This is a genomic window from Roseibium sp. (genome assembly GCF_965229775.1).
In the GTDB taxonomy this organism is placed as follows: domain Bacteria; phylum Pseudomonadota; class Alphaproteobacteria; order Rhizobiales; family Stappiaceae; genus Roseibium.
On record NZ_OZ245929.1, the window covers coordinates 2037186 to 2152528 of the forward strand.

The 115343-nt window shown below is 60.0% G+C and carries 107 protein-coding genes (2 of these 107 cut by a window edge); 63 read left to right on the plus strand and 44 right to left on the minus strand.

Annotated features, from left to right (window positions below; all coding sequences use genetic code 11):
* A protein-coding gene (locus tag ACO07N_RS09285; RefSeq protein WP_421980742.1) for a hypothetical protein crosses the window boundary here: on the plus strand, positions 1-248 show its end. It extends 478 nt beyond the left edge of the window; the window shows 248 of its 726 coding nt (coding positions 479-726); the start codon falls outside the window, past its left edge; it ends in the stop codon at positions 246-248.
* A gap of 51 nt (positions 249-299) precedes the next feature.
* Here the strand turns inward: ACO07N_RS09285 and ACO07N_RS09290 are convergent, their stop codons facing one another.
* The 5 genes from ACO07N_RS09290 to ACO07N_RS09310 form a co-directional block, all read right to left on the minus strand.
* Positions 300-1022, minus strand: coding sequence for an alpha/beta fold hydrolase (locus tag ACO07N_RS09290; RefSeq protein ID WP_421980743.1), 723 nt, complete (start codon positions 1020-1022; stop codon positions 300-302).
* Positions 1019-2560 (minus strand): ABC transporter permease, encoded by a 1542-nt coding sequence (locus tag ACO07N_RS09295; RefSeq protein ID WP_421980744.1) that lies wholly within the window; start codon positions 2558-2560, stop codon positions 1019-1021. The genes ACO07N_RS09290 and ACO07N_RS09295 overlap by 4 nt, the downstream gene beginning before the upstream one ends.
* Complete coding sequence (locus tag ACO07N_RS09300) at positions 2557-3612, minus strand: quaternary amine ABC transporter ATP-binding protein (RefSeq protein ID WP_421980745.1); 1056 nt, start codon at positions 3610-3612, stop codon at positions 2557-2559. Before ACO07N_RS09300 ends, ACO07N_RS09295 begins: the two co-directional genes overlap by 4 nt.
* A gap of 94 nt (positions 3613-3706) precedes the next feature.
* Positions 3707-4672, minus strand: coding sequence for a glycine betaine ABC transporter substrate-binding protein (locus ACO07N_RS09305; RefSeq protein ID WP_421980746.1), 966 nt, complete (start codon positions 4670-4672; stop codon positions 3707-3709).
* A gap of 60 nt (positions 4673-4732) precedes the next feature.
* Entirely contained in the window at positions 4733-5776 is a 1044-nt protein-coding gene (locus ACO07N_RS09310; RefSeq protein WP_421980747.1) for a D-cysteine desulfhydrase, read from the minus strand.
* Between the two features lie 112 nt (positions 5777-5888).
* On the opposite strand from ACO07N_RS09310, the gene ACO07N_RS09315 reads away from it, so the two are divergent.
* The gene (locus ACO07N_RS09315; protein ID WP_421980748.1) at positions 5889-6839 is read left to right on the plus strand and encodes a LysR family transcriptional regulator; all 951 of its coding nucleotides are present in this window, start codon (positions 5889-5891) and stop codon (positions 6837-6839) included.
* A 12-nt stretch (positions 6840-6851) separates the two neighbouring features.
* Here the strand turns inward: ACO07N_RS09315 and ACO07N_RS09320 are convergent, their stop codons facing one another.
* The gene (locus ACO07N_RS09320) at positions 6852-7310 is read right to left on the minus strand and encodes a MarR family winged helix-turn-helix transcriptional regulator (RefSeq protein WP_421980749.1); all 459 of its coding nucleotides are present in this window, start codon (positions 7308-7310) and stop codon (positions 6852-6854) included.
* Between the two features lie 335 nt (positions 7311-7645).
* Between ACO07N_RS09320 and ACO07N_RS09325 the strand changes: the two genes are divergently transcribed.
* The 3 genes from ACO07N_RS09325 to ACO07N_RS09335 are packed head-to-tail and all read left to right on the plus strand — an operon-like array spanning position 7646 to position 10405.
* Positions 7646-8578 carry a PDR/VanB family oxidoreductase gene (locus ACO07N_RS09325; protein ID WP_421980750.1) on the plus strand — a complete coding sequence of 311 codons (933 nt, stop codon included), beginning with the start codon at positions 7646-7648 and terminating at the stop codon, positions 8576-8578.
* Between the two features lie 43 nt (positions 8579-8621).
* Entirely contained in the window at positions 8622-9932 is a 1311-nt protein-coding gene (locus ACO07N_RS09330; RefSeq protein WP_421980751.1) for an aromatic ring-hydroxylating dioxygenase subunit alpha, read from the plus strand.
* Entirely contained in the window at positions 9932-10405 is a 474-nt protein-coding gene (locus ACO07N_RS09335; RefSeq protein WP_421980752.1) for an aromatic-ring-hydroxylating dioxygenase subunit beta, read from the plus strand. Before ACO07N_RS09330 ends, ACO07N_RS09335 begins: the two co-directional genes overlap by 1 nt.
* 12 nt (positions 10406-10417) lie before the next feature.
* Here the strand turns inward: ACO07N_RS09335 and ACO07N_RS09340 are convergent, their stop codons facing one another.
* Complete coding sequence (locus tag ACO07N_RS09340; protein WP_421980753.1) at positions 10418-10837, minus strand: acyl-CoA thioesterase; 420 nt, start codon at positions 10835-10837, stop codon at positions 10418-10420.
* A 110-nt stretch (positions 10838-10947) separates the two neighbouring features.
* Positions 10948-11720 (minus strand): IS5 family transposase gene (locus tag ACO07N_RS09345; protein ID WP_421980360.1). Its coding sequence is split into 2 segments (ribosomal slippage): positions 10948-11384 and positions 11384-11720, totalling 774 coding nucleotides; the frame shifts between segments, so codons are not numbered across the junction.
* A gap of 818 nt (positions 11721-12538) precedes the next feature.
* On the opposite strand from ACO07N_RS09345, the gene ACO07N_RS09350 reads away from it, so the two are divergent.
* From ACO07N_RS09350 to ACO07N_RS09360, 3 genes are read left to right on the plus strand one after another with little or no spacing between them, the layout of a single operon-like run.
* Entirely contained in the window at positions 12539-13555 is a 1017-nt protein-coding gene (locus ACO07N_RS09350) for a TRAP transporter substrate-binding protein (RefSeq protein WP_421980754.1), read from the plus strand.
* A gap of 54 nt (positions 13556-13609) precedes the next feature.
* Positions 13610-14107, plus strand: coding sequence for a TRAP transporter small permease (locus ACO07N_RS09355; RefSeq protein WP_421980755.1), 498 nt, complete (start codon positions 13610-13612; stop codon positions 14105-14107).
* On the plus strand, positions 14100-15413 hold the full coding sequence (locus ACO07N_RS09360; RefSeq protein WP_421980756.1) for a TRAP transporter large permease: 1314 nt from the start codon (positions 14100-14102) through the stop codon (positions 15411-15413). The genes ACO07N_RS09355 and ACO07N_RS09360 overlap by 8 nt, the downstream gene beginning before the upstream one ends.
* Before the next feature lie 62 nt (positions 15414-15475).
* Here the strand turns inward: ACO07N_RS09360 and ACO07N_RS09365 are convergent, their stop codons facing one another.
* The 3 genes from ACO07N_RS09365 to ACO07N_RS09375 form a co-directional block, all read right to left on the minus strand.
* Complete coding sequence (locus ACO07N_RS09365) at positions 15476-16846, minus strand: aspartate aminotransferase family protein (protein ID WP_421980757.1); 1371 nt, start codon at positions 16844-16846, stop codon at positions 15476-15478.
* 20 nt (positions 16847-16866) lie between these two features.
* Positions 16867-18348: an NAD-dependent succinate-semialdehyde dehydrogenase gene (locus tag ACO07N_RS09370; protein WP_421980758.1), complete on the minus strand. Its 1482-nt coding sequence runs from the start codon at positions 18346-18348 to the stop codon at positions 16867-16869.
* Positions 18349-18439: 91 nt separating this feature from the next.
* Positions 18440-18961: an Lrp/AsnC family transcriptional regulator gene (locus ACO07N_RS09375; protein WP_421980759.1), complete on the minus strand. Its 522-nt coding sequence runs from the start codon at positions 18959-18961 to the stop codon at positions 18440-18442.
* A gap of 63 nt (positions 18962-19024) precedes the next feature.
* On the opposite strand from ACO07N_RS09375, the gene ACO07N_RS09380 reads away from it, so the two are divergent.
* From ACO07N_RS09380 to ACO07N_RS09445, 14 genes are all read left to right on the plus strand, one after another.
* The gene (locus tag ACO07N_RS09380; RefSeq protein ID WP_421980760.1) at positions 19025-20413 is read left to right on the plus strand and encodes a PLP-dependent aminotransferase family protein; all 1389 of its coding nucleotides are present in this window, start codon (positions 19025-19027) and stop codon (positions 20411-20413) included.
* 285 nt (positions 20414-20698) lie between these two features.
* Complete coding sequence (dctP, locus tag ACO07N_RS09385; protein ID WP_421980761.1) at positions 20699-21655, plus strand: TRAP transporter substrate-binding protein DctP; 957 nt, start codon at positions 20699-20701, stop codon at positions 21653-21655.
* A gap of 84 nt (positions 21656-21739) precedes the next feature.
* The gene (locus tag ACO07N_RS09390) at positions 21740-22318 is read left to right on the plus strand and encodes a TRAP transporter small permease (protein ID WP_421980762.1); all 579 of its coding nucleotides are present in this window, start codon (positions 21740-21742) and stop codon (positions 22316-22318) included.
* Positions 22319-22329: 11 nt separating this feature from the next.
* The gene (locus tag ACO07N_RS09395; protein ID WP_421980763.1) at positions 22330-23613 is read left to right on the plus strand and encodes a TRAP transporter large permease; all 1284 of its coding nucleotides are present in this window, start codon (positions 22330-22332) and stop codon (positions 23611-23613) included.
* 9 nt (positions 23614-23622) lie between these two features.
* Positions 23623-24060: a universal stress protein gene (locus ACO07N_RS09400; RefSeq protein ID WP_421980764.1), complete on the plus strand. Its 438-nt coding sequence runs from the start codon at positions 23623-23625 to the stop codon at positions 24058-24060.
* Positions 24061-24209: 149 nt separating this feature from the next.
* Positions 24210-24899, plus strand: a complete 690-nt coding sequence (locus ACO07N_RS09405) for an ectoine utilization protein EutA (RefSeq protein WP_421980765.1) — start codon at positions 24210-24212, stop codon at positions 24897-24899.
* 8 nt (positions 24900-24907) lie between these two features.
* Positions 24908-25915 (plus strand): hydroxyectoine utilization dehydratase EutB, encoded by a 1008-nt coding sequence (eutB, locus tag ACO07N_RS09410; protein ID WP_421980766.1) that lies wholly within the window; start codon positions 24908-24910, stop codon positions 25913-25915.
* Positions 25916-25918: 3 nt separating this feature from the next.
* A complete protein-coding gene (locus ACO07N_RS09415; RefSeq protein WP_421980767.1) occupies positions 25919-26911 on the plus strand; it encodes a cyclodeaminase in 993 nt (330 codons plus the stop codon).
* Between the two features lie 19 nt (positions 26912-26930).
* Complete coding sequence (gene doeA, locus ACO07N_RS09420; protein ID WP_421980768.1) at positions 26931-28118, plus strand: ectoine hydrolase DoeA; 1188 nt, start codon at positions 26931-26933, stop codon at positions 28116-28118.
* A gap of 2 nt (positions 28119-28120) precedes the next feature.
* Complete coding sequence (gene doeB / locus ACO07N_RS09425) at positions 28121-29110, plus strand: N(2)-acetyl-L-2,4-diaminobutanoate deacetylase DoeB (protein ID WP_421980769.1); 990 nt, start codon at positions 28121-28123, stop codon at positions 29108-29110.
* Complete coding sequence (locus ACO07N_RS09430) at positions 29107-29382, plus strand: hypothetical protein (protein ID WP_421980770.1); 276 nt, start codon at positions 29107-29109, stop codon at positions 29380-29382. Before doeB ends, ACO07N_RS09430 begins: the two co-directional genes overlap by 4 nt.
* A 47-nt stretch (positions 29383-29429) precedes the next feature.
* A complete protein-coding gene (locus tag ACO07N_RS09435; protein ID WP_421984405.1) occupies positions 29430-30101 on the plus strand; it encodes an ABC transporter ATP-binding protein in 672 nt (223 codons plus the stop codon).
* A complete protein-coding gene (locus tag ACO07N_RS09440) occupies positions 30098-30889 on the plus strand; it encodes an ABC transporter permease (protein WP_421980771.1) in 792 nt (263 codons plus the stop codon). Before ACO07N_RS09435 ends, ACO07N_RS09440 begins: the two co-directional genes overlap by 4 nt.
* 177 nt (positions 30890-31066) lie before the next feature.
* A complete protein-coding gene (locus tag ACO07N_RS09445) occupies positions 31067-31585 on the plus strand; it encodes a DUF4269 domain-containing protein (RefSeq protein WP_421980772.1) in 519 nt (172 codons plus the stop codon).
* Here ACO07N_RS09445 and ACO07N_RS09450 read toward each other — a convergent pair.
* Positions 31582-32448 carry an alpha/beta hydrolase family esterase gene (locus ACO07N_RS09450; protein ID WP_421980773.1) on the minus strand — a complete coding sequence of 289 codons (867 nt, stop codon included), beginning with the start codon at positions 32446-32448 and terminating at the stop codon, positions 31582-31584. The genes ACO07N_RS09445 and ACO07N_RS09450 overlap by 4 nt on opposite strands.
* A 324-nt stretch (positions 32449-32772) precedes the next feature.
* On the opposite strand from ACO07N_RS09450, the gene ACO07N_RS09455 reads away from it, so the two are divergent.
* The gene (locus tag ACO07N_RS09455) at positions 32773-32958 is read left to right on the plus strand and encodes a hypothetical protein (protein WP_421980774.1); all 186 of its coding nucleotides are present in this window, start codon (positions 32773-32775) and stop codon (positions 32956-32958) included.
* Positions 32959-32975: 17 nt separating this feature from the next.
* Positions 32976-33701 (plus strand): response regulator, encoded by a 726-nt coding sequence (locus ACO07N_RS09460; protein WP_421980775.1) that lies wholly within the window; start codon positions 32976-32978, stop codon positions 33699-33701.
* A gap of 36 nt (positions 33702-33737) precedes the next feature.
* On the opposite strand, the gene ACO07N_RS09465 is transcribed toward ACO07N_RS09460, so the two are convergent.
* Complete coding sequence (locus tag ACO07N_RS09465; RefSeq protein WP_421980776.1) at positions 33738-35090, minus strand: hybrid sensor histidine kinase/response regulator; 1353 nt, start codon at positions 35088-35090, stop codon at positions 33738-33740.
* Positions 35087-36283, minus strand: coding sequence for an FIST N-terminal domain-containing protein (locus ACO07N_RS09470; RefSeq protein ID WP_421980777.1), 1197 nt, complete (start codon positions 36281-36283; stop codon positions 35087-35089). The genes ACO07N_RS09465 and ACO07N_RS09470 overlap by 4 nt, the downstream gene beginning before the upstream one ends.
* 185 nt (positions 36284-36468) lie before the next feature.
* On the opposite strand from ACO07N_RS09470, the gene ACO07N_RS09475 reads away from it, so the two are divergent.
* The 6 genes from ACO07N_RS09475 to ACO07N_RS09500 all read left to right on the plus strand — a co-directional run bounded on the left by ACO07N_RS09475 (position 36469) and on the right by ACO07N_RS09500 (position 42177).
* A complete protein-coding gene (locus tag ACO07N_RS09475) occupies positions 36469-37134 on the plus strand; it encodes an SRPBCC family protein (protein ID WP_421980778.1) in 666 nt (221 codons plus the stop codon).
* 98 nt (positions 37135-37232) lie between these two features.
* Complete coding sequence (locus tag ACO07N_RS09480) at positions 37233-37724, plus strand: (2Fe-2S)-binding protein (protein ID WP_421980779.1); 492 nt, start codon at positions 37233-37235, stop codon at positions 37722-37724.
* Positions 37725-37859: 135 nt separating this feature from the next.
* Positions 37860-40220, plus strand: a complete 2361-nt coding sequence (locus ACO07N_RS09485) for a xanthine dehydrogenase family protein molybdopterin-binding subunit (RefSeq protein ID WP_421980780.1) — start codon at positions 37860-37862, stop codon at positions 40218-40220.
* 75 nt (positions 40221-40295) lie between these two features.
* Positions 40296-41096, plus strand: a complete 801-nt coding sequence (locus tag ACO07N_RS09490) for an FAD binding domain-containing protein (protein ID WP_421980781.1) — start codon at positions 40296-40298, stop codon at positions 41094-41096.
* Between the two features lie 251 nt (positions 41097-41347).
* Entirely contained in the window at positions 41348-41917 is a 570-nt protein-coding gene (locus ACO07N_RS09495; protein ID WP_421980782.1) for a cytochrome b, read from the plus strand.
* A gap of 17 nt (positions 41918-41934) precedes the next feature.
* Positions 41935-42177 (plus strand): hypothetical protein, encoded by a 243-nt coding sequence (locus ACO07N_RS09500; RefSeq protein ID WP_421980783.1) that lies wholly within the window; start codon positions 41935-41937, stop codon positions 42175-42177.
* Positions 42178-42279: 102 nt separating this feature from the next.
* On the opposite strand, the gene ACO07N_RS09505 is transcribed toward ACO07N_RS09500, so the two are convergent.
* Positions 42280-44142, minus strand: coding sequence for a CHASE2 domain-containing protein (locus tag ACO07N_RS09505; RefSeq protein ID WP_421980784.1), 1863 nt, complete (start codon positions 44140-44142; stop codon positions 42280-42282).
* Positions 44139-44651: a FecR domain-containing protein gene (locus tag ACO07N_RS09510; protein WP_421980785.1), complete on the minus strand. Its 513-nt coding sequence runs from the start codon at positions 44649-44651 to the stop codon at positions 44139-44141. The genes ACO07N_RS09505 and ACO07N_RS09510 overlap by 4 nt, the downstream gene beginning before the upstream one ends.
* Before the next feature lie 127 nt (positions 44652-44778).
* Here ACO07N_RS09510 and ACO07N_RS09515 point away from each other — a divergent pair, with 127 nt between their 5' ends.
* Both ACO07N_RS09515 and ACO07N_RS09520 read left to right on the plus strand, forming a co-directional pair.
* The gene (locus tag ACO07N_RS09515) at positions 44779-45480 is read left to right on the plus strand and encodes a Crp/Fnr family transcriptional regulator (RefSeq protein ID WP_421980786.1); all 702 of its coding nucleotides are present in this window, start codon (positions 44779-44781) and stop codon (positions 45478-45480) included.
* Positions 45481-45633: 153 nt separating this feature from the next.
* A complete protein-coding gene (locus ACO07N_RS09520) occupies positions 45634-46377 on the plus strand; it encodes an aspartate/glutamate racemase family protein (RefSeq protein ID WP_421980787.1) in 744 nt (247 codons plus the stop codon).
* A gap of 43 nt (positions 46378-46420) precedes the next feature.
* Here ACO07N_RS09520 and ACO07N_RS09525 read toward each other — a convergent pair whose 3' ends face one another.
* Positions 46421-47119, minus strand: a complete 699-nt coding sequence (locus ACO07N_RS09525) for a GntR family transcriptional regulator (protein WP_421980788.1) — start codon at positions 47117-47119, stop codon at positions 46421-46423.
* 169 nt (positions 47120-47288) lie between these two features.
* On the opposite strand from ACO07N_RS09525, the gene ACO07N_RS09530 reads away from it, so the two are divergent.
* The 7 genes from ACO07N_RS09530 (at position 47289) to ACO07N_RS09560 (ending at position 54857) form a co-directional block, all read left to right on the plus strand.
* Entirely contained in the window at positions 47289-48968 is a 1680-nt protein-coding gene (locus ACO07N_RS09530; RefSeq protein WP_421980789.1) for a thiamine pyrophosphate-binding protein, read from the plus strand.
* 3 nt (positions 48969-48971) lie between these two features.
* Positions 48972-50225 (plus strand): NAD(P)/FAD-dependent oxidoreductase, encoded by a 1254-nt coding sequence (locus ACO07N_RS09535; protein WP_421980790.1) that lies wholly within the window; start codon positions 48972-48974, stop codon positions 50223-50225.
* Positions 50226-50296: 71 nt separating this feature from the next.
* A complete protein-coding gene (locus ACO07N_RS09540; RefSeq protein WP_421980791.1) occupies positions 50297-51277 on the plus strand; it encodes a TRAP transporter substrate-binding protein in 981 nt (326 codons plus the stop codon).
* A 68-nt stretch (positions 51278-51345) separates the two neighbouring features.
* On the plus strand, positions 51346-51873 hold the full coding sequence (locus ACO07N_RS09545) for a TRAP transporter small permease (RefSeq protein ID WP_421980792.1): 528 nt from the start codon (positions 51346-51348) through the stop codon (positions 51871-51873).
* Between the two features lie 3 nt (positions 51874-51876).
* The gene (locus tag ACO07N_RS09550) at positions 51877-53187 is read left to right on the plus strand and encodes a TRAP transporter large permease (protein ID WP_421980793.1); all 1311 of its coding nucleotides are present in this window, start codon (positions 51877-51879) and stop codon (positions 53185-53187) included.
* A 67-nt stretch (positions 53188-53254) separates the two neighbouring features.
* Entirely contained in the window at positions 53255-53689 is a 435-nt protein-coding gene (locus tag ACO07N_RS09555) for a universal stress protein (protein WP_421980794.1), read from the plus strand.
* 43 nt (positions 53690-53732) lie between these two features.
* A complete protein-coding gene (locus ACO07N_RS09560) occupies positions 53733-54857 on the plus strand; it encodes an enolase C-terminal domain-like protein (RefSeq protein WP_421980795.1) in 1125 nt (374 codons plus the stop codon).
* 321 nt (positions 54858-55178) lie between these two features.
* Here the strand turns inward: ACO07N_RS09560 and ACO07N_RS09565 are convergent, their stop codons facing one another.
* Positions 55179-55925 carry a response regulator gene (locus tag ACO07N_RS09565; RefSeq protein ID WP_421980796.1) on the minus strand — a complete coding sequence of 249 codons (747 nt, stop codon included), beginning with the start codon at positions 55923-55925 and terminating at the stop codon, positions 55179-55181.
* Positions 55906-57204: a GAF domain-containing sensor histidine kinase gene (locus ACO07N_RS09570; RefSeq protein WP_421980797.1), complete on the minus strand. Its 1299-nt coding sequence runs from the start codon at positions 57202-57204 to the stop codon at positions 55906-55908. Before ACO07N_RS09570 ends, ACO07N_RS09565 begins: the two co-directional genes overlap by 20 nt.
* 237 nt (positions 57205-57441) lie before the next feature.
* On the opposite strand from ACO07N_RS09570, the gene ACO07N_RS09575 reads away from it, so the two are divergent.
* The 5 genes from ACO07N_RS09575 to ACO07N_RS09595 are packed head-to-tail and all read left to right on the plus strand — an operon-like array spanning position 57442 to position 62797.
* On the plus strand, positions 57442-58326 hold the full coding sequence (locus ACO07N_RS09575; RefSeq protein WP_421984406.1) for an SMP-30/gluconolactonase/LRE family protein: 885 nt from the start codon (positions 57442-57444) through the stop codon (positions 58324-58326).
* Between the two features lie 37 nt (positions 58327-58363).
* The gene (locus ACO07N_RS09580; protein ID WP_421980798.1) at positions 58364-59386 is read left to right on the plus strand and encodes an ABC transporter substrate-binding protein; all 1023 of its coding nucleotides are present in this window, start codon (positions 58364-58366) and stop codon (positions 59384-59386) included.
* 38 nt (positions 59387-59424) lie between these two features.
* Complete coding sequence (locus tag ACO07N_RS09585; RefSeq protein WP_421980799.1) at positions 59425-60906, plus strand: sugar ABC transporter ATP-binding protein; 1482 nt, start codon at positions 59425-59427, stop codon at positions 60904-60906.
* A gap of 5 nt (positions 60907-60911) precedes the next feature.
* Complete coding sequence (locus ACO07N_RS09590; RefSeq protein ID WP_421984407.1) at positions 60912-61850, plus strand: ABC transporter permease; 939 nt, start codon at positions 60912-60914, stop codon at positions 61848-61850.
* Positions 61847-62797, plus strand: a complete 951-nt coding sequence (locus ACO07N_RS09595) for an ABC transporter permease (RefSeq protein WP_421980800.1) — start codon at positions 61847-61849, stop codon at positions 62795-62797. Before ACO07N_RS09590 ends, ACO07N_RS09595 begins: the two co-directional genes overlap by 4 nt.
* Positions 62798-62870: 73 nt before the next feature.
* Here ACO07N_RS09595 and ACO07N_RS09600 read toward each other — a convergent pair whose 3' ends face one another.
* The 9 genes from ACO07N_RS09600 to ACO07N_RS09640 form a co-directional block, all read right to left on the minus strand.
* Positions 62871-63926, minus strand: a complete 1056-nt coding sequence (locus tag ACO07N_RS09600) for a sugar phosphate isomerase/epimerase family protein (protein WP_421980801.1) — start codon at positions 63924-63926, stop codon at positions 62871-62873.
* Positions 63927-63971: 45 nt separating this feature from the next.
* A complete protein-coding gene (locus ACO07N_RS09605) occupies positions 63972-65564 on the minus strand; it encodes a glycoside hydrolase family 43 protein (protein ID WP_421980802.1) in 1593 nt (530 codons plus the stop codon).
* Positions 65561-66607: an L-glyceraldehyde 3-phosphate reductase gene (mgrA, locus tag ACO07N_RS09610; RefSeq protein WP_421980803.1), complete on the minus strand. Its 1047-nt coding sequence runs from the start codon at positions 66605-66607 to the stop codon at positions 65561-65563. The genes ACO07N_RS09605 and mgrA overlap by 4 nt, the downstream gene beginning before the upstream one ends.
* 11 nt (positions 66608-66618) lie before the next feature.
* Entirely contained in the window at positions 66619-67740 is a 1122-nt protein-coding gene (locus tag ACO07N_RS09615) for a Gfo/Idh/MocA family protein (protein WP_421980804.1), read from the minus strand.
* Between the two features lie 9 nt (positions 67741-67749).
* Positions 67750-68496, minus strand: a complete 747-nt coding sequence (locus tag ACO07N_RS09620) for a sugar phosphate isomerase/epimerase family protein (protein ID WP_421980805.1) — start codon at positions 68494-68496, stop codon at positions 67750-67752.
* Positions 68497-68542: 46 nt separating this feature from the next.
* A complete protein-coding gene (locus tag ACO07N_RS09625) occupies positions 68543-69637 on the minus strand; it encodes an ABC transporter ATP-binding protein (RefSeq protein ID WP_421980806.1) in 1095 nt (364 codons plus the stop codon).
* 11 nt (positions 69638-69648) lie between these two features.
* Entirely contained in the window at positions 69649-70530 is an 882-nt protein-coding gene (locus ACO07N_RS09630) for a carbohydrate ABC transporter permease (RefSeq protein ID WP_306142785.1), read from the minus strand.
* A 49-nt stretch (positions 70531-70579) separates the two neighbouring features.
* Positions 70580-71473, minus strand: a complete 894-nt coding sequence (locus ACO07N_RS09635) for a carbohydrate ABC transporter permease (RefSeq protein ID WP_421980807.1) — start codon at positions 71471-71473, stop codon at positions 70580-70582.
* A 135-nt stretch (positions 71474-71608) separates the two neighbouring features.
* Complete coding sequence (locus tag ACO07N_RS09640; protein ID WP_421980808.1) at positions 71609-72841, minus strand: ABC transporter substrate-binding protein; 1233 nt, start codon at positions 72839-72841, stop codon at positions 71609-71611.
* A 135-nt stretch (positions 72842-72976) separates the two neighbouring features.
* Between ACO07N_RS09640 and ACO07N_RS09645 the strand changes: the two genes are divergently transcribed.
* The 3 genes from ACO07N_RS09645 (at position 72977) to ACO07N_RS09655 (ending at position 78168) form a co-directional block, all read left to right on the plus strand.
* Positions 72977-74083: a LacI family DNA-binding transcriptional regulator gene (locus ACO07N_RS09645; RefSeq protein ID WP_421980809.1), complete on the plus strand. Its 1107-nt coding sequence runs from the start codon at positions 72977-72979 to the stop codon at positions 74081-74083.
* A 375-nt stretch (positions 74084-74458) separates the two neighbouring features.
* Complete coding sequence (locus ACO07N_RS09650) at positions 74459-75262, plus strand: PstS family phosphate ABC transporter substrate-binding protein (protein WP_421980810.1); 804 nt, start codon at positions 74459-74461, stop codon at positions 75260-75262.
* Between the two features lie 14 nt (positions 75263-75276).
* Positions 75277-78168 (plus strand): EAL domain-containing protein, encoded by a 2892-nt coding sequence (locus ACO07N_RS09655; RefSeq protein ID WP_421980811.1) that lies wholly within the window; start codon positions 75277-75279, stop codon positions 78166-78168.
* A gap of 559 nt (positions 78169-78727) precedes the next feature.
* On the opposite strand, the gene yegS is transcribed toward ACO07N_RS09655, so the two are convergent.
* The 6 genes from yegS to ACO07N_RS09685 all read right to left on the minus strand — a co-directional run bounded on the left by yegS (position 78728) and on the right by ACO07N_RS09685 (position 83151).
* Positions 78728-79705 (minus strand): lipid kinase YegS, encoded by a 978-nt coding sequence (gene yegS / locus ACO07N_RS09660; protein WP_421980812.1) that lies wholly within the window; start codon positions 79703-79705, stop codon positions 78728-78730.
* Positions 79706-79733: 28 nt separating this feature from the next.
* Positions 79734-80960: an HlyD family secretion protein gene (locus ACO07N_RS09665; protein WP_421980813.1), complete on the minus strand. Its 1227-nt coding sequence runs from the start codon at positions 80958-80960 to the stop codon at positions 79734-79736.
* Positions 80953-81291, minus strand: a complete 339-nt coding sequence (locus tag ACO07N_RS09670; protein ID WP_348441904.1) for a hypothetical protein — start codon at positions 81289-81291, stop codon at positions 80953-80955. Before ACO07N_RS09670 ends, ACO07N_RS09665 begins: the two co-directional genes overlap by 8 nt.
* A 106-nt stretch (positions 81292-81397) precedes the next feature.
* Entirely contained in the window at positions 81398-81865 is a 468-nt protein-coding gene (locus tag ACO07N_RS09675) for an MgtC/SapB family protein (RefSeq protein ID WP_421980814.1), read from the minus strand.
* 24 nt (positions 81866-81889) lie between these two features.
* On the minus strand, positions 81890-82834 hold the full coding sequence (locus tag ACO07N_RS09680) for an HlyD family secretion protein (RefSeq protein WP_421980815.1): 945 nt from the start codon (positions 82832-82834) through the stop codon (positions 81890-81892).
* Positions 82831-83151 carry a DUF3302 domain-containing protein gene (locus tag ACO07N_RS09685; protein ID WP_421980816.1) on the minus strand — a complete coding sequence of 107 codons (321 nt, stop codon included), beginning with the start codon at positions 83149-83151 and terminating at the stop codon, positions 82831-82833. Before ACO07N_RS09685 ends, ACO07N_RS09680 begins: the two co-directional genes overlap by 4 nt.
* A 437-nt stretch (positions 83152-83588) precedes the next feature.
* On the opposite strand from ACO07N_RS09685, the gene ACO07N_RS09690 reads away from it, so the two are divergent.
* From ACO07N_RS09690 to ACO07N_RS09705, 4 genes are all read left to right on the plus strand, one after another.
* The gene (locus ACO07N_RS09690) at positions 83589-84638 is read left to right on the plus strand and encodes a DUF1214 domain-containing protein (RefSeq protein WP_421980817.1); all 1050 of its coding nucleotides are present in this window, start codon (positions 83589-83591) and stop codon (positions 84636-84638) included.
* A gap of 99 nt (positions 84639-84737) precedes the next feature.
* Complete coding sequence (locus ACO07N_RS09695; RefSeq protein ID WP_421980818.1) at positions 84738-86249, plus strand: DUF1254 domain-containing protein; 1512 nt, start codon at positions 84738-84740, stop codon at positions 86247-86249.
* Positions 86250-86368: 119 nt separating this feature from the next.
* Positions 86369-88066: an alkaline phosphatase family protein gene (locus tag ACO07N_RS09700; RefSeq protein WP_421980819.1), complete on the plus strand. Its 1698-nt coding sequence runs from the start codon at positions 86369-86371 to the stop codon at positions 88064-88066.
* A gap of 120 nt (positions 88067-88186) precedes the next feature.
* Positions 88187-89155, plus strand: a complete 969-nt coding sequence (locus tag ACO07N_RS09705; protein ID WP_421980820.1) for a helix-turn-helix transcriptional regulator — start codon at positions 88187-88189, stop codon at positions 89153-89155.
* A gap of 321 nt (positions 89156-89476) precedes the next feature.
* Here the strand turns inward: ACO07N_RS09705 and ACO07N_RS09710 are convergent, their stop codons facing one another.
* Positions 89477-90493, minus strand: coding sequence for a 2Fe-2S iron-sulfur cluster-binding protein (locus ACO07N_RS09710; protein ID WP_421980821.1), 1017 nt, complete (start codon positions 90491-90493; stop codon positions 89477-89479).
* A gap of 30 nt (positions 90494-90523) precedes the next feature.
* Positions 90524-92311, minus strand: a complete 1788-nt coding sequence (locus ACO07N_RS09715; protein ID WP_421980822.1) for an ethylbenzene dehydrogenase-related protein — start codon at positions 92309-92311, stop codon at positions 90524-90526.
* 681 nt (positions 92312-92992) lie between these two features.
* Here ACO07N_RS09715 and ACO07N_RS09720 point away from each other — a divergent pair.
* The 10 genes from ACO07N_RS09720 to ACO07N_RS09765 all read left to right on the plus strand — a co-directional run bounded on the left by ACO07N_RS09720 (position 92993) and on the right by ACO07N_RS09765 (position 103733).
* The gene (locus tag ACO07N_RS09720; RefSeq protein WP_421980823.1) at positions 92993-94363 is read left to right on the plus strand and encodes a V-type ATP synthase subunit B; all 1371 of its coding nucleotides are present in this window, start codon (positions 92993-92995) and stop codon (positions 94361-94363) included.
* Positions 94363-94986: a V-type ATP synthase subunit D gene (locus ACO07N_RS09725; protein WP_421980824.1), complete on the plus strand. Its 624-nt coding sequence runs from the start codon at positions 94363-94365 to the stop codon at positions 94984-94986. Before ACO07N_RS09720 ends, ACO07N_RS09725 begins: the two co-directional genes overlap by 1 nt.
* Positions 94983-96776: a V-type ATP synthase subunit I gene (locus ACO07N_RS09730; protein ID WP_421980825.1), complete on the plus strand. Its 1794-nt coding sequence runs from the start codon at positions 94983-94985 to the stop codon at positions 96774-96776. Before ACO07N_RS09725 ends, ACO07N_RS09730 begins: the two co-directional genes overlap by 4 nt.
* Positions 96773-97222: an ATP synthase subunit C gene (locus ACO07N_RS09735; protein ID WP_306142732.1), complete on the plus strand. Its 450-nt coding sequence runs from the start codon at positions 96773-96775 to the stop codon at positions 97220-97222. The genes ACO07N_RS09730 and ACO07N_RS09735 overlap by 4 nt, the downstream gene beginning before the upstream one ends.
* 9 nt (positions 97223-97231) lie before the next feature.
* Entirely contained in the window at positions 97232-97933 is a 702-nt protein-coding gene (locus ACO07N_RS09740) for a hypothetical protein (RefSeq protein ID WP_421980826.1), read from the plus strand.
* A 2-nt stretch (positions 97934-97935) separates the two neighbouring features.
* A complete protein-coding gene (locus tag ACO07N_RS09745) occupies positions 97936-98682 on the plus strand; it encodes a hypothetical protein (protein ID WP_421980827.1) in 747 nt (248 codons plus the stop codon).
* On the plus strand, positions 98679-100526 hold the full coding sequence (locus tag ACO07N_RS09750) for a V-type ATP synthase subunit A (protein ID WP_421980828.1): 1848 nt from the start codon (positions 98679-98681) through the stop codon (positions 100524-100526). The genes ACO07N_RS09745 and ACO07N_RS09750 overlap by 4 nt, the downstream gene beginning before the upstream one ends.
* A 318-nt stretch (positions 100527-100844) precedes the next feature.
* On the plus strand, positions 100845-101834 hold the full coding sequence (locus ACO07N_RS09755) for an ABC transporter substrate-binding protein (protein ID WP_421980829.1): 990 nt from the start codon (positions 100845-100847) through the stop codon (positions 101832-101834).
* Between the two features lie 121 nt (positions 101835-101955).
* A complete protein-coding gene (locus ACO07N_RS09760) occupies positions 101956-103254 on the plus strand; it encodes an SDR family oxidoreductase (protein WP_421980830.1) in 1299 nt (432 codons plus the stop codon).
* Positions 103254-103733: a DUF2269 family protein gene (locus ACO07N_RS09765; RefSeq protein ID WP_421980831.1), complete on the plus strand. Its 480-nt coding sequence runs from the start codon at positions 103254-103256 to the stop codon at positions 103731-103733. Before ACO07N_RS09760 ends, ACO07N_RS09765 begins: the two co-directional genes overlap by 1 nt.
* Positions 103734-103833: 100 nt before the next feature.
* Here ACO07N_RS09765 and ACO07N_RS09770 read toward each other — a convergent pair whose 3' ends face one another.
* The 8 genes from ACO07N_RS09770 to ACO07N_RS09805 all read right to left on the minus strand — a co-directional run bounded on the left by ACO07N_RS09770 (position 103834) and on the right by ACO07N_RS09805 (position 113732).
* Positions 103834-105345 carry a BCCT family transporter gene (locus ACO07N_RS09770; protein WP_421980832.1) on the minus strand — a complete coding sequence of 504 codons (1512 nt, stop codon included), beginning with the start codon at positions 105343-105345 and terminating at the stop codon, positions 103834-103836.
* Between the two features lie 125 nt (positions 105346-105470).
* Positions 105471-106784 (minus strand): NAD-dependent dihydropyrimidine dehydrogenase subunit PreA, encoded by a 1314-nt coding sequence (preA, locus tag ACO07N_RS09775; protein ID WP_421980833.1) that lies wholly within the window; start codon positions 106782-106784, stop codon positions 105471-105473.
* Between the two features lie 37 nt (positions 106785-106821).
* Positions 106822-108171, minus strand: a complete 1350-nt coding sequence (locus ACO07N_RS09780) for an NAD(P)-dependent oxidoreductase (protein ID WP_421980834.1) — start codon at positions 108169-108171, stop codon at positions 106822-106824.
* Between the two features lie 249 nt (positions 108172-108420).
* Positions 108421-108693, minus strand: coding sequence for a hypothetical protein (locus ACO07N_RS09785; protein WP_421980835.1), 273 nt, complete (start codon positions 108691-108693; stop codon positions 108421-108423).
* A gap of 177 nt (positions 108694-108870) precedes the next feature.
* Positions 108871-109347 (minus strand): cupin domain-containing protein, encoded by a 477-nt coding sequence (locus ACO07N_RS09790; RefSeq protein WP_421980836.1) that lies wholly within the window; start codon positions 109345-109347, stop codon positions 108871-108873.
* Positions 109348-109381: 34 nt separating this feature from the next.
* Positions 109382-111046, minus strand: coding sequence for a CRTAC1 family protein (locus ACO07N_RS09795; protein WP_421980837.1), 1665 nt, complete (start codon positions 111044-111046; stop codon positions 109382-109384).
* Entirely contained in the window at positions 111043-112470 is a 1428-nt protein-coding gene (locus ACO07N_RS09800) for a di-heme oxidoredictase family protein (protein ID WP_421980838.1), read from the minus strand. Before ACO07N_RS09800 ends, ACO07N_RS09795 begins: the two co-directional genes overlap by 4 nt.
* Positions 112467-113732, minus strand: coding sequence for an ROK family protein (locus ACO07N_RS09805; protein ID WP_421980839.1), 1266 nt, complete (start codon positions 113730-113732; stop codon positions 112467-112469). The genes ACO07N_RS09800 and ACO07N_RS09805 overlap by 4 nt, the downstream gene beginning before the upstream one ends.
* A gap of 268 nt (positions 113733-114000) precedes the next feature.
* Here ACO07N_RS09805 and xylF point away from each other — a divergent pair, with 268 nt between their 5' ends.
* The gene (xylF, locus tag ACO07N_RS09810; protein WP_421980840.1) at positions 114001-115032 is read left to right on the plus strand and encodes a D-xylose ABC transporter substrate-binding protein; all 1032 of its coding nucleotides are present in this window, start codon (positions 114001-114003) and stop codon (positions 115030-115032) included.
* Positions 115033-115156: 124 nt separating this feature from the next.
* Positions 115157-115343, plus strand: partial view of a sugar ABC transporter permease gene (locus ACO07N_RS09815; RefSeq protein ID WP_421980841.1) — the 5' portion only. It continues 1109 nt past the right edge of the window; 187 of the gene's 1296 nt are visible here — the first part of the coding sequence; the start codon lies at positions 115157-115159; the stop codon falls past the right edge of the window.

Consider the following 115343-nt stretch of genomic DNA (forward strand, 5'->3'; position numbering starts at 1 on the left):
ATGTCGCCGCTGTTCCCTGGAGCTACAACCGTGTCGAGACCTGGGAAAGCGACTGGACCCACGGGGTCGAAACCGATGTCATGCTGAATTTCGATCTTGCCCGCAACTGGAATGTCGGCATCGGCGGGCGCTACTGGTGGCTGCAGTCGAATTTCGATCGCCGCTGGGTCTCCGACGGGTCAAAGGCCGTTCTGGAGCAGAACTACCAGCGCTACGGCCTGTTGCTGGAAAGCAGCTACAGGTTCTGAGCCGCTTCTCGTGTCAGGCCGCGTCGCTCTGCCGTGGCAAGGCGCCGGTTCTTACATTTCGCGAAGAAACTTGGTGACGATGCGATTGAAAAGCTCCGGTTCTTCAAGATGGACAGCATGCGCGCAGCCCGGCACGACCGCGAGCCTGCAATCGGGTATCGTCTTCCAGAGAACCTCCGCCTGTGGCCACGCGTAGGTGCGGTCGCCATCGCCCCAGATCACCAGGGTCGGTGCGCTGATCGCGGCAAGGGCGTCTTCGCCGGACCAGTCACGCATGGCCTCCAGTCCGGCCATGATCGCGGCCAGGCTGCTTCTCTCGGCAATGGCCGCGCAGTCGGGATAGGTCTCGGCATCTTCGCCCTTCATGAACCAGGTCGCGGAAATACGGCGGGCGGTCGCCGAAGGTCCATCCTCCTGCGCGCGCCGCATGGAGGTCTCGATTGTCTCGAACCGGCCGGGCAGGACCCCGACAGGACCGGTACCGTAGAGAATCAGCCGCTCGATGGATTGCGGTTGCCGCCGCATCATCTCCTGGACGATCATGCCGCCCATCGAATGTCCGAGCAGGTGAAAGCGGTCGATCCCGAGGCTTGCGAGATATTGCAGCACCCAGTCCGCGAATCCCCCGATGGAATTGATCGGCGGAAGGTCGGCATTGTCGCCGAAGCCGGGCAGATCGATTTCGACCACTTGCCCGTCGTTTGCCAGTGGCGCCTGCAGGCGCCACTGGTCGCTGCCCCCCATGAACCCGTGAACGAGCACGAGTGGGATCATTTACGCGCACCCTGCACGATCCGGTCGAGGATCATGGCGCAGAACAGGATCGAGAAACCTGCGAGAATGCCCTGTCCGACATTGGCGTATTGCAGGGCTTCGAGAACGTCTTCGCCCAGGCCCTTGGCCCCGATCAGAGAGGCGACCACAACCATCGCCAGAGACAGCATGATCGTCTGGTTGATCCCGGCACGGATCGACGGGCTGGCGAGCGGCAGATCGACGCGCGTGAGGAGGTACCATTTGTTGGCGCCGAAGGCGATCGCCGCCTCGCGTACGCTTTCCGGGACACCGCGCAGGCCCAGCACCGTCAGGCGGACGACCGGCGTGCCGCCGAAGATCATGGTCGTGACGACCGCGGCCGGTTTGCCGGTGCCGAAAAAGGCGATGACCGGGATCATGAACACAAAGGCCGGCATGGTCTGCATGAAATCCATGATCGGCTGGATGAAGGCGTAGAACCGGGGCCGCCGCGCTGCGAACATTCCGAGCGGAATGCCGATGACAATCGACAGGCAGGCAGCGGTGCCGAGCAGCGCCAGCGTCGTCATCGCTTTGTCCCAGAACCCGAGCAGGCCCATATAGGCCAGGAACGCACCAGACCAGATGGCGGTCCGGATGCCTGCCGTCAGCCAGGTCAGGAGAATGATCAGGCTGGCGACCACGATCCACGGCGTGCTGACGAAGACCAGTTCAAGCGCATCCAGCAGCAACCGGATGCAATAGGTGATCGCATCGAACAGCGCTTCCCCGTTGGCGACGCAGAAAGCGAAGAAAGCTTCCACGCCCTCGATGCTGACGATCCGGAAATCCGGATTGGTCGGGAACGCATCGAGCAGCGAGAACCGTCCCGGGAAGCTGTAGTGCAGAACGGATGCAAGCACGATAATCGCCATGAACACGGCGCTGAACGCGATCTGCGAGACCGGCATGCCCGAGCGGATGGAATTGTCGGAGAGCCACTCGGAGAACCGCTTCTCAAGGGCCCAGTTGGCGGAGACGGCCTGCACAAGCTTGGCGATCACCAGCAGCGCCACGCCGGCCAGCGCGATCCAGATGCCTTGCTCGGCAAGCGCGTCTGCTTCGGCCCGGATCCCGCCGATACTTGCTTCCAGCGATTCCACAGTTCTCCGGTAGACGTCGGCCTTGTCGGAGCCGCTTTCGATGGCGGCGGCAAGCTGTTCGCGGCGCAGTTCGAGCGTTCCCTCGATTGACGCGATCCGCTCCCTGGCTTCTGCCGCAAGATCACCGAAGAGGCCACGGGCGATCTGAACGATGGCCAGCGTTTCGATGATCAGGAACGGCAGGGCCCAGGACCACAGGCCACGGGCGCCGAACCAGACCGGCCCGAACAGCCCGGCCATCATGTTGAACGTTGCGGTAAAGCGGGAGCTCGCGCCGATCTTGTCGAAATTCTCGATGTAGTATTCCGGGTTCGTGCGCACGAACTCGGCGATGTTCTTGCGGCGTTCCTCGGTGTAGATCCGGGCGGCTTCCGCTTCGTTGTCGGTCAGGGGCGTGTTGATCTGGTCCATCATGATACCTCGGTCCCCTCAATTACGGTTCTCAGGATGTTTTCCCGCGTGATCACGCCGACATCGGCGCCATTGTCCTCGACGATGATCGCATCGCCCGTGTCGATCGCCATGTTGATGAGCGTGCTGAGCGTTTCGCTTTCGCCGACGCGCGGCGCGCCCTCCGGAACGGGGCCGTTCGCGCCGGTATAGTCCGCCAGCGGCTGCATCACAGCATGAGCCCGGACAACCTTCAGGCGCGAGATCCCGGCGACGAAGTCGGCGACATAGTCATCGGCGGGATGCATCACGATGTCCTCGGCGGTGCCGATCTGAACGACCCGCCCATCCCGCATGATCGCGATGCGGTCGCCGATGCGTACTGCCTCGTCAAGGTCATGCGTGATGAAGACGGTCGTCTTCTTCAGGATCTGGCTGAGCCGGATGAACTCGTCCTGCAGCTGGCGCCGGATCAGCGGGTCGAGGGCGCTGAACGGTTCGTCCATGAGCAGGACGTCGGGATTGGCGGCAAGTGCGCGCGCCAGTCCGACGCGCTGCTGCATGCCGCCGGACAGTTCATGCGCGTATTTCGACCCCCAGGCGCCCAGTTCGACGATTTCGAGGAAGGCCGCCGCCTGGCGCATGCGCTCGTTCTTGGAGACTTCCCGGATTTCGAGCGGCATCGCCACATTGTCCAGAACGGACCGGTGCGGCATCAGCGCGAAATTCTGGAATACCATGCCGATCTTGCGGTTGCGGAAGGTTTGCAGGTCCTTTGTGCCGAGCGCCATGACATCCGTTCCCTCGATCAGGATCTTGCCGGAGGTCGGCTCCAGGAGGCGGTTGAAATGACGGACCAGCGTGGACTTGCCGCTGCCGGAGAGGCCCATGATGCAGAAGATTTCGCCGCGATTGACGTGCAGGCTGACATCGGCGACGCCGACCACGGCATTGTACTGGGCAAGAACCTCGGCCTTGGTCAGGCCCTCCTGAAGGATCGCATCAAGTGCGGCCTTCGGGTCGGCGCCGAAGATTTTCCAGACATTGGAGATCTCGATGACGGTCTCATCACTCATGGATCACGGCGCTCCGCAGCATTAAAGGATTTGATTGGTCACGGCTGCGCGGTGCCGGTTGAACCGGCACCGCCTTGTTTGCAAGGTCTGAGGATCAGAGCCCAAGCCAGGCATCGACGCGATCCGGGTTCGCTTCGACCCACTCACGCGCAACGTCTGCCGGATCCTTGCCGTTCCCGCTGATCTCGAAGGCGAAACCGCTGACGTCATCTGCGGTCAGCGAGAACTTGGAAAAGAACTCGGCGATGGCCGGGGAGCGATCCGCAAGGGAATTGGACCAGGCGATCTGGACCTTCTTCAGCGCGTCCTTCGTTTCGACATTGGACTTTTCGAACCAGTCGGCATCGTCGGACGGCTGGACCATGACGTATTTTGCCGGGTCGTATGTCGGCTCGCTCAGCATCTCGACGTCGAACATGTACCAGATCGCGTGCGGCTTGTAGCAGTAGAAGGCATAGCCCTCGCCCTTGGCGATACTGTCCTTGACGCGCGCGGTCTTGACGCTTTCCTCGGCACGGATCGGTTCGATGAAGTCCATCAGACCGTAGTCACGCACCTTGACCTCGTTGACATTGGCCGACGCCCATCCCGGCGCACCGATCCACATTTCACCCTTGCCGTTGCCGTCGCTGTCCATCTTCTCGGCAACGTCAGGACGGCCGAGATCGGCGATGTCCGTGATGTTGTTGGCTTCGCCGAAATCCTTGGAGACGCAGAAGCCCTGGTTGCCTTCGTAGGGGTTGGACGAGAGGGTCACCGTGCCGGCTTCGTCGACATACTTCTTGGTGAAGCTTTCCTGGTTCGGCAGCCAGACGTCGGGATGGACGTCAATGTCGCCCTTGCCCTGGTCCATGGCCTGGAAAATCGTTGCGTTGTTGCCGGGAACCATTTCCGCCTTGCCGCCGATGCGCATTTCGACAACTGCAGCCAGCAGGTGCGCGATTGCCTGTGCGCCGGTCCAGGACGGAACGCCGATCTTCACTTCCTCGGCCGCAAAGGCGGGCACGGCAAAGACGCTCATCGCAGTTGCGACGGTCAGACACTTAAGACTTGATTTCATGATTCACTCCTCTGGTGGATGGTGCCGGTGACCTGTTTTTTTGGGTTTTGATGGTTTCGCTTACGCCAGGTCCTCGGAAATCTGATCTTCATAGGCAAACAGGGACGTTGAGCCCCCGGTATGCAAAAACAGGACATTGTCCTCCGGTTTGAAAAAACCGCTGCGGACAAGACCGATCAGGCCGGCCATGCCCTTTGCCGAATAGACAGGATCAAGAAGAATGCCTTCCTGACGCGCCGTCAACCGGATTGCTTCAAGAGTGGAAGGAGCCGGGATACCGTAGCCTTCACCGACATAACCGTCATCGACCAGGATCTTGTCCGGTGCAATGTCAGGTCCTCCCAGATGCGCCAGCGTTTTCTGCGTCGTGGCAAGAACGGCGCCGGTCTGCCGTTCCTTCGGCTGGCGCACGCTGATCCCCATCACGGGCAGATCATACCCCAGAATGTGGAAACCCGCGACGAGTCCGGCCTGGGTGCCGGAGCTGCCCGTTCCCATGACCAGCCACTGGAAATGGAGGCCGCTCTGGACCGACTGGTCGACGATCTCCTGCGCGCAGTTCGCATAGCCGAGAGCGCCTGTGGCGTTGGAACCGCCGCCGGGGATGAAATAGGGCTTGTGTCCGGCGTTCCGGAGACCCTCCGTGACCGCCATCGCCTCGGCGTTCATGTCGAGGCCGTTTGGCCGGAACTCGAACGTCGTGCCGAAAAGCTTGTCGAGGAAGACATTGCCCGTTTTTTCGTAGCTTTCGTCCCGGTCCGGGACCCGTCTTTCAAGCAGAACGTGGCATTTCATGCCCAGCTTGCAGGCCGCTGCTGCGGACTGGCGCACGTGGTTGGACTGGACCGCTCCCTGGGTCACGATCATGTCGGCGCCCTCGCGCAGCGCTTCGCCCATCAGGAACTCAAGCTTGCGGGTCTTGTTGCCGCCCGTTGCAAGTCCCGTGCAGTCATCGCGTTTGATGTGGAGCTTCGGTCCGCCCAGAAGCGCGCCAAGGCGCGGCATTTCTTCAATGGGCGTCGGCTGATGACACAAATCCACCCTCGGGAACCGGTTGAATTCGATCCGCGTTGTTGCGTTCGATTTTAGTTTTTCGACGGACATGTTATGGCTCTGCTTAGATTTTCCTCAAGCTCAAAATTGAGGCAAATTCAGCCGCAAATCCAATAGTATGTTTGCATGACATTATGCAAATTTTGCAATATCTTTCGACCTCATGGATATCTATCTGTTCCGAGACCTTTCCCGTCTGCACAAGACAGGCAACTTTTCCCAGGCGGCCGACCTGAGCAATCTGAGCCAGTCCGCGTTCAGCCGGCGGATCAGGTCCCTGGAAAGCTGGATCGGCGTGACGCTTGTCGACCGGTCGCGGCAGCCTGTCCGTCTCACGGCCGCCGGGCTGCAGATGCTTGAGGCCGGGCAGCAGGCGCTGGACAGGATCGAGCAGGAACGCAGCCAGATCCTCGAGGCGCAATCGCTGCCGGACAAATATGTCGTTACCTTCGGGGCGCAGCATTCGATCGGATGGCGCTTCTATCCGGCCTGGCTGCAGGACTTCGAGGAGAGTTTCGGTCCCATTCTGTCGCGATTGCGGGCGGACGATCTGCCCAATTGCATGCGCGATCTCAAGAACGGTGACGTCGATTTCGTCATTGCATATGAAAGCCGTCACATTCGCTACAACGGCCAGGAGGCGGGCGCTGCCAGGAGCAGGAGCGACGACGCCGACACACTCACCATCGGCTATGACAGCCTGATCCCCGTCTCCAAGCCTCAGTCGGGCGGCACGCCCCTGTTCAGTTTCAGTGCCGACAAGATCGAAATGCCGTTCCTGAGGTTCGGGGAGGATGCGCCGATTGCGCGCCATCTGGAGCCCTTGTTCAAAGCCGAGGGACTGGGCGACCGGCTCCGGATCGTCTACGAGAATTCCATGGCGGGTGCGCTTCGCATCCGCGCGCGTGACGGCATGGGGGTGGCCTGGCTGCCAAGGAGCCTCGTCGCACCGGATATGAAAGCCGGCATTCTCGTGCAGACCGGCGCGCCGGACTGGGAAGTGCCGCTTGAAATCAGGCTGTTCCGGCACCGGCCGCATTCGAACCGCGTCACCCGGACGATATGGTCTTTTCTCGAGAAGAGGCAGTCCCGGGATCTGACGGTCGACGCCTGACGCCTGTCCCGTTCAGTCGTTCGAAATCAGAGACGAATCAAGGGCTTCCAGTAACCGGACCAGCGACGGTTTGATGCGTTCGGCATCGGCAGGGCTGAGTGCCGACAGCAGCCTCGTCTCGTGATCCTGCGCTTCCGCGACAAGTTCCGTGCTCAGGGACTGGCCCTCTTCGGTGAGATAGACCCGGACCCGGCGTCCGTCGCCCTCGTCGCTTCGCCTGGCAACCAGTCCGCGCTTTTCCATCTGATCGACGATGCGTGTCATGCGCGACTGTTCCATGAGCGAGAAGCGCGCCAACTGGGTAATCATCAGCCCGTCCTGGTCGAACAGACAGGCAAGGACACGCCATTCCGGTACGCGCAGCCCCATCTCGCGCACGCGCGCATGGAATTGATGGCTGGCCGCCTCGCTCGAAGCTGCCAGGAGATAGAGCAGGTAAGAAGAAACGAATTTTCCAGGTGCCTGTGCCAATGAGTGTCCCCGACGTGCGCGCCCGTGTCCAAGGCTGATGTGCCGACCCGCAATCCTCAAGAGCTGCATCGGTTGGTTGGTCCAGCTTGCCGGGCTACGACCACCTCCCTCATCCTGAGGAGCTGCGTCAGCAGCGTCTCGAAGGATAGGCCAAACTTTCGGCATTCGTGGCCATCCTTCGAGACGGACCCTGCGGGTCCTCCTCAGGATGAGGTCTGTCTGCCGCGTTGATAAATCTGCGAAACTGTTTCCGTTTAGCCCGGAACATTTCGGAAAAAAAGAGGCTTGACTCAAATTATATGAAATTTCATATTTATTGACGGGAGGAGCCGCCGGTGAAACTTGTTCTTGAAAGCGTGGAGAAGGAAACGGATCTGATCTCCGTCTTCAGGTTCGCGGCGGCGGACGGGTCCGCGCTGCCAGCGTACGAACCCGGCGCACATGTCGAATTCGATCTCGGACCGGCCGGCACACGCGCCTATTCCCTGATTGACTGGCCGCAGGCGTCCGGCACCCTCGACGTCGCCGTGCAGCGCGAGGAGGAAGGCCAGGGCGGTTCGATAGCCATGCACGGTCTTGCTGCCGGACAGGAACTGTCCGCAAGCGGGCCGAAGAACGACTTCCCGCTTGCCGGAAATCCAGGTTTTTCGCTCTTGCTGGCCGGGGGCATCGGCATCACGCCGCTGATCTCGATGGCAACGCGCCTTCAAAAAGACGGCTTGCCTTTCGAGTTGCACTACGCGGCCCGCACCGCGTCCAGAATGGGCTTCGCCGACAGTTTGAGGGCGGCGTTCGGGGCAGCCGTCAAACTCTATTTCGACGATGCAGAACCGATCGAACTCGCCGCGCTGCTCAAGGCCCAGCCCGGCGGGACGGATGTTTACATATGCGGCCCGAAAGGCATGATCGACGCGGCGCGTAGCGCGGCGTCGGATGCCGGCATTCCCGATGGTTCGGTTCATGTCGAGCTTTTCACGTCGCCGGAACAGCAGGACGGTGACACATCGTTCGAGGTGGAGGTTCACGAAACCGGACAGGTCGTGACCGTCGCTCCGGGCCAGACGATCATCGAGGCCCTCGAAGATGCGGGTCTCGACGTCATGTATGATTGCCAGCGCGGCGATTGCGGCATTTGCCAGACGGACGTGATCAGCGGCGAGCCCGATCACCGCGATGTGGTCCTGTCCGATGCGGAAAAGGCATCCGGCAAGGTCATGCAGATCTGTGTCAGCCGGGCAAGGTCTGCCCGCCTGGTGCTTGATCTGTAACCGCTACAAACGTTCAGGGTCGCAGACCGGAGGAGGAGCCAGCATGCGGACAGCCAGCGAAATAACCGCCCTTTTCACCGGGCCCCAGGTGCACAGGGACGTTTATACCAGTCTCGAGATCTACCGGCTGGAAATGGCGCATCTCTTCACGAACACCTGGGTGTTCGTCGGTCACGAAAGCCAGACGCCGAAAAAAGGCGACTACTTCACGACTCAGGTCGGCGATCAGCCGGTCATTCAGGTCCGGCATTCGGATGGCGAAATATACGTTCTGTTCAACCGGTGCCCGCACAAGGGCACCAAGATCGCCATCGACCGGGAAGGCAACACCGGCAAGTTCTTCCGCTGTCCCTACCATGCCTGGTCCTTCAAGACCAACGGCTGCCTTCTCGCGATTCCGCTGAAGAAGGGTTACGAGGATACCGGCTTCGAGGACAGCGAAAGCGCGAAGGGCATGACGCCGGTCGGGGCCGTGCGCAATTATCGCGGTTTCGTGTTTGCAAGGCTCGCACCCGAAGGCATCGGATTTGAAGACTATTTCGGAGGAAGCCTGAGTTCGATCGACAACATGGTCGACCGGTCTCCGGAAGGACGCCTGGAGATTGCCGGGCCGCCCTTGCGCTACATGCACAAGTGCAATTGGAAGATGCTCGTCGAAAACCAGACGGACACCTGCCATCCGATGGTCGCCCATGAAAGTTCTGCCGGAACCGCGGTCAACATCTGGAAGGAGATGGGCAACCCGGAGCCGCGGCCGCCGGCAATGGAAATCATCGCCCCCTTCATGTCGCCCTACGAGTTCTTCGAAAAGATGGGGATACGCACCTGGCCGAACGGCCACGGACACACCGGCGTGCATCACTCCATTCATTCCGACTACTCCGCGATCCCCGGCTATTTCGAGTCCCTGTGCGAGGCCTATGGCCAGGACCGCGCCAGGGCGATCCTGGACGAGAACCGGCACAACACGGTCTATTTCCCGAACATCATGATCAAGGGGCCGATCCAGCAGCTCCGGAACTTCATTCCGCTCGGGCCGGACAAGACCCTGGTGGAGAGTTACATCTACAGGCTCGTCGGAGCCCCGGATCAGCTGCTGGCGCGCACGGCCATGTACAATCGCATGATCAATGCGCCGACCTCCATTGTCGGGCACGACGATCTGGAAATGTACGAACGGGCGCAGGAAGGCCTGATGACCAACGGCATGGAGTGGGTCAACGTCCAGAGGCTCAGGACCGGGGACGAGGACTTTGCCGAAGAGGCCGTAGAAAACGGCACCACCGAGCGCCAGATGCGCAACCAGTTCGATGCCTGGGTGAAGTTCATGACAGTCTCAATGGAGGACGCGTGATGCCGGTTTCAAGGGAACAGGTCATCGACTTCATCTATGACGAGGCGCGCATGCTCGATGAGGGCCGCTATGACGAATGGCTGTCCCTCTGGCTCGAGGACGGCCACTACTGGATGCCGCTCGACTACAAGCAGACTGATCCGCACCTGGTGACCTCATTGCTCTACGAGGACATGTTCATGCTGCGGTTGCGGGTCGAACGGCTGAATGGCGCCAGGACCTTCAGCCAGAAGCCCAAAAGCCGCTGTCATCACGTCATCCAGCGTCCCTTCATCGACGAGATGAGCGAAAACCGCGTCGTGACCAACACCTCGATGCACTATGTCGAAACCCGGCTCGACGAACAGTTCCTGCTGGCCCTGACCGCAATCCACGAACTTGCCGTTTTGGATGGTGCGATCAGGATCGCGAACAAGCGGGTCGACATCCTGAACAGCGACGCCGCCTTCGGAAACATCCAGCTTCTGCCGTGAGCCCGCCAGACCTCAATCGGTCTCCGGAATGCAGGCAAGCAGCGCCGCCTTCACATCATCCGGCCAGGGGATCGAGGTGTGTTCATCCAGGTTGCTGGCTGCAAGCACCTGCGTGCTCGACCAGCGTTTTTGACCCTTGCAGCTGATTTCGTGGTGAATGGTGACCGACGACCGGCCGACGCGTTGCACCGTGACCTCGAATTCGAGCTCTTCACCGAAGAAGGACGGGCTTGAGAAGTCGCTGGAGATGTGGACCGTCGGTGTCCCCCAGCGTTCTTCCCAGATGATCTTGTGCCAGGGGTAGCCAAGTTCCAGCCAGAACTCCTCGTTCACGCCGTTGAGGATATTCAGATAGGACGGAAAATAGGCAGTCCCGGAGATGTCGCAGTCGCCGAAATTGAGCATGCGTTTGGTTTTGAACGGTATTTCCAATGCGTTCCTCCCTAGTGCGGTGAATTTGAAGTTCGCATCATTGCTACAGCAGTCTGCGAAGCGAACTTCAAATTCGCAAACCGCACTAGGTTCTGGTCAGGAATTAAGGATTACCTGATCAGGATATGAATTGCGGCAATCGTCACGAAGCCCATGAAGTTGGCTAAGAGTTTGTCGTAGCGAGTGGCGACGCGTCTGAAGTGTTTGAGCTTATTGAACAAACGCTCTATGGCGTTCCGTTCTTTATAGATTGTCCAGTCACAAGCATGGGGCCGCAGGCGATTGTGGCGTGGCGGAATGACGGGTGTTGCTCCCAAATCAAGAATAGCGTCGTGGAAATGCTCCGCATCGTATGCCCGATCCGCGATAACATAGCCGGGTTTGTAGCCCTTGATCAGCTCAGCCCCGAACAGAACCTCGCCCCGGTGTCCTGGACTGGAGACAAAGCGCAAGGGCAGCCCTAAACTGTCACATACGCCGTGCAGCTTGGTTGTCAGCCCTCCCTTGGAGCGCCCGATACCCTGGGCTTCAGAGCCCCTTTTTTGCGACTTGCGCCGCTGGCGTGTTGATGAACCCGGACAACGGTGGCATCGACACTGAGCCATTCAAAGTCCGCGTCCTCATTCAACGCTTTGAAGATGTTTTGAAAAACGCCTCTTGAAATCCAGTCGTAGTAGCGTTGCTTGACCGTGCCGTAACGGCCATAGCGCTCAGGCAGATAACGCCACTTGGCTCCCGAGCGTGCGATCCACAAGACTGCGTTCAGAAAACGCCGGTTATCCGTTCGTGGACCGCGTTTGCCTCGGCACCCTCCAGGCATCAACGGTGCAAGACGAGCCCATTGAGCGTCCGTCAGTTCATCCTCGTAACGCGTCTCAGACATGACTGATCTCCAAAAATCAGTCTTGAATCTGATTTGCTGCCAAAAGGGAATCCCTATTCGTTAAATCCTGACCAGAACCTAGAAACATAAACTTGCTAGTCACCTTCTTGAATCTGAAGTTCGTTCGAAGCCCGCTGCAAAATGTTACGAACTTCAGATTCAGGTGACTAGTGTGCGGACTCATAAATGAGGCTGAAATGGTTTGCGGCGGATTGCTTCTCGCCAAGGCGCGAAAGCGCAGGAAATGTGGTTCATTTTCAAGTCTTTCGCAACGTCGGGGAGGAGTAATCCGGTCAAATCCGAAGGACATGGAAATGGCTTCACCCCGTGTCGTCAGCACGCTTGAGCGGGCAGAAAGCCCGCTCAGCGCACGCTTCCTAACGGGATTTCGCCATTTCGCATGCCGTTTCAGCCTCATTTATGAGTCCGCACCCCGGTCTTTGTGCCACCTATACAATGGATAGGTTCCCGGATGCATCGGATTTTGCCTGGCACAACATTTGTGTTTGCATTTATCGTCCGGTCGGTCAATAATACGCCCGTGCCTGTCCGGGAGACTTGCACCTGGAATTTCATATCCGTTCACGCAGGGCCGAACGGCAGAGGCGCAGGAAAACGCGTTTCTTGTCAAGCGGCTACGCGGGGAGGTCAGGATAGGGACAGGCAACGCCAAAATGAAATATGCGTCTTCACGCGCTGCGAAAAATATATGCAGTTTCATATTTCTTGACAAGCAGCGGCGTTGAAGGGAAGATTTGAAGGTCGGTCTCGGGCGCGGAGGAATTGCCCTTTTGAGACACATTCCGAGGGAGAGGAAAATGAAGTCGCTTATAAGGATCGCAGGTGCCACGGCCGTTTCGCTCTGCCTGAGCGTATCTGCGCTTTCGGCTGAAACTGTTCTGAAAATTTCAAGCTGGCTGCCGCCTACGCACGGCATCAACACGGAAATCTTCGCGGGCCTCATCGACATGATGGAAAAGTCGACGGATGGCGAGGTCTCCGGTGAACTGGTCTTCGGTCTTGCGCCGCCGCCTGCCCAGATGGACCTGATCCTCGATGGCGCGGCAGACATTGCCATCATCTTCCATGGCTATCAGCCCGGCCGGTTCGTGGCGACGAAGCTGATCGAACTTCCCGGTTACGAGGGCAGCGCCGAGGCGGCTTCCGTTGCTTACTGGCGCGTGCACGAGGAACATCTCGACAAGCTCGACGAACACCGGGGTGTGAAGGTCATCTCTCTCAACACACACGGTCCCGGCCAGATCCATTCCAGCAAGGACGTCGCGAGCCTTGCCGACATGGACGGCCTGAAGACCCGCATCGGCGGCGGTGTTGCCGGTGATGTCGGAGCGGCGCTGGGCCTCATCGGCATCAACGTGCCCGCACCCAAGGTCTATGAGACACTCGATTCCGGGGCGGCGGATGCCGTTGCCATGAATGTCGGCGAACGGGTCGGTTTCAAGCTGAACGAGGTTGCCAAGAACCTCTACGACATGCCCGGCGGGCTCTATCGCGGTTCGTTCGCGATCATCATGAGCCAGGAAAAGTTCGACAGCCTGCCCGAGAACGTTCAGAAGGCGCTCGACGAGAACGTTTTCGGTGAACCGGCGAGCCGCATGGCCGGCGCTGCCTGGGACAAGTCCGACAAGATCGCCTACGAGGCGACCAACAGCGCTGAAGGCACCAAGATCACGCCTGCGAGCGAGGACGACGTCGCCGCGTTCGAGAAGATCGCGGGCGAAGTCAAGGCCAAGGTGCTGGCGGAACTGACCGAAGCCGGTCTTGACGCCGAAGCGGCCTATGAAATGGTCAAGAAGGAAATGGCGGGCAACTGACCGCAACAGGTGGTCCGGAGCCCTCCGGACCACCGGCTTTCCAGAGGAACAGACGTGTCGCAATTTCTGAAGCTTGCAGCCAGGCTGCCGGCCCTTCTTGCCGCGCTCGCGCTTTTTGTCCTGATGGTCATGACATTTTGCGACGTCGTGCTGCGCTCGGTTTTCAATGCACCGATTGAAGTGGCTGCGGACATGACCCGCCTTCTGATGGCGATCACGGTGTTTTCGGTGCTGCCGGTCGTGTCGGCGCAGGGCGGCCATATCAGCGTCGACCTGCTCGACGGTGTCTTCAAGAGAAACCACCTCACGCGCTGGCGGGATGCTTTCACCAACCTGTTTTGCGGCGTCATCCTGATCTGGCCGGCGGAACGCGTTTATGTTCTGGCCGAACGCAGCCGGTCCTATGGCGATGTTATGGAATATCTCAGGCTGCCGCTCCATTTCGTCGGCTGGTTCATCGCTGCCGTCACCGCGATCACCGCCGTCGCTCTGATTGTCCGGGGCCTCGGTTATCTGTTTGCACCGAAACTGATGGGCGGGTCGGATGCTTGAAGGTCTTCTCGGGTTTGCGGCAGTGCTCGTTCTGGTCATGCTGCGCATTCCGATCGCGTTTGCCATGGGCTTTGTCGGCATGGTTGGTTTCATGCTCGAGACCAGCTACCGGGCCTCGATCTCAATGGCGGCGCGTCTGATCATCGACACCAGCCAGGACTACGGCCTGTCCGTGGTGCCCCTGTTCATCCTGATGGGCCTGTTCGTGAACAAGGCCGGCATCAGCCGGGAGCTTTATGCGGCGTCGAACGCGTTCCTCGGTCACCTGCGCGGCGGCCTCGCCATGGCGACCATCGTCGCCTGCGGCGGCTTTGCCGCCATATCGGGATCCTCGCTGGCCACGGCCGCGACCATGTCCAAAGTCGCCATGCCGGAGATGCGCCGCTTCAATTACAGCGACAAGCTGTCGACAGCCTCGATCGCCGCGGGCGGGACGCTCGGCATACTCATTCCGCCTTCCGTCATTCTCGTCATCTACGGTCTTCTGACCGAGACCTCCATCGGCAAGCTCTTCGTCGCCGGCGTCATTCCCGGCCTGATCGGCATCGTGCTTTATCTGGTGGCGGTCAAGTTCACGGTCTGGCGCGATCCGGACGCCGGCCCTGCCGGGCCGCGCGCGAGCGTCGCGGAAAGACTGGCCGCGCTGAAGGACGTCTGGGCGGTTCTTCTGCTGTTTTTCCTGGTCATCGGCGGTCTTTATGGCGTCTTCGACGTTCCCCCGCTCAACCTGAGTTTTTCTCCGACGGAAGCCGCCGGAATGGGCGCGATGGGAGCATTCTTGATCGCGATCGCCCGGCGCCGCCTGTCGCTGTCGGACACGTTCGATGCCCTGCGTGAAACCGCCATGACAACGGCCGGGCTGTTCGCCGTGTTGATCGGGGCGTGGATCTTTTCCAACTTCGTCAATGTCGCCGGACTTCCGGCTGCGCTCAGCAACCTGGTGACGGCCTATGACCTGCCGCCCTGGGTGGTCATGTGCATCATCCTGCTGATCTACATCGCGCTCGGCTGCGTTTTCGAGAGCCTGTCCATGCTGCTCCTGACCGTTCCGATCTTCTTTCCGATCGTGACCGGGCTCGGCTACGATCCGATCTGGTTCGGCATCATCGTGGTTGTCGTGACCGAGATCAGCCTGATCACCCCGCCGGTCGGCCTGAATGTCTTCGTCCTGCGCGCTGTGGTCCGGGACGTCCCGACCGCGACCATTTTCAGAGGTGTCACGCCGTTCTGGATGGTGGATATCATCCGTCTTCTCCTGCTGCTGTCGCTGCCAGCCCTGGTTTTGTTCCTGCCGAACCAGATGTAACCCGGCTGCTGCAATCGAAAACGGGCAACACCATGGTTGCCCGCTTGGCCGTCAAAAGGGCTCTAACCCAGGACCGTCCGCACGGTCTCCCGCAAGGCCGCCGCAATCGTGTCGGCTTCCCTGCGTGTCAGGCAGAGCGGCGGCGCGAAGCCGAGAATGTCACCCTGCGGCATGGCCCGTGCGATGACCCCGTTCTTGAGCAGTTCGGCTGCAAGCGCCGGCCCGATCTTGCGCGACGCATCGAAGAAGCGGCGTTTCTCCCTGTCTTCGACAAATTCGGCCGCAATAAGAAGTCCCTCGCCGCGTATCTCACCGAGATTCGGATGATCTCCGATTGCGTCCGTCAAAACCTGTTTCAGGTAGGAACCGGTGTCTCCTGCATTTACAACGAGGCCGAGGCTGTCGACCAGTTCTAGATTGGCGATCGCGGCTGCCGCACCTATGGGATGCGCGGAGTAGGTCCACCCGTGTCCGATCGGCCCGGTTTCGTCCGTTCCCCGTGCAAGCACGTCCCAGACCTTGTTCGAAATGATCGAGCCGGAAAGGGGGGCGTAAGCGGATGTCAGGCCCTTGGCGATGGTAATGATGTCGGCTTCGATACCGTAGTGAGCGGAACCGAACATGGAGCCGAGACGCCCGAAGCCAGTAACCACCTCGTCCGCGATCAGGAGAATATCGTGTTTCCTGAGAACAGGCTGGATTGCATCCCAGTAGCCCGCCGGGGGCGGAACGAGGCCGCCCGTTCCCATTGCCGGCTCGCCGATAAAGGCGGCAATCGTCTCCGGTCCCTCCCGCTCGATCAGGGCTTCGAGCTCGGCAACACAATGCGCGACGAAGCCCTCTTCGCTCATCGAGACATCCGGCCGCCTGAAGAAATACGGTGCCTGCGTGTGGAGAACATTGTCGAACGGCAGGTCGAATTTCCTGTGAAACAGGTCCAGACCGGTCAGAGATCCGGTCATCAGGCCTGATCCGTGATACCCGCGCCACCGGGAGATGATCTTCTTCTTTTCCGGACGACCGAGGATGTTGTTGTAGTACCAGACCAGTTTGATATTGGTCTCATTGGCATCAGAGCCGCCAAGCCCGAAATAGACCTTGCTCATGTTGCCGGGTGCCCGGTCCAGGATCATCTTTGAAAGCGTGATCGACGCCTCGGTGCCATGGCCGACATAGGCGTGATAATACGCCAGTTTGCGGGCCTGTTGCGCGATTGCCTCGGCGATTTCCTGCCGTCCGTACCCCACGTTCACGCAGTAAAGCCCTGCGAACGCATCGAGAAGCCGGTTGCCGTCCCGGTCCTCGATATAGACGCCTGATCCCGTCTCCACGATGCGGCTCGGGGCGTCGCCGCGTTCATGCTGGGCGAGATGGGTCGAGGGATGAAAGAAGTATTCGCGATCCCACTGATCGAGCTGGTCGTTGCGAAGCATTTTCTGTCCTTTTTGTTTGATCACGCCCAGTCACGGCAGACGTATTTGACATCCATGAATTCCGCCATGCCCAGTCGGGCACCTTCACGCCCCACGCCTGACTGTTTCATGCCGCCAAAGGGAATGGGCGCGCCGGTAACCTTTGTTCTGTTGACCGCAACCATGCCGAACTGCAGGCGCCGGCTGGCCCGATAGATTCGGCGGGGGTCATTTGTGTGCACGTAGGCAACCAGCCCGTATTCGGTACCGTTCGCCCACTGCAAGGCGTCTTCTTCGTCATCGAAGGGTGCGATTGCCGCCACCGGACCGAATGTTTCCTCGTGCATGATCTTGGCCGAAGCCGGCACATCGCAGAGAACCGTCGGTTCGAAAAAGAGGGGACCGGCAACGTGGTTTTTCCCGCCGCACAGGAGCCGAGCACCGCACGCGACCGCGTCGGTCACATGGTCATTCTGCTTCTCGACGGCTTTCAGGTTCATCAACGGGCCGATATCCGGATCTTCGGTGCCCGGCCCGATGGTCAGCGCGCGTACGCGCGCAGCGAAACGCTCGCAGAATGCCGCGTAGACGGGACGCTCCACCAGGAAACGGTTCGCACCCAGACAGTCCTGGCCGGAGGTCGCGAATTTCGCCTTGATCGCTTCATCGACCGCCAGATCCAGGTCGCAATCCGCGAAAACGAGAAACGGCGCGTGCCCGCCGAGTTCGAGCACAATGCGTTTGATGGTGTCCGCGCTCTGCCGGTAGAGATGTTTGCCGATGTCAGTGCTGCCGGTAAAGGAGACGGCTCTGACACGCGTGTCGTCCATCCAGGGTCCGACGACGGTGGCCGGATCGCCGGTAACGACATTGAGGACACCTGCCGGCAATCCGGCGCGCTCCGCAAGCTCGGCGAGCGCGAGGCAGGAGAACGGTGTCTCGCCTGACGGGTGCACCAGTACTGTGCACCCCGCGGCAAGCGCCGCAGCTGCTTTTCGTGTCACCATTGCGCACGGAAAATTCCAGGGTGTGATCAAGGCGGCGACGCCGACCGGTTCCAGCCACACTTCCACCTCTGCGTCCGGCAGATGCGATGTGACGCCTTCGATGTTTGGGCGCTTGGCCTCTTCGGCGTAAAATTCGACAAATGACGCGCCGTAGTCGATTTCTCCGCGCGCTTCCGAAATCGGCTTGCCTTGTTCCAGCGTCATGATCTGCGCAAGGTCTTCGCGATGGCTGGAAATCAGCTCGAACCAGCGGCGAAGCAGTTCCGCTCTTTCCTGCGGCAGCCGCGACGACCATTCGGTGAAACGTCTGCTTGCAGCCTCCAGCGCGGCCTGGCTCTCGCCCGCGTCCAGATGGGCCACTTCGCCGATCTGGTCGCCGGTCGCCGGGTCGTAGACGGGACGTGTCTTGCCCGCGCGACTGGCGATCCACTTGCCGTCGACATAGGCAAAGGAACGGAACAGTCGCTTGTCCTGCAAAGGAGGTTGTCGAAAGGTTTGGTGAACGGGCAATTCCATGGATCCGGCCTCCGGTTTCGTTTGCCCGATCATGCGGAAAACACCGGAGACGAAACGACCAACGTGGCCCCGGCGCGAAGACGATCGTCTTTTATTTCGCGTCCATATCAGCAGGTTCGTCCCCGGAAGGAACGCCAAGAAGCCGCCGCAGCGGCGGGGCTCCGCGAAGTTTGACCGGTTTGGTCACGACATAGGTGTAGTACCGGGCAAGCCGGATCTTCCCGTCCAGAAGCGTGTCGACCAGCCGCTGATAACTGTCTATGTCCTTCGTAACGACCTGAAGGACATAATCGAAACCACCGCCGATCGCCCAGCAGGCGACAATCTCGTCATGTTGCTTGATCGTGCGCTCGAATGTCTGAAAACTCTCCGCGCGGTGGTTTTCGAGTTCGATCGTCACGAAGACCTCGATATGAGAGGTGACATTTTTCAGCGAAATGTCGGCGCTGTACCCACGGATGACGCCAGCCTTTTCGAGACGCTTCAGCCGCTCCCACAGCGGGGTCGGCGACAGGTTGACCCGTTTGGCGAGATCCGCCTTTGGCAGCCTGCCTTCCCGGGAGAGGATGGATAGGATCTTCAGATCGCGATCATCGAGTTTCAGCCCAATCATGACGTGACCATGAAGAGGATGAATTGGCTTGTCAATTGTTATGAAAATCTCCACTATGATATCATGACAATCTGGAAAGCCTTTCCGAAGACAATTCCACGGCCGGCGTACCGCTCTCTCGCCGACCTGATCAGCGACGCGATCGACAAGGGCGATCTGCGTGTCGGGGACCGCCTGCCGACACATCGGGAACTTGCCTATCAGCTCGACCTTAGCGTCCAGACGATCAGCCGGGCCTATGACGAGTTGATCCGCCGGGGGCTGATCGAGGGGCAGGTGGGCCGCGGCACGTTTGTCAGCTCGGGGCCTGCGAAGTCGAACTGGCCATTTGTTCCGGCGGGGCAGGACGGGCAGTTCATCGACCTGTCGATCCTCAAGCCGGTTACGGCGCAGATCCACCGGGACAGAATGAGTGGAGCCTTGGCGGAACTGGCAAATTCGATTGCCGACACGTCCATCTTTTCTTTCAAGCCATCCACTGCGCTGCAGCCTTTCAAAAAATCGGCACTTGTCTGGCTGGAGCGGTGCGGGCTGGCTTGCGCGCCGGATTCCATCATCATGACGAATGGTGCGACGTCGGCAATGACGACGGCGCTCATGACGGCAGCGAACGCGGGCGATCTCGTCCTGACCGAGGCCATGTGCCACCACACGCTCATTCCGTTGGCCAGATACCTGGACCTGCGTCTTGAGGGAGTGCCTCTGGATGCCGAGGGAATCATGCCCGATGAGCTTGAAAAGATCTGCAGAAGCAAGCCGGTGAAGACTCTCTACACCATGCCGAGCGGGCTGAATCCGCTCGCCCTGATGATGGGAATGGAACGGCGGCGCGCGCTGGCCGCGCTTGCCCGGAAATACGACTTCACCATCATCGAAAACGACGCCTGGGGTCCGCTGCAGCCGGACAGGCCACCACCGATCGCGTCGTTCGCGCCGGAGCGGACCTTCTATTTCACCAGCTTCACAAAGTGCCTGCTGCCCGGATTGAGGCACGGTTATCTTGTCGTTCCCGACCTGCTGACCTCCGCGGCCGCCAATCGTCACCTCGTGACCGATTGGGTGGCAACCCCCATCATGGCCGAAATTGCGTCGATGTTCATCGAAAACGGAACGGCGGACGAACTGCTTTCCTGGCAAATGTCGGCTCTGGCGCGGCGAAACAAGATCGCCGCGGCGGCGCTGGACGGCATTCCCTTCGGCTCAAGCCCCAACGGGATGCATGTCTGGCTGCCGCTCCCGGGAGCCTGGACGGAGGAAGCATTCGTTGCCAACGCCCGTCAGAAGGGAGTGGCCGTTGCACCCGGTTCGGCTTTTGCCGTTTCCGATCCTGCGGCGTCCCACAATGTCCGTATCTGCCTCGGCGGGATGGCCGAAGCTGCGCTGGAGCGGGGCCTGGAGCTGATAGCCCGCCTTCACAGGAGTCCCCCCGAACCTGCCCTTCTGGCTTTCTGACGCGCATTCGCCCGATAAATTGTCATGATTTAATGTTTTGATTGACTCTTAATTGTCCTCATTTCAAGTTGAGACAATAACAACAACCCGGAATTATTTTTTTGACGGTCGCCACGTCTTCTCGTGCGGACCGGTGCCGGCGGCATGTGGCTTGACTGCCCTTGCAGCGGACCGTTCCCGTGCGTCCGGAGAGCGCTGGCAGGCCGGGGAACAGCGAAAACAGGTCAAACCATGCGAAACAGATTCAAAACTCTCCTTTCCGGTACGGTGATGGTGCTTGCCGGTATGTCACTTGCGCAAGCCGCGGACTGGAAATATGCCTTCGAGGAGGCGATTACGGACGTTCAGGGTGTCTACGCGACCAAGTTCAAGGAAGCCGTCGAAGCGAACTCCGATCACACGATTACGCTCTTTCCCTACGGCTCTCTGGGCGAATCCGCGGACATCATGGAGCAGACCCAGGCGGGTCTCCTTCAGTTCGTGAACCAGTCACCCGGGTTTACGGGTGCGCTGATTCCCGAAGCGCAGGTTTTCTTCGTCCCCTACCTGTTGCCGACCGATCAGGACCACCTGGGCCGTTTCTTCAAGAATTCGAAAGCGATCAACGAGGATTTTGTCGGTCTCTATGCCAATCAGGGCCTGGAGCTTCTCTCCATGTATCCGGAAGGCGAAGTCGCAATGACGACGAAATCCCCGGTCGGGAGCTGCGCGGACCTTGATGAAGTCAAGTTCCGCGTGATGACCAACCCCCTTCTGGTGGAATCCTACAAGGCCTTCGGCGCAACGCCGACGCCGTTGCCATGGGGTGAGGTCTACGGTGGCCTGCAGACCAACATCATCCAGGGTCAGGAAAACCCGACATTCTTCCTCTACTCGACGAAGATCTACGAAGTGACCGATCATATTACCTATGCCGGCCACAACAATTTCACCACGGCCCTGATGGCGAACAAGCAATTCTATGACGGCCTGAGTGCAGAAGATCAGAAGGTTATACAGGATGCGGCGGCGTCCGCGTTCGACTATATCGTCGGCTACCAGAAAAGCCTGGCGGACAGTGAACTCGAAAAGATAAAGGCGGCCAAGCCGGAGATGACAATCACCGTTCTGTCCGAGGACGAACGGGCCTGTTTCAAGGCGGCAGCCGCCGAAGTCGAGGCGAAGTTCATCGAAATGACCGGCGAGAGCGGCAAGTCCATCCTGAACCAGATGAAGGCCGATCTGGAGGCAACGCGCGACTGATCGGATCCGAAACACAACCGATGTTCTTCGCGGGAGGCCTCATGAGCAGGTCTCCCGCAAACCGGAAACAGGCTGGAGACAGGCGTGAGGAACGTTGAACCTTCCAACACGGATCAGGCGCAGCTGACGGGTGTCCTCGGGACGCTCGACACCGTGATCAGCCGGCTGGAATCCTTCATGCTTGCCTTCGGCGTGCTCCTGATGGCAGCGAACACCGTGACGAATGTCGTCGGCCGTTTCGTTTTCCAGCACAGCCTGTTTTTTTCCGAGGAACTGAACCGTATCCTCATCATCCTGATCACCTTCGCCGGGATCAGCTACGCCGCGCGGCAGGGCCGCCACATCAGGATGTCGGCAATCTTTGACATGCTGCCGGTTCCCCTGCGCAAGCTTACGATGATTCTGATCGCCGTCGTCACGTCCCTGGCCATGTTTGCGCTGTGCTACTTTGCCGTCCGCTACATCATGAGCGTTGCCGCCTCGGGCCGGGTTTTGCCGGCGTTGGCGATCCCGGTTTACTGGATTTTCCTGTGGGTTCCGGTCGGCTTTTTCATGACCGGTGTGCAATTCGCTCTGACGGCCCTCAAGAACGTCTTCGCCAAGGACATTTACCTCTCGACGCAGGTGCTCGAGGGGTACGAAGACGACGAATTCGAAGTCTAGGGGCAAGACCGATGGCACTCACAATTTTTCTGATCATGATCGTGCTCTTGCTGATCGGCTTTCCGATGATGATTCCCCTGCTCGCCGCGACGTTCACGGGTTTCATGATGCTGTTCGGCGATGTCAGCAAGACGGAATTCATGGTGCAGCAGATGATGGCCGGCATCCGTCCTGCGTCGCTGATTGCCGTGCCAATGTTCATCCTCGCCGCCGATATCATGACCCGCGGCCAGTCGGCGGGCCGCCTCATTGACATGGTCATGAAATTCATCGGCCACGTGAAAGGCGGGTTAGCCGTCAGCACCGCAACCGCCTGTACTCTGTTCGGCGCAGTTTCCGGCTCCACCCAGGCGACAGTGGTCGCGGTCGGCTCACCCCTGCGCCCTCGCATGCTCAAGGCGGGCTACAAGGATTCCTTTGTTCTCGCGCTGATCATCAACGCATCGGACATCGCCTTTCTGATCCCGCCATCTATCGGCATGATCATTTACGGCGTGATTTCGAGCACGTCGATCGCCGAACTCTTCATCGCGGGCGTCGGGCCCGGCTTGCTGCTGCTCGTGCTTTTTTCCGCCTACAGCATGATCTATGCGACGATAAAAGGCGTTCCGACCGAACCGAAGGCAAGCTGGAAGGAGCGTCTCGACTCGGTGCGCAAAGCCGTCTGGCCGCTGGGATTCCCGGTCATCATCGTGGGTGGCATCTACGGGGGCGTTTTCAGTCCGACCGAGGCGGCCGCTGTCTGCGTGCTCTATGCGGTTTTTCTGGAGTTTGTCGTGTTCCGGTCTCTCAAGTGGCCCGAAATGTACACCATTGCAAAGTCCACGGGCCTCATCACCGCGGTTGTTTTCATACTCGTCGGTGCCGGGTCGGCCTTTTCCTGGGTGATTTCCTTTGCCCAGGTTCCGCAATCCATTCTTGCCGGGATAGGCATCACCGAGATGGGGCCTCATGGTGTGCTCGCCGTTATCTCCATCGCGTTTTTCATTGGTTGCATGTTCGTTGATCCGATCGTCGTGATTCTCATCCTGGTTCCGATTTTTGCACCTGTTGTAAAATCGGTCGGACTGGACCCCGTTCTTGTCGGCACGATCATAACGCTTCAGGTAGCGATCGGGTCTGCCACACCGCCATTCGGATGCGATATCTTCACTGCGATCGCGATATTCAAGCGTCCGTATATCGATGTTATCCGGGGGATCTTCCCATTCACGGTCATCCTGCTGTGCGTCTCCGTCGCGCTGATATTCTTTCCACAGATCGCGCTGTTCCTGCGCGACCTTGCTTTCAGATAGGGGGCGGCCATGTTCAGGAGAATTCTGGTTGCTTTCGACGGATCACAAGGTGCGCAGGACGCGCTTGCAACGGCCATCGGACTTCGGGCCTGTTGCGGGGCTGATCTGATGACGTTGACGGTGTACCGCCATCACTCCTTGCTGGAGGGGTCGATGTCGATGATAAGACCGGAAGACCCGTCCTTGCCCGACGAATCGATGCGCGAGCACGCCAAGGAGATCGCCGAGAAGGCCAAGAGCTTCGCACAAGCTGCTGGAGCGGACGATACAAGAGCTTTCGTCAAGGGTGGCCAGCCGGCGCGCACGATCGTGAAATTCGCGGAGGAGCACGATGCCGATGTGATCGTTGTCGGCAGCCGGGGTCTTGGAGATGTCGAGGGTTTTCTGCTCGGCAGCGTTTCACACAAGATAACCAGTCTCGCGGATTGCCCGGTACTGGTCGTTTGACATTTGCAATCAGGCCGGATCGGAGAGGTCCGGCACCGTCTCATCAGGGAATAGGCATGGCAAGAGTAGCGCTATCAGTGTCGCCGGAAGAGGCCCGGTTCAGTCCGCAGTCAACAACGAGATTTGGTCTGATCGCGCTGGCAACGGACATGACCAGCGAACGTGATCTTTACCTGCAGATGCAGGGTCGCGACGTGTCGATCCACGTGACACGGCTGGCCTTCGAAAACCCGACGACGCCGGAAAACCTGAAACAGATGGCGCCCGGGCTGGTCGAGGCTGCAGGACTGCTGGCACCGATCACCACCTTGAAGGCGGTGTGTTACAGCTGCACCGCGGCAACGGTCGTCATTGGCGACGATGTGGTACGCGAGGCCGTTCAATCAAAATTGCCGGGCGTTCCTGTCGTCACGCCGACTGCTGCCGCAATCGAAGCCTTCAAGGCGCTGCGCGCGAGAAGGCTCGCGGTCTTGACGCCTTATACCATCGCGACGAGCCGGCCAATGGCGGAATTTTTCTGCAACAACGGGCTCGAGATCGTCAATTTCGATTGTCTTGGCATTGAAGACGACCGGGACATGGCGCGTATCAGTCACGATACGATCCTGAATGCGGCGATTGCGGCCGACCGGGCGGATGCCGATGCCTTGTTTGTGTCCTGCACGGCCCTGCCGGCGCTCACTGTCATCAAGGATATCGAACGTCGCATCGGAAAACCCGTTGTCACCTCAAATCAGGCGTCAAGCTGGCTCTTGACCCGCCTCGGTGATCTTTCCGATCATCGACCAACCGGTTTCGGAAAACTCTATGACTTTGATCTTACCCGCGAGAAAGCCTGAGTAGCCGCATGAACCAGCATTCCTTCCCGCTCGCCGCGGACGCATTCGATGAGGCAAGACATCGCATTGCAGGCACGGTCCTGCGCACGCCCGCAGTTCCGTCTCCATCTCTTACGCAGATGTGCGGAGCCCCGGTCCACCTGAAGCTCGAGCATCTGCAAACGACCGGCAGTTTCAAGCTGCGCGGCGCCACCAACGCGGTCCTGTCACTTGATGAGGTCTCCCGCAGCAAGGGTGTCGTCGGCGTGTCGACCGGCAACCACGGCCGCGGGCTCGCTTACGCGGCCAGACAGGCGGGCATCAGGTGCGTCATCTGCATGTCCCGTCTCGTGCCGCAGAACAAGGTCGACGCGATCAGTGCGCTCGGAGCGGACGTTCGTATCGTCGGCGTCTCCCAGGACGAAGCCCAGGTCGAGGTGGACCGCCTGGTTGCGGAAGAGGGGCTAACGCTCCTTCCCCCGTTCGACCATGCGGATATCATCGCGGGACAGGGAACGGTCGGGCTCGAAGTCCTGGAAGACGTTCCGCAGGTCGAGACGGTACTCGTGCCCTTGTCGGGCGGCGGGCTGATCTCGGGCGTTGCCGCGGCCGTCAAGGCCGAGAAACCGGACGTAAAAGTTATCGGTGTGTCCATGGAGCGCGGCGCGGCGATGGCCGCTTCGCTGGACGCAGGCCATCCGGTTCAGGTGCCGGAGCTGCCGACGCTTGCCGATTCGCTCGGCGGCGGCATCGGTCTCGACAACCGGTACACGTTCCGCATCACCCGCGACCTCGTCGATCAGGTCGTGCTTCTGAGTGAGGTGGAAATCGCCGACGGTATCCGGCATGCCTATTTTGAGGAACGGCAGGTGGTCGAAGGCTCAGGGGCCGTCTGCCTGGCCGCGATCGTGGCGGGAAAGGTGCGGCTGTCAGGTCCGGTCGTCGCATTGCTGACCGGCTGCAACATCGACATGAACATGCATAGGCGCATCATCTGCGGGGAAACCGTGGATGTGATGCACGAAGGGGAGGGCTGAGGATTGCCCGAGATAAAGATACTCAACGAGGCAGACCTGCGTGACAGTGTCAGGCTGGATATCGAGGCCGTCGACTGCGTCGAGCGCGCGTTTTCACTTCTGGCTGCCGGCGGAGTCGAGATGCCGCCGATCATGTCCATGCTGATCCCCCCGTATCACGGTGAAGTGGACGTGAAGACCGCCTTCGTGCCGGGCATCGACAGCTATGCGATCAAGATGGCATCCGGGTTCTTCGACAATCCGAAACAGGGACTGCCGAGCGCATCGGGCCTGATGGTGCTGTTCTCCGCGCGCACCGGCTTCGTCGAGGCGCTGCTTCTGGACAACGGGTACCTGACGGATGTCCGCACCGCGGCTGCCGGCGCCGTGGCCGCAAGGCACCTGGCTCCCGAAACCGCCCGGACGGCCTGCATCGTCGGTGCGGGTGCGCAGGCAAGACTTCAGCTTCAGGCCCTGTGCCTCGTGCGTCCCATCGAGAAAGCCGTTTTCTGGGCAAGGGACATCACGAAAGCGCAGGCAGCTGCGGAGGAGATGGCTGCCGCGCTCGGCATCGGCGTCAGTGCCGCGTCGGACCTGGAAATGTCGGTCCGGGAAGCAGATGTCGTCATCACGACGACGCCGAGCGCCGAGCCGTTGATCCGGGCTGATTGGCTGCGCGCCGGGCATCATGTCACGGCGATGGGCTCGGACCAGGAGCACAAGCTGGAACTGGAGCCGGCCTGTCTCGCCGCTGCCGACCTCTATGTCCCTGACAGCCAGTCGCAGACCGAATTGCTCGGTGAACTGCATCATGCGATCTCAGCCGGAATTGTCCCGGCCGGCCGCCAGTTCGATGAACTCGGCGACATCGTCGCCGGAAAGGCGAAAGGCCGCACCGATGCGCAGCAGATCACCATCTGCGATCTGACCGGGACCGGCATTCAGGATACGGCCATCGCGACATTCGCAAGGGAACGGGCAGAAGTGGCCGGAGCCGGTACACTGTTCAACGCTTAACGCATTTTGGAAACGCGACATGATCGAACCCACGCTTCATTTCAGCAGGCAAGAGTACCAGAGCAGGATTGCCAAAACGCGCAAAGCGATGGAGGCCGCCGGTGTTGAATTCATCATCGTCTCCGACCCGTCCAACATGGCCTGGCTGACCGGGTATGACGGGTGGTCATTCTACGTGCATCAGGCCGTGCTGCTCGGACTGGACGGTGACCCGGTCTGGTTCGGGCGCGGGCAGGACGCGCAAGGCGCGTTTCGAACCTGTTTCATGCATCCCGATGACATTATCGGCTATCCCGATCACTATGTGCAGTCGACCGAACGCCATCCGATGGACTATCTGGCAGCGCGCATCGGCGAGCGCGGCGCGGGGTCATTGCGCATCGGCGTCGAGATGGACAATTACTGGTTCAGCGCCGCCAGCTTTGCCGCGCTGCAGAAAGGTTTGCCAAACGCGGCCTTTCAGGATGTGACCGCCCTGGTGAACTGGCAGCGGGCCGTCAAATCCGGTCAGGAACTTGCCTACATGCGGACGGCCGGAAAGCTGGCAGAAAAGATCCACGCCCGCATTCTCGACAAGGCGGAACCGGGCCTGCGCAAATGCGACCTCGTCGCGGACATCTATGACGCCGGATTGCGCTACGACCCTGATCTGGACGCGGGTGGCGACTATCCGGCGATCGTGCCCCTGCTCCCGTCAGGCAGCGACGCTGCGGCCCCCCATCTCACCTGGGACGACAAGCCCATGAAATCCGGTGAGGGGACGTTTTTCGAGGTTGCGGGCGCCTACCACCGTTATCATTGTCCGCTCTCCAGGACCCTCTTCCTCGGCAAGCCGACGCAAACCTTCCTTGATGCGGAGAAGGCCGTTCTGGAAGGCATGGAGGCAGGGCTGGACGCGGCGAGGGCAGGCAATCGTTGCGAGGACATCGCGCACGCCTTCTTCGCGGTTCTCAAGAGATACGGCATTACCAAGGACAATCGGACCGGATATCCTATCGGCCTGTCCTATCCGCCCGATTGGGGCGAGCGCACCATGTCGCTGCGGAGCGGTGACACATCGGTCCTTGAGGAGAACATGACGTTCCACTTCATGACCGGGCTCTGGATGGAGGACTGGGGGTTCGAGATCACCGAAAGCATCGTCATTCGCGACGGCGCGCCGGAGTGTCTCGCAAACGTCCCGCGCAAACTGTTCGTGAAGGACTGATCATGGTGCACAATCCGATCGTTCCGACAATCCCGTTTGACAAGGACGGTGTCCATCACGGCTATCTCCGTCTGCCCTACAGCCGGGATGATTCCGCCTGGGGTTCGGTCATGATACCGGTGACCGTGATCCGCAACGGCGACGGGCCGACCGCGCTGCTCACCGGCGGCAATCACGGCGATGAGTATGAAGGGCCGATCGCGCTGATGGATCTTGCGCAATCGCTGACCCAAAATGATGTTCAGGGGCGGGTCATCATCGTGCCCGCGTTCAATTATCCGGCTTTCCAGGCTGGAAAGCGAACCTCTCCGATCGACAAGGGCAATCTGAACCGGTCTTTTCCCGGGCGGCCCGACGGCACGGTGACGGAAAAGATCGCGCATTATTTCGACAGCGTCCTGATCCCGATGGCCGATATCGTTCTCGATTTCCATTCAGGTGGCAAGACGCTGGATTTCCTGCCGTTTGCGTCCGCGCATGTTCTGGACGACAAGGACCAGCAGGCTGCATGTGTCGCGGCAGCCCGTGCCTTCAACGCGCCCTATACGGCAATCATGCTCGAGATCGACAGCACCGGCATGTACGACACGGCGGTCGAGGAAAAGGGCAAGATCTTCGTGACGACCGAACTCGGCGGTGGCGGCACGGCAACGGCCCGTTCGGCCGCGATCGCGAAAAGGGGCGTTCGCAATCTTCTGAAACATGCCGGTATCCTGCCGGGGGACGTGCAGCTTGAAGAGAGCATTGCGCTGGATATGCCCGACGGGAACTGCTTCGTCTTCAGTGAAAGCGACGGCATGATCGAGTGGCTGGTCGATCTCGGTGAAACCGTCTCGAAGGGAGACGTGGTCGCGAGGGTCTGGCCGGTCACCAGAACGGGCGTTGCTCCGGCGGACTACCGGGCGAGACGATCCGGCATCCTGATGGCCCGGCATTTCCCCGGGCTCATCAAGTCCGGAGATTGCCTCGCGGTCGTGGCGGCTGTCGTTTGAAGCTGCAGGCCGATGGTCACTTGGTGATGGACCCAAAAACGAGGCCGAAATGGTTTGAGGTGGCTCGTCAAGGCGCGGAAGGCAGCATTGATGGCGACACAGCGCCGTTGCCTGACGTTCATGGCTGGAGGCATGGCTTCGGCAATACCCTTGACGGCCGCGTGCGCAGAGCCGGAACGGTTGAAATCAGTTTTCTTGCAATCAAGCGCGGAACCTACCATTTTGGCGTTCCCGGCAGCGACCTGCAGAAACTGGAGATAACCATCAAGTGACAGCGCGCCTGAGCGTTCAGGGCATCACGCATTCCTACGGAAAGAAAATGGCGCTGCAAAATGCCGGCTTCTCTCTGGAGAAGGGATCATTTTGCGCGCTTCTCGGCCCGAACGGCGCCGGGAAGAGCACGCTGTTTTCCATCCTGACGCGTCTCTTCGTCCCTGATGCAGGCGATGTCAGCGTGGATGGGCATTCCCTTGCGCGGGAGCCGGGAAAGGCCCTGGCGAAAATCGGTGTGGTCTTCCAGCAGCCGACCCTCGATCTGGATCTCACGGTCCGGCGCAACCTGAAATACTTCGCCGCGCTCCACGGGATCGCCGGAGCCCTTGCGGACAGGCGCATTGACGCGGTGCTGGAACGGGTCAACATGCGGGAGCGCAGGCACGAGAAGGTTCGGGCGCTCAACGGCGGACACCGGCGGCGCATGGAAATCGCCCGGGCGCTGATCCATGAACCGCAGGTACTGCTGCTGGATGAGCCGACGGTCGGTCTCGACGCGGCGACCCGGATGGCGATCACCGGTCACGTTCATGACCTGACGGCGGCGCAGGGCCTGACGGTCCTCTGGGCGACCCATCTGGTCGACGAAGTCCGGGATCATGACCGCCTTGTCGTGTTGCACAAGGGCATTGTTCTTGCAGATGGCCAGGCTGCCGAAATTGCCGCAGGCAAGTCCCTTCAGTCCCGCTTCCTGGAGATGACGGGAGGCAGCGAATGAAAGCGGCCCTGATCTGCCTTGTCGCCATCGTGCATCGGGAAGCCTCGCGGTTCGTGTCTCAGCGTGGCCGCTTTCTGGCGGCGATCGTCCGGCCGCTGGTCTGGCTGATCGTGTTCGCCGCCGGCTTCCGGGCCGCCCTCGGTCTGTCGATCCAGCCGCCGTATCAGACTTACATAACCTACGAGGTCTATATCGTTCCCGGCCTGTGCGGCATGATCCAACTCTTCTCCGGAATGCAATCCTCGCTCAGCCTCGTCTACGACCGCGAGATGGGTTCGATGCGGCTTCTTTTGACCAGTCCGATCCCGCGCTGGTGGCTGCTCTTCTGCAAGCTCTTCGCCAGCACCACCATATCGATCTTTCAGGTCTATACCTTCCTGGCGATCGCGGCGCTGACGGGGATCGATTTTTCGTTTGCCGGATACGTCGCGATCCTGCCCGCGCTGATCCTGAACGGACTGATGCTGGGGGCGCTCGGGCTCCTGCTGTCCAGCACCATCAACCAGCTTGAGAACTTTGCCGGGGTGATGAACTTCGTCATCTTCCCGATGTTCTTCCTGTCGACGGCACTCTATCCGCTCTGGAAAATGGCGGAGGCCTCGCCGTTGCTGAGGGACATCTGCGCCATCAACCCGTTCTCCCATGGTGTCGAACTGATCCGTTTTGCGCTTTACGGCCAGTTCAACGGCATGGCGCTCGTCTGGGTTCTGCTCGCCTTCGCCGTGTTTCTCGGGCTGAGCATCTTGGGGTATGATCCGGCACGCGGGATCGTTCGGCGCAAGGCTTGAGTGTCTTGGGCATGGTTTGGAAACATGGAGACCCGGACATGAGAACGATTTACGTTTATGGCCGCGACTTGATGCGCGGGGATGGTATCGAGCAGAACCTGGATCTCGGCAGGGAGTTTATCGACCGCTCGGCCGGACAGCCTTAGAGCCGCGTTCCTTGAGCAGGGCACAATGCAGATGAGGCCATCTTACGTTGACATCATAGACCAGCTTGACCTTCCGCAGGTTCTTGCGGAATTCGATCCGATTGTCATCGGAACACCGCCTCTCGGCATCGCGACGGCCAGGAGCGACATCGACATCGCGTGTTTCGCATCTGACTTCGGCAGGTTCGACCGCGCCGTACGCAGGGCCTTCGGAGAGATGCAAGCCTTTTCGATCCGAACTGCAGATCATCTGCCTGACCTGGCGACCGTCGCATCCTTTTTTGCCTGTGGATGGGAAATCGAGATTTTCTGTCAGGAAATCGAGACGGAGAAACAATGGGGCGTTCGCCATTTTCGCGTTGAAGAAAGGCTGTTGGCTCTGCAGCCACGGTTGCGCCAGCAGATCAGCTGCCTGAAGCAGGGCGGCATGAAGACGGAACCTGCATTCGCGAGAATTCTCGGTCTGGCCGGAGATCCATACGAAGCAATCCTTCAGCTGGAAGATCTCTCTGACGCGCAGCTTGTGGATTTGCTGGACGCCGCGGGCTAGTTCGCGAGTGCAGCGCTGCTGTCCGGCTCCGGAGATTTCGAACCATGGATGTCGGGATTTAACCTGTAGCGTTGAAGCGCAAGGTCCAGAGCGTTGCCGATCCAACCCTTCGGCACGATGTGGCCGCGGTCATGCACGCACAGCATCACCTCCTTGCCGCTCTGACAGCTTGACCATGTCCGGCAGTCATGCCCGTTGACGGTCTCGCTTTTGTCGGGCTCCGCAGAGCACAGATTGGTACGGCGCCATAGGTCGACTGCAACATTCGGGTCGCCGTCCTGGCCGAGCGGCATTTTCATGACATTGTCCTTGAAGCCGTGCACATGCATGACATTCACCGGCCCGGCCGGACAGGTAATCGCGCCCTGTCTGTAAAGTGTACCTGCCGCCGGGAGGATGCCCGCAATCAGGTCGCCGGCATCGCATGCGACACGCCAGGCCATCGCGGAGCCGTAGGAAAACCCGGTCGCATAGATCCGGTTGCCGTCGATCGGGTAGCGTTTGGCAACGTCTTCCAGAACGGCGCGGACAAAGGGCACATCCCGATTGTCCCGTTCCCAGAAGTCCCAGGTCCGGTGCAGTCCTTCCGGCGCGACCAGCAAGGCCCCGTTGCCATTGATCGCATTGAGGACCTTCGGATTTTTCAACGGATGTTTGGAATCGCGTTTCCACCCGTGAAAGTGGATAAGAACCGGAAGTGGCTCTTTTCCATCCCAGCTTTCCGGTGGTTTGGCGCGGTAGACACGTTCCCCGACGTTGCAGGCTTCTTCGAGGCCGCACGGCATTGTGCCGGCGGTCGCGGCCGGGGTGGCGGAAGCGCCGGCGCAGAGAAAAAGCAGGGCGAACAGCACTGGTGATTTCATCGGAACCCTCCAGGGTCGACAGGGAGCACGGCAGGCACGGTAGAGCGCACCGGCACGGGAACCAATTCAAAACGCCGTTAGCGGAACTTGATGCTCGCGAAGTCCGGAATTTCAAAGAGGGCCGACCGCCTTTAATCCCCGGACGTTGCTTCAGGGCACTTTCAGAATGCCTCTGAATTCTACCATTTCTGAGGTGAACTATGGTGCAATTCTCCAGCAATGACACTTCCACTAGACTGAAAATCAGAGAGGCGGCGGCAACGTTTTTTTGATCCGTGATCCGGGTACGCCGCCCTGCGCGAACTGAACCTGTGAGGAGACAGGATGAGGAAGTTTCTCGCAATGGCGGCGGTCGGTTCGCTCGCGATGACAGGTGCGCAGGCCGATGTGAGCGAAGAAGATCTGGCGAATGACGCTACCAACACTTCCGGCGGGCTGACCGCCGGAAGCGATCCGTTGGTCGCGCCGGACGGCAGAGCCGCGGGTCATCGGCGCATCAATCGTCCGTAACCGGGAGGCACACGGAAATGTCCATCGAGGCTGAAGACGTAACCAAGTTCCTGATCATCGACGATCATCCTCTTTTCCGGGAAGCGCTTCACAGTGCCGTGGAGCTTGCCTATCCGAACTCCGACACGCTTGATGCGGCGTCGCTGGACGACGCCTGTGCACTGCTGGATGATGATGCCGGATTTGATCTTGCCCTTCTGGATCTGTCGATGCCCGGCGTGAAGGGTATGGATGGCCTGCTGCATTTGCGCACGCACTATCCGCGTCTTCCTGTCGTGGTGGTGTCCGGCGCCGAGGAACCGCCGATCATTGCGCAGGTCATGGCCTACGGGGCCGCCGGTTTCATTCCCAAGTCTTCCAAGAAGACGACGCTGGCAGAGGCGATCCAGCAGGTCATGAACGGCGCGACCTATCTTCCGGAAACCTACACGGATCCGCAGGACGAGCCGCTCGACGATCAGACCAGGAAGATGATCGAACGGCTGTCCAGCCTGACGCCCCAGCAGATCCGTGTCCTGCACATGATCTGCAACGGCTTGCTGAACAAGCAGATCGCCTATGAGCTGCAGGTCGGCGAGACGACCGTGAAGGCGCATGTGTCGGAAATCCTCAGGAAACTGTGCGTCGCCAGCCGGACGCAGGCGGTGATCGAGGTCAAGAAACTCGAGGCACTGGGGTCCACCGGTTCCTTCGACGCGATGATTGCCGGAGAGGCGCAAACGCTTCCAAGGCATCACAGCTGAACGCGGATGCCCTGACACGGGACATCCGGGAACACCCTACTTGTTCGAATTGATCAGATGCGTTGCCAGCGCGCGCAACTGCGCAGGCTTCACGGGCTTTGGCAGATGCTCGACGCCCAGTTGCTTTGCGCGCTCGCTGAGGGCCTGCGAGGCATCGGCCGTTGCCAGTATCGCCGGGACACGCGCCGGGAGGATATCGAACAGCCGCTCGAGCGTGTCCGTTCCCAGGTCGCCGAAATCCAGGTGATGGTCGGCAATGATCAGGTCGGGCAGCCAGTCGCCGCCGTCAAGCGCCGCGATCGATTGCGACGTCGAGCGGGCAATCCTGTAAAGGCATCCCCAGTTCGACAGAAGGCCCGCCATCGCTTCCAGCACCGCGGGATCATTCTCGATGACCAGGATTTTCTTTCCGGTGAGATTGGCGTTGGAATGCGCCGAGACCGGCGCCACCGGCGTCGCGTGGATAATGGAAGGCGGTGCGTCGGTGCGCTTGGCGCGGATGCGGAACACGCTTCCCTTGCCGGGTGTCGAACGGACGCTGACCTCGTGATTGAGCGCCGTCATCAGCCGCCGGACGATGGCGAGTCCGAGCCCGAGACCTGTCCCGTGTTCGGCATCGCCGTGCGGCAGCGGACCCCGGTGAAACTCCTCGAAGATCTTTTCCTGCTGATCCTCGTGAATGCCGGGTCCGGTATCGATCACTTCGATCGCGATATCGTCGCCCTGCCGGCGCGTTCCGATCAGGACACCGCCCCGGTCGGTATAGCGTATCGCGTTGGTGATCAGGTTCTGCAGCGCGCGCCGGAGCATGAGCCGGTCCGTGTAGACGCAGTCGTTGGTCACGGCCACGCGGAGGCGCAAGCCTTTCTTCTCGGCGATCGGGCGCAGGTCGGAAAGAAGACTGGACAGGATCGGCGGGATCGGCACGGACGCGAACCGCGGCATGGTGACCCCGGCGTCGAGCTTGGAAATGTCGAGCAGTGTGCGCAGCAGCTCGTTCATCGTGTCGAGCGAGCGTTCGACCTGGTTGACCATGGACCGCGCCTGGTCGGATGCCTGCAGATCGTAAAGGGACGAGATCGTCAGCTGCGCTGCATTGAGCGGCTGCAGGATGTCGTGGCTTGCAGCGGCCAGGAACTGCGTTTTCGAGCGGTTGGCGCGCTCTGAAATGTCTTTCTGGCGGGCAAGCTCGATATTCGTTTCCTCAAGACGGTGGAGGGCGGTGGTGAGTTCGTCCGTGCGGCGCCTGACCTGTCCTTCCAGCGAGATCGCGGTCTGGAACAGCGAAAACGCGTTCCGCTGCTGGTCCATGGCCTGTTCGACCCGGTCGACCAGGGCTGCGTTGATCTTCTGCAGGCGGATGACATCATCTATGTCGGACAGGCTCATGACTGCACTCCCGCGCTCGATTCCTGTCTGGCAAAGGCGATGCCGGTAAAGGTCTGGTTGAGATGCATGGACAGGTATTGTTCGCCATAGGTGTTGAAGCCGACGACGTTGTATTTCTGATAGATCTTCTGAATTCGCTGCGTTGCCTGTCGGTTCTGCGCATCGATCCGCCTTAGGACACAGTCAAAGCCGAGAACGAAATCGACGCTGCCGATCTCCTGAACGACATTCTCGAACGCGGTGTTGGTCGAGCGCGTCATGCCGGTGGGCTCCGCCACGGTGAGAACGATGCCGTCGTCGATGGCGCAGAAGAAGGACAGGGACCCGTCGGGGTTCACCTTCTGAACCGAGCGGCAGTAATATTCGCCGCCGACACGGACAACAAGCGGATGGGACGCGAAACTCATCGGCGACAGGGCGCCGGGGTCGATGCCGACGGCGCGGGCATACTCGGTTGCCGCCTCGCTCGCGTTGAACTCGTAGATGATGCGCCGTTCCGGATCGGACCGGGTGACCACGAGCTTGCGGTCCGTCGGAACGAAATTGTCCGTCTTGAAGATCTTGAACGGCACCGCGCTCTTGAAAAAGATCACGATCGCGCAATCGTCGCCGGCCGCACCGTTGAGGATGAGCGACGTGCGCGTGAACCGCATGCTGTCGCCGGCCGAGCCGCCCAGGAGCGGAATATCCTCGAGCGCCCAGTGAAGGGCGGCCGTGACCATTTCCTCCACGACCGACATGCCGTCTATCAGGCAGATGGCGAAAATGTCGCCGTCCTGCGCGCCGTTGTGAAGTTGTGTTATCGCGGTTTCGAAGGTCTGCCGGGCTTCCTTGACCTGCGTCACGATCCGGTCGAAGCCGATGGAGGTGATCCCCTCGATCCGCAGCGGCACCGTCAGGAACCGGTTTTTCGGAAACAGCACGGCAAGACACTGCCCCGTGTCGCCGTCGGGAACGCCGATTTCTCCCGCGGTCGAACAGGCGGCATAAGCAAGGCCATCCGCGAATTCGCGCATTTTCGATGTGATCAGATCCGGCGGAAACGTGTCCTGCGAGAAAAACAGCAGGCAGAGGCCGAACTGCTCCGACCGCGCAGCCGCGCCGATATCAACCCAGAATGAGTGGTCGTGCGGCTGGTTGGTCGTCACGACCTCCACACCGCACGCGTGCCGCGTCCCTGATCTCGGGTTCAATGTCTCCTCCCGGCGCCGGCATCTTCTTTGGGTCGCGATGTCCGCCGCAAAGGCCAATTTGTAGCTCTTGAAGGAGAAGCTTGTAAAGCTGATCTCACCCCGGTCTAAAGTACAGTGTACAGCCGCCCGCCACTGTTCTTTTCTACCATGCAAACAATTTGAATATATTCAGGTGGGAGGACACTATGGATATTTCCGGCACCAGGTTGATACCAGCCGGCAGGGAGAAGGTGTGGGAAGCCCTCAATGATCCCGATGTGCTGAAGGCCTGCATACCGGGCTGCGAGAGCCTGGAAAAGACATCCGACACGGAAATGAACGCGGCGGTGACGACGAAGATCGGACCGGTCAAGGCGAAGTTCAAGGGCGCGGTGACGCTGGAGAACATCAATCCGCCGGAGAGCTACACGATCGTGGGCGAGGGCAAGGGCGGCGTTGCCGGGTTTGCCAAGGGGGCAGCCGACGTCAGGCTTGAAGACGCGGACGGAGGAACGCTTCTCACCTACGAAGCCAAGGCCCAGGTCGGCGGCAAGCTGGCGCAGCTCGGCAGCCGCCTGATCGATTCGACGGCGAAAAAGATGGCCGAGGACTTCTTCACCAAGTTTTCCGACACGGTGGCGGATCAGGAAGCGCCCGCGTCCGGCGCGGCCCCGGCGGAGGAACCCGCGGCATCTGCGGAAGACAGCGCTCCTGAAGAAGTCTCCATGCCGTCCGCGGCTGCGGTGGAAATGCAGCCCGCCAGGCCCGTGGAACCTCAGGCCGCAGCCAACGAGCGGGTCTTCGGCGGCCCGCTGATCTGGGGTCTCGTCGGTCTGGGCGCCGTGGTCATCATCCTGGCCGCCGCGTTCTGAAGGTGCGCGCGGATTGAACACATACCGGCCCTGAGCCGGATATTCGAGTTTCGGGCCTACGATCGGGGCCCTGGAACCTTCTACTGGGAGAGGAATTTATGTCGAAGGTATCGATGGTTTTGAACGGTAAGTCTGTGTCTGCTGATGTTGAGGACCGGACGTTGCTTGTTTCTTTTATTCGGGATGTTCGTGGTCTGACTGGGACGCATGTTGGTTGTGACACGTCGCAATGCGGTGCGTGTGTTGTTCATGTTGACGGGAAGGCGGTTAAGTCGTGCACGTTGCTTGCTGCGCAGGCTGAGGGTTCTGAGGTTGTGACGCTTGAGGGGATCGGTTCTGCGGATTCGCTTCATCCTGTTCAGGCGGCGTTCCGGGAGCATCATGGTCTTCAGTGCGGTTTTTGCACGCCTGGGATGATCATGAGCGCGGTTGACATGATCAACCGTCACGGTGCGGGCAATCTGGACGAGGCGACGATCCGTGACGAGCTTGAGGGCAACATCTGCCGGTGCACGGGCTATCACAACATCGTCAAGGCGATCAAGGCGGCGTCGGACCAGATGGCCGGGATGGCGCAGGCGGCCGAGTAGGGGTTTTCTGGTTTGTTTTGAGTGCGGTTTTTCCGCGCTTTTGAGACGGCGGGACCGCCCGGTTTGCGAGGCCTTTGAGGAGAGGGTGCGTTTGTCTGGTGCGCGTTTCCGGATTTTGGTTTTGGGAGAGAGAAGATGGCGATTGAGGGGATTGGCGCACGTGCGCTTCGCAAGGAAGACAAGCGCTTCATAACGGGCAAGGGCCGGTATACGGACGACATGGTTCTTCCCGGGATGGGTCACGCGGCGTTTGTGCGCTCGCCGCATGCGCATGCGAAGGTGACGGGGATTGATGCGAGCGCGGCGCTTGCGATGCCGGGTGTGGATGCGGTCCTGACGGGGGACCAGCTTGTCGGCGACGGGATCGGCAACCTGATCTGCGGCTGGATGATCCATTCCAAGGACGGCACGCCGATGAAGATGGGCGGCTGGCGGGCGCTTGAGCCCGAGGTTGTGCGCCATGTTGGCCAGGCTGTTGCGGTTGTTGTTGCCGATACGGCTGCGCAGGCGCGCGATGCGGCGGATGCGGTTATTGTCGATTATGAGGAGCTTCCGGCTGTTGTTGACGGTGTTGCCGCGCTTGCGCCTGGTGCACCGCAGATCCACCCTGAGGCGGAAGGCAACCTGATCTACGACTGGGAGATCGGGGATGCTGCGGCGGTTGATGCGGCGTTTGCGGGCGCGGCGCATGTGACGAAGATGGAGATCCGCAACAACCGTCTTGTTCCGAACCCGATGGAGCCGCGGGCAGCGCTTGCCAGCTACGACGATGCGGAAGAGCATCACACGCTCTACACGACCTCGCAGAACCCGCATGTTGCGCGCCTTGTGCTGTCTGCGTTCTACAATGTCGCGCCGGAGCACAAGCTTCGTGTGATTGCGCCGGATGTGGGTGGCGGCTTTGGGTCGAAGATCTACATCTATCCGGAAGAGATGGTGTGCCTTTGGGCGTCCAAGCGTGTTGGCCGTCCCGTGAAGTGGGTGTCGGACCGCACGGAAGCGTTCCTGACGGATGCGCACGGGCGCGACCACGTGTCGGAGGCGGAGCTTGCGCTTGACGCGGACAACAGGATTGTCGGTCTTCGTGTGAAGACGGTTGCCAATCTGGGCGCTTACATGTCGCTGTTCTCGTCTTCGGTTCCGACCTATCTCTATGCGACGCTGTTGTCGGGCCAGTACAACATTCCGGCGATCCACGCGAATGTGAAGACGGTCTATACCAACACGACGCCGGTGGATGCGTACCGGGGCGCGGGCCGTCCGGAGGCGACGTATCTTCTTGAGCGGATCATGGAGACGGCTGCGCGGGAGGTGGGTCTTTCGCCTGCGGACTTCCGGCGCAAGAACTTCGTGCGGGAGTTCCCGCACCAGACGCCCGTGATCATGTGCTACGACGCGGGCGATTATGACGCGACGCTGGATGCGGCGCTGTCGGCAGCCGACTATGCGGGCTTTGCGGCGCGCAAGGCGGAGGCTGCGTCCCGGGGCAAGCTGCGGGGGATCGGTCTTTCCTGCTACATCGAGGCGTGCGGGATTGCACCGTCGGCGGCGGTGGGGTCCCTGGGGGCCGGTGTCGGTCTTTGGGAATCTGCCGAGGTGCGGGTGAACCCTGTGGGGACGGTCGAGGTTCTGACGGGCTCTCACAGCCATGGCCAGGGCCATGAGACGACGTTCGCGCAGCTGATCTGCGAGCGGTTCGGTCTTGACAGCGACGCGGTGTCGATCGTTCACGGGGACACGGACAAGGTTCAGTTCGGGATGGGGACCTACGGGTCGCGGTCCGGGGCTGTGGGCATGTCTGCGATCGTGAAGGCGCTGGACAAGGTCGAGGACAAGGCGAAGAAGATCGCGGCGCATCTGATGGAGGCGTCGGAAGGCGACATCCAGATCGAGGGGGGCGAGCTGAAGGTCGCGGGCACGGACAAGAAGCTGTCGTTCACGGAAGTGGCGCTTGCGGCCTATACGGCGCACAATCTACCCGAGGGCATGGAGCCGGGTCTGAAGGAGGGGGCGTTCTACGACCCGTCCAACTTCACGTTCCCGGCGGGCACCTATGTGTGCGAGGTTGAGGTCGACCCTGAGACGGGCAAGACGGAGATCGTGAGCTTCGTTGCGGCGGATGACTTCGGCAAGGTGATCAACCCGATGATCGTGGAAGGTCAGGTTCACGGGGGTCTTGTCCAGGGGATCGGCCAGGCGCTTCTTGAGAACGCGGCCTATGACGAGAGCGGCCAGCTTCTGACGGCGTCCTACATGGACTACACGATGCCGCGTGCGGACGATGTTCCCTCGTTCAGCCTGTCGACGCACGAGACGCTGTGCCCGGGCAATCCGCTTGGCATGAAGGGGTGCGGGGAGGCCGGAGCGATCGGGTCGCCGCCGGCGGTGATCAACGCGATCACGGATGCGATCGGGTCGAACGACCTGACGATGCCTGCAACGCCTGAGAAGGTGTGGCAGCTGTGCCAGTCGCAGGAGAAGCAGGCGGCCGAATAAGGTCGAAGAGAAACGTTCTTCGGGCAGGCGTTGCCTGCCCGGTCATCTGACAGTGAGATTTTGGGGAGACCCGTCATGTATGAAACAACGTATCACCGCGCCGGTTCGGTTGCCGAGGCATCGGATCTGATGTCGAAGGCTGAGGACGGCAAGGTTCTTGGCGGCGGCCAGACGCTTCTGCCGACGATGAAGCAGCGTCTTGCGTCGCCGAGCGATCTTGTCGATGTGACGAAGATCGCGGAGATGAACGGAATCTGCGAGGGCGATGGCAGCCTGTCGATCGGGGCGGCGACGACGCATGCGGAGGTTGCCGCGTCTGATCTGGTGCGTTCCAAACTTCCGAGCCTTGCCGGACTTGCGGGCGGCATCGGCGATCCGGCGGTGCGCCACATGGGCACGATCGGGGGTTCGATCGCCAACAACGACCCGGCCGCGGACTATCCGGCGGCGCTTGTGGCGCTGGGGGCGACGGTGGTGACGAGCAAGCGCTCGCTCAGCGCCGAAGACTTCTTCGTGGGCATGTTCGACACGGCGCTGGACGAGGACGAGATCGTGGTGTCGGTGACGTTCCCGCTGATCGAGAAGGGGGCCTATGCCAAATACCCGAACCCGGCCTCGCGCTATGCGATGGCGGGGGTCTATGTGGCCAGGCACCGGGACGGCTCGGTGCGGGTGGCGGTGACCGGGGCGGGCCACTACGGCGTCTTCCGGGTCGACGGCATGGAAGCGGCGCTGGCATCGAACTGGTCGCCGGACGCGGTCGCAGGCATCCAGGTGGATTCAGGCTCCATGCTGAGCGACATCCACGGCTCGGCCCACTACCGCGCAAACCTCGTCACCGTCATGGCCAAACGCGCCGTCCAGAAAGCCGGCTGACAAAACAGACAAAACGTCATCCTTATGCGGCGTCTGCATTGCAGGCGCCGTTTCGTTTTGGAACCCGCTCGCGCCTGAATTCGCGCCACATGCGTACCCTGTGCCGTGCGTCACAGGTACACGGGCATTCTGGCCGCTATCTTTTCAAGTGTCGGAAGGGCAGGTCGTGCACCTGTTCAACGGTATCTTCAGTCAAACCTGTCAGGATGGCCGGATACCGGGGACCCTGATACGGGCAACAGGAGAGAGAGATGTCAGCGCACATGACGGCAAACGACCAATCGGTCCAACCGGGGGACTTGACCATTTCAACGCCCCGTTACGGGTCAGCTGCCCGATTGCTTCATTGGGCCGTGGCCGTGCTCGTGCTTTTGACCTGGCCACTTGGGCTCATGATCGGCTTTGCGAAAAAGGACGTCGTCTCCAGCTTTTACCTGCTCCATGAAAGCTTCGGCTTCGTGATTCTCTGGCTGATGCTTCTGCGGGTCGGCAACAAGCTTGTTTCCAGGGCCCCGCCTCACGAAGGCCCGGCCATCGAGCGCATCGCCGCAGCCACTGTTCACGGGCTTCTCTATGCGTTCCTGATCATCATGCCGGTGTCCGGTTTCCTGGCGACCAATGCACACGGGTTTCCGCTGAACTGGTTCGGGATCGTTCAGGTCTGGAGCCCCATCGGCAAGAGCCCCGACATCGCCTGGACACTGTCCGCCATTCACGAATGGAGCGCCTGGATCCTGTTCACCCTGTTCGCGCTTCACATCGGTGCAGTTCTGTTTCACCACATGATTAAAAGAGACAAGACACTTTACAAGATACTTTAGGGTCAGGATCCATTCATTTGGATGAATTGGTAGGGATGAATTTGTTCGGATACGAGGCGAAAATCTGCAGGAAACCGTCCGGTTTCCAAAGATTTGCAACGACGTTGCCGGGCAAATTCACCCTATCCCTGCGGGACGCAAAAACGGCTTCGATCTGCTTCGTCAAACCGCTCAACCGGGCAGGAAGCCCGCTTGTCGCGCTTTTCCTCGCAGCTCATCGCCGTTTGCTGCGCCAATTAAACCAAATTAATGGGTCCTGACCCTAGCCCTTGAGACTGCACCGAGGAAGCGCGTGGGCGGCCGGCACATTGGAGTGCCGGCCGCCACCTGTTCTTGCCCTGCATGATAAACGGCCCGTCCGTTCATCCGGTTCCACCGGGCGCAACGAAGCCGGGCGGGATCTCGCCAGATCGCCACAGGCCGACGGTCAGTTCCTGTTGCCGTCCGCGGATCGCAACCGTCGCCTGGCGCGGTGGCGAATAATCCAATTCGGTCATCGCCGAGGTGGCGCGCATCAGGTCGGAGGAAAGCACGACCGACGCGTCGTGGTCCTTGGCGACTTCCAGCAGGCGGGCGGCCACGTTGACACAGTCGCCGGTTGCCGCGATCTGCTGCTGACTGTCATGGCCAAGGCGTGACAGGACGACCTCTCCGACATGCGCGCCCACCCGCACGCGGCTGATACGCCCAGCCATCCCTGCATCCGCGATCCACTGGCTGACACGGCGCTCCAGCTCGAAGCAGCAGCCGGCAGCGTTCGCAGGATCTTCTGCCGAGGCATCCGGAATGCCGAAACCGAGCATGGCGCCATCGCCCATAAAGTCGAGCACCACGCCGTCATACTGGCTGACGACGTCCACGACGATGGTGTGAAACTCCTTCAGGAAGTCCCGGGTTCTGACGGGACCGAGCTCTTCGCTGAGCCCGGTGTACCCTGAAAGATCGACAAACAGCATCGCGGCGTCCTGCTCTTTCGGGACGGCAAGAAAAGTAGGGTCTTCGGCAACTCGGCCGGCCAGTTTTGGCGACTGGAACCGGCTCAGAGCGGCGCTGGCACGTGCCAGCTTCTGGGAACGGAGACGTTCGAAAACCTGTCGTGACAAAAGCAGGGCGATGACCGGCGGCAGGCTCGCGGCAAAGGGAAGCGCCGCATTCAGCCATTGCCCTTGCCCGAACAGGATCATCGTGAGCGCGAGCCAGCCGGCGAGCAGGGCGATGTAGAAAAAGACGGCTGGCGCGAGCGGCAGAAAGGCAATGGCGGCGAGCCCCAGAAGCGTGATTGTCAGGGCAGCTGCAGCGTCGGTGAGGCGGATTGCGCCAGTGCGCAGGAGCGCCGATCCGTCGAGAAGATTGGCGATGCCCGTTGCCTGTATCTCGACGCCGGGCATGACCGGATCGAAGGGGGTGGCGAACCGGTCGCCAACGGCCGTTGCCGTGACACCGAGAACGGCAAGACGGCCGTGCAGATCGACCGGGTCGCCGTCAAGCAGGCGCGCCGCGCTGATCGTGTCGACGGTTTCGGCCGGGCCGTAATAATTGAGGGCGAGATGCCATCCCAGATCGAGCGGCTGGACGCGGTCGCCAATGCGGACACCCTCTTCGGTAAGGCTTGGCGTCCGCCCCGAAGCGAGTTCCAGCGCCTTGAGGCCGAAGGACGGTTGCAGGCCCGATCCGGACAGGAACAGGAGAGGGATGTGCCGGGGCGTGCCGCCGTCATCTGTCACGATGTTCACCAGTCCCACGGTGGCGGTTTCCGCGAACCGTGGGTCGGGAGCCAGCGCTTCGCGAACGACGGGAACCGCACTTGCCGTCTGCTGTGCATCGGCGACCCGTGCAGCGGCGGCAATCACTGCCGGGAGGCTCTCAAGCGTTGCCGCAAGCGCAGCGTCATCCGTTTCCGTCGATTCTCCTGACAGGAGAATGTCGATGGCGATTGCGGCCGCGCCGGCCTCGCGGATCCCGGTCACCAGTTCTGCCAGCGTTTTCCGGTCGAGGGGATAGGTTCCGACCTCCGACACGGTCCGGTCGTCGATGGCGACGATGGTGATATTCTCCGGGGCGGGCCGTTCACCGGCAAGCGTGATTCGCAGATCAAGCAGCACGGTCTCGAAACGGTCGATGACGCTCGCCGTGCCGGCAAGATGCTGCTGGCAGAGCAACGCCGCCCAGACCAGGCCCGAAAGCAGCGCGAGAGCAGCAACCCAGCGCGGCAGCGCAGATGTCATCGCCCGAAGCGGTTCAACAGGCTCGTGACGCGCTGAGCGCCCCATTCGCGCACCACCAGAGGCTCGCCCGGGGTAACGTCGACCCCGAACCCGGGACCGAGAACGACCGTGTCGCTGCCATCGGGCCTGGAGACCGCCACCTCGCCCTCGGCGACGAAGACCGCCGTCTTGCCGTCTTCCACGTCAACGGCGTATTCCGTGCCGCGAACGGCGGCGATCGCGTGCGGCGTGCGGATCTGGAACGGGCCGCTGCCCGGTTCCATTTCGATCAGGACCGCGTCCGAGGACACCTCGACATCGGTGGGCCGGCCGTCGGGCGCGGCCGTCACGATGCCGAGCGCCGCCGCGGCTTCCGCTTCGATGACCAGACCGCCCGGGCATTGATAGGCGATCCGGGGCGGGTCTGTGAGGTCGGTCGCGGTGCATCCCGCAAGCGTCTGCGCCGCCGTTACGCGAGGCAACACGATGACCAGGAGCGAGAGCAACGCTGGCAGAACGAAGTTTCTCATTGTCACCTCTTCGGAAAGTGCTTTTCAAACGGGCTCAATTGGTAGCATACCTGCATGTCGGTAGCAGACCGTGCTTAAAGTTGTAAGAAGCCAATTGCGTCAAATATAGGCAGAAAGAGGTTAGAACATGGAAGCCGATCGCGAATTCGACAAGGAGAAGCTGCTCGGCAAGAGTTTCGTGTTCGACGCGCTCGATGACCAGGCGCGCCACGAACTTGCGGCATTCGCCTATGTGAAACGCTTCCGGTCGGGAGACGTGATCTTCTCCATGGGCGATCCGGGCCAGAGCATGATGGCGATTGCCGAAGGCTCGGTCCGTGTCAGCATGCTGACGCCGAGTGCGCGCGAAATCACGCTGAACGACCTGCAGGCCGGTGATGTTTTCGGGGAAATTGCCTTGCTGGATGGCGGCGAACGTTCGGCCAGCGTCAAGGCGCTCACGAATTGCGCGCTGATCGTTCTGGAAAGAAGATCCCTGCTGGATGTGCTCAGCCGCAATCCGGACCTTTCCATCCATCTGATCGAACTGCTGTGCCAGCGGGTGCGCCGTTCCGACGAACGCATGATCGAGATCGCGTTTCTGGATCTGCCCGCCCGCCTGGCCCGGCTCGTCATCCGGTTGACCGAGGCCGCGCCGGGATCGCCGGAAAAACCGTTGAAGAAACTCTCCCAGTCCCAGTCGGAACTGGCGGGCATGATCGGCAACACCCGCGAGAACGTCAACCGTTGCCTCAGGAGATGGCAGAAGGCGGAGCTGGTCACGCTGCGCGACGGCTGGCTGATCATCGACAACCGCGATGCCCTGCAGGATCTGGCCGAAGGGGACTGATCGTCTTCCGCGCGCCCCGGCACCGGTCTTTCGGGCGTTGACCGGTCGGGGAATGCCGGGAAATTTTCCAGAGACTGATATTTCTGTATACAGGTCTGCGTTCAAATTTGTATATTTTGGATCTACGGTTCACGGAGTGGGAAGGATGACCCGTTGACACCTCAGCGCGGCGGCAAGACCGTCTATGGAGCAAATGTCGGAATACTGATGTTGGAAACACGCTTTCCGCGCATTCCGGGGGACATGGGCAATGCTCTGACCTGGCCGTTCCCGGTTCAGTACCGGGTTGTCCGTGGTGCGTCGCCCGATCTCGTGGTCAGGTGCGACGCGCGCCCGCTTCTCGATGTCTTCATTGCAGCGGCAAGGGATCTTGTTGCCAGCGGTTGCGACGGCATCACGACGAATTGCGGCTTCCTGTCGATCCTGCAGGATCAACTCGCCCGGGAAATCGACGTGCCCCTGGCAACGTCTTCGCTGATGCAGGTTCCCATGGTCCAGTCGACGCTCGCCCCCGGAAAACGGGTCGGCATCCTGACCATCTCGAGTGAAACGCTGACCCCCGACCATCTGAACGCTGCAAATGTGCCGCTGGACACACCTGTTGTCGGGACCGAAGGCGGACGGGTGTTCACCCGGAATATTCTCGGCGATGCGCCCGAGATCGACTTTGCCGCTTGCCGGGAGGACATGCGTGATGCGGCCCGGGAACTGGTTTCGCAACATGAGGGCATCGGCGCGATCGTCCTGGAATGCACCAACATGGTGCCCTACGCGGCCGATATCCGCAGGCTTACGGGTCTGCCTGTCTATTCAATCTACAACTACGTGCTCTGGTTCCAGCAGAGCCTTGCGCCTGCAAGGTTTCCGGAAGAACTGGACGACCCGCGCTGGGGGTGAGCAGAGACTTTAGGCCGGGTGAAAACGGCAGACATGCGCCGCTTCAAATGCTTGGCACGTAAAGCTGCGAATAGGCGAGGCGGACCAGTTCGATGGTTTCCTCGCTGCGCCGTTCGATGTGGCTGCGCAGGGCCGTCACCGCGGTGTCCGTGTCCCTGTTTTTCACCGCGTCGACGATCTTGCGGTGCGCGGGCAGGGACGGATCCTCGTGCGCTCCATCTTCCATCTGTTCGCGGATCTGGCGGAAATTGATCAGGCGGACGTAACGTATCCGTTCATTCAGGTTGCTGAGCAGCCTGACCAGTTCGCCGTTGCCGGACAGCGCGGCAAGGCGGAGATGAAACTCTTCGTCCTGCTGCAGCACTTCGGTGAGATCCGTCGAGGTGAAATAGGTCTTCTCGAAATCGTCGAGATAGTCGCAAAGGGCCTGGATCTCGTCGTCACCGGCGTTTTCGATCCCCCGGATGATGCCTTCTGTCTCGATGGCGCAGCGCGCCTGATAAAGCTCCAGCACCTTGGCCGGTTCCAGCGGGCGGCAGAAGAAGCCCTGTCCCTTCGCAAGCGTCAGGAAACCTTCCGCGACGAGCCGGTTCAGGGCTTCGCGCAGCGGCGTTCGGCTGGCGCCAAGCCTGGTGGTCAGGGCGGATTCATTGATGCGCTCGCCCGGTTTGAAGTCGAAATTGATCGCCATGTCGCGCAGCGTCTCGTAGACGCGGTCAACGCTGCTGAGGCGCTTTGTCATTGTGGTCCCGCCGTGCACAGTCTGTTCGTCTGCTCCCTGATAGATCAAAAACCGCGCTTTGTGAACATTTGCGCCTTCACATTTGCCTACAGAGCTGTATACAATATTGAGTGCAGCTGAATTTGCCTGCGTGGCATGCGTCTTGTCGGGGGATATGGTGCGAAACACAATGAACGGTGCCGAGGCGATGGTGCGGTCTCTGGAGGCCCACGGTGTGCGCCATATCTTCGGGCTTTGCGGCGACACCACGCTGCCCTTCTACGACGCCATGCACAATCTTGACCACGGCATCACCCATGTCCTGACGCGCGATGAGCGCAGCGCGGCCTATATGGCCGACGCCTATGCGCGCGTCACCGGGCGCGTCGGCGTGTGCGAGGGCCCGTCAGGCGGCGGTGCAACCTACATCCTGCCGGGCCTGATCGAGGCCAACGAGAGCTCCTACGCTGTGCTGTCGATTACGACCGACATATCGGTCGGGTCCTACGGCAAGTATCCCCTGACGGAGGTCGATCAGGAAGCGCTGATGCGGCCCCTTACCAAGTTCAACACGGTCATCAGGCGTGCCGATCACATACCACGCATGGTGCGTCAGGCCTTCCGCGCCATGACGACAGGCCGTCCGGGCTCGTCGCATCTCGGCCTGCCCTATGACATTCAATATGATCCGGTTCCCGCCGATGACATCTGGGCGGACCCGAAACTCAAATCGTTTCCATCCTATCGCGCCGCGCCGGAACCCGGTGCCGCGGAGGCGGCGGTCGAGGCAATCCTGACGGCGGAGTCGCCCCTGATCGTCTGTGGCGGCGGCGTCGTGATCGCCGGGGCAATGGATGAGCTCGACCGGATTGCCAGCCGGCTGGATCTCGCGGTCGCAACCTCCATCTCGGGCAAGGGGTCACTTGCCGACACGCACCCGCTCTCGCTTGGCGTGGTCGGGTCGAACGGCGGAACCGACGAAACCTGGGAAATGATGGAAGCAGCCGACCTCGTGATCTTCATGGGGTGCCGCGCCGGGTCCACCACGACCTCGCGCTGGGAAGCGCCCAAGCCCGGCCAGCGCATTGTGCATTTCGACAGTGACCCCATGACGATCGGTGCGAACTATCCGACCGAGGTCGGCGTGGTCGCGGACCTGAAGCTGGCTCTGGAGGCGGTCAACGCCTGTCTCGACACCCGCGAAGGCGTGTTGCCGTCCTTCGGCGGTGCCGCAAAGGTCGCCGATATCAAGGCCCGCAAATTCGCGAAGTTCCAGGCACTGGCCGAAAGCGACACGGACCTGATCATTCCCGAACAAATCATTGACACCTTGAACAAAACCCTTCCTCATGATGCGATCGTGGTTTCGGATCCTGGAACAAGCTGCCCCTATTACAATGCCTATTCGCAGCAACAGCATGCTGGACGTCAGTACATCACCAACCGTGCGCACGGCGCGTTGGGCTATTCGCTGTCGGCTGCTCTCGGGGCATGGTACGGGCAGCCGGACAGGAAGGTTGTCGCCATGATGGGGGACGGGTCTTTCGCGTTCGCCTGCGGTGAACTGGAAACGGTCGTGAGATCCGCCGCGCCGATCACCTATGTCGTCTTTTCCAACTCCGCCTTTGGCTGGATCAAGGCGAGCCAGTATGCCGACTGCGACAGGCGCTACTACAATGTCGATTTCAATCGGACCGACCAGGCCGCGGTTGCTGCCGCATTCGGCCTGAAGACCTGGAAGGTTGAGAAGGCCGAAGATCTGGATGGCGTCATGCGCGAGGCCATGGCGCATGACGGGCCGACGCTTGTCGACGTGATCTGTCAGCCACTCGAAGAAGCCGCCGCCCCGGTGCGGCGCTGGATGGGGTGAGCGATGGGCCCGGCTGTGTCTCCCCATGTCGTTGTGATCGGTGCCGGCGTTGTCGGCGTTTCAACGGCAATCTGGCTGCGCCGGGCCGGTATCGACGTCACGATCGTCGATCGCGTTAAAGCGGGAACATCTGCTTCGACCTCTTACGGCAATGCGGGGGTTCTCGCGGCCTGTTCCGTTGCGCCCGTGACCGCGCCGGGTCTGGTGCGCAAAAGTCCGAAGATGCTCCTCAATCCGGACTTCCCGCTGTTCCTGCGCTGGTCCTATCTGCCGAAACTGACGCCCTGGCTGCTGAAATATCTGTCGCATGCCAATGACAAGGACACGCGCCGCATTTCCGAAGGCCTTGCGCCGATCCTTTACGATTCCCCGTCGCAGCACGACGCGCTGGCCAGGGGAACGGGTGCCGAAGACTGGCTGGTCCATTCCGACTACAGTTTCGTCTATCCCTCGCGCGCCGCGTTCGAGGCGGATGAATATACCTGGATGATCCGGCGGATGGCCGGTTTCGAGCCGGACATTCTCGAAGGCGATGCGGTTCGTGACTATGAACCGAACCTGTCGGCGGACATGAAACTGCTGGCGGTCATGCACGATCACGGCTTTGTCCGCGATCCGGGCCGCTATGTTGCAGCGCTTGCGGAGGAAGCCGCGAAACTGGGCGCAGCGTTCGTCCAGGCCGAGGTGAAGGATTTCACCTTCACCGATGGCCGGGTCACGCAGGTCATCACCGACGGCGACGACATCGATTGCACCCAAGTGGTTCTGGCGACCGGGGTCTGGTCCGGTTCCCTGGCAAAGAAGCTCGGTCTTGCCGTGCCGCTGGAATCCGAGCGCGGTTACCACATCGTGTTGCAGGCTGCCGAAAACGGCCCGGCGACCCCCATGATGGTCACCACAGGCAAGTTTGTCGCGACACCGATGAAAGCCGGGCTGAGATGTGCCGGCGTTGTTGAATTCGGCGGACTGGAGGCAGGGCCTTCCAAGGCACCGCTTGACCTGCTGCGCAGGACGGTTGCGCAGACATTTCCGAAATTGACGTTCGAAAAGGAAGAGAGCTGGCTTGGTCATCGCCCGGCTCCTTCCGACAGTTTGCCACTGATCGGAGAAATCGGGGCATCTGGCGTCTTTGCCGGCTTTGGGCACCATCACGTCGGCCTCACGGCCGGTCCCAAGACCGGGCGCATTCTGGCGGGTCTCATCTCTGGAGACCGTCAGAACATTGACCTGTCGGCCTATGATCCGCAACGGTTCTGAGCCGGCGATATGAGAGCAGCGTGTCCCGCACAAGCGGGGCATGAGGGGACACAATAACGAGGAGGTTCTCCATGTCCGGAATAACGAAAATCCTTATGGCCGGCGTCGCCGTTTCCACATTGGCGGCAGGCACCGTTTCCGCGGAAACATGGGACATGCCCATGGCGTATGCGGCGACCAACTTCCACTCGGCAACCGGTGAGAAATTTGCCGAATGCGTGACACTCGGCACCGGCGGCGCGCTGGAAATCAAGACGCATCCGGGCGGTTCCCTTTATTCGGGTGCCGAGATCAAGCGTGCGATCCAGACAGGACAGGTTCCGATCGGTGAGCGGCTGCTGTCGGGCCACCAGAACGAGAATGCGATCTTCGGGTTCGATTCCGTGCCGTTCCTCGCAACGTCGTTCGAAGATTCCGAAAAGCTCTGGGAAGTGGCCAAAGAGCCCCTGACCGAGATTCTCAAGGAGCAGAACCTGCACCTGCTTTATTCCGTGCCGTGGCCGGCGCAGGGTCTTTACTTCGACCGTGAAGTGAACTCCCTGGAAGACGTCAAGGGCCTGAAGTTCCGGACCTACAACAACGCAAGTGCACGGATGGCGGAACTTGCCGGCATGCAGCCGGTCCAGATCGAGGCTGCCGAAATCAGCCAGGCCTTTGCCACCGGCGTGGCCCAGGGCATGGTGTCTTCCGGGTCTACCGGTTACGACCGCAAGATCTGGGAAAGCCTGTCGCACTATTACGCCGCCGATGCCTGGCTGCCGCGCAACTATGTCATGGTCAACATGGACAGCTGGAACGCGCTGGACGACACCACCAAGAACGTTATCAGCGGCTGTGCGGCGATGGCGGAATATGCAGGTGACTGGCGGTCCATCCAGTACAACGAGTTCACGGTCAACGAGCTCGGCAAGAACGGCATGACCACCGGCCGCGTGAGCGACACCATGGCGGAAGAGCTTCGCGCCATCGGCGAGACCATGACGGGAGAATGGCTCGAGACCGCCGGCGATCAGGGCAAGGCCATCGTCGATGCATTCAAGGCAAAACAGTAGTCTACCCGCATGACAACATCTGCCCGGCGATCATCGCCGGGCACACTTGCCTATGAAGGGGGATGGCGGTGGCTGTTTTCAAGCTTTTGCGCACCGGTCTTGATGCGCTCTACAAATTCGCCGGATATCTGGCGGCGGTTTTTCTGATCCTGATCCTTTTCTTCGTGGCCTCGCAGATGGTCGCAAGGTGGGGTGGCGGGATCATCACCGGCGCGCCCGACTTCACGGGTTACTGTATGGCGGCGGCATCCTTCCTGGCCTTGCCTTATGCATTGAACAGCGGCAGCCACATTCGCGTCAGCCTGTTGCTGACCGCGCTCGGTCGTTACCGCAAGTTCGGCGAGATCTGGTGCTGGGCAATTGCCAGTTACCTGACCTACCTGTTTGCGCGCTATGCCATCAAGTTCACCTACGAAAGCTACCGCTTCAACGAAATCAGCCAGGGGCATGATGCCTGGCCGATCTGGATACCGCAGATGTCCATGGCGATCGGGACCGTGCTTCTTGCCATCTGCGCATTCGACAATCTTCTGACGACGCTGTTCACGGGCCGGGACAATATCCATGCCCCCGGCGAGAAAGCGCAGGGGGAATAAGACATGGAAGAGATCTACCTCGTTCTCATTTTCCTGTTCGTCCTGTTCCTGCTTCTGGGAACCGGTGTCTGGGTCGGGCTCGCCCTTTTCGGCGTTGCCTATCTCGGGCTGGAGATGTTCACCTCGCGCCCGGCCGGCGACGCCATGCTGACGCGCATCTGGACCGGCTCGTCCAGCTGGACCCTGACAGCGCTGCCACTGTTCATATGGATGGGCGAGATCCTGTTCCGAAGCCGATTGTCGCAGGACATGTTCCGCGGCCTCAGTCCGTGGATGCAGCGCCTTCCGGGCGGCCTCGTCCATGTCAACATCGTCGGCTGCACAATCTTTGCCGCCGTTTCCGGCTCGTCCGCGGCAACGCTGACCACAGTGGGCAAGATGTCCATTCCCGAACTGCGCAAGCGCGGTTATCCCGAATACATGACGATCGGAACGCTGACCGGCGCGGCAACACTTGGTCTGATGATCCCCCCGTCGCTGACGCTGATTGTCTACGGCGTCGCCGTCGAGCAATCGATTTCCAAGTTGTTCATGGCCGGCATCCTGCCGGGGATCGTGCTCGCAGGCATGTTCATGGCCTATGTGGCGGGCTGGTCGTTTCTGCGGCCGAGTGAAGTGCCGAAGATTGCCAATCGCATGAGTTTTTCCGAAAAGCTGCGCGAAAGCCGGTTTCTGATCCCGATCATCCTGCTCATCCTGGTTGTCATCGGCTCCATGTATGGCGGCTGGGCAACGGCAACCGAAGCGGCCTCCATCGGTGTTATCGGGGCATTCATCCTGGCGGCGGCGCAAGGCTCGCTCAACAGGAAGACCTTTATCGACAGCCTGCTCGGAGCCACCAAGACATCTGCGATGATCGCGCTGATCCTGATGGGGGCGACGGCCCTGACGCTCGCCATGGGCTTCACCGGACTGCCGCGGGCCCTGGCGGAATTCATCGAGAGCCTGCAGCTGTCGCAGTTCTCGCTGCTGATGGCGCTGATGCTGTTCTACATCGTGCTCGGCATGTTTCTCGACGGCATTTCGTCCGTCGTTCTGACGATGGCGATCGTTCAGGAAATGGTCATCGGCGCAGGAATAGATCTGATCTGGTTCGGCATCTTCATCGTGATCGTGGTCGAAATGGCGCAGATCACGCCTCCGATCGGCTTTAACCTGTTCGTCATGCAGGGGATCACCAATCACGAAATGGGCTACATCGCAAAGACCGCGATCCCCCTGTTCCTGATCATGGTGCTCATGGTCTTCGTGATGATCTTTGTCCCCGAGCTGGCCACCTTCCTGCCGGACAACATGCGCGGTCCCCGAGGATGACACTTGCCGGAGACGGCTGAGCGCTGTCTCCGGCACCAACAGGAATACCTTCCAGGAGGAAGTCGTCATGGCAAACGTCAAGATCATTGCCGCCGTGGACCTGCACCACAGGGAAGCCGATGCGTGTGTTGTCCGGGAAGCCATCATGCTGGCGCAAAGCCACGATGCCGGGGTCGAACTGGTTTTCGTGATCCCGGATCAGCAGAATACCTACGTCCAGGCCTATATCCCCGACGACATGCGCGACCAGGTGGAAACGGATGCCCGCAAGGATCTGGCAGATTATGCGGCCGGGTTTGACTGGAAGTCCGTATCCTGCACGACGGAAGTCCTGCGCGGCGTCGTCTATGAAAAACTGATCGAACATGCGGACAAGCTCTCTGCCCGGTTCATTGTCATCGGCGCGAACCGGCCGAGCGTGAAGGATCTCTTCATCGGACCGAACGCGGCGCGCGTGTCGCGGTTCGCGTCCTGCTGCGTTCTGGTCGTCCGGCCCGAATAATTCTGTCCCCGTCGACCCTTTCCAATTCTGCTCGGAGGCGTGCGTGAGCGACCACAAGATCGAACACATCCGGGTTCACCGCATCAGCATTCCGGCGAAGGCTGTCCACTCGCATGGCAGCGGCGACGTTGCCGGGATCAACGTTGCGATCCTGGAAATGAGGACCGACACCGGCCTCACCGGCTGGGGCGAAGCCTCGCCCTGGCCGGTCTTCACCGGCACGGCTGAGGGGTGCGCCGCGGCCCTTCATGTGCATTTACGGCCCCACCTGGTCGGCCAGGATCCCGTGCAGGTCGAGAAGCTCATGTCGACGGCGGACAAGATCATCGTCGGGCATCCCGAAGCCAAGGCGGCCCTCGAAATGGCGCTGCTGGACATCACCGGCCAGATTTCCGGGCTTTCGGTCGCAGAACTCGTCGGCGGCAGACAGCGCGACCATATGGGCATGAGTTTTTCCATCGCAAATCCCGACTTTGACAAGGATCTGGAAGACGTTGCCGCGATGTGGGCGGACGGTGTCCGGATCTTCAAGTTCAAGACCGGGTTTTCGGACCATCGTTTCGACCTCATGCGCCTGGAAAAGATGCGCGAGATCTACGGCGAGGAGGCCGATATCCGCATCGACTACAATCAGGGCCTGCCGGCCTATGATGCCGTGCGGCGGGTGCGTGACCTGGAGGCCTTCCGCCCGACCTTCGTGGAACAGCCGGTCAGGATGCACGAGCGCGAGGTCATGGCGCATATCGCGCAGGTGATCGACGCACCGATCATGGCCGATGAGAGTGTCTTCGACCCCAAGGGTGCGCTTTACGCGGCGCAAATCCGCATGGCCGATATCTTCTCGCTCAAGATCATGAAGTCAGGCGGCATCCGCCGCGCGCTCGAGGTCGCGGCGATTGCCCGCGCCGCCGGGATCGAGGTATACGGCGGCTGCATGTTCGAGACCGGCCTGGCGCACACCGCCGGAGCGCATCTCATGGCGGCCGTGCCGGACCTGATCCTTCAGTGCGAATTCTACATGGCGACCTACTACGCCGAGGAAGATATCCTGACCGAACCGTTCCCGGTCAGGAACGGGCGTGTCCATGTTCCGAAGGGCAAGGGACTCGGCGTTGGGGTGGACCCGGAGAAGCTGGAAAAATATGCGGTCGCCGATATGCTCGAGTGAGGTGGAGGTTGTCGCAAACGAGTGACGGTCCTGGTTGATGGCCCTGTTGCCCCCCACCCCTGACCCCTCCCCCATCCGGGAGAGGGGAACGAGTCCGCACAGGACGTGACTGGCAGATCCGTCGATCAGGCTCATTATTGATTACAGCATGACTTGTCGGTGGAACGGAATTCCCCTCCCCCTGGTGGGGGAGGGGTCAGGGGTGGGGGTATCGATGCAGCTTGCAAGGCACCTCAACTCCGACAGGCGCCCTAAGCCTGAAAGCAAGGCAAGTTTCCGATCCGTTTCCTGGCGACAAAGCCTTCGAGATGGTGCTGAGCTTCAGTTTGGGACTGTCGTCTTGCTGGTTGCTTCCGCCCAGGTCTGGTAGTCGAGTTCGGCGGCCTCGATTGCCTTGCCGTTCACGAGCCGCCGCAAGAACGCGATGCTGACGGCGCGCGAGCGGCTGTTGTAGATCGCAGCCCCGTCCGGATCGCGGTCGGTATCCTGATCGAGCCCGAGCTTTTCGTAAAGCGCCTGCAACCGGCTTTGCACGCTGCGCAGTGAAATGCCGCGCCGCCTGGAAATCGTCCTGTCCGTCAGTCCGAGGGCGATGTCGATCAGGACCTCGTATTCGGCATCGGTGAGTCCCTGCAGCCGGTCGTCGGCCCGCTGCTGAACGCCGCGCACCGTCCTGTCGATGATGCACTGCTCTTCCACGAAAACGCCTTGCAGGGCCAGTTTCAGGCGGTCTTCGGAGGCGGATTTCAGGATATAGCCGTAGGACGCGCCGGGCGGAACGATCCGGGATATCCCCCGGACGTATGCCTCGTCTGCATAGTTGGACCAGAACAGGATGCGTGTCTCGGGCTCCTGGCGCCAGATCGCTCGCGCTGCTTCAACACCGGTCCTGTTCGGCATCTGCAGATCCATGACGATCGCATCCGGGCGGTGCTTGGCGGCAAGCGCGATGCCCTCGTCCCCGTTCTGCGCTTCGGTCAGTTCCGTCACGTCCGGCAGTTCCCGTTCCACGACCTCCCGGAGGAAGGAGCGGTGCAGGACATCGTCTTCAACTATCAAGATACGCATTGGTCTGATTTTGTTCTGGCAAGGGGAATGTGGTCTGATCGCCGAGCGGAAGGGACACGCGGACACGCGTTCCCGACAGGTCGGCGCAAGGTTCGATTTCGAACCGCGCCGAAATCAGGGTTGCACGCGTGCGCATGTTCTCGATTCCGCCGAGATGATCGCCGTCGTCGCCGGTTAGCCCGCAGCCGTCATCGGATATGGCAAGGCTCAGCAAGTGCTCGGACTGCGAAAGCACAACGCGGATCCGGGAGGCATCCGCATGTTTGATCGCGTTGTTCACCGCCTCCTGCGCGATGCGGAAGAGGGCGATCTGATGGGTTTCCTGCAATGCGTTGCCGGCACCGTCGGTTTCGTCGGCGAACTCCACCGAGATCGGTCTTGCCTGGGAGGCGACCGCCCGTTCGAGCAGGGCTTCAATACCCTGTTCGAAGCCGAACAGCTTCAGAACGCTCGGCCGGGCATCTTCGATGATGCTCCTGAGTTCCTGCAGACACCCTTCCAGCCGGTCGGTCAGCGTGGTCAGTGTCTCGCCCGGGATCTTCGGGGCCTGCCTGAGCCGGCGCAATTCGTGGCTGAGCCGGGTCAGGTCGGCAAGGGTCTGGTCGTGCAGGTCCATGCCGATCCTCTGCCTTTCCAGTTCGAGTGCTTCCGTCAGGCGCAGCGCGCCGGCGCGCAGGCCTTCCGCGTGAGCATGGATTTCCGCCTGCCGGATGGCCGCCTTGCGGGCACGCTCACCCTGGTTCAGGGCATGGATATAGGAGGACAGCAGGTCGGCGACATACTGGGCGATGGTCACGTGGCTGTCTTCATAAATGTCGCGCGCATGACAGGAATAGGACAGCGCGCCGATCACCTTGCCTTCCACCTGCAGCGGCACGTGCAGGCGGCTGCGCAGGCGGGCATCGAAGATCGGATCGCTGAATGCGCCGTCAAAGTGGAAGCGCTCGTCCAGCTGGGCGTCCGCGGTCAGGATGAAATCTTCCTCGCCGCGCAGAATGCTGCGGATCGGGCTGACGGAAATCGGGACCGGCTCGGGCGCGTCCCCCCACCCCGTGTGCAGGCGGGCCTCGTAGGCAACATGCATGTCGCCTTCGCCGGTGAGAATGCAGACGTCGATGTGATCGTGGGGCAGAAAGTAACCGACCTCTTCAGACACCTTCTGGATCAGCGACTGAAAATCAAGTTGTCCGGCCACTGCCCGTGAGATCAGCAGGAACCGCTGCAGCATGGCCTCGGTGCTAATGGCGTTCGCTCCGGTACTTGTTTTTTCTTGCGCCAAGGATACCGGTCTCCGGTTTTTCTCTCCTGCGTCATTTCCGCTTTGTCGCCGTTGAAACCAGCATCAAAGGCTGCGGGTTCCCGCAAGAGGTTTGTCGAAACTACAGCATACAATGTGCGGGCGGCATGGAAAGCTCCCTGAACAACAAAGCAATCGCCGCCGGATCAGAACATTGAAACCGGCGGGCCAGGGAGACAGCGTCCATTGCATGATGGGGTGGAAATCGCGTGCGAACGCATGCGGGATCTTGTGATCCCGATCTGCGGTCTGGAGCGCCTTTACGAAAACTGCCTGTGGGCGGAGGGTCCGGCCTATTTTGCGGCAACGGATTGCGTCGTCTGGTCCGACATTCCCAACAACCGCATTCTGCAGTGGGTCGAAGGCCTTGGAACGCGCCCCCTGACGACGGCGTCCAACCACGCCAACGGCAATACGATCGATTGCGAGGGCCGCCTGATCAGCTGCGAGCACCTGACCCGTTCCGTGACCCGCCGCGAACATGACGGTTCCCGGACCGTGCTGGCGTCGCAATACGGCGGCAGACGACTGAACTCGCCGAACGATGTCGTGGTGAAATCCGACGGGTCCGTATGGTTCACGGATCCGACTTACGGCATCCTGACGGATTACGAGGGCGAGCGCGCCGAACCCGAGCAGGACGGCTGTTATGTCTATCGGCTCGATCCGGAAACGGGTGAGGTCGAGCCTGTCATCAAGACCATGGTGAAACCCAATGGCCTGGCTTTTTCGCTTGATGAAAGTCGCCTTTACGTCTCCGACACGGGTGTCTCGCATCTTGCCGGCGGGCCGCATCACATCATGGCCTTTGAGCTCGGCGCTTCCGGCCGCCCCGAGAGCGAGAGCGTGTTTGCCGAGATTTCGCCGGGCGTGCCGGACGGCTTCAGGCTGGACGAGTTCGGCAACATCTGGACCAGCTCCGGCAACGGTGTTCAGGTCTTCGCGCCGGACGGAACTTATCTCGGGCGCATCGTCATTCCCGAAGCCGTCGCCAACCTGACATTTGGCGGTGCGAAAAACAATCGCCTGTTCATCACGGCCACGACGTCGCTCTACGCGATTTATGTTGGTGTCCGTGGGGCAACCAGGAGGAGAGCTTTCTGACTATCCGGAATTGAGGACTGATGACTGGGAGGAAATCATGAGAATACGTCAATCGATACTTCTTGCGACCACTGCTCTGGCCCTGACGGTCGCGGCCGTGCAGCCGTCTGTTGCTGACACGTCCGACAAGCGGATCGCGCTTTCGAACAACTATGCCGGCAACAGCTGGCGCCAGGCCATGCTCAAGTCCTGGGGAAAGAACGCCGAACAGGCGGTCAGCTCCGGCACTGTCGCCGCGGGCGACGCCTTTACCACCGCCGAGAACCAGGCGACGGAACAGGCGGCCCAGATCCAGAACCTGATCCTGCAGGGCTATGACGCCATCGTCGTCAATGCGGCTTCACCGACGGCGCTGAACGGCGCGGTCAAGGAAGCCTGCGATGCAGGTATCGTCGTCGTCTCGTTCGATGGTGTTGTCACCGAACCCTGTGCCTGGCGCATTGCGGTCGACTTCAAGAAAATGGGTGAGATCCAGGTCGACTACCTGTCCGGCCGGTTGCCGGATGGCGGCGAGCTTCTGGAAATCCGTGGCCTTGCCGGTGTCTTCGTCGACGACGAAATCCACTCGGGCATCGAGGCGGGCGTCGCCAACAACGACAAGTTCAACGTTGCCGGTTCCGTGCACGGCGAATGGACGCAGACGGTCGCCCAGAAAGCGGTTGCCGGTATCCTGCCGAGCATGCCGGAAATCGTCGCGGTCGTGACGCAGGGCGGCGATGGCTACGGCGCGGCCCAGGCCTTCGCGGCTGCGGGACGGCCGACACCGATCATCATCATGGGCAACCGCCATGACGAGCTGACCTGGTGGAAGGAACAGAAAGATGCGAACGGCTATGAAACCATGTCCGTTTCCATTGCGCCGGGCGTGTCGACACTGGCCTTTTGGGTTGCGCAGCAAATCCTCGACGGACAGGATGTTCCCAAGGAACTGATCGTGCCTTTCCTGCAGATCGACCAGGCGGACCTTGAAGAAGGGCTGGCCAACACCGAGCCGGGCGGCGTCTCCAACGTCGAGTACTCTCTCGATGACGCCAAGGCCTACCTGGAAAGCGTGAAGTAAGGCGTGCCGGTACCGTCCGTTCGATTTCCGGAGGAGCAATGACGACGGAAACTGTGAGCCCTCTGATTTCCCTCACGGGAATTCAGAAGGTCTTCGGGGCGGTACAGGCCCTGAGCGGTGTGGATCTCGACATCCACACCGGAGAGTGTCTCGGACTTGTCGGCCACAACGGCGCCGGCAAGTCCACCTTGATGAACATCCTGGCCGGGACCCTGGAGGCGAGTGGCGGCAGCCTGTCGATCGCCGGCACGGATCTCGGCCGGGGTTACGCGGTGCAGGATGCCGGCAGGCTCGGCATCCGCTGCGTCTTCCAGGAACTGTCGCTCTGTCCCAACCTGTCGGTTGCCGAGAACACGCGCATTATTCATCCGGTGCTCAAGGGGCTCGGCTGGAGGCCGCGCGCGGCCGCGCTGATCATGGAACGGCTCGATCTGATCTTCCCCGGGCACGGTGTGAGTGCTTTCGATATCGTCGGCGACCTGTCGATTTCCAAGCGCCAGATGGTCGAGATCGCGCGTGCCTTCACGGTCACGGAAACGCAAATCCGGCTGGTCATTCTGGATGAACCGACATCGTCGCTTGACGCTCGTGTTGCGGAGCAGTTGCTGGACTATGTCGGGCGGGTCACGGGAGAGGGCATCAGCGTGATCCTCATTTCCCATCTGCTCGGAGAAATCCTCCAGGTGTCCAGCAAGATCGCCGTCATGAAGGACGGCCGGGTCGTCGCCTTCAGGGACGCGTCGGGCTTCGACCGCGGCAGCCTCGTCGAGGCCATGGGCAGTACGGTCGTTGCCGGCGTTGCCCCGCGCAGGGATGCCGAGCCGCGCAAAGCCGTGAGCGAGGAGCGCATCCACATGCGCCCGCCCGAGCAGCCCGACGACCAGAGCATCAGGGCACAGGCCGGGGAAGTCGTCGGGTTTGCCGGACTGGCCGGTCAGGGCCAGACGGAGGCATTGCTGCAGATTTTCGATGGCCACGGTGTGCTGCCCTCCGGTGCGCAGGACACGGGCTGCTGCTTCATTGCCGGGGACAGGCAGGTTGACGGCGTTCTGCCGCTCTGGTCGATCCGGAAGAATATCGGCATCTCCTCGCTGAAAAGACTGTTGTCGGGCTTTCTGATCCAGAACGAAAAAGAACGCGAACTCGCCGATGCCTGGAAGGAACGGATCGGCATTCGGGCACCGGATGTCGAAGCGCCGATCCTGTCGCTCTCGGGCGGCAATCAGCAGAAGGTCCTGTTCGCGCGCGCGCTCGGGTCTGCGGCGGACATCGTCCTCATGGACGACCCGATGCGCGGCGTTGATATCGGCACCAAGAACGAGGTCTACGCCATCATCCGCCAGGAAGCGTCGCAAGGGCGCACCTTCCTTTGGTACACGACCGAAATGGAGGAGCTCGATTACTGCGACCGGGTCTACGTATTCCGCGACGGCGTCGTGAGCGAGACCCTGACCGGTGCCGAAATCACGGAGGAAAATGTTCTCAGGGCCTCGTTCAAACAGGTAAGCGGGGCGGCATGACGGCATTGGGATTTTTTGCTTCGGCCCGTTTCTGGCGGGGGGCGCTGCCGGCGCTGTCGCTGACCTTCGTCCTGCTTGGCGTGTTCTGGCTTCAGCCGCGCGCGATGAGCTATTTCGGACTGAATCTCCTGTTCAATCTGGCCGTGCCGATCGCGCTTGCGACCATTGCCCAGATGTTCGTGATCGCGGTCAATGACCTGGATCTGTCGATCGGCAGTTTCGTCTCGCTGGTCGCCTGTATCGGCGCGACCTGGCTGAACGAGACGCCACTTCTGGGCATTGCCGCCCTGCTCGGCTGCATTGCCGTTTATGCGGCCATTGGCGCGCTGATCTATATCCGGCAACTGCCGAGCATCGTGGTGACGCTCGGCATGTCCTTTGTCTGGTCCGGATGCGCGGTACTCCTGTTGCCCACGCCGGGGGGCAGTGCACCCGACTGGATCCGGTCGCTGGTCACCCTGAAACCACCCTATGTCCCGATGCCGCTGGTCGCGGCGGCGGTGCTGGCGCTTGTCGTTCATTTCGCGCTGATGCGCACGTCATGGGGCGTTCTCATGCGCGGTGTCGGCGGCAATGAAAGGGCGATCACGCGCGCCGGCTGGTCCGTCCTCAAATTGAAGATGACCATGTATGCCCTGACCGCGGTCTTCGGCATTCTGGCAGGCCTGACGCTGGTCGGGCTGGCGACTTCGGCAGACGCCAACATCGCGCTCCGCTACACGCTGCTGTCCATCGCCGGGGTCATTCTCGGAGGCGGCGAATTCGTCGGTGGCCGGATCTCTCCCGTCGGCGCGGTTCTTGGCGCGATGACCCTGACCCTGACAGCGTCGTTCCTGTCCTTCCTGCGTATCTCTCCGGACTGGCAGATCGGGGCGCAGGGCGCCGTGCTGATCATCGTTCTGGCGCTCAGGGCCATCGTCAACCGGCTGGAGGCGCGCAAATGAAACAGCTCGAAATGTACATGCGCCAACACCCGTGGAGCTGGTCTTTCCTGGCCGCGTTCCTGACCTGGGCCGTCACGGCTGCCTATATCAGCGGCACCGGGGGATTGGCGCTGGCATCGACCGCGCTCTCCTTCTCGACTTTCTTCGTGATGGTCGGCATCGGCCAGATGTTCGTGATCACGCTCGGGCCCGGCAATGTCGACCTTTCGATCCCGTCGACGATCACCCTGTCGGCGGTCGTGTCGATGATGGTTATGGACGGAACCAACGCGATGATCCTGCCGGGCATTCTGGCAGCGGTCGCCGTTGGCGTTCTGGTGGGTCTCTTCAACTACGGCCTGATCCGGGTGCTGACGATCCCGCCGATCATCGCCACCATGTCATCAAGCTTTCTGGTACAGTCGAGTGCCATCGCGCTGGGGCGGGGCGTCAAGATCAAGCCGCCGGCGGCGCTGGAATGGATTTCCACGGCGAAGATGATGGGCGTGCCGGTTCTCTCGCTCCTGGTGATTGCCTTTGCAATCGTCATGGCAGTCCTCCTGAACCGGACGGTCTACGGACGCTCCGTCACCGCCTTCGGCCAGAACACGCGGGCCGCGCGGCTGGCCGGTGTCCCGATCGAGCGCATTCGCTATCTGACCTATACGCTGTCCGCCGTGCTGGCCGCCGTGTGCGGTGTTTTCCTGGCCGGGTTCTCCGGGGGCTCGTCCCTGAACATGGGCGAGGAATACCTGCTTGCCTCGATTGCGGTCGTGGTGATCGGCGGCTCGTCCATCGCCGGCGGCAACTCCAACGTCCCGGGCATCTTCGGATCCGCGCTGTTCCTGTTTCTGCTCGTGGCAATGCTGAACACGTTCGGTGCCGCCGCCGGTCTGCGGCTGATCCTGACCGGCCTGATCATCGTCGGCGTGGTGACCTTTGCCGGCGGCCGCAAGGAAAGCCGCTAGCGGGAACAAGTTTCCGGCAAAAAGCCGGAGCCTTCCGAAAGGCCCCGGCGTGTCTTCCCACGTTTCAGGCGGTTCAGAGCCCGAGCATCTTGCGGATCTGCTCCTGGTCGGTATCACCCCCCGCAAAGTCATCGAATGCCTTGTCCGTGACCTCGATGATATGGCTCTCGATGAAGGGTGCGCCTTCGGCCGCCCCCTGCTCGGGTGACTTCAGGCAGCATTCCCATTCGAGAACTGCCCAGCTGTCATAGCCATGCTGGGCAAGCTTGGAGAAGATGCCCGAAAAGTCGACCTGGCCGTCGCCGAGCGAGCGGAAACGGCCGGCACGGTTCACCCAGCCCTGGTAACCGGAATAAACGCCCTGGCGGCCGTCCGGATTGAATTCGGCATCCTTCACGTGATAGGCGCAGATCCGTTCATGGTAGATGTCGATGAAGGCCAGGTAATCCAGTTGCTGCAGCAGGAAGTGCGACGGATCGTAGTTGATCTGGCACCGTGCATGGCCCCCCAGCGCCTCAAGGAACATTTCGAACGTGATCCCGTCGAACACATCCTCGCCCGGATGGATCTCGTAGCCGACATCGACGCCGTTGTCGTCGTAGACATCCAGGATCGGTTTCCAGCGCCGGGCAAGTTCGGCGAAGGCTTCCTCGATCAGGCCCGCCGGCCGCTGCGGCCAGGGATAGAGATACGGAAACGCCAGTGATCCGGTGAAGCTGACCGACGCGGTCAGACCCAGCCTCTTGCTGGCAACCGCCGCCTTCTTCATCTGGTCGACCGCCCATTCCTGGCGCCCTGCCGGATTGCCGTGAAGGTGCGCCGGGGCGAAGCCGTCAAAGGCAAGGTCATAGGCCGGATGAACCGCGACCAGCTGGCCTTGCAGGTGGGTCGACAATTCGGTGATCTCCACACCCGCGTCCGCGCAGATACCTTTGACCTCGTCGCAATAGGCCTGGCTTTCGGCCGCCTTGTCCAGATCGAAAAGCCGGCTGTCGAAGGTCGGGATCTGGATGCCCTTGTACCCGAGATCCGCCGCCCATTTCGCGATCGCGGGCAGGCTGTTGAAAGGCGCTTCGTCGCCGCCGAATTGCGCCAGGAAAATTGCGGGTCCCTTGATCAGTCCTGCCATTCTTGTCCTCCCAGTTGTTCTTGAACGGGCAGCGCGTCCGCGCCGTCAGGTTCCTTCAGGTGCATAAGTGAACCGGTCGAATTCCGCTGTTTTGCCCCCGCCGGTCACGTCGAAGGCAAGCATGCCCACGAAGGCCCCGGTGAAGGATGCATGTTCTCCACGGCCACCTTCGTCCGAAATGACGCTTGCATCAAGCTCCGGTCCGATGGGTTGCCAGCCGCCCTGCTGGCGCCAGTGGAATTGCTGGCGCGCACCGTCGACCGTTACCGCAAGGTCGATGGGGCCATCGTCGATAGGGACAAACGCCGCCGGAAAGGTCATGCGCCCGTCGGGCCAGTCGCCGGGACAGGACATCAGCATCAGGCAGCGGCCCTGCTCCTCGGTCCGGCTGACCGCAAGCAGGTGAAACTTGTGCCGGTTGTAGTAGGTCGCCAGCCCCGCTGCCTGCTGATAGGTGTCCGGTTCGAACGCAGTCAGCGTGGTCTCCGCACGATAGGCGTGGTGTTCCTGTCTGCGCGCGATCAGCGCCTGTTCGTTCCAGCTTCCGACGCTTTCCCGTCCGGTGAGACGCAGGGCTGAGCCGGTCAGCGAAAACAGCCGGTCGGGATAAGGTGTCCTGAGCCACTGGAATTCCTCCGGCAGAATGGTGCCGTTGAAAACGCGCTCAATCCTCCGGACCGGTCTCGGGCTTGCGTTGCCGAGACCAGGGACGTCGACCCGGGGCAGCGGGCCGTCGTCCGCAAGGTACAGCCAGTCGTTTTCCCAGACGCATTTCTGCAAACCCGTTTCCCGGCCCATGGGCGAAAAGCGTCCGGGCAATGGCCGGGAGCAAAGATGCGTGTGGTAGGTCTGGCCATCCGGCGTTTCGACGATCTGGCCGTGGCCGGCCCGCTGCAGCGGCCAGTCCGGTTCGTCCTTTGCCGTGATCAGATGCGTGTCGGGATGCAGCTCGTAAGGGCCGTCGATGGAGCGGGACCGCGCCATGGTGACGGCATGATTGTAACCCGTTCCGCCTTCCGCGACGGTGAGATAGTACCAGCCATTGCGTTTGAACAGGTGCGGCCCCTCCGTCAGACCGAGCGGACTGCCGGAGAAGATCTTCTTCGGCTGCCCGATCAGGCCTTCCTTTTCCGACCACTCCTGCAGCAGGATGCCGTCAAAGGCGGAGGCCTTGGGTTTGCCACCGACGGAACTTGAAATGTGGTTCCACTGGAGCACGAGGTACCATCTGCGGCCGTCGTCGTCGTGAAACAGCGACGGATCAAACCCGTGCGAGGAGAGATAGATCGGATCGCTCCAGGGGCCATCGATCGAGGCGGACGTCACCACGTAGTTGTGGGCGTCCTTGAAGTTGCCGTCCAGGCGCTTGACGTCGGTATAGACCAGCCAGAACCATCCGTCCGCATGGCTCAGGCACGGCGCCCAGACACCGCCGCTGTCCGGGTTGCCGCGCATATCGAGCTGTTTCGCCCGGTTCAGCGGCCGGCCTGCAAGGGTCCAGTTCACCAGGTCTTTCGACTTGTGGATCTGGACGCCCGGATACCATTCGAATGTCGATGTGGTGATGTAATAGTCATTGCCCACGCGGCAGATCGAGGGATCCGGATTGAACCCCGGCAGGATCGGATTGCGGATCATTTTCGGGACGGTCCCGGCCGCTCGGACGAGGCCGCCCAAAGGTTGACATTCGCCTCGACTGTCGTTGCCTCGATTTCCTGCAGTTCCGCTTCGGTGAACTCCATGTTGTTGACGACCGCAGCGCAATCGCTGACCTGCTCGGGCCGGCTGGCGCCGATGAGCGCCGTGGTGACCCGCCCGTTGCGCAGAACCCACGCGAGGGCCATCTGTGCGAGCGTCTGCCCGCGGCGTTCGGCAATAGCGTTGAGGGCGCGGATCGCATCGAGCGTCTCCTCGCTCAGAAATTCGTTCCGGAGGGACTTGCCCTGTGTTGCCCGGCTGCCTTCCGGAATGCCCTTGAGATACTTGTTGGTCAGCATGCCCTGAGCCAGCGGCGTGAAGGCGATGGAGCCGATGCCGAGATCGTCCAGCGTGTCGAGAAGGCCGTCCTCTTCGACCCATCGGTTGATCATCGAGTAGCTCGGCTGATGGATCAGGCAAGGTGTGCCGAGGTCCTTCAGGATCGCGGCCGCTTCCCGGGTCCGCTTGGAATTGTAGGACGAGATGCCGACATAGAGCGCACGCCCGGACCGGACGATATGGTCGAGCGCCATCATGGTCTCTTCCAGCGGTGTGTCAGGGTCGAAGCGGTGCGAATAGAAAATGTCGACATAATCGAGCCCGAGCCGCTTCAGCGATTGATCGCAGGAGGCGATCAGGTATTTCCGGCTGCCCCATTCTCCATAGGGACCGGGCCACATGCCGTAGCCGGCTTTGGACGAGATGATCATCTCGTCCCTGTAGGGTGCGAAGTCCGTTTTCAGGATGTCCCCGAAGGCTTCTTCTGCCGAACCCGGCGGCGGACCGTAATTGTTGGCAAGATCGAAATGCGTGATGCCGTGATCGAAGGCGGTGCGCACGATATCGCGTTTGCGTGTATGCGCCGTGTCGCCCCCGAAGTTATGCCAGAGGCCGAGCGAGATCACCGGCAGTTTCAGGCCGGATCTCCCGCAGCGGCGGTATTCCATGGTGTCATAACGTGCTTGTGCGGCTTGCCAGGTCATGAGGATTCCTATTACGCTAAGAGGTCCTGCGCCGCCTGGGGTCCAAGAGCCTCGGGCCGGTCGCATGTGGTGAGAATATCCTTGTACTCACCCGTCTCGCCGGAAGCGAGAATTGATGTCATCACATCCACGACATGCAGAGAGAATTCCAGCGAACACCTGTGCGGCCGGTTCTGTAGGATGGCGAGCGCCATGTCCGCAAGACCGGCTGCCCGGTAGTTGGCATGGGATCCGTCATTGGCAACGGAGAACGGATGCTTCCAGTCTTCCGAAACCGTGACGAAGCTGTCCCTGGCGGTCATGCGGATTTCCCCGCCGAAGAAGTTCGGATCCGGAACGTGCAGGGTGCCCTCGCGGCCGTAGAGCTCCATGTTGGAATGGCCGTGCTGCCAGACGTCCCAGCTTGCGCAATAGGTCACCTGCGCACCGGACTGGAACTGCATGACGGCATGGATCGTTGTCGGGGTCTCGACCTTGATCTTTTCGCCGTTGCGCGGCTCGGAGGTGATCGTGCGGTACTCGGAGCCCGAGGAGCTCATGGCCGTGACGCGCTTTACCGGGCCCAGCAGCTGGACGAGATTGGAGACGTAGTAGGGGCCGAGATCCAGGATCGGGCCGCCACCCGGCTTGAAGAAGAAGTCCGGGTTCGGATGCCACATTTCCATGCCCGGGCTTTGCACGAAGCAGGTGCCCGAGGTGACGGCACCGACGGCACCGCTGTCGACCAGATGTCTGGCCAGCTGATGCGCCCCGCCCAGGAACGTGTCGGGTGCAGAGCCGACGCGGAGCCCTTTTTCGGCTGCCAGCTTCTGAAGGGTCTGGCCTTCCTCGACGCTGAGCACGAACGGCTTTTCCGAGTAGACGTGTTTTCCGGCCTTCAGGATGTTGCCGGAGACCTCGTAATGCGCGGCCGGCACCGTCAGGTTGACGATGATGCCGATGTCGTCAGCGGACAGGAGGCCGTCGACGGTTTCGGCCCTGAGGTTGAATTCTTCGGCACGTGCCTTTGCCGCATCCTCGTTGAGGTCCGCGCAGGCGCGCACTTCGATCCCTTTGAAGAGAGGCGCCAGACGCATGTAGGCAGCGGAGATGTTTCCGCATCCCAGGATGCCGATACCAAGCTTGTCTGTCATGTCTGATCCTTAGAAATTCCGGAATGCTTCGATTGAACGGCTTGCAAACCGTTCGACGTCGGAGGGGTTGTCGTGCTCCATCACGAACAGGTCAACGCCGGCTTTGCGCAGGGCGGCCGTGAGACCCGCCCAGTCCATGAAACCATGGCCGACATCGGCCCAGCCGTCCTCGTCGGTGCACTCGCCTTGCGGCGCAATGTCCTTGACGTGGGCGGTGGTGATACGGTCGGCGTAGCGATCGATCCATGTCAGCGGGTCCTGTCCGCCGCGAACGATCCAGGCGATATCGGCTTCCCATTCGATCGAGGGCGCGCTGTCGAGCAGGATGTCCATCGGCAGCCGTCCGTCCGTGCACGCAATGAACTCGAAATCATGGTTGTGCCAGCCGAAACGAAGCCCGGCATCGCGCAATTTCTTGCCGATGTTCTCGAGGTTCTGGCCGACGCTGACCCAGGCATCCGGATTGCTGACGCGCTGCTCCGGCGGAAGCGCCGGGCAGAACAGGCGTTCCATGCCGAGGGTCTTTGCCGTCTCGATGACGCGGCCGAGATCGTCGTTGAATTGTTCCAGAGGGAAAAAATGCCCGGACGGCATCGCAAGACCGTTCTGGTCGAGCAGAGCCTTGAAGGCGGCAGCGTCTTCGTAATTGCCGCCGAAGCCTTCCACCTGCGTGTATCCGAGACCGGCAAGGTTTTCGAGCACCTTGTTCCACGGAGTGAAGTTGCGGGCCGAGTAGAGTTGGAAAGAAACGTCCATGACGGGTGTCCTGAAGGTTGGAGCCTGAGTGTCTTTAGAGTGTCGGTCAGAGCCGGTTTTCGGTTATCTTGTCGAAGAGGTTGGCGCGTTCCGGATCGAAACCGATCGCGATTCTGTCGCCGTCGCGCACGCTCGCCTGTCCGTCCATCCGAACCCAGAGGGACCGGCCTCCGCTGGAAACACGTGCGAGCGTGTCCGATCCGAGCGGTTCGACCAGTTCGATGTGCCCGTCCAGCCGGATTTTCGCATCCGCTGCTTCGGGGCCGGTGATCATGTGTTCCGGGCGGATCCCGAACCATGCGGGTCCCTGGACCGGTGCGGCGTCCCGAAACCCGTAGCCGTCGAGCGGAAACGCGTGATCGCCGGTTGAAAAGCGCAGCCCGTCTCCCGCTATGATTTCGCCATCGAAGAAGTTCATGGTGGGCGAGCCGATGAACTCGGCGACATACTTGCTCGCAGGCCGGTTGTAGATCTCATGCGGCGTTGCAAGCTGCAGGATCTGGCCGCCGCGCATGATCGCGATGCGGTCCGCGAGTGTCATCGCTTCGATCTGATCGTGCGTGACGTAGATCATCGTGTTGCTCAGCTTCTGATGGAGCTGCTTGATCTCGACCCTGAGATCCGCACGCAGCTTTGCATCGAGATTGGAGAGCGGTTCGTCGAACAGGAAAACGTCCGCATCGCGCACCAGTGCCCGCCCGATCGCCGCGCGCTGCCGCTGTCCGCCGGACAGAGCGGCGGGTTTGCGCTTCAGCAGGGGTTCGATCTGCAGGATCTTTGCGGCGCGGTTGACCCGTTCCTCGATTTCCGCCTTGGGCAGACCGGCATTCTTGAGGCCGAAGCTGAGATTGCCGGCAACGGTCATCTGCGGGTAGAGCGCGTAGCTCTGGAACACCATGCCGATGCCGCGCTTCGACGGTTCCTCCCAGGTGACGTTTCGTCCGCCGATGAAGATCTGGCCGTCCGACACATCCAGGAGCCCGGCGATACAGTTCAGCAGCGTTGACTTGCCGCAGCCCGATGACCCGAGCAGAACGAGGAATTCACCGCGCCCGACATCGAGATTAAGGTCCTTCAGAACGTCCAGCGAGCCGAAGCTGAGCGCCAGGTTCTTGATGGAGATGCTGTGGTTGTTTTCCATGGAACGCCTCTTCAGCCTTTCACGGCGCCGGCGGCAATGCCGCGGACAAAGAGTTTGCCGGAGATGAAATAGATGGTGAGCGGAACAAGTCCGGTCAGGATCGTCGCCGCCATGTTGACGTTGTATTCCTTCACGCCCTGCGTGGAGTTGACGATGTTGTTGAGCTGGACCGTCATCGGATAGAGATCCGGCTTGGTGTAGATGACACCGAACAGGAAGTCGTTCCAGATGCCGGTCACCTGCAGGATCATTGCGACAACGAAGATCGGCAGGCTCATTGGCACCATGATCCGGAAATAGATGCCCCAGAAACCCGCACCGTCGACGCGGGCGGCCTTGAACAGTTCCTGCGGAACCGACGCGAAGTAGTTCCGGAACAGCAGCGTGAGGATCGGCATGCCGAAGATGGTGTGGACGATCACGAGGCCGGTAAGGCTGCCGTAAAGCCCGATTTCGCGCAGCATGATCACGATCGGATAGATCATCACCTGGTAGGGGATGAAGGCACCGACGATCAGGATGGTGAAGAAGGTCTCCGAGCCCTTGAAACGCCAGTTTGCGAGCGCGTAGCCGTTGACCGATGCGATTGCGATGGACAAGAGGACCGAGGGGATCAGGATCCGTACCGAATTGAAGAACCCGCGCGACAGCCCGTCGCAATTGAGACCCGTGCAGGCTTCGGCCCAGGCCTTCACCCACGGCTGGAAGGTGATCTCGACGGGTGGCGAGAAGATGTTCCCAAGGCGGATCTCCGGCATGCCTTTCAGCGACGTGACGATCATCACGTAGAGCGGCAGCAGATAATAGAGAGACACGATGATCAGCGTGCCGTAGATCATGATGTTGCGGCGCGACAGGGCCTTACGCGGTTTGCGTCCGCGTGGTCCGGTCATCTCCGGCTGCGCGGAGCCAACTTGGAGTTCCGCAGAGGTCTTGGTGACGTCACCCACGGCGTTTCCCTCCGAATTCGAGATAGGCCCAGGGCACGACGATTATGATGACGGACAGCAGCATCATCGTCGATGCTGCAAAGCCCTGTCCGAGGTTCTGCGACAGGAACATGGCGTCGTAGACGTATTTCGCCGGCACTTCGGAGGCAATTCCCGGACCGCCGCCGGTCTGGGCCACGACGAGGTCGTAAACCTTGATGATGCCGGATGCGATCAGGACGATGGCCGTGATGAAGATGCCGCGCATCATCGGAATGACGATGAAGATATAGGTCTTCCACATCGGAATTCCGTCGATCTTCGCGGCCTTCCAGATATCCTCGTCGATTCCCCTGAGACCGGCCAGCATGAGGCACATGATCAGACCTGTGCCCTGCCACAGGCCCGCAATGAGAATGCCGTAGATGACGATTTCCGGATCGTAGAGCGGATCGAAGGAAAAGCTCTCCCAGCCGAGATTGCGCACCACCCGCTGCACGCCGAAATCCGGGTTGAGGATCCATTGCCAGGCAAGGCCGGTCACGATGAAGCTGAGGGCGAACGGATACAAAAGAACTGTGCGGAACGTGTCCTCGAAGCGGATCTTCTGGTCCAGAAGCGCTGCCAGGACAAAACCGATCAGCAGCGAGAAAACCAGCGAAAACGCGCCGTAAATGGCCAGGTTCTCGATGGAGATCAGCCACTTGCTGCTGCTCCACAGGCGTTCGTACTGGGCGAATCCGACGAATTTTTCCTTTGGCAGAAGTTTCGAGCTGGTGAACGAGTAGAGAACCGTCCAGGCGGTTCCGCCGATGAAGACGACAAGCGCTGTCGTGATCATCGGTATCGCGGCCACTTTGGCACTCAGGTTCTTGTGCCACCTTGTCGGCCCTGTAGCTGCAGCCATGGCATTGTGTCCTTGTCGAAGAAGTCATCCGGCACGCACCAGGGATTCCCTGCGCGCAAGTCTGCGCGCAGGGCTGGAGGACGCCGCCCGGGCGAGCGTTGACGACGACTGTCCGGGCGGCGGAGCGCTACCGGATCAGTCGGCGCTGCTGATGATGGACGCGAACTGTTTCTGCGCGTCTTCAGCAGACATTCCCGGATTGTTGAAGAACTCGACGAACAGGTCGTTGACCTGGGTCAGGCTGTCTGCCGAGAGCAGCTGGTCCGGTGCCTGGATGATGTTGCCGCCGGCCAGGATGTCGAGGCCCTTGCGCATGCAGTCATTGGCTGCATTGAGGTCGACGTCGCCGCGTACGGGCAGCGATCCCTTCTTCAGGTTGAACGCAACCTGGGTTTCCGGCGAGATCATGACCTTGGCCAGTTCACCCTGGGCGGCGGTGACGTCGGCATCATCCACCTTGGGGAAATAGAACGCATCGCCGCCGGTCATGATGACTTCGTTGACACCCAGACCCGGCAGACAGGTGTAGTCCTTGCCGGCCACCTGTTCCGCGACGGCAAATTCACCCTGCGCCCAATCGCCCATGATCTGGCCCGCGGCCTTACCGGTGATAACCATGTTGGTGGCATCGTTCCAGTTCTGGACATTGGAGTTTTTCGCCATGTCGCGCGCCTTGTCGGCCGCGGCAAAAACCTTGGCCATTTCCGGCCCTCCGGCGAGTTCGGCATCCTTGCCGCCGAAGACGGCGGTATAGGCTTCCGGGCCTGCCAGGGCGACAAGAAGCACCTGGAATGCCAGGGTGGTCTGCCAGGGCTGCTGCCCCATCGCCAGGGGAACGATGCCGGCTTCCTCGAGTTTCGGCGCGGCCGCAACGTACTCGTCCCAGTTAGTCGGAACGGCAAGTCCGGCATTCTCGAATACGGAATTGTTCAGCCAGAGCCACTGCTGGGAGTGGATATTGACCGGAACGCAATAGATCTTGCCGTCAAGCGTGCAGCTGTCCAGCAGGCTCGAGGGGCGCACGATCTCCGCCCAGTTGCCTTCCGACGCGATGTCGCTGAGATCGCGCATCAGTCCGGCTTCGACCAGTTCTTCCGCCTGGCGGCCGTGGTTGAACTGCGTGGCGCCCATCGGGTCACCGCCGGTGATGCGGCTGATCATGATCGGCCGGGCGGTGCCGCCGGAACCGGCGATAGCGCCATCGACCCACTTGTTGCCTGTCGCGTCGAACGCTTTTGCAAACTCGGCAACGGCCGCGGCCTCGCCGCCGGACGTCCACCAGTGCGTGACTTCAAGATCTGTCGCGTGCGCGGCAGTGGCGGCACAAAGAGCCGTGGATGCGGCAAAGATTACGCGTAGTGCTTTCATATTCTCCTCCCACCGAACCGGAAAATGTTCGATTGATCTCTGAATGCGGCTTTCGCCTCATTTTGTAATCGATTACATTTTGGTGTATCATTCTCATGTAATCGATTACATCAATAATTCTAGGGAAATGATCCGATGTCAACCCGGAATGTGCGCAAGGACAAAACAAATGGGCCGGGGAAGGCGTTTCCGCAGAAAAATGTCCGCATTCGCGACGTTGCCGTTGTGGCCGGCGTGTCGACCGCGACCGTCAGCCGTGCGCTCAGCAATCCTGAACTCCTGACCGAAAGCACCCGCGACGCCGTTTTCGCGGCAATTCGTTCAACGGGTTATCGCGTGAACAAGGCTGCACGCACGCTCAGAACGCGGCAGGCTGGCGCCGTCCTGATCCTGGTCCCGAACCTCGGCAATCCGTTCTTCTCGCAGATCCTGGCCGGTATCAGCGAGAGCTTTGGGGATCATGACATGTCGGTTCTGATCGCGGACACCAAGGATCTTGTCACGGCGGGCAAGTTCCTGGTGGATCATTTTCTGAACTCGCAGATCGATGGCGTCATTTGCCTGGACGGATCTTTGCCCGAAGCGGAGCTGGAGCAGTTCAGAAAAAACGGCGTGGCCGACCGGATCGTGTTTGCCTGCGAATGGGTCCACAGCGCGGGTCTGCCGTCGGTGAGAAGTGACAATGTCGAGGGGGCCCGTCTGGCCGTTCGGCACCTGCATCAACTCGGGCATCGCAAGATTGCGCATGTGACGGGGCCGGGCGACAACGTCCTGACTTACGAACGGCGGCGCGGAATGCTCGAAGAACGCGCAAGGCTTCGGCTCCCGGTGCGTAACGACTGGATCTTGCGCGGAGATTTCTCGTTGGAGTCAGGCCGGCGCGCCGCGTTGCGCATTCTTGAACTGGAAGAAAAACCGACCGCCGTGTTCTGCGCGTCCGATCAGGTGGCATTCGGTCTCATGTCGACGCTCACGGCGCACGGACTGAGCGTTCCCGAAGACATGTCGGTCGTGGGTTTCGACGACATCGAACTGTCGGACTATTACATCCCGGCCCTGACGACGATCCGCCAGGACCGGCGGGCACTTGGGACAAAGGCGGCGTCTCTGCTGCTGGAATGTATCGAGCCGAAGACAACGGGCCGCGCGGAACGGCTGAAACCGGTCGTCGTTGGCGTCGACCTTGTCGTTCGCAAAAGCACGGCGCCACCGCGAAGCGGGGCCGGGTCTTCCGGCGAGTAATCACCACAGGTTGTCGAAAACGGGCGCGGGCAGCGCCACGGCCCCTGATTTCGGCGCGTTCTGCGACTTTCCCGATTTTCCGGCAGGTTTCATGGTTGGTTGTATTTGGCGTTGCAGATGAAACGCATACCTTAACGGCATTCTTGAGAATCTTTACAAATTATCTTTGATTGCAGTCTGCGATAGGAACTAGGAAAATATTACCCAGGGTAAAATAGTTCACATTGTAAAGTTGTATTCAAGTTGTAATGGCCTTCGTATTTATTGCATTCATTAAATCTGACAACATGTTAATTGTAAAAATTATCGGTACTTTAGCTCTTAATTAACTTGCCGAGTGCATCCTGATTGCCAATATTAACGTGGGTGGCCTGAATGCGTAGATCAATTGTTGGCCTGGCAGTGTCGCTGGGCATGGTGTTTTTCCACACCGGTGGTGCCGTTGCCGGAGCCGGCCTGAACGTCGTTGGCACAGGTGACGGTCTGGAAATGCTGCGCGAGATCGGCGACGGTTTCAGCGTAGAGCATCCGGATATCGATCTTTCGATCCCGCCGAGTATCGGATCCGGCGGTGGTATCGCTGCTGTCAGTTCGGGAGCCGAGAGGCTCGGGCGCGTGGCCCGGCCCCTGAAGGAGAGCGAAGTCGCATCCGGTCTGGTGTATCTGCCGATCGCGAAAATTCCGAGCGCCGTCTTCACGCATCCGTCCACGGGCGTTTCCGCCCTTTCCAGCGAAGAGCTGGTGAAGCTCTACTCGGGCAAGATCACGAACTGGTCTGAGCTTGGCGGTGCCGACCTGCGCGTCAAGCTGGTCCGGCGCGAAGATGCCGACAGCACGCTGCAGGTCTTGCGCGGTTCGATGCCGGGCTGGAAGGATCTGAAATTCGCACCGCGGTCAAAGACGGCAGTGACCACGCAGGACGCGATCAACACGGCGATGGACGTGGAAGGCGCGATCGCGTTCGGACCTTATTCCCAGCCGCTGGAAACCGGTCTCTCTGTTCTGAAGATAGATGGGCATCATCCCACCGACGAAGCCTATCCGAGCGCTGTCACGCTGGCCCTGATCTACAAGGAGGGGACCCTGGATGGCGAGATGGAAGCCTTTGTCGACTTCAGCAGGTCGGACAAGGCGCATGCGCTGATAGAAAATTACGGTGGCGTTCCTGTAACCAAGTAGTGCACTGAGCAAACATGATACGGCACTCCTCACTCTTCTGGCATTTCACGTACGGCGCTGTTTTCACGGCGCTGTGCGCCTTTGCCGGCCTGATCGGGTTGGTGGCCTATCAGCTTGAGGATAGTATGACCCGCCAGCAGGGAGAGCTGCTGAACCTGTCACAGACCCGGCTGCTGGAAATGCTCACGGCAGACGTCAAACTGGCGGGGAAGCGGCTTGAATTCCTCTTCGAGGACAGGGTGCGCAGGGTCAGTGCCATCGCCGCCGATCCGAACATCGTCAAGGCGATCGAATCGCGCAACAACGTCGCGATGTCCGAGTTGCTTGGTCCGTTCGCTGAATTGGACGACATCGATGGGATTGTCGTTCTCGACGACAAGGCCCGGGTCATCGGGGCGTCGTCCTATGACAGCGATCTGGTTTCGCTGGGTCTGGAACTCCCCTCACTGGTCTTTTTCAACGAGATCGAGCGGTCTCTTGCCGACAGTCTTCCGGGCGAGTCCCTGACCTATTCTGGCGTCCTGCCCAAGGAAAAGTCGCAGGTCTTTGTTCCTGGCAAGAATGTGAATGCCGTTTCGCAGGTGATGTTCGTGCCGGTCTACGACGATTTCGGATATGTCATCGGCGGTCTTCTTGCGCAGCGGTGGCTGCGCGAAACCGAACCCATGCTCACCGATCTCACCGAGATCAACGCCTTTGGCCTGGCGGTCGTTTACGATGGTGACATCATTTCCAGAGCGAGCTTCGACGGCAAGATCGGCGACATCGAACGCTCGCCGGAAAACCTCAACATCACATCCAATGGCAGCAATGTCATCAAGTGCGGCATCCCCATAAGCCCGATATCGATCTGCGCCTTGTTGCCGATCGAGCAGCTGACGGAAACGCAGAACGAACTCACCAGAATCGGCACGGAAGAAGAAGCCAAGCTTCTCAAGCGGCTGTTCTTGTTTGGACTGCTGGCCCTCGTGGCTTTTGCCGCCGTTGCTTTTCTGATCTCCCGGCAGATCACGCGCCCGCTGACCAAGATCACCCGCGTCCTGTCCGGCATCGCTGCCGGAGACTTCGAGAACCAGGTGGTCGGCACGGAGCGTCTCGACGAAGTCGGAGATATCGCGAGATCGGTCGTTTCCCTGCAAAGATCGGTCAAGGAACGGGACGCCCTGCGCGTCCGGGTTCATGAAAAGAACTCGATCCTGAGATCTCAGGAAGCCAAGTTGAGAGAACAGAACGTTCTGTTCGACGCGGCCCTGAACAACATGTCGCACGGCCTGTGCATGTTCGATTCCAAGGGCAAGCTGATTGTGTCGAATCAGCGTTATGCGGAACTGTTCGAACTTGACGAAGACACCGTGAAGCCCGGCATGACGGCGGCCGAGATTGCAGATGTTCTTGACGTCGAACTGGTGGAAACGGAAGCGCCTGTGCCTTCGACGCTCAGCTTCTCGCTCGTTCGTACGAAGGGCGCGACGCAGAGCACGGAGATGGTCAAGATCCGCTCCGGACGGATCGTTCTCACGACACGGCAGCCGCTGTGCGATGGCGGCTGGGTGGCGATCTCCGAGGACATCACCGAACGCCAGGAGGCGCGCGACCGCCTCGCATTCCTTGCCCGCCACGATATGCTGACCCAACTGCCCAACAGGATCGAGTTCAAGGATCAGCTGGAAGCGCTGTTGAACCGCCAGCAGGTTCAGGGCGGGGAGTTCGGGATTCTTTGCCTGGATCTCGATGAGTTCAAGACCGTCAATGATTCACTGGGCCATCCGATCGGCGATGAACTTCTTCGACAGGTCGCCGAACGATTGAGAGAACTGATCAGTGAGCGTGAACTCGTCGTGCGGCTTGGCGGAGACGAGTTCGCAATCCTGACGAACCTTCCGGCCGACCTGTATGCGATCGACGAACTTGCGCAGTCGGTCATCTGGGAACTCTCCAAACCCTTCCAGGTCGCCGACCATGACATCGTCATCGGGGTCAGCGTCGGTATTTCCGTTTCGAAGGGCGGTGTCGTCGAGGCCGATGAACTCTTCAAACAGGCGGACCTGGCGCTGTATCAGGCAAAAGAAGACGGCCGGAACACGCATCGCTTCTTCGAAACGGAAATGGGGACGGCGGTCAACGAAAGAAGAGAGCTGATCACGGACCTGCGCTACGCGATCACCAATGGCGAGCTCGAGCTGTATTTCCAGCCCCAGTATTCGCTGGCAAATCACACGGTGACCGGTTTCGAAGCGCTTGTGCGCTGGCATCATCCCGAACGTGGAATGGTTCCGCCCATGGAGTTCATTCCCCTGGCCGAAGACACCGGGCTGATCGTGCCGCTTGGCGAATGGGTTCTGAACGAGGCATGCCGGCAGGCGGCGCACTGGCCCGATCACCTCAGGGTCGCGGTCAACCTGTCCCCGCGCCAGCTGAGGGGACACTCCTTTGGTCCGGTCCTGATCAGTGCACTGACAAAGTCCGATCTCAGGGCGGATCGCCTTGAACTTGAAGTGACCGAAAGCGTTCTTCTGATCGAGTCGGATGAAATTCTCGACGCGCTGCATCAGGCCAAGACGCTCGGTGTGAAGATTTCCATGGATGACTTTGGAACCGGCTATTCGTCCCTGAGCTATCTGCGCCGGTTCCCGTTCGACAAGATCAAGATCGATCAGTCCTTCGTCAGGTCCATGGCGTATTCGGACGAATCCGTTTCAATCGTCAAGGCGGTCATAGACCTGGCGAAAAACCTCGACATGACGACAACGGCCGAAGGCGTTGAAACCGAGCTCTTGCTCGAAATGCTGAAAGACATCGGCTGCACGGACGCACAGGGATATTTCCTCGGTCACCCGATGCCCGTATCCGAGCTTGACGAACTCCTGTTCGAATGCCGGGCCGCCATCTCCACCGCTGCCCAATAATCCGCATCTGACCCGCACGGGGCAACCCTTGGAACTGCGTGCAAGCGCCGGACGCCGTGGAAAACTGCACCTCCGGTATCGGAAAGCCTGTCCTGTTGTAGGGAGGCGCGTAAAGCGTCGCTTGCCCTCCAGTAAAATCAATTGATTAGGAGGTGTTTTGTTCGCATATGTTTTCGCGGACTTGGCGAAAACAATTTCGCCTACGCACGGCTGACGGCAAATCCTGGGAATTGGTTTTTGGTACTCCCAACCACAGAATAATTGGCAAAAAGGCCCTTACAAAGGGGCAAGTTGTGTACTGCACCGCACTCACAAAATGGGCGGGAACCAGCCATTCGCTGCGGTGTGAACGAATGTCCGCAATGGAGCTTTCGGAAGTTTCATTGGGAGTGGACGCAATAGCGATTGCATATGACAGAATGCTCCTGGAAAACAGTGGAGTTGCCTGTTTCATTTATCGATCAGCCTATTAGCATGGCCTAACTGGCGTTTTGGTGGGGAGAACCATTCCGGCACTTCGAGTTGACGCATGTCATATGCTGGTCAGCATTTTGATGCATCAAAACACCTGACCCAACACCATTTTGATGCATTTAGGCTTGATCTTGAACTCAAAGCGGGTGTCCAGCGTTGGTTCGCCGTCAAGATTCATCGGCAGAGGTTGTTTTGTTTCGATGACACATTCGTTCAACTGCCGATAGTGGAGAACCTTGTTGGCTTCATTGAACGGGTCGGCCAATTCATCGACCAATGTGTCTAGATCACCGTCTTTCGGTGTTGTAACAACCGCGAGGTCCAAAAGGCCATCGATTAGGCTCGCTTTCGGCGCTACATCGAAACCACCCCCTGCGAAGCGGCTATTTCCAATGGAAACAAGAAGAATTTTTCCTTCTTCTTCTCCATCGGAAGTGACAACCCTTGCTTCATATGGAGTCAATTCCGAAGCTTTGACCAGTCCCATAAGTGAGTAAGCCGCTCCGCCGAGCATACGTTTTAAGTCAGAAGGGGTCGTCGATGTGATTTCTGCACCGATACCACCGCTGGCTACGTTCACGAAGTGTCTACCGTTGACAAGGCCAACGTCGATTGCTTGCGCTGACCCTGAGCACGCCAAGCGCAGAGCACCGACTGGATCACCGACCGGAATGTCTGTACCGCGGGCAAAATCATTTGCGGTTCCAAGAGGCAGCAACGAAAGCTCGATTTCATCCTGTGCTTTTCGATCAACAATCAAATTGATCATCGTGTTGACGGTGCCATCACCACCGGCCGCGATGACACGGCGTGCACCAGTTGAGAGCGCGTGATCGAAGAGCCTGGTGATATCATCAAATTCCCAGGGGATTCGGACTGCGATGTCATGACCCTCAGCGCGCATCTGTCTAACCGCGCTGTCAATGTCGTCTCTCATGCAGTGTTTCTTATTGAGAATCAGAACTGTGTCTGACAATTTGAAAATACCTTTCTGATTAGCTCGATTTGTATCTACAAACGGTTTCAGTAACTGTGAGGGCCTACGACGAGGTCTATTCGACATAGGCAGACAAGCGCTTGCGGTAGCACTGCTAAGAAAATACCAAGGCCTTAACCGGCAAGAGAATGGCTTGTACCCGGACTACGATCGCATTTGCGATGCCCATTCCATCAACAATCCTCGCTACAACCGCCGAAATACCTGATATTGCTCCTGTTTCAATTTCCTCCGCCCGATTGGAATAGGCAACACCTGCGCAAGCACTGCCCAATGGCACCCCCTCCAAATGTTTTGGAAAAACCGGCTTGAGAAGTGCGGTCACTGTTCCAGGCCGTGCTCGATCCTGTTGGTCCAACAGTGCGTCGCCGGGCCTGAATTGCCCCGCAGCAATGGCTTCCTGCACTTCGTCAATGACCATGGGAATCACATTTAGTGGTTTCGACGCGCAAGTGATTTCCACGAGCATGCCTGGCTTCAGGACATTGGCTGATATCTGCCGAAAGGCTGCCACGAGCCGCCCCTTCCCAGATACTTCGGGAACCAGGATGCCGGCTGGTCGCAAGATCGGATTGACGATGTCACCCGGTTTCAGCAGGAATTGCGTCATTGTGCCGTCCACCTGCGCAATCACGGTAGACTTTGCGATCTCGTTTTCCGCTTCCCTAAGAGCTGCACGCGCGCTTTCTCGTTGCGCGGGTAATACGCTCGACTGACGAAGTTTCGCGCCTGTGAGCGTCGCCAGGGCAACTTCTTTCTGGCTCTGCGCTCGGGTAACTTTCGTTTTAAGCTGCGTCAGTTCTTGCTCACTCACAACGTTTCGATTCCGCTCAGCAACCAACATTCGCCGTTCTAAATCATCTTCTGCCTGCCTTAGATCGACCTCAGCAGCCTCAAATTGGGCAGCGGCACCCGCGATTTCGGTTCCAACCAGACCGAGTGCGGCTTCAATTTCGTCCAATCGCCGAAGCAGCGTATTAGCAGCAGCTTCTTGACGAATTTTGTCGAGGCTGAATATCGGATCGCCCGCCTTTACTTTCGCATTATTGCGAACAAAGACTTTGTCCACACGCCCACCACGTTCTGACAGCACTGTGAGCGTCCTAAAGGTGACAGAAATATTGCTGGTAGTGGGATGGTAGAAGAAAATTATCGTAATCAGGCTGATCGCCAGAATGGTACAAGCCGTCAGTCCCCACCGCAGTTCGTACCAGACATTAAAAAGCGTTATTTCGTGACCCCATCTTTTTTTCTGGACATAACGCCTGTAGAGAAAATCCGGAACAACAGTAAAAAGTGCTGAAAGCATGAGCTCAAGCATTGTCTTTTCCCTCTGTTGCCGTTGAGGGTTTCAACGGGAAAATCTCGTGCAAGGGGACAACAGCAATCAGTATTGCTGCGATCCAAAACGCATTGTTCAAGGTGAACAGCGAAATCAGCCCAAGGATCCCAACCAACTGCATTTGCACTTTGTGTGTGCCCGCAGCCATTTTCTCGGGAATTGCTTGAATGGTCAGGTAAAGCGCACCAAACGCCATCAGCGCAAACAGTAGGAAACCACCTACGCCGACGAGCAACAAGTCGGTTTTGCCCGGAGCCGTCACCCAAAACTGAAGCCGTTCCAATGCGTCTTGTGAAATAGTAGTCTCCACGTATGCCTCCGGATTTAGGGGCTTTAAATTTGAGGTCGGCACCATAAGCAAATGGCCAACACCGACTGTCCTCCCCACCGCATGATGAAATACGGGTTCTCTGTACCTAGTCGTCCCCCTGCTCCTGGCGCAGATTACTGTTTTGTCGCAGTGCAGGAAAAAAGTGTTCGGCCGCGTCTACAAGTAGCCAAACCGTGATGACGGCCAAAGTGGCAATAAGAGCAACGCCTGGGTGACCAAGACCTATCGCACAGCCGACCGCTGCAAGCGACCAGATCAGAGTCGCGGTCGTTATTCCTGAGGCGTACCCGTTACCTCGAAAGATGACTCCGGCACCGAGGAAGCCTACCCCGGTTACGACAGCTGCAACGACACGCGCAATATCACCATTTTGCTCGGCAATTTCAGTTGCCATGGTTACGAAAAACGAAGTGGTCAGAACAACAAGAATACAAACTCGGAGTCCGATAGTTTTACCGAGAAGCTGACGCTCCAAACCTATTATGCCGCCACACAAAATGGCCGCAGCAAACCGCCAAAGGTACACTTCGAAAATCTCTTGCGTGAAGTTCATTGTAGATCTTGATTCCAGCAGTTTTCAAAGCCATGGGTTCACGTAGTTCACATAACTCTCCATCCTGATCATCACCTTCCGAATGATATGAGTCATTGTTGCACTCGCCGTATAAACAGTTGCTGTGCCAGCCGCGCCGGACGCTAGGGATTGAGCGATGTTTTTGTCCTCCAGTTCGATACGCACCCAGAAGGGTTCCGCGACAATATTCTGAGCCGGGACAACTGTACCGCTAGGGATGATCTGTGAACCTGCTGTCGCTCTCACAACTGCTGCGACACGGCCTTTGAATACCTTTCCAGGCCTCGTCTTCAGTGTCACTTCAACTGGTAGGCCAGCCTTGAGGTGGCGCTTGTAGATCTGTTGAATTTGCAGAGCCAGCGACGATTCTGACGTATCTATGAAGGTCATGGCCGGTTGCAGCGGGAAGCTCAGCACCCGCTGTCCTGGACGCAAGCCAATTGTCTTCGCAAATCCGTCGGAAGGGGCGCGGACAATCGTTTGCTCCAGGTTCCACTCGGCAGCTTGAAGTTCAGCCGACAATTGCGCGACTCGCGCAACTGTTTCTTGGACCTGAAAACGAGTGCCCGTGTTTCGCTCAGCTAGTGTTGAAAATTGGTCCAACCGCAGCTTTTGAAAATTCAATTGAGCTTGTGTCGCATCGACAACCGCGGCAAATGGGGTCGGATCAATCGTGAACAGAATATCCCCCTTGCTCATTGGTGTATTCGGTCTTGCCGCGACATCCAATACTGGACCCGCTACATTGGGTATTATTTGAACCGTATGGGCGACGAGGCGAACTGGACCCGCAGGAGCCCCCCATTGCATTGGAATGAAAAGAATAAAAAGTAATAACAACGCCCAAACCAGCGTCGTGGACCATATTACTTTTGTGTTCGGGAGTATCTTTCGCCAAATTAGAAGCGCGAGAACTGCAACATAACAGAGCGTCAAGAATACTATCACGAGCGCTCTCCCTTCTCAGAGATGATTGAGGCTTCCAGTTCATTTACCCGGCGAAGAAGTGCTTCATAACTGGCATCATTGGCTGTGCGACTACGCAGACAGTTGGGTTTCAGAAATGCCCAGATGAGGATTATTGGCCAAAATACCCCTCCGCATAGCAAGCCCAACCATCCGCCTATGGTAATTGCCTCTGTTTGTGGATGATCGCGAGACTTTGCAATTCTGCCTGGAAGCATTGCCAAAACAACCAGCACCACGATTGTTGTCAGCAGCAGAACTACCAAAACAAATAGTGAAAACAACTCAATTCCGGACATTAACATCACCCACCAGCTGCCATTCCAGTTTCAAATTTATACTACGTCTAACATCTTGAACTCACTGGTCTACAATCAGATCAATACTTGACAAATCTGCAACACCGAACGGGGTTTGACTACGTAATTCCCGACCACCGCTGTCTATTTTTTTAGTTTTTTTGACGGCCTCATCCCTCCCGATCGTCAGCATGTGATGTACTGAAACGTTTTCAAAGCTGACTACGCTATCGACTATCGTTGCCCGAACTTCGAGCTGACACATATGGTCGGGGTTTGATAGCGCCGACCTCGAAAATGCGACCTTGTCGGAAATTACGTAGAACTCACGCGCGTTACGGGTAAACACTTATAAAAAGATATTTGTCGGAAATCGTTGTGATCGGCGGCTACGGCATTTGTATTTCATTCAGGTACTCGATGAAGGGAAAAATTGGATGCGTACCAAGAAGACTGTGACATTCCAGGCAGCAATAGCGGTGATGGCTGCAACAACATCTGTTGTTGCGGGCGAGTTCGGGGATATTGATGTCAAGGAAGTCAATGAAGACACCTTCATTCGCGCCGAAGTGGATGCGCGCATTCTCGCGTTTCAACAGGCTGGGGGCATGAATCGGGGCGTTTTTTATGCAGTTCCCACACCCACTGATCGTCAAGTCGTTCCGCGCATGAACCGCGACACGCTCTATTCCGGTATTCCGGTCGATACCAGTGAAGGTTTTTCTATCACCTTGCCGGACGTCCCAGATGGACGTTATGCGTCGATCTACATCCTCGACCAGGATCATTTCACGGTCGACATCCTGTCGCTTCCAGGCACCTATCATTTTGGGCCGCAGGACACGCGTTGGGTCTCTGTCATTCCGCGCATCCAGGTGCGAGACCCCAATGACAAGGACGACATCAAGATCGCTCGGAACATCCTGCGCCAGGTGAACGTGGTCTCCGGCAGCCATGAGCCGCTCGACGTAACCTGGGACTGGGCGAAAATGCTGGAAATGCGCGCTGAATACGAAGCAAAGGCTCGCGACTTCAGGCAATATCCGCCAACCTGGCAGGACACGCGGGCGTCCGGGGCCACCACACCTGAACACCACCGGATTGCTGTTGCCAGCTCCTGGGGCCTGTTCCCGGACTATGAAACCGTCTACATCCTGCAACCCAGCCCCGAAGGCGCGAACGCCAGCGAGGTTTGCTACACTGCGACCTACGACGTGCCCGAACACCGTCACTTCTGGTCGATCACCATGTACAACTCCGAAGGCTACATGTTCAGCGACGACCGGGCCGTCTTGAACGACGGCACAACCAAAATGAATCCCGATGGGACCTTTACCGCCCATTATGGCTCTTCTGAAGCCTGCGGCGACGTGCCCAACCGTCTCGATACTGTCGACAATTTCTCGATCCTGATGCGTGTCTACGGACCGACCCCGAGTGTCAGTGCAGGTGAATATGTCCTGCCGGAAATGACGGCCGCGAACTAATCAGTTCAAGCCTGTGGCCAAATAATTGGCCGCAGGTTCTCAAAACAGTTTTCGGTTACCGCCAGGTGGCATGAAAAAGCGACTGCAAGGTTGGCAGGCATGAAAGCAAGACTTCTCAAATCCGCAATTGCAGCATCATTGATGGTGGTACCCATGACATCTCAGGCAAAAGAGCCGAAATTCGCAGCGGATGTTCCCGCGTCCATTATGACGCCCGATGTCGTGGAAACACAGGCGCTCGGCACATTGCACTTTGACGACGGAGCACCAAGCCCTGAAACGGTTAAAAAGGTCTTTGACAATCTAGATTTCTATCGGGGCGTAGAGACATTTCTGACCGGTATTCCTGCTGCTTCCATGTATGGCTACCTTGAAGGTATGAAACAGGCTGGAATGGGCACGTTCAGTCTCGGCCTACATGAAGCGATGTTCGACGCTCGCACATTGTGGCTGACACCGAACACAACAACGATGTACGGAATTGCCGAGATCAATGTCAAAGACGGCCCAACGGTGATGGAAGTGCCCTCGGGCGTTCTTGGTCCGGTGATGGATGCCTATTTCCGCTTTGTGGCGGATGTCGGTTTTACCGGTCCCGATCGGGGACAGGGCGGCAAGTATCTCTTCGTGCACGATTCCTATGAAGGTGAACTGCCGAACGAGGACTATTTCATCGTCCGCACACCATCGTATCGCAATGGATTGCTGATGCGTGCCTTTGTCATCGACGAGGACATTCCTCTGACGGCCGAACACGTCAAGAAAAACTGGCGCCTTTATCCTTTCTCGCAAGCCGACAACCCGCCCGCACCGGAATTTGTGAACCTCGCGGGCGTGCAGTACAATACGATCCATGCCAATGACTTCGAGTTCTATGAAGAATTGAACGCCACCGTGCAATATGAGCCAGCCAGCGCCTTCACTCGTGACAACGCTGCGCTCTGGGCATCGATAGGTATCGAAAAGGGCAAATCTTTCGACCCGGATCCGCGAATGAAAAAAATCCTGATCGATTCCGCGGCTGTTGGCAACGCAACGGCCCGGGCAGTCAGTTACACCCCCCGCGATCGTGAGCTCTATTTCTGGGATGACCGGCAGTGGTTCTCGCCCTATGCGCCGGAAAGCTACCTGTTCGAAAATGAAACCGGAACGCTTGTGCCGGATTGGCGAACCTTCTTTCACTACATGGCGATTGGCGTCACACCGGCGATGGCGCAGTCGGCTGTGGGAACCGGATCAACCTATGCCTTTACCGCACAGGATGAAAACGGCGAATATCTGTCAGGTGATAAGGTCTATACCGTCACCATGCCCGCGCCAATTCCCGCCAAGGACTTCTGGTCCTTCACTGTCTATTCAAACCAGCACCGAAGCCTTCTGGAAACTGACCAGATTGAAGCGGGGATAGACAACTTTAGGGAAGGTTTGCAGCCGAACGATGACGGCTCCTACACCATATGGTTTTCATCGACGCCGCCGGAGGGCAAGGAAAGCAATTGGGTCCAGACTATGCCTGGAAAGACCTTCAGCTCAATCGTCCGCCTTTACGGTCCACTGGAGCCCTGGTTCGACAGGTCCTGGAAGCCAAGCGACTTCACCGTTGTAGAATAAGTTTTTTGCCGAATGATTGCCGGAGGGTAAAACTTGCGCCTGTCTTGTGCGCAAAAACTATGTGCCGGTGATCGCCTGAAATGGTGACGGTGGGAAGCTGAGGGAGAGGCCAGATATCCATGAAAAACGCGTTCGTCACACTCGCTTTCGCGACAACTCTTAGTGTTTGCGGAACCAGCACGATGGCGCAGGATAAGCCGAAGCTGATCCTTCAAATCACCGTTGACCAACTCAGGGGAGATCTGCCCGGACGGTATTATGACAGGTTGGGCGAAGGCGGCTTCAAGTATCTCCTTGATCAGGGGGTCCACTATATCGACGCCCACCACGGCCATGCCAACCTGGAGACCATTGTCGGACATGCAACGCTGGCAACCGGCGCCCACCCTTCTGTGCACGGCATGGTCGGCAATCTGTGGTTTGATCGGGAAAAAGGTCATGTCGTCTACAACATAGAAGACCCTGATTATTCCCTGTTATCTGAAGGAGCAGGAATAAACAGCGAGACCGAGTTGGATGGCACTCAGGCCGCAGCAACGAGCGATGGACGCTCGCCGCGCGCCCTTATGGCAACGACATTCGCGGACGAGCTTTCCTCATACACGGCCGGAAAGGCCAAGGTATTCGGAGTTTCAGTCAAGGACCGGGGCGCGGTTCCATTGGCCGGGCGTGCCGGAAAGGCGTTTTGGTTCTCAAAGGCAAATGCGCAGTTTGTAACGTCCGACTATTACTATCGGGAATACCCGGAGTGGGTGAAAGAGTGGAATATAAAAAACGAGCCCTTTATCTACACTGGAAAGTCCTGGACACTCTTACATCCCCGAGAAACTTATCTCTTTGCAGATCGCGACGACCAGCCATGGGAAACGGATGTTGCTGGGTACGGGCGCACATTCCCGCACGAGTTTGGTTGGTTCGAAGATCCGTACTACACGACTTTCTTGACCATCAGCCCGGTCGGAGACAGGCTCACAACCGATTTCGCCAAGGCGTTGATTGATGCCGAAGGGCTCGGTCAGGATGACATTACGGACTTCCTGTCCGTCAGTTATTCTGCGATGGACTACATTGGCCATGTGTTTGGCCCCTCCAGCCTCGAGAGCGAGGACGGATTGTTGCAGCTTGATCGAACGCTTGCAGACCTCCTTGCCTATGTGGATCAAAAAATCGGCCTGAACAACACACTTATCGTCTTGTCTGCCGATCACGGGGCTCCTGAAGCGCCGGGATATTTGGAAAGCATTGGTTCAGAATCCGGTATAATCCGGGTCGATACTTGGGACACTGAACCTGCGATCTCCCGATTGAAAGAAACGTTCGGGATAGATGGTCCATTGATCGGCTCCTATAGCCATCCATACCTATACCTTGCAAATGATCTACTGAGCGATCCATCGATCGATCTGGATGCTCTGGAAACAGCAGTGGCCAATGAAGTTGCAGCTTTTGACGGCATAGCAATGGCTGTAACGGCAAAAGATGTTGAACGCGGAACTTTGCCTGATACCTTGCCCGCAAGGGCCGTTCGCAACAACCATCACCCGTTGCGTTCAGGCAATATCATGCTGGTGAACGATCCAGGCTACTTCATCGCAGATCTGGATGGACTGACGATTACAGTTACCCATGGCACGCCCTGGAATTATGATACGTTCGTGCCCATCATTTTCGCCGGGTTCGGGCTGGAGCCACAAAAGGTGACGCGACGGGTGCAAACAATCGATGTTGCCAGGACCTTGGCCGCTGTCGCCGGCACGGTGCCGCCGTCCGGAGCAAGTGGTAATGTGTTGCCCGAAGTTTTGGGGAACTCACGTTGATTGAATGCCTGCGTAACTAAATGCGGACATCAATAACGGGATAGCTATAGCTTAACGTCTGTACTTGCTATTAAGATCAAGTTTGGTTCAGACTGTCCTTCCCGGTAAGCGTGCCCTGAAATGCAGATTGGCGATTTTTCATCAAAAGATCCGTCTGAACTCGAAATGGCCCTAGTGCCATGGCACCTGTTGGTCGACTGCGACGGTTCCGCGAACCGGTCTTTTGAGTTTGAGTACGCGTCCTTTCCCGGAATGACCTTGTGCCATGAGACCTACAACAGTGGCATGAGACTGATTGGTATGCCGCCCCAAGATCAACTCATTTTGGCAATTCCAGTTTTCAATCAGGGGAAAGCTAGTTTTTGCGGTCAAACTACTAAATCTGGTCACCTTTATTCGGTGACAGACGACCTATACGAAGCGAAGTATCAGGGTGACCTGGAAATTTTCAGCGTTCAATTGGACCTTTCATTTCAATTTGAGCCATCCCTTGCACTATCAGTAGAAAAACTACTCGCCAAAAGCCGAAGTTTTGCAATTGGTTCCTCGCAGGTAGAGATATCACGTCTATATGGAGCGATACGCGATGTTTTTCGTATTTCGCCGAATGAGGTTTCCAATCACACGCAACATCGGATAGACACAATGCAAGATAGCATTGAACTAGCAATCTCGAGCGCCGTGCTGCCGGGAAATGAAACCACGCTAGCTGGAAAACCGGGAGCACAATCCGCGGCAGTTTCCGCCGCATTGGAATATCTTCGAGCCATAGAAGGTGAATGCATTTCGGTTCGGGACCTATGCAGTTCCGCGGACGTCAATGAGCGTACGCTCGAACGCGGTATCCGCGATCAATTTGACTGTACAGTGATTCAACTTCTTAAGAAGTGGCGACTTCATGCTGCGCGTCGGCGCTTCAGAGCTTCCGGCCCAAATGACACCAGCGTCAGCAAGGTAGCTATGTCCCTCGGTTTCTTTGATCTCGGTCGCTTTGCCGCTGCTTATAGACAGTTGTTTGATGAGTACCCGTCTGCAACATTGGCTGGACCAACCAGAACAATAAGCCCTCATCTCACGGCGCGGCGTTAAACAATCCAACCTCCAGAAATTGCGCGGCCGTAAGTTCGGGATCTCAAAGCGGTCTTTGGATTTCATGTTCTCAGATGGCCGCAATAGGCCGAAAATGGTCCCTGCTCAGCGAATGTTGGGCGATGTAAGAAGCCTGACTTTCCGGCTCGATTCGAAATCCGCAAACCCATTTCGGGACGAGGTGAAGCTCATGTCACAAAAACTTGGGCAGATTGTCGACTTCTGTCTAAGTTGTTGTAATTTTTGAAGACAGCTGGATGGCAGCCCAACGCTTCGCGAAGTCTTATGCTCCTCGCGAAACTTAATACGCTTCCCTACCACCTATCCGGCGGTGGCTGCGGCAAAAGGTGTCTTTGCCTTGCGAAGCAGGGACGACGCAAGCAGCTTCAGATTGCTGCTTTCCTCTGCCACGAAGAACGGGTCCGCATAGAACGTAGCGCCGGCCTGCCGGGCGACGTCCCGCGTTGCTTCGACATGCGAGGGCGCGCCTGCCGAATAGATCACGTGGTCAGGCGTCAACTCCCCGAGCAATTCGTAGGGCCGGGCTGTCATGACGGTGTCGCCGTCTCCATCGCTCGCCGTCAGCGTCACGGAAACGCCGCGGTTGCGAAGCCAGCGGACGGCATCGCGCATGTAAAGGCCGTCCCGTGTCCTGGAACCGACGACCAGTCTCAGGTCCCGGTCCGGCTGACCCAGGATCGCAGCCACCGCGATCGCCCAGATCGGTGCGAAGCCGGTTCCGGTCGATGTCAGCACCATCGGTTCCGGCTGGCGCCTCAAAAACCCGTTGCCGAACGGGCCACGCAGCTTGACCTTGTGCCCCGGCGCGATCTCCGTGCCGAGTTTCGAGGACACGATGCTGTTGGGATACACCTTGATGTGAAAGACGACCACGTCCTCTTCCGCATCAAGGTTGAGCGGCGTGGTCGGGCTGTAGTCCCGTGCCGGGTAGCCGGAAAACGTCGCCCGAAGGTACTGCCCGGGCAACCAGGTGACCGGCCTGACCGTTTTGACCCGGACTTCCAGATAGTCGTCCTTGATCGTGCGGATGCTCGCGACCGTGCCTTTCACCGTCTTCACGATGGGCACGGGGTCGTACGAAATCTCCGCGTCACCTTCCAGAACGGCGAGACATCCCAGAACGGTACTTTTTTCTTCTGTCCCGAAGGCATCGACATTTCCGTTGAGCACGCGCACGCGACAGGTCTCGCATTGTCCCGAACAGCAGTCATGCGGCAGGACCAGCCGCCCGCCGAGGCCCGCGTCAATCAGTGTGTCGCCGACATTCGCCTTTATCTTCTTTCCGTTGATCGTAACGGTGCAGGTGCTTTTCGACATGAGGTGTGTCCGTACTGGTGCGTTGCTTTGTCAGTTGAATGTCAGGCGAACCGGCCGGGAGTGGCGCGTGTGCCGGGTCTGATTGTGATCGAACACGGAGAGCCAGACGAAAAGACCGTCTTCCATGGGAAGGTCCTGGTGGTTTCCCGTGTCCATGTCCCTGATCACTTCAAGCGTCCAGAAGCCGTCCTGCCATTTGGCGCCGCCGTCGAGATCGGCACGGCTGCCCAGATATTCGCCCGTGATCAGCACGCCGGGAATGACGGTGCCGATCGGGATATCAGCGTCTATTTCCTCTGAGTAAGGAACGCTCTCGGCATCGAACATCCACCACTGCGACCCTTCGTCGTCTGTTGCTTCAATCGACAGGTCGAGATGTCCCATCAACCTTGCCGTCTCTTTGTAGTCAACGGGTAGACGCAGGACATCCACGGCGCCCTCGTAGCTGGACCCCGGCCGTTTCTTGTAGTTGTAGACGTAAAACGACTTGCCCTCGTCCGCGCCATACCCGGCGCTGTAGCGCTTCTTGCCGGCGACCTGGGCTTCGTTCGGTTCGACGGGCGTGCCGAACCACATGTCGTCGACCTTGCCCAGCATGCCGCCGCGCGAGGCCTTCCACTGCCAGACATCGATGAGGCTGCCGTCTGTCGTGTAGTGCAGGCCGCGTTTGTGCAGGGAAGCCGGCTTGTCGCCCAGGGGCTTGGGGCCCATATGAGTGGAATCGCCGCCGCCAAACGCGTCCGTTTTTGAAAAGGCGACCGAGAACTTGTCTTCGTAATAGGCCGTCTCGTCGGAAATGTCGGCCCGGTTGTTGAGCATCCGCCAGCCGCCTTCTTCCTTGATGAGCGGATGCCTTTTCAGCGACCGGTTCGCATCTTCCCAGCGGAACGCAAAGGCAATCTTGTCGCCGACCTGTGCCGCGCGAACCTCGACGGTGGACTCGCCCGTACCTTCCAGCCCGGCGCCCTGATGCGTGCGGACGAAGACCGGCCGCGCGTCCTGCCACGCGGCATCATCGAGCACACCGTCCAGTTTCGGCAGCGCCGATGCCTGCGAGACATAAAGATCCCCCCGGGTGCCGAAGTCGAGTGCAACGGCGGCGGCGATCACCACGGCGCCGAGCGCCAGCGATTTCAGCAGCGGGTGCCGCCCCATTCCGGGGAAGTACCTGAGAGGCTGCGGCCTGAACAGGCGCAGAAGTTGAACAAGGCCGCCATAGAAATAGTGCAGGACGACATGTGCCACGATGTAGCCCAAGACGGTCAGTGCGGAAATGTAATGCACGGTCACCCACAGGCCGCCGTGTCCGAGATAAAGGAGAACACCCGTCGCGGTCAGCGTGAGCACGGCGCCGAACAGGATCCAGTACGCGATGACGTTGACGGCCGCGATGCGCAGCTTGTTGCTCGCCGGCAGAGACAGGACGACGACCTTCTTGGATGAGATGCGCCGCTTCAGCCGCGCCGCCGACATGTAGGCCGCATAGGCAAAGATCAGCGCCAGCACGAACACCGCCGACAGATAGTGCCATGTCCAGATCTCGCCCTGGGGCAGGATCGGCTCGAACAACTTGGAGAACCAGGCTCCCTCTGCATCCGCAGACAGTCTCAGTCCGGTTACGAGACTGGTCACGATCGCGACGACAAGCGTCCAGTGAAGCAGGATCGTGCCCAGGTCGCTTCGCACAACAGCTTTTTTGTCGTCCGGGTCGCCGGACGACTGACCCGTTCGCGCGTGGTGCGCGCTTGAAATCTTGCGTTTTGTCGAGGTTGGCGGCGGGGTGAGTTCCAGGCTGTGGTCGTTTGCTTGGTCCGTCAATTTGCTCTCCACACACGCATCGATAGCAAGAACCCCGACAGCATCCGGATTCGAGCAAAACTTGTTTTTTTCTCTAGCAGCAAGTTAACAGAACATTAATTTAACAAAAAAAGAAATAGAAAAGTTGATTACATACCCAGGTTTATGCAAATCAGGTTTTAATGAATGCATTGATTCAGTTCTAAAGTTACGTATGGGAAGTTATAACTAATAATTGTATACCGGGTTGTATCTGTTTCTGGAAAAATGCCTATTGTTTCGGTGCAGCGGGCACGAATACATCTGCTATTCTGCGCAGGCTTCGTGTTTGAACTTTTGCCTCAAGGGCATTCTGCCGGGTGGCCGTCGCGAACGCCGGTTGCAGCAATCGCCTCCGTGTTGACTGGAACGCGGCGGTGCTCGGGACCGTGCAGCGGGGTGGGGCAAAACGGGTTAGGTGCAAAATTGGACACCGTCTGCGCGATCAGGCACGTGCCGGAAATGATCCAGGTCATACGCACGTCGTCGTTTCTCGGTTAACTTCGTTCAGGTTGATGTCTCAAGCATCTGGTTTTGGTGCCCCAGGTTGTATCGAAACTGCAATGGTGCCTAAGATATCGCTTCAGGGTGGGGTCTGAACTGTTCCCGGACCTCTCGCTTAAGGATTGAGTTTTAACGCCTTTCATCCCCGGGGGAGTATCAATGCTCGTCTCTCATACCCGCATTGTCGACATTGTAGGCGACATCATCCGGATACAGGTGTCGGCATCCGGATCCGACTCGGAGGGGCGGCCGTGTCTGGGGGATCTGGCGCTGGTGGAAACAGGCGAGGGCGCATCGTCGCTGGCCCAGGTGATCAACATCGAATCCGACATGGTGTCGCTGCAGGTCAATTCCGGCACAAAGGGTTTGGCTAACAACGCGTCAGTCCGTTTTCTCGGCGAAGCCGCCAAGGTCACCTATTCCGACAATATCCTGGGCCGTGTGTTTGACGGCGCGGGCCATCCGATCGACCAGGGCCCGGACCTGTCGAGCGACCCGACCGTGCCCATCGGCGGACCGTCCGCCAATCCCATGAAGCGTGTCCTTGCATCGCGCATGATCCGCACGGATGTGCCGATGATCGATATCTTCAATTGCCTGGTCGAAAGTCAGAAAATTCCGATTTTCTCCGTGTCCGGCGAGCCTTACAACCCGTTCCTGGCACGGATCGGCATCCAGGCGGACGCGGATATCGTCGTCTTCGGCGGTCTTGGACTGATTTTCGATGACTACGCGTTTTTCAGAAAGCAGTTCGAGGACGCAGGTGTCTTTCCGCGTACGGTGATGTTCATCAACCAGGCATCCGATCCCGTCGTGGAACGGCTGCAGGTTCCCGACATGGCGCTGGCTGTCGCCGAGAAATTTGCCGTAGAGGAAGGCAAGCGCGTGCTTGTGCTCCTGACGGACATGACCGCCTTCGCCGATGCCATGAAGGAAGTGTCGATCGCCATGGAGCGGGTGCCCGCGAACAGGGGATATCCGGGAGATCTCTACTCCCAGCTTGCACGGCGTTACGAAAAGGCCTGTGACTTCAAGGGGTCGGGGTCCGTGACCATCCTCACGGTGACGACCATGCCCGGCAACGACGTCACGCATCCCGTGCCGGACAACACCGGTTACATCACCGAAGGACAGTTCTATCTCCACAGCGGTGTCATCGATCCCTTCGGCTCGCTGTCCCGCCTGAAACAGCATGTGATCGGCAAGGTTACCCGGGAAGACCACAACCAGATCATGAACACGATGATCCGGTTCTATTCCGGTGCCCGCGATGCCGAACAGAAGCAGTCCATGGCCTTCGAGCTTTCGGACTATGACCACCAGCTGCTCAAGTTCGGTGCGCTTTTCCGCAAGCGGTTCATGGATATCGAGGTGTCCAGGCCCCTCGAGGAAGCCCTGGACCTGTGCTGGCAGACGCTCGCCGAGTGCTTTGAACCGGAACAGCTCCTCATGAAGCAGGGGCTGATCGACAAGTATTTCCCGAAAAAGCCGACGGAGACAGTCGGGAGTGATGACGAGGCGGTCGCCTGATGGCCCGTCTCGCGCTGAACAAGTCCTCGCTCGCCCGGGAGAGCACACAGCTTGCCGAGTACCGGCGTTTCCTGCCGTCCCTGGAACTGAAGCGCCTGCAGATCATGGCAGAGCGCGCCAAGGCGAAGGAGACCCTTGCCCGTCTCGAGCGCGACTACGAGCAGCGGTTCACGGATCTGGCGGCGTCCTTGCCGATGATCGCAAACAAGCACGTTCCGCTTGAAGGGCTGGTGACACTGAAGCACGTCGTGCGCAGCGAGCAGAACCTGTCGGGAACCATCCTGCCGGTTCTTGACGACATCGATGTCGAGACGAAGCCCTACTCGCTTCTGGCGCGCCCGCACTGGATCGATCCCTATGTCGAGGGCATGCACGATCTCTTGCGTCTGAACCTCGAACGGGACGTCGCGCGCGAGCGCATTGCGAAGCTCGTCGAGGCCGAGGCGGTGATCTCAAGAAGGGTCAACCTGTTCGAGAAGGTTCTCATCCCGCAGGCCGAACGGAACATCAAGAAGATCCGCATGGCGCTTGCCGACGCGGAACGCGACGCGGTTGTGCGCGCCAAGATTTCCAAACGCAAGACAGCTGCCAGGAGCGCTGAGGAAAGGATGGCTGAGCTGTGACCATCGTTCCGCTCACAAAGGTCAGTCTGGTCGGCATTCTGGACGACAAGGATGACGTGTTGGAAGCAGCCCAGTCGTTCGGCATGCTTCACCTGATCCCGTTGAGTTCGGCGCAAAAGGAGCTTGAGGCGGTTCCTGCCGGACTTGGCCGCGAATCCGTCGAGGCCTTGCGCTGGCTCGTGGAGTGTCCCGTTCAGCGGCGTCCCGTGACCGAACCCGATGATTTCGATCTGGAAACGGTGGTCGCGCAAACCTTGTCCAATCGGAAAGCTCTGAAGGCGTGCCGGGACCGGCTCGAACAGCTGGACCGCCGGATCCGGGATGTCGAACCCTGGGGTGAGTTCAGCTTCTCCGATCTGGCGGAAATCGGTGACAACAGGCTTTGGTTTTATGTCGTGCCGGCGGGCAAGCTGAAACAGGTCGATCCGGCGGGCAAGATCATGGAAATCGTGCACCGGGACAAGTATCGGGCCTACGTCGTCCTCTTGTCTCCGGAGGAACCGCCGGCCGGCGCCATGCCGGTGGCGCGCGTTCATGTCGGCGCGCTGTCGCTCTCGCAACTCAGACGCCGGTACGAACAGGCTGCGGTCGAGCTGGAAGAACTGGAGCTTCAGCGGCAGCTCCTGACGAAATGGCGTTTCCTGCTGGCCCGGAACCTGGCCGCCGCGCGCGACCAGTCGCGCCGCCGGCGCGCGGCACTGGAGACCGCGGACAGCGAGCGGCTGTTCGTGATGCAGGCCTGGGCGCGAAAGGATCAGAAGGACGAGATTCAGCATCTCGCCGACAAACTCGGTCTCGCCGTCCTGTTTGACGAGGTCTCCGATGAAGACAAGCCGCCGACCCTTCTGGAAAACGCGCGGCCGATGAAAGGCGGCGAAGACCTGGTCGAGTTCTATCAGACCCCCGGATACCGGGACTGGGACCCGTCCGCCATCGTCTACGTGTCCTTCATCCTGTTCTTCGGCATGATCATGACCGATGCCGGCTACGGGCTGCTGCTGCTGCTTCTGCTCTTCCTGTTCCGCCGGCGCTTCACCGGATCTCCGCTCGGGCAGCGGCTGTTCCGCATGTCCGCCTGGCTCATGGTCTCCACGACGGCCTTCGGTGTCGCAACCGGCAGCTATTTCGGCATTGCGCCATCACCGGACAGTTTTCTCGGGCACCTCAAGGTCATGAACCTGAAGGATGTCGACACGATGATGAAGATCACGCTGACGATCGGCGTGGTCCACATCGTCCTCGCCAATCTGATGCGCGCGGTGCACGAAACGACGCCGAGCGGACGGTTCCAGCCCCTGGGCTGGTGCCTCGTTGCGCTGGGCGGGCTTGGCACATTCCTGGGGCAGGCGACGATCCTGGCCAAAATGGGCCCGGCCGCCGTCGTTGCCGGATTGCTCATGGTCGGTTTCTTCGGCAGCGACCGCAAGGTGGATTCGGTCAAGGCCGGCGGCTTGCGGCTCTTTGACGGCCTGGCGGCGCTGGCGCGCATCGTGAACATCTTTTCCGACGTCCTCAGCTACATGCGCCTGTTCGCACTGGGCCTGGCGGCCGCGTCGCTGGCGGAAACCATAAATTCGCTGTCCGGGCAATTGAACCAGGCCGTGCCGGGGATCGGAATTCTGATCGCCATCCTGGTTCTCGCGATCGGCCACGCCATCAATATCGGGCTCGGTCTGATCGCGGGCTGCGTCCACGGACTGCGCCTGAATGTCATTGAGTTTTTCAATTGGGGTCTGAAAGACGAAGGCAAGCCCTTCCGGTCTTTCAAGAAAGAGGAGACACGCCTGTGAACGAATTCGTTGTGGCTCTCGGTTGGTTTGGACTTTACGCGCCGGTGGCGCTTGGCGCGATCGGCAGCGCCTGGGGGTGCGCGCTCGGCGGCAGCGCCGCGATCGGCGCCATGCTGGACAGCGATGGCGGCTATGGCCGGTTCATCGGTGTCTCGCTCATGCCGTCGTCTCAGGTGATCTACGGCATCGTCATCATGTTCTCCTTGCAACAGTCGAGCGTGGACGCGGCGAACGGAGCGGCGCTCTTCGGGATCGGCGTGCTGTCGGGTTTCACGATGATGATCACGGGCATCCGCCAGGGCGAGGTTCTTGCTTCGGCGATCCACGCGTCCAAGGCGAAGCCGGAGATCTTCGGCATATCGCTGGCGCCGGCGGCGGTGCTGGAGGGCTTCTCGGTTTTCGCACTGGTCTTTGCGCTGGTTCTGGCCGGCTCGATCCCGAGTTAGGAGGCGGTCATGTCCAAGGAAAACGGATCGGCAGATCTGGAAAATGCCGCCGGGGCCGGCGTTCAGGCCCTGATTGACCGGCTGAAGTCGGAAGGGGTCTCAGCCGGACAGTCTGAAGGCGACGAGATCCTCGCCAAGGCCAAGGCCAAGGCGGACGAGATCGTGTCGGCAGCGCAGAAACGCGCCGACGCACTGCTTGCCGAGGCCAGGGCGGAGGCCGCAAAGGAAAAGGCGGCGACCGAGGACGGCCTCAAGGTCGCGGCGCGCGATCTGGTTCTGAGCCTCAGGAATGAGCTGGGTGACCGGATCCAGCAGGAAGCCGGACGCCTTGTCGGCACGACGCTCGGCGACGAGAAGTTCCTGGAAAAACTCATCCTGGCGATGGCAGCCAACGCGAAGGACAACGCCTCGGTCGTCGACACCGAACCCATGGAGATCGTGCTTCCCGAGAAGGTGGTCACCTTCGAGGAACTGAAGCAGTCGCCGGAGGCGGTCGAGCCCGGAACCCTGACGCATTTTGTCATCGCTCTGGCCGGAGAGGCCTTGCGCGACGGCGTCACCTTCTCCACGGCCCCTGGCTTTGACGGGATCAAGGTGAAGCTGACAGACCGGAATGTCTCGATCGATCTGACCGAAGAGGCGATCGCCACCTTGTTGAAGCGCCATCTGCAGCCGCGTCTGCGGGCAGTGATGGAAGGGGTGCTCAGGTAGTCATGTCCCACCCGCACCAGTACATTTCGCTTGTCACCAGCCTGCCGCATCTGGGGGACCTTTTCACACGGAAGGAAGTGCCGATTTCACAGTTCCGGTTGAAGCAACGTCTGTCGATGCTCGAGGATGAGCACGAGCATTTGCTGAAGGAACTGGTCGAAATCACGGCCTGGGCGGGGGTTGCCAGATACGACGCGGACCTTGAGGTCATCGCGCGCGCGAAACAGGTGATGGACGATCTCAAGGACTATCCGGACCTTCAGCACCTGGTCGGCACCCGCATGGAAACCCGCACGCTGATCGCAGCCCTGCGGCGGCGGCATGCGGGTCAGGAAACGCCGGGTGATGTAGCCGCATGGGGTTACGGCCGGTGGTCGGGCCGGATCAGGGCTAACTGGAGTGATCCGTCCTTCGGCCTTGGGCATTTCATGCCCTGGATCGCGGAGGCGCATCGGCTGATGCGGGCCGGGGACCACATCGCTCTTGAGCGGCTGACACTGACCCAGGTGTTCCGGCAGCTTGATCACTATGGCGCGCTGCACGAATTCGATTTCGAGGCCGTGGCCATTTATGTGCTGCGCTGGGTGATCGTCGAACGCTGGTCCAGATACGGCGAAGAGGATGCCAAGGCACGGCTGCAGGCGCTTGTGGCGGCAGCGCTCGGCGAAACCGAAACGCCAACACCGATTGCAGTGGAAAACGATTTACTTTCAGACAAGACGCCATCATTTGAGGGAGCCTCTTCATGACAAGCCATGTCCAGCTTCCGGAGCCCACAGCCCAGATCATTGCCGTTCAGGATGATCTGGTGACGCTTGCCCCGCTTGAGGATGCACCGCTGATCAAGAACGAAGTGGTCTACATCATTCCGCATGGTCCCGAACGCGACGGCAAACCGCGCGAGTATCTCAAGGCGGAAGTGCTGCGCGTGCGCGGCAAGTCGGCCGAGGCCCAGGTCTTTGAAAGCACAGCGGGTGTAAGGGTTGGCGACAAGGTCATCCAGAGTGGCGAAATGCTGTCCGTGGCCCTCGGTCCGGGCCTGCTCAGCACCGTGTTCGACGGCCTGCAGAACCCGCTGGCAAATATCGCCGCCGAACACGGGTTTTTCCTGCCGCGCGGCGTCCTGACCAACGTGCTCGACGAGAACAGGAAGTGGGCCTTCGAACCGGCGGTGAAGTCCGGCGACCCGGTCAAGGCGGGCGACACGCTCGGCACCGTCCCCGAAGGCCGGTTCGAACACAGGGTCATGGTCCCGTTTGCGCTGCGCGGAAACTGGTCGGTAGAGCGTATTCGTGAAGGCACGTTCACGATCAGCGAGATTGTCGCCACGCTGAAAAACGACCGCGGCGAAACCCGGGACCTCACCATGGTGCAGCACTGGCCGGTGCGGCGCGCGATCCCAGAAGGACTGGTCAAGGCCGGGCAGAGCGAACGTCTCTATCCGAGCGAACCGCTGATCACGACATTGCGCCTCGTCGACACGTTCTTTCCCATCGCCCGCGGCGGGATGGGCTGCATCCCCGGCCCCTTCGGTGCGGGAAAAACGGTTCTGCAGTCGCTGATCTCACGGTTTTCCGCGGTCAACATCGTCATCGTCGTTGCCTGCGGCGAACGTGCGGGCGAGGTGGTCGAAACCATTACCGAGTTTCCGCATCAGCCGGACCCGTCCGGCGACGGCACGCTGATGGACCGGACCGTCATCATCTGCAACACCTCGTCCATGCCGGTGGCGGCGCGCGAGGCGTCGATCTATACCGGCATCACCCTCGGCGAGTATTACCGCCAGATGGGATATGACGTCCTGCTGATCGCCGACAGCACCTCGCGCTGGGCCCAGGCAATGCGCGAGACCTCGGGACGCCTTGAGGAGATCCCGGGAGAAGAGGCCTTCCCCGCCTATCTCGATTCCTCGATCAAGGGCATCTATGAGCGGGCCGGTGTCCTGAAGACGGCCAATGGCGATACCGGCAGCCTGACCATGATCGGCACGGTGTCGCCTGCGGGCGGCAATTTCGAGGAGCCGGTGACCCAGTCGACCCTCGGCACTGTCAAGACCTTCCTCGGGCTCTCGTCGGAACGGGCCTATAAGCGCTTTTACCCCGCGGTCGATCCGCTTCTGTCCTGGTCCCGCTATCACGCGCAGCTTGGTGACTGGTACGCCGACAACATCGGTCCCGACTGGGTGCCGAGAGTGGAGGAGATGATCGACCTGTTGCGCCGGGGAGACGAGATCACCCGCATGATGCAGGTGACCGGGGAGGAGGGCGTTTCCACCGAGGATTTCGTGCTGCAGCAAAAAGCGCTCTTCCTGGACATGGTCTATCTCCAGCAGGATGCGTTCGACGACGTCGATGTCTCCGCGCCCCTGACGCGCCAGCAGGAGACGTTCAATCTCGTGTACAGGATCGCGACCACTGGCTTCGCGTTCGAGGACAAGGACGCCGTGCGCAAGTTCTTCACCGAGCAGACATCCTTGTTCAAGAACCTCAACTACTCTGCGGATGGCAGCAACGAGCGCAAGGAAATGCTCGGGCGCATTGAAGCATTGCTGGAGGAAGCTCCGGGCGTTCTGGACACGGCCGCGTCGGCTTGATCACAAGGGCAGTCATGCGTGTCCGGGTGGCGGGTGAATCCCCGCGCCACGCCGCCCGGCGTGCAAAATTGCATGGAAATGGGGCTTGACCAAAAAATAACCTTGACCAGCAGTGCGGCAGCTTTCTAAATTTTCTTGACCATTTGGTCAGATCGGTTGTCGAGAAGGCAGAATGCCCCTACGGTCGGGTTTGGCCAATTTACTGCAGTCACAGCAAACGGTTGGGACCCGTTTGACGGAACGGCTTGCAGAGGTTGACAAAAACCAGAGAAGGGCCCGGCCAGCAGCGCAGGGTTCAAAACAAGTAGGGGAATGGCAATGAAGACGTTGAAAAGTCTTGCGCTTGTATCTGCATTGGGAGCAGGCCTGATTTCAGGTGCGGCCCAGGCGGCCGACGAGCTGACTTTGCAGCTTAAGTGGGTCACTCAAGGCCAGTTTGCAGGTTACTACGTTGCGAAAGACAAGGGATTTTATGACGAGGAAGGGCTTGATGTGACCATCAAGCCGGGCGGCCCGGACATCGCGCCGCCGCAGGTGATCGCCGGTGGCGGCGCCGACGTGATCATCGACTGGATGCCGTCGGCATTGGCCTCGCGCGAGAAGGGCGTGCCGCTCGTCAACATCGCACAGCCGTTCAAGAAGTCCGGCATGATGCTGACCTGCCGCAAGGACACGGGCATTGCGTCGCCGGAAGACTTCAAAGGCAAGACGCTCGGTGTCTGGTTCTTCGGCAACGAGTACCCGTTCCTGTCCTGGATGAGCCAGCTCGGCATTCCGACCGATGGCAGCGATGGCGGCGTGACGGTTCTGAAGCAGGGCTTCAACGTTGATCCGATCCTGCAGAAGCAGGCCGACTGCATCTCGACGATGACCTACAACGAATTCTGGCAGGTGATCGACGCGGGCATTCCGGAGGACGAACTCGTTGTCTTCAAATATGAAGACCAGGGTGTCGCGACACTGGAAGACGGCCTCTACGTTCTGGAAGACAGCCTGGAAGATCCGGCCATGGTCGACAAGCTCGCCCGTTTCGTGCGCGCGTCCATGAAAGGCTGGGCCTACGCGGCTGAAAATCCGGAAGAAGCTGCGGAAATCGTCCTCGAAAACGACGCAACGGGTGCCCAAACCGAAAAGCACCAGATCCGCATGGTCGGTGAGATCATCAAGCTGGTCGATGGCTCCGACGGGAAGCTGGACATGAGCGCCTATGACCGCACGGTCAAGTCGCTGCTTGCCGGCGGGTCCGATCCGGTCATCACCAAGGAGCCGGAGGGCGCAACGTCCACGGCGGTGACGGACAAGCTCTGAGACGGTTTTGAAAACCTGACATCAGCGACGAAAAGGCCGCCTGCCCGGGTGGCCTTTTTGCTTTATACAGGATCACGCGCAGCCGAACGATCATACACATACCGCCGTGGGGGCAATGCCGATGAAGAAGAAAGCTGTTGTACTCGGTGCCTACGGTTTCATCGGAGCGGCTTGCGCGAAGGCGCTGCAACGCCGGGGCTTTTCCGTCACGGGTGTTGGCCGGTCGAAAACGGCGGCGGCGCAGGTTTTGCCCGGCATCGACTGGGTTTTCAGAGACATCGCCGACGTATCCGCGAGCGACTGGAGAACCCTTCTTCGGGATGCGGATGTCGTGGTCAATGCATCCGGTGCCCTGCAGGATGGTGCGCGCGACAATCTGATGGCCATCCACGAAACGGCGATCCGGAATATCTGTGAGGCTCTGAAGGGCAGCGATACACGGTTCGTCCAGATCTCGGCCGCCGGTGTTTCCGAAGAAGCCCCTACCGACTTCTTCCGCAGCAAGGCGCGCGGCGATGCGGTCCTGATGGCGTCGGGCATCGACTGGATTGTTCTGCGCCCTGTCCTGGTGGTCGGGGCGCAGGCCTATGGCGGCACGGCCCTTCTGCGCGCTGCGGCCGCCTTTCCGCTTGTTCAGATCATGATCGCGCCGCAAGCGGAGATCAAAACCGTCAGTGTCGAGGACCTGGCGGCGGCTGTTGCCGAGGCATCGGAGGGCAGGCTCGGCAGCCGGTTCGTTGCCGATCTCACCGAAGACGGGACACAGACCTTTTCGGAGCTGACGCAGACCGTTCGCAACTGGCTCGGATACCCGGCCTGGCGGCATCGGCTGGCACTGCCGGACTGGTCGCTCAGGCTTGCGGGCAGGGCCGCGGACGCCCTTGGCTGGCTGGGCTGGCGCTCACCGCTCAGGACGAACGCCCTTCTGTCGTTGAAGGGCGGTATCAACGGAGACCCTGCCGCCTGGAAAAACCTCGGCGGTGTGGCTCTCAGACCCTTGAGCGAGACGCTGGCGGACTTGCCGGCAACGGCACAGGAGCGCATCTTTGCGCGGTTCTACCTGTTGCTTCCGCTGGCGATCGGATGCCTGTCGCTGTTCTGGATCCTGTCGGGCGCATTCGGCCTGATTTCGCTGGGAGCCGCAAAAGCCGTTCTGACGGACCAGGGTGTTGCTTCAACTCTTGCGGCAACGGCGGTCATCGGCGGCTCGATCATCGATCTGATCCTCGGCATCACAGTGCTTGTCCGCAAGTGGACCCGGGCCGCGTGCCTCGGGATGATCGCGGTTTCCTTCGGTTACCTCGGCGCCGGGACGGTGCTGACGCCGCATCTCTGGCTGGACCCGCTCGGGGTCTTCGTCAAGGTTCTGCCGGCCATCGTGCTGGCACTCGTCGTCTCCCTCGTTCTGGAGGACCGCTGATGTGGTACGAATTGCTCCGGTTCGCCCACGTGCTCGGGGCCTGCGTTCTGCTCGGCACAGGTGCAGGCATCGCCTTTTTCATGGTCATGTCGAACCGCTCCGGCAATCCGGCCCTGATCGCGCATGTCGCCGGTATCGTGGTGCTGGCCGACACGGTGTTTACCGCGACGGCCGCGATCCTGCAGCCCGTCACCGGATACCTGCTGACGCGTGAGGCCGGCTGGCCGCTTACGGAAGGCTGGGTGCTGCTATCGCTCTGCCTTTATGTGATTGTCGGTGTCTTCTGGCTGCCCGTTGTCCTGATCCAGTTGCGGATGCGCAACCTGGCCGTCATTGCCGCGCAGAACGCGGAAGCGCTTCCCGCTGCCTATCACAGGCTCTACCGGGTCTGGTTCGCTTTCGGTTTCCCGGCCTTTATTTCGGTGCTTGCCATTGTCTGGCTGATGCTGACCCGCCCCGACCTGTCCGGCTGGCTTTGAAGGGCCTTTGGTTGGTCACTCGGAAGGCCGGCGCATCAGGATCCAGACCATAGCGCCGATGAAGGCGAATGTCCCCAGGTTGAGAAACGTATCGACGGGATCACCGATCAGCATGGTCTGGTTCCTTTTTGCTGTCCTGCAGGAGTGCCTTCGTCAGGCAGACCATCAGGAGCACGGTAATGAAAACGAACGGCAATGCGCCGAGCGCGATCAGCGTTTTGACCGCATTCATCGATCCGGAGAGGATCATGGCAGCCCCCAGAATCCCCAAAAGCCCGCCCCAGATGACGCGGACCTTCGCGCTCGGATCGGGATTGCCGCCGGTCGAAAACATGCCGAGCACGAAGGCGGCGCTCACCACGCTCGTGACGATGAACAGGAACGCCGCGGCGATCGTCGCAAGCGTCGTAATCGTCGCGAATGGCAAACGATCGAGCAGCGCGAAGGTCATGCGCTCCACGTTGGTCTGGGTCATCGCGAGCAGTTCGCCCTGGCCGTTGAGCGTTTCATAGAGGCCGACACCGCCGAAGGCACCGAACCATATCGTTGAGAACAGGGTTGGCCCGATCAGGACCCCCAGCACGAATTCGCGGATCGTGCGGCCCTTTGAAATACGGGCGACGAAAACCCCGACAAACGGTCCCCAGGCAATCCACCAGACCATGTAGGTCAGCGTCCAGTCCCGGAACCACTGCGTCGTCTCATCGCCGAAGAACGTGAAGGTTTGCAGGCCGCGCGGGATCACCTCGGCGACATACATTCCGATCCCGCTGACGACGGAATTGAGCAGAAACTCGGACGGCCCGAGAATGATCGTGTAGGCGACCAGCGCGATCGCAAGGCCCATCGCGATGTTGGAGAGCTTGGCCATACCACTGCCCAGATCGACCAGCAGCGGCGGGATATAGGCCGCGATCATGACGAGGAAAACACCCCAGACCAGATAGGCGGGTGTGGCTCCGCCGCCAAATAGGACCGTGACGCCGTCGGCGACCTGAAAAACTCCCATGGCAACCGATCCGCCGACACCGATGGCAATCGCCGCGATCGCCATGAAATCGGAGAACCAGCCGACCGCGTTCGCCCATGTTTCGCCCGGAAACAGGTTCTTGACCGGCGCGCTGACCAGCATGGGCGTGCCGCGCCGGAAGCTGAAATAGGCAATCGTCAGTGCGGTTGTGCCGTAGATCGCCCAGGCATGTATGCCCCAGTTGAAATTCGATGCCAGCAGTGCCTGCTCCGCCGCGATCGGTGCGGGGATGGCCTGGCTGGCGAGGTAATAGTGCGTGAGCGGCTCCGCGACGGCCCAGAACAGCAGCCCGACGCCCATGCCTGCGGCGAACAGCATCGCGATCCAGGTCGGCGTCGAATATTCCGGTCTGTCGGTATCGGCGCCAAGACGGATATCGCCGAATTTCGTCACCGTGAGACCGAGACAGAAGAGCAGCATGATCGTCACGGACAGCATCACGAACCAGCCGCGGCTGATGAAATACTGATCGACGACTTCCTTGGCCATCGCCTGCAGGCTGGCCGGATCGGCGACGCCCCAAATACCGATGACGGCGCAAAGACCGATCGAGGCTGCGAGGAGAACACGCGAATCGTTCATGAAGACCCACCCTGACTAGACGCAAGCTAGGCTAATGGGACGACCGTCAGACTGCAATCTTGCTACAAACGACAAAGCGCAGGCGAACGCGTGGCTCGCCTGCGCCGAGAAGTCGTTCAACGGTTTTATTCTGCCGCGTCCTTGACCGCCATCGGGTTGTTCGGGTGCGTTGTCCAGTTGGCGTAGTCCTTCTCGACCGGCTTCTTGGTGCGCGGGTCGATGCTGCCTGCGGCCATTGGCTCCATGGTGATGCAATTCTCGACCGGACAGACATTGACGCACAGGTTGCAGCCGACGCATTCCTCATCGATCACCTCGAAGCGGCGTTCGCCGTTGACCATGCTGGTGATGGCCTGGTGGGAGGTGTCCTCGCAGGCGATGTGGCAGCGGCCGCACTTGATGCAGAGGTCCTGGTCGATCTTGGCCTTGGCGATGTAATTCAGGTTGAGATACTGCCAGTCCGAGACATTCGGAACCGCACTGCCGACGAACTGGTCGACGGAGGTGTAACCCTTCCGGTCCATCCAGTCGCTGAGGCCTTCGATCATGTCTTCGACGACCTTGAACCCGTAGGTCATGGCCGCAGTGCAGACCTGAACGGATCCGGCACCGAGCGACATGAATTCGGCCGCGTCCTTCCACTCGGTCACGCCGCCGATGCCGGAAATCGGCAGACCGTGCGTCTCGGGATCGCGGGCGATCTCGGCGACCATGTTGAGGGCGATCGGCTTGACCGCCGGGCCGCAATAGCCACCATGCGCGCCCTTGCCGTCGACCGACGGCGACGGCGCCATCTCGTCAAGATCGACGCCCATGATCGAATTGATGGTGTTGATCAGCGACACCGCGTCCGCCCCGCCTTTCTTGGCGGCGCGTGCCGGCTTGCGCACATCGGTGATGTTCGGCGTCAGCTTCACGATGCAGGGCATGCGCGAGTGTTTCTTGACCCAGCGCGTCACCATCTCAATATATTCGGGCACCTGGCCGACGGCAGAGCCCATGCCGCGCTCGCTCATCCCGTGCGGGCAGCCGAAATTGAGTTCCACGCCGTCGGCTTCGGTCTCTTCGACGCGCCTGAGAATGTCGATCCAGTTCTGCTCTTCGCACGGCACCATCAGCGAGACCACGAGGGCCCGGTCCGGCCAGTCGCGCTTGACCCGCTTGATTTCCTGAAGGTTGACCTCCAGGGGGCGGTCGGTGATCAGCTCAATATTGTTGAGGCCGATCAGCTGCCGGTCCTTGCCGTGAATGGCGCCGTAGCGCGGGCCGTTAACATTGACCACGGCCGGGTCTTCGCCGAGCGTCTTCCAGACGACGCCCCCCCAGCCGGCCTTGAAGGCGCGGACGACATTGTATTCCTTGTCCGTCGGCGGCGCGGAGGCCAGCCAGAACGGGTTGGGCGATTTGATTCCGATGAAATCTGTACGAAGGTCAGCCATTTTGCCTCTCCCCTAAATCCGAAACGCGGCGCGCGGCTTACGCGCTCAAGGCGGCGTTGATGCTTTCCGCGGCGATTTTTCCGTCTTCGACGGCGGTAACCGTGAGGTCCTCACCGCCCAGAACGCAGTCACCACCGGCCCAAACATCGCCAAGGCTTGTCTTGCGGTCCGCATCGACGACGATCCGGCCCTTTTCAAGCGAAAGCGAGGCGTCGAGGTCGTCATGGACAAGCGTCTGGCCGACGGCCTTGAACACCATGTCGGCGCGCAGCGATACGATCTCGCCGGTTCCCTGAAGTGACCCGTCTGCGCCGGTCGTCGTGCGCTCAAGCTCGATCGAACTGATATGTCCGTCTTCGACCGAAAGCGCATGCGGCTGGGCATTGGTCAGGATCTTCACACCTGACGTCTGCGCGAGATCCTGCTCGAACTTCGACGCGTTCATGCGATCCTGGCCGCGCCGGTAGACGATCGTCACGTCCTCGGCGCCGAGAAGCTTCTTCTGAACGGCAATATCGACCGCCGTCATGCCGCCGCCGATCACCACGATGTGCCGTCCGACCGGCAGCTTGCCGAGTTCTTCTGCCTGCCGGATGTCGGAGATGTAGTCGACCGCGTTCAGAACGCCGCCATGGTTCTCGTTTTCCTTGCCGAGTGCATTGACGCCGCCGAGACCGACCGCCAGGAAAACGGCGTCGTGTGTCGCCCGCAGTTCGGCCAGGTCGAGATTTTCGCCGAGGCGCATGCCGGTCTTCAACTCGATGCCGCCAATGGTGAGAATGAACTCCACTTCGCGTGCGGCAAAATTGTCGACCGATTTGTAGGACGCGATTCCATACTCGTTCAGACCGCCGGCCTTGGCGCGCGCATCGAAAAGCGTGACATCGTGGCCATGAACCGCAAGCCGGTGCGCGCAGGACAGGCCCGCCGGGCCGGCCCCCACGACGGCGACCTTCTTGCCGGTCGAATCCGCCCGCGTGAACGGCGTCTCGTCATGCCCGGACATGTAGTGATCCGTTGCGTAGCGCTGCAACTGCCCGATCTTCACCGGCTTGCCTTCCGCGACTTCGCGCACGCAGACCTGCTCGCACAGCGTTTCCGTCGGGCAGACGCGGGCACACATGCCGCCAAGGATGTTCTGCTCGAAGATCGTCTTGGCCGACCCGTCCGGATTTCCGGTCGAGATCTGGCGGATGAACTGGGGAATGTCGATGCTGGTCGGGCAGGCCTGCATGCAGGGCGCGTCGTAGCAGAAATAGCAGCGGTCGGCTTCGACCTGCGCTTCGTGCGGTTCGAGCAGCGGGTGAAGGTCGCTGAAGTTCTCCGCGTATGCATCCTGGTGCAGGCGTCCGGCGGCAATATCCGGGCCGGCTTTGGTCTGGGTCATTTCGATCTCCGGAAGGTTGGCGATCACATGTCGGTTCGGCCTCCTTCTTTCGAGGAAGCTCTCAGGGTATTGGGCAAAAATTTGAACAGTTAGTCAAATTTTTTTTAGAACAATTAAAAACTTGAAGAAAAAAGTCAGAAATAAACTGCTTTAGTCGCAGGGAGTTAGGTTAAAAATTCAGCTTGCACAAATATATGGCATGGGACTGAATTGGGTAGGAAAATCAGAGCAGAAGACGCATTTTCCGGTTCATGCCGATGAGGCTGGATGGTGCAGCGGCCGCGACGCATTGATGCTGCGCCGGCTGAAGAGCGTTTGCCGCACAGCGGCAAGTCGAGTGCCCAGGCCTCGCGCAGCCAGCACCGGCAGGCTCAAAGGCCAGAACACGGACACGCAAAAGATCCGGAGGAAACGGATGTGCGTGTTCTGGAAGTCATCCAGATACCCGGATGTCGAACGGATCAGAATCACGAGTGTCACCGCACCATAGACCATGGCGCCGATCATAAATCCGGTAATCATTTTGCTACCCACTTTCAGCGGAACGCAATCGCAACACGGACAAGTCGCCCACGGGCCCGGCTGCGATCATCCACCGACCACATTGCACCGGAGAAGGTTATCGCGGAATGTGGTTCAAGTGCCGCAGCGGAGGATTTACGCACAGGTCATTCTGCTTTTTACACAGAAAAGACGGGTTTATTTCAGCGGCGGACCGAGAAACTCGACTTGCCACTTGCGGCTGAAAGCGTTGAGCACCTCGGTGTCAGGCCGCCCTCCTTTCATAACGTCAGCAAGGCCTGCGAAGAAGCGGGACGCGTCGAGCGCCGGGCAGATGATGATGAACTGCCGGGCCGGTGTGTCGCCGTCATTGCGGAACGCGTGCACGCTGCCGCCCGGGATGGTCACGACATCCCCTGTTTCAGCGTAAAAACGTTTGCCGTCTATTTCGTAGAGGTACCGGCCCTCGAGCACGCGGAAGATTTCCGTTTCCGGATGACGGTGAAGCGGCGGCCCGAACCCAGGCGCGTTCTCCGTTTCGATGATGCTCATTGCGCCGTTGCTCTGCGCCGGCTCCATGCGGACCGTCAGCTTCAGTCCGATCTCGGGTATTGCCAGCACAGGCGTTTCGGCGCCGGCGCCTTCAAGTTTGGAATGGAAAAAACTGAACTCCATCAGACGTTCCCTTGGCCAATAAGGGGGAAACTGCTTACTCCGGATACCAGAGCCGGGCCTTTTCCGCGCCGCGCTCGATGATCACGTGCCCGTTGGCGAAAACGCGGTAGGCATGGCTCCAGTCGCCGTCCGGCCATTTGATCCGGATATTCGCCCTTTCCGCGACGCCGAGGCCGAAATGCACGAAGCCCATCTGCCCGGATGCGTGCCCCCCGCCGACCTGGATGTCCTTCACGACCGTCCGGTTGCCGGTTTTCACACTGATCTTTGCACCGACCGCGCGCGTGTTGACCTTGCCCGGCTGGCGGACATCGACCGCAAGCCAGTTGCCAAGCGGACGCGGACCGGCTTCCGATCCGTGCCCGAGATTACGGAACAGGCTCACGGGTGCGGCACGGTTGACCACGACCAGATCGAGCAGGCCGTCCGCGTTGAAATCGGCAAGTCCGGCCCCGCGTCCCCGTCGGTCCAGTCCGATGCCGGAAAGACCGCCCGCTTCGACGAATTTGCCGTTCCACTGACCGATAAGCAGGTTGTCAGGATCGAAGGCCGCGAAATCCGGCATGGCCTCGACATTGCCCTTGGCAATGTAGAGATCCCAAAGTCCGTCATTGTTGACGTCCTGAAACTCGGAGTGCCAGCCCGTGGATGGCTTGAGATCCTCGCCCGCATAGGGACGGTGCGCCGTTACGCCGAGATCGAAGGCGATATCCTGGTAGACGGGAACGGTCTCATCCGTTTCCACGTCCAGTTTCTGAAGCTTGGTGTCGCCCATGCTGGTGAGCGCGTATTCGGGAAAGCCGTCCACGTCCAGATCGACGGACGCGATGCCCATGCCCCAGATCTTCAGATGCTGCCAGCCGTCCGTCTTGCGATAGGGGCGTGGCGGCCGATTGGGGGGAACCGCCCAGAGCTGCTCCTGGCCGCCGCGATAGTAATGACGATCGTTGGAGACACGTAAGGAAGGTTCACCGGACCGGTTCCAGTCGGTGAAGAGGATCGAAAGCGCGCAATATCCGGGCGAGAGGCGCACCGGTTCCGGGTAGGAAAGCGCGCCGTTGTCCCCCTTTTCCGGACGGAACAGGAAATTGTCGTGACAGGTGCCCCAGGGCGCACCGGGCTGCGAGCGATCCACATAGTTGCCGAAGGCGAGCGTCGGAAAATCAAGACCCGCTTCATAGGTTGCCGAAAAGGCGGTGGTCCACTCGCGTCCGCCGTTGAACGACAGGGAGCGGTTTGCGACATCAAAACTGCAGTCGCCCTTGCCCTTCAGCAGCAGGTTCTCGCCAAGCCGCAAAAGCACCAGGTCGAGAATGTCGTCATTGTCGAAGTCCAGGGGATAGGCACCAAGGACCTTCGCCGCGCTCTTGCCGTCGATGGACAGGTCCGTGGCGGCAAAGCGCAGGGCGCCGCCGGTCGGGCTCCGGTTCACGAACAGCTGTGCCGGGTTTTTCCCGCCGGCCAGAAAAAGGTCCGGCCGCCGGTCGCCGTTGCAGTCGAAGATTGCGGAACCGCCGCCGACGAAGTATTCCCATGCGCCGTCGTAGCTGTGATCAATGCCGGCGCTTTTCGCCTCTTCGACAAATGTCGGCACAGGGGCCACCGATCCTCGTGCATCCTCTGCCTTGGACGGGAGCGTCATTGCGGCACAGGCGGCGAATGCCAGAAAGGCCGGACCGCTTCGGATGAGGGGCCTCATGGCGCAATCTCCAGGCTGCGCAGGAAGGCGATAATCGATTGACGGTCGCTTTCCGCAAGATCGGCATAGGCATCGCGGCTGGCTTTCGCAGCCCCGCCATGCGCCAGGATGACCTCGTTGAGGGTCGTCAGGTCACCCCGGTGTCCATAGGGAGCCGTGCTGCCGATGCCCCAGAGCTCCGCGGTGATAAAGACATCCCTTGCAACAAACCGCTGCGCCAGGAGTTCGTTGCCGAAGGTATCGGTTTGCGCATCCGCGATCCGGTGGCGTTTCAGGTCACCGAAAAGAGGAACCAGCACCCGGCCCTTGTCGTCCTTCGGCAGCGCCTGGACCCAGTCCAGCGTCGCAAGATCAAGGGCCAGGGGATGTTCCAGGTCGCTCTGGCGCAGCGTGCCGGCCGTGTCGAACGGGCCGGGATCGTGGAAAACCAGCGAGTCCAGCGGCAGGGACGGCCTGTGGCATGCGGCACAGCCAATGTCGGCAAAGGTGCGCTCACCCTTCGCGCTGGCGCTTTGCCAGATGTCGGGCAGGTCGTTTTTGCGCGTCGGCGCGGGCAGTGTTGCCTGCCAGGCCACCAGCGCTGAAATCTGACCGGCGGACATCTCGGCGGAATATCCGTCGCCGTCGAAATCGTCGGTGCCGGTCCACATCGGCCCGAACCGCTCTGTCGGCTGGATCCCGTGGTGATGGTTCATCGCGTTGACCGTGAACTGGCGCAGCGACACGATCACGCCCTTCTGGCTGAACGGCCGGATCGTCAGGTCGTCGTCGACGCCGTCGAGCGCGGAAACGTCCAGCGTGCCGTCCGGATAGGCGGTGATGCTGCCGAATGAAACATCCTTGGTGGTGAGCGAAACCGTTTCCGGTTGCCCGCCGGACCGTGCAGCCTTCAGCGCGGCGCTTCGTTGCGCGCGAAGTTCGGTTGTCATTTCCCGGGCCAGCAGCTCGATCAGGCCGGCCCCCTGGAGCGCGTTGGTGTTGCGCTCGTTAGAAAACTGCGGGTCGATCGTATCGAAATCGGCGCTTTCAAACCCCTCCGAAACGAAGACGTTGGCCGTGAAGGACCCGGCCCCGCCGACAACCGGCTCGTTATGGCAAGAAGCGCAGGCATTGGCGTCCGGGCCTGCGAGCCGCTGGAACGTGAGGTGCGACTGGCGGCGGACCTTGGTCGGAACAATGGCCCCGGTCGCATCCGGCCGGCCCGCTCCGTCGAGGCTGGTGAACTTGGCGGCGAAGAGATGCTCCCCGAGCGGCTGCAGCACCTCGATGGGGTCCTGGCCGGAGGCGGCCAGTTGTTTGATGTCGATATCCTCCTGGATCGCCTTCTCGCTCCACGGCGGAAGGTCCGGATCGGCAAGCGCCGGTGTCTGCCAGACCAACCCGGAAAGGGCCGCCGTCAGGGCGAGTCTCGAAAGGCCCGTCACGCCGATAACTCCTGGCTGTCTTCACGTCCGGCAGCATTGCCGCGGGTTGACGCCGCGCCGAGAAAATCCTTGTCGAGACGCTCCATCGATTGTGCGATCAGGCCGCTTCGAATGAAATCCTCGTTCCAGGGCATGACATCGAGCGAGAAATTGTTCCTGAGATCGGCGACAAGCGCTTCTTCAAGCCCCTCCCACATGGATTTTTCCATGAAGGAGAAGGCGCGTACGGCGGCACCGGTCAGGACGACGCGTTTCGGATCAATCATCGCGATCACCCGGGCAATCCCGTAGCCGAGAACCCGGCCGGCGTCCTGAAAGGCCTTGAGAGCATCCTGGTCACCTGCACCGGCGCGCTCCAGAAGCTCTGCCAGGCCACGGACCCCGGCCCTGATGGTGACCGGGTCGGTGTCTTCGGGAAGATGGCTCGCAGCCCGTATCAGGGCATAGTCCGAGAGATAGGCTTCAAGGCAACCGCGTTTGCCGCAGCGGCAAAGGGCACCGCCCGGAATGTGATTCGCGTGCCCGAACTCCGCGGCGGTGCCGCTGGCACCGGAGAACAGCTGGTTGTTGAGATAGAGGCCCATACCGACACCGTAGTCCAGCATGATCACCGCGAAGGTGCCGCTGTAGCGATTGGGATCGGACCAGTGCAGGGCCTCTGTTATCATGTTGGTATCGTTGGAGATGTAGCACTCGGCACCGAATGCTTCCTGCAGCGGTGCGACAACCGGAATGCCGCGCCCCGAAAAGGCCGGGCTCCAGGCGACCTGCCCCGTTTCCGTTTCGACGACACCCTGCGCCGCGACACCGATCTCGCAGACATGCGAGGCGTCGACCCCCGCCTCGTCGAGGAAACTTCGGATTGCCGCGATGATGGTCTGCGGAAAACTGCCGGCGTCCGCGGCGGTGCTGTCGAACTTGATTCGCCGGTCCAGGACGACCTCACCGGCGAAATTGACCAGCGAGAGGTCGATATTGTTGACCGACAGGCGGGCGCAGATGATGAAAACGGCTCCTGGTGAAAGTTTCAGCAGGGTTCTCGGACGGCCGCGCGCCTGCGGTGCCTTGGGTTCTTCGCTCTCCAGGCTGACGATCAGTCCCTGATCCAGAAGATCGGAGGTGATCGCGGTCACGGTTGCGGGGCTCAGGCGCGTGATCTGGCCGAGATCGATCCGCGCCATCGGGCCGCTTCTGCGCAGCGCCTGGAGTACAATGCTTCGGTTTTGCCGCCGGATCTGGTCCCGGTCCGCCTTGCGTGTCATGCTCGCTCAGCTCTTCTCAAGGTGTTTCCTCTGTCCCGGGTTTCTCCCGGTTTTTCTCTGTTCCGTCGGCATTTTATAGCCGCTTCGGACAGAGTTTTGCAAAACCATGTTGACAGGAGCGACGCTTTCCTGCAACTTTTTTTCGGACACCAAAAAAAATAACAACATGGCTGTCCCTTTTGCGGCACTGCAACAAAGTGCCGACTGACAAAGTGCATTTTTCGGTTCGGCTGACACGCAGGCCGCGCCAACTGGAGGAAACATCGCAATGCGTAAAACTACCACTTTGCTGGCGGGCGCTCTGCTGTCCGCGACCGCTCTGACCGCCGCCCAGGCAGACGACATTGTTGTTGGTGTCAGCTGGTCGAATTTCCAGGAAGAACGCTGGAAGACCGACGAAGCAGCCATCAAGGGCGCTCTGGAAGCGGCCGGCGCGAAGTACATCTCTGCTGACGCGCAGAGCTCTTCCGCGAAGCAGCTGTCCGACGTCGAAGCTCTGATCGCCCAGGGTGCAACGGCCCTGATCATCCTGGCGCAGGACGCACAGGCGATCGGTCCGGCTGTCCAGGCCGCTGCGGATGAAGGCATCCCGGTCGTCGGCTACGACCGCCTGATCGATGACGCGCGCGCCTTCTACCTGACTTTCGACAACGTCGAGGTCGGCCGCATGCAGGCCGCAGCCGTTCTCGCGGCTCAGCCGAAGGGCAACTACGTCATGATCAAGGGTTCCCCGACCGATCCGAACGCGGACTTCCTCCGTGGCGGTCAGCAGGAAGTCCTTCAGGCAGCGCTTGATTCCGGCGACATCAAGATTGTCGGCGAGGCCTACACCGATGGCTGGCTGCCGGCGAACGCACAGCGCAACATGGAGCAGATCCTGACGGCCAACGACAACAACGTCGATGCCGTGGTCGCCTCCAATGACGGCACTGCCGGCGGCGTTGTCGCTGCGCTGACCGCACAGGGCATGGAAGGCATTCCGGTCTCCGGTCAGGACGGCGATCACGCGGCCCTGAACCGCGTTGCCAAGGGCACGCAGACCGTGTCCGTCTGGAAAGACGCGCGTGAGCTCGGCAAGGCTGCCGGCGAGATCGCCGTCGCGCTTGCCGGCGGTTCGGAAATGTCGGCCGTGGACGGTGCCGGCAGCTGGACGTCGCCGGGTGGCACGGAACTGACTGCCAAGTTCCTGGCGCCGCTGCCGATCACCAAGGACAACCTGAGCGCGGTTGTCGATGCGGGCTGGATCTCCAAGGACGATCTGTGCCAGGGCGTGTCCGGCGGACCGGCTCCCTGTAACTGATAGACTTGCCGAATGCGCGGCCCCGGACGTAAGATCGGGGCCGCAATAAAACGGGTGCATCAAGGCACCGCGGGCAGACCACCCGGCACACTTGCGAAATGGTCTCCAAGCAGGAGTTACCCTGATGTCCGACACCGCTCTGCCCGGCTCGAACCGCCCGGCGGCCCGAAACTTGTTTGCCGCGTTGCAGCTCGACACGCGTCTTTTGGGCATGATCGGCGCGTTTGTTGTCCTGTGCCTCGTCTTTAACGTGTTCACAGACGGCCGCTTTCTGACGCCGCGCAATATCTTCAATCTGACGATCCAGACCG

Bases quoted from the DNA above. Each gene is read 5' to 3' on its own strand.
- ACO07N_RS09290 (WP_421980743.1), bottom strand. From the start codon at position 1,022: ATGATCCCACTCGTGCTCGTTCACGGGTTCATGGGGGGCAGCGACCAG.
- ACO07N_RS09295 (WP_421980744.1), bottom strand. From the start codon at position 2,560: ATGATGGACCAGATCAACACGCCCCTGACCGACAACGAAGCGGAAGCC.
- ACO07N_RS09300 (WP_421980745.1), bottom strand. From the start codon at position 3,612: ATGAGTGATGAGACCGTCATCGAGATCTCCAATGTCTGGAAAATCTTC.
- ACO07N_RS09305 (WP_421980746.1), bottom strand. From the start codon at position 4,672: ATGAAATCAAGTCTTAAGTGTCTGACCGTCGCAACTGCGATGAGCGTC.
- ACO07N_RS09310 (WP_421980747.1), bottom strand. From the start codon at position 5,776: ATGTCCGTCGAAAAACTAAAATCGAACGCAACAACGCGGATCGAATTC.
- ACO07N_RS09315 (WP_421980748.1), top strand. From the start codon at position 5,889: ATGGATATCTATCTGTTCCGAGACCTTTCCCGTCTGCACAAGACAGGC.
- ACO07N_RS09330 (WP_421980751.1), top strand. From the start codon at position 8,622: ATGCGGACAGCCAGCGAAATAACCGCCCTTTTCACCGGGCCCCAGGTG.
- ACO07N_RS09335 (WP_421980752.1), top strand. From the start codon at position 9,932: ATGCCGGTTTCAAGGGAACAGGTCATCGACTTCATCTATGACGAGGCG.
- ACO07N_RS09350 (WP_421980754.1), top strand. From the start codon at position 12,539: ATGAAGTCGCTTATAAGGATCGCAGGTGCCACGGCCGTTTCGCTCTGC.
- ACO07N_RS09360 (WP_421980756.1), top strand. From the start codon at position 14,100: ATGCTTGAAGGTCTTCTCGGGTTTGCGGCAGTGCTCGTTCTGGTCATG.
- ACO07N_RS09365 (WP_421980757.1), bottom strand. From the start codon at position 16,846: ATGCTTCGCAACGACCAGCTCGATCAGTGGGATCGCGAATACTTCTTT.
- ACO07N_RS09370 (WP_421980758.1), bottom strand. From the start codon at position 18,348: ATGGAATTGCCCGTTCACCAAACCTTTCGACAACCTCCTTTGCAGGAC.
- ACO07N_RS09375 (WP_421980759.1), bottom strand. From the start codon at position 18,961: ATGATTGGGCTGAAACTCGATGATCGCGATCTGAAGATCCTATCCATC.
- ACO07N_RS09380 (WP_421980760.1), top strand. From the start codon at position 19,025: ATGACAATCTGGAAAGCCTTTCCGAAGACAATTCCACGGCCGGCGTAC.
- dctP (WP_421980761.1), top strand. From the start codon at position 20,699: ATGTCACTTGCGCAAGCCGCGGACTGGAAATATGCCTTCGAGGAGGCG.
- ACO07N_RS09395 (WP_421980763.1), top strand. From the start codon at position 22,330: ATGGCACTCACAATTTTTCTGATCATGATCGTGCTCTTGCTGATCGGC.
- ACO07N_RS09400 (WP_421980764.1), top strand. From the start codon at position 23,623: ATGTTCAGGAGAATTCTGGTTGCTTTCGACGGATCACAAGGTGCGCAG.
- ACO07N_RS09405 (WP_421980765.1), top strand. From the start codon at position 24,210: ATGACCAGCGAACGTGATCTTTACCTGCAGATGCAGGGTCGCGACGTG.
- eutB (WP_421980766.1), top strand. From the start codon at position 24,908: ATGAACCAGCATTCCTTCCCGCTCGCCGCGGACGCATTCGATGAGGCA.
- doeA (WP_421980768.1), top strand. From the start codon at position 26,931: ATGATCGAACCCACGCTTCATTTCAGCAGGCAAGAGTACCAGAGCAGG.
- doeB (WP_421980769.1), top strand. From the start codon at position 28,121: ATGGTGCACAATCCGATCGTTCCGACAATCCCGTTTGACAAGGACGGT.
- ACO07N_RS09435 (WP_421984405.1), top strand. From the start codon at position 29,430: ATGGCGCTGCAAAATGCCGGCTTCTCTCTGGAGAAGGGATCATTTTGC.
- ACO07N_RS09440 (WP_421980771.1), top strand. From the start codon at position 30,098: ATGAAAGCGGCCCTGATCTGCCTTGTCGCCATCGTGCATCGGGAAGCC.
- ACO07N_RS09445 (WP_421980772.1), top strand. From the start codon at position 31,067: ATGAGGCCATCTTACGTTGACATCATAGACCAGCTTGACCTTCCGCAG.
- ACO07N_RS09450 (WP_421980773.1), bottom strand. From the start codon at position 32,448: ATGAAATCACCAGTGCTGTTCGCCCTGCTTTTTCTCTGCGCCGGCGCT.
- ACO07N_RS09455 (WP_421980774.1), top strand. From the start codon at position 32,773: ATGAGGAAGTTTCTCGCAATGGCGGCGGTCGGTTCGCTCGCGATGACA.
- ACO07N_RS09460 (WP_421980775.1), top strand. From the start codon at position 32,976: ATGTCCATCGAGGCTGAAGACGTAACCAAGTTCCTGATCATCGACGAT.
- ACO07N_RS09465 (WP_421980776.1), bottom strand. From the start codon at position 35,090: ATGAGCCTGTCCGACATAGATGATGTCATCCGCCTGCAGAAGATCAAC.
- ACO07N_RS09475 (WP_421980778.1), top strand. From the start codon at position 36,469: ATGGATATTTCCGGCACCAGGTTGATACCAGCCGGCAGGGAGAAGGTG.
- ACO07N_RS09480 (WP_421980779.1), top strand. From the start codon at position 37,233: ATGTCGAAGGTATCGATGGTTTTGAACGGTAAGTCTGTGTCTGCTGAT.
- ACO07N_RS09485 (WP_421980780.1), top strand. From the start codon at position 37,860: ATGGCGATTGAGGGGATTGGCGCACGTGCGCTTCGCAAGGAAGACAAG.
- ACO07N_RS09490 (WP_421980781.1), top strand. From the start codon at position 40,296: ATGTATGAAACAACGTATCACCGCGCCGGTTCGGTTGCCGAGGCATCG.
- ACO07N_RS09495 (WP_421980782.1), top strand. From the start codon at position 41,348: ATGTCAGCGCACATGACGGCAAACGACCAATCGGTCCAACCGGGGGAC.
- ACO07N_RS09505 (WP_421980784.1), bottom strand. From the start codon at position 44,142: ATGACATCTGCGCTGCCGCGCTGGGTTGCTGCTCTCGCGCTGCTTTCG.
- ACO07N_RS09510 (WP_421980785.1), bottom strand. From the start codon at position 44,651: ATGAGAAACTTCGTTCTGCCAGCGTTGCTCTCGCTCCTGGTCATCGTG.
- ACO07N_RS09515 (WP_421980786.1), top strand. From the start codon at position 44,779: ATGGAAGCCGATCGCGAATTCGACAAGGAGAAGCTGCTCGGCAAGAGT.
- ACO07N_RS09525 (WP_421980788.1), bottom strand. From the start codon at position 47,119: ATGACAAAGCGCCTCAGCAGCGTTGACCGCGTCTACGAGACGCTGCGC.
- ACO07N_RS09530 (WP_421980789.1), top strand. From the start codon at position 47,289: ATGAACGGTGCCGAGGCGATGGTGCGGTCTCTGGAGGCCCACGGTGTG.
- ACO07N_RS09535 (WP_421980790.1), top strand. From the start codon at position 48,972: ATGGGCCCGGCTGTGTCTCCCCATGTCGTTGTGATCGGTGCCGGCGTT.
- ACO07N_RS09540 (WP_421980791.1), top strand. From the start codon at position 50,297: ATGTCCGGAATAACGAAAATCCTTATGGCCGGCGTCGCCGTTTCCACA.
- ACO07N_RS09550 (WP_421980793.1), top strand. From the start codon at position 51,877: ATGGAAGAGATCTACCTCGTTCTCATTTTCCTGTTCGTCCTGTTCCTG.
- ACO07N_RS09555 (WP_421980794.1), top strand. From the start codon at position 53,255: ATGGCAAACGTCAAGATCATTGCCGCCGTGGACCTGCACCACAGGGAA.
- ACO07N_RS09565 (WP_421980796.1), bottom strand. From the start codon at position 55,925: ATGCGTATCTTGATAGTTGAAGACGATGTCCTGCACCGCTCCTTCCTC.
- ACO07N_RS09575 (WP_421984406.1), top strand. From the start codon at position 57,442: ATGCGGGATCTTGTGATCCCGATCTGCGGTCTGGAGCGCCTTTACGAA.
- ACO07N_RS09580 (WP_421980798.1), top strand. From the start codon at position 58,364: ATGAGAATACGTCAATCGATACTTCTTGCGACCACTGCTCTGGCCCTG.
- ACO07N_RS09585 (WP_421980799.1), top strand. From the start codon at position 59,425: ATGACGACGGAAACTGTGAGCCCTCTGATTTCCCTCACGGGAATTCAG.
- ACO07N_RS09595 (WP_421980800.1), top strand. From the start codon at position 61,847: ATGAAACAGCTCGAAATGTACATGCGCCAACACCCGTGGAGCTGGTCT.
- ACO07N_RS09600 (WP_421980801.1), bottom strand. From the start codon at position 63,926: ATGGCAGGACTGATCAAGGGACCCGCAATTTTCCTGGCGCAATTCGGC.
- ACO07N_RS09605 (WP_421980802.1), bottom strand. From the start codon at position 65,564: ATGATCCGCAATCCGATCCTGCCGGGGTTCAATCCGGATCCCTCGATC.
- mgrA (WP_421980803.1), bottom strand. From the start codon at position 66,607: ATGACCTGGCAAGCCGCACAAGCACGTTATGACACCATGGAATACCGC.
- ACO07N_RS09615 (WP_421980804.1), bottom strand. From the start codon at position 67,740: ATGACAGACAAGCTTGGTATCGGCATCCTGGGATGCGGAAACATCTCC.
- ACO07N_RS09620 (WP_421980805.1), bottom strand. From the start codon at position 68,496: ATGGACGTTTCTTTCCAACTCTACTCGGCCCGCAACTTCACTCCGTGG.
- ACO07N_RS09625 (WP_421980806.1), bottom strand. From the start codon at position 69,637: ATGGAAAACAACCACAGCATCTCCATCAAGAACCTGGCGCTCAGCTTC.
- ACO07N_RS09630 (WP_306142785.1), bottom strand. From the start codon at position 70,530: ATGACCGGACCACGCGGACGCAAACCGCGTAAGGCCCTGTCGCGCCGC.
- ACO07N_RS09635 (WP_421980807.1), bottom strand. From the start codon at position 71,473: ATGGCTGCAGCTACAGGGCCGACAAGGTGGCACAAGAACCTGAGTGCC.
- ACO07N_RS09640 (WP_421980808.1), bottom strand. From the start codon at position 72,841: ATGAAAGCACTACGCGTAATCTTTGCCGCATCCACGGCTCTTTGTGCC.
- ACO07N_RS09645 (WP_421980809.1), top strand. From the start codon at position 72,977: ATGTCAACCCGGAATGTGCGCAAGGACAAAACAAATGGGCCGGGGAAG.
- ACO07N_RS09650 (WP_421980810.1), top strand. From the start codon at position 74,459: ATGCGTAGATCAATTGTTGGCCTGGCAGTGTCGCTGGGCATGGTGTTT.
- ACO07N_RS09655 (WP_421980811.1), top strand. From the start codon at position 75,277: ATGATACGGCACTCCTCACTCTTCTGGCATTTCACGTACGGCGCTGTT.
- yegS (WP_421980812.1), bottom strand. From the start codon at position 79,705: ATGTCGAATAGACCTCGTCGTAGGCCCTCACAGTTACTGAAACCGTTT.
- ACO07N_RS09665 (WP_421980813.1), bottom strand. From the start codon at position 80,960: ATGCTTGAGCTCATGCTTTCAGCACTTTTTACTGTTGTTCCGGATTTT.
- ACO07N_RS09675 (WP_421980814.1), bottom strand. From the start codon at position 81,865: ATGAACTTCACGCAAGAGATTTTCGAAGTGTACCTTTGGCGGTTTGCT.
- ACO07N_RS09685 (WP_421980816.1), bottom strand. From the start codon at position 83,151: ATGTCCGGAATTGAGTTGTTTTCACTATTTGTTTTGGTAGTTCTGCTG.
- ACO07N_RS09690 (WP_421980817.1), top strand. From the start codon at position 83,589: ATGCGTACCAAGAAGACTGTGACATTCCAGGCAGCAATAGCGGTGATG.
- ACO07N_RS09695 (WP_421980818.1), top strand. From the start codon at position 84,738: ATGAAAGCAAGACTTCTCAAATCCGCAATTGCAGCATCATTGATGGTG.
- ACO07N_RS09700 (WP_421980819.1), top strand. From the start codon at position 86,369: ATGAAAAACGCGTTCGTCACACTCGCTTTCGCGACAACTCTTAGTGTT.
- ACO07N_RS09705 (WP_421980820.1), top strand. From the start codon at position 88,187: ATGCAGATTGGCGATTTTTCATCAAAAGATCCGTCTGAACTCGAAATG.
- ACO07N_RS09710 (WP_421980821.1), bottom strand. From the start codon at position 90,493: ATGTCGAAAAGCACCTGCACCGTTACGATCAACGGAAAGAAGATAAAG.
- ACO07N_RS09720 (WP_421980823.1), top strand. From the start codon at position 92,993: ATGCTCGTCTCTCATACCCGCATTGTCGACATTGTAGGCGACATCATC.
- ACO07N_RS09725 (WP_421980824.1), top strand. From the start codon at position 94,363: ATGGCCCGTCTCGCGCTGAACAAGTCCTCGCTCGCCCGGGAGAGCACA.
- ACO07N_RS09740 (WP_421980826.1), top strand. From the start codon at position 97,232: ATGTCCAAGGAAAACGGATCGGCAGATCTGGAAAATGCCGCCGGGGCC.
- ACO07N_RS09745 (WP_421980827.1), top strand. From the start codon at position 97,936: ATGTCCCACCCGCACCAGTACATTTCGCTTGTCACCAGCCTGCCGCAT.
- ACO07N_RS09750 (WP_421980828.1), top strand. From the start codon at position 98,679: ATGACAAGCCATGTCCAGCTTCCGGAGCCCACAGCCCAGATCATTGCC.
- ACO07N_RS09755 (WP_421980829.1), top strand. From the start codon at position 100,845: ATGAAGACGTTGAAAAGTCTTGCGCTTGTATCTGCATTGGGAGCAGGC.
- ACO07N_RS09760 (WP_421980830.1), top strand. From the start codon at position 101,956: ATGAAGAAGAAAGCTGTTGTACTCGGTGCCTACGGTTTCATCGGAGCG.
- ACO07N_RS09765 (WP_421980831.1), top strand. From the start codon at position 103,254: ATGTGGTACGAATTGCTCCGGTTCGCCCACGTGCTCGGGGCCTGCGTT.
- ACO07N_RS09770 (WP_421980832.1), bottom strand. From the start codon at position 105,345: ATGAACGATTCGCGTGTTCTCCTCGCAGCCTCGATCGGTCTTTGCGCC.
- preA (WP_421980833.1), bottom strand. From the start codon at position 106,784: ATGGCTGACCTTCGTACAGATTTCATCGGAATCAAATCGCCCAACCCG.
- ACO07N_RS09780 (WP_421980834.1), bottom strand. From the start codon at position 108,171: ATGACCCAGACCAAAGCCGGCCCGGATATTGCCGCCGGACGCCTGCAC.
- ACO07N_RS09785 (WP_421980835.1), bottom strand. From the start codon at position 108,693: ATGATTACCGGATTTATGATCGGCGCCATGGTCTATGGTGCGGTGACA.
- ACO07N_RS09790 (WP_421980836.1), bottom strand. From the start codon at position 109,347: ATGGAGTTCAGTTTTTTCCATTCCAAACTTGAAGGCGCCGGCGCCGAA.
- ACO07N_RS09795 (WP_421980837.1), bottom strand. From the start codon at position 111,046: ATGAGGCCCCTCATCCGAAGCGGTCCGGCCTTTCTGGCATTCGCCGCC.
- ACO07N_RS09805 (WP_421980839.1), bottom strand. From the start codon at position 113,732: ATGACACGCAAGGCGGACCGGGACCAGATCCGGCGGCAAAACCGAAGC.
- xylF (WP_421980840.1), top strand. From the start codon at position 114,001: ATGCGTAAAACTACCACTTTGCTGGCGGGCGCTCTGCTGTCCGCGACC.